The sequence below is a fragment of the Nonomuraea sp. NPDC001636 genome (assembly GCF_040298265.1).
In the GTDB taxonomy this organism is placed as follows: Bacteria; Actinomycetota; Actinomycetes; order Streptosporangiales; family Streptosporangiaceae; genus Nonomuraea.
Window position 1 is genome coordinate 1 of sequence record NZ_JBEOZT010000002.1, and the last position, 112,870, is coordinate 112,870.

The window sequence follows — 112,870 nt, forward strand, 5'->3', positions numbered from 1 at the left end:
CAGAGGAGTTCGAGGGTCTCTACTACGCTCAACACCACCCCAACGAACCCATCGCAATCAACCGCTGAGGTCTCCATCAAATTCGGGGCGATTCAGCCTATGTGGACGAAGCGACTTTGATCCCTGAGACGTTCTGGGACCAGCTCCTGGCCCGGTGCAGCGTGCCCGGCTCGATGATCTTCGCGACGACGAATCCGGACGCGCCCAACCATTGGCTCCGTCAGCGGTTCATCCTCCGGCAGGGCGAGCTCGACTTGAGGTTCTGGCACTTCGTCTTGGACGACAACCCGTCGCTGGACCCGGCGTACGTCAACAACCTCAAGAGCGAGTACAGCGGGCTTTGGTACCGCCGCTACATCCTCGGCGAATGGTGCATGGCCGAGGGCATGATCTTCGACTCCTTCGACCCCGACCGGCACGTCGTAGACCACCTGCCGCTGATGGAGCGATGGATCAGCGTGGGCGTGGACTACGGCACGGTCAACCCGTTCGCCGCGATCTTGGTCGGCGTCTCCACCCCTGACGCCGACCGGCAGCGCCGCGTCTACCTCGCAGGGGAGTGGCGCTACGACTCCCGCCAGGAACGCCGGCAGCTTACCGACGCGGAGTACAGCGCCAGGCTGGGCCGCTGGCTCGACACCTTCCCCGGCAGTTACGGGCCCGGCACGTCCGGCGTCGCACCGGAGTGGATCGTGGTGGACCCGTCCGCCGCGTCGTTCATCACGCAGCTGCACCGTGACGGGCTGCTGCCCACGATGGGCGACAACAGCGTCCTCGACGGCATCCGCACCGTCGCCAACCTGCTCGCCGCCGACCACCTCCGCATCCACCGGAGCTGCCAAGGCTGGCTGTCCGAGGTCGGTAGCTACTCGTGGGACGACAAAAAGGCCGCCATCGGCGACGACGTCCCGATCAAGCTGGACGACCACAGCATGGACGCCGCCCGCTACGGGCTGCACACCACGCAGGCCGCGTGGGCGCCGCTGCTGGAGCCCCTCCCCGCCTACTAGCCATCGGCCACCCGGCCCTCTCCTTCCGTTCCGGATCGCACGCCTTCCGCGAGAGGACAGGGCCGGGCCAAGATCACCTCGACGCAGGAGAGCACGTGACGGTCTACCGCAACAGCTTCGACGGCGGTGTCGCGGGACAGACCGTGACGGTCGCCAACTCCGGAGGAGTCAGCGGCGATCCGTTCTACTCCGCCGACCCCCTGGTGTACGCCAGTTCGCCAGCCCGCGGACTGCTCTCAGCATCGAGCTCGTTCCTGTACTACACGCTGAAGTGGTACTGCGCGTCGTCATTCTTCGGGCCCTGGCATCTGCGCTCCTACATCTACACGCTGACACTGCCGAATGTCGTTGCGCGTATCCAATCGATCGACAGCGGCTCACAGCTCAATCAGTACGTGGCCGTCCGCCCAGATGGCCGACTGGAGCTGTTCACTGCTGCCAGCTCCACGCCTACGTTCCAGTCGCTGGGCGTCACCACAGCCGTCATGGCCACTGGCAGGTGGGTCCGGATCGAGACAATGTGGGACCTCAACGGACCTGCAGAGACCAGGTTGTTCAACGACGCGGACGCCGCCACACCTACCGCCAGCGTCTCCGGCAACCTCAACGGCGTGTATGCGGCGTTCAGCACAGCGAACTTCGTGACCCCTGACGGATGGTGGATCGACGACGTCGCCGTGAGCGACCAGGGGTGGATCGGCTCCACCGTGCCGGCCTCGCAGGGCAGCCGCCTCGTACCCCCTCTCGCCAGCCAGCGGGCCAGCCGCTGGTAGCAGACCGAACTTTTTGTTCGTCCGCCCCGCACCTAGAGCTGGGGCGGGCCCGCTCCGCACGCCCTCTCGTGGCCTGCGTCGAGCACCAGGTGTGATCCCTGGCCCCCGTTGTTGAGGGGCAGCTGGCGGCCAGGGATCACACCCTGCACCTCACCTTTCGAGGGGAGGAGTGCGATGGCAGGAGCGAGCAACAGCTTCGATGGCGGTACTCCCGGCCAGGCCATCACTCCCGCGAACAGCGTGTCATCCGGCACAGCGTTCTTCACCGCAACCGCCATGACGTACAGCAACGCCCGAGTCCACCGTGGCAGCTTGTCAGGGCTGATCGCGGATGGCGCCACAGGCTACGTCGAGCACAGCTTGACCGGCAGCGGCAACCGCTGGGTGAGGGCCTATGTGTTCTGCCAGACGTACAACTACGACCTCGTCTCCCTGCAGATGGCCAACGGCGAGTACATCAGCGTCGGCTTCATCGAAGGCGCGGCCGTGCTCTACAAGGGCGCCCCGGGCACCGCGGACGCCTGGATGGACTACGTGACCTTCTCCCCGCCCGCAGGCTGGGTGCGGGTCGAACTGCAGGCCAGCCCCGCCGCCGTCAGTACCGCCCTTGCCCGGATCTACACCGAGCCAGAGTCGAGCACCCCCACCATCGAACTGTCCGGCCCCGTCCTCCGCACCGCCACTACCTGGATGGTTGCCCGGTACGGAGGCGAGAACGTCAGCGGTGCGCCCCGTTACACCGACTCTGTGGCCTGGTCCGACCAGGACTGGATCGGCCCGCTCCTCGACACGTCGGCGCCCCGGTCACTGATGCCCGTCACCGCCGTGCATCGCTCGGCCACCTGGTGATTCCTCATCCCGCACGACACCCCAACCAAGGAGGAGGGCCCCTGTGGCCGACTTCGAGTTCAACATCAGCAAGGGCAGGAGCGTCGAACTGTACAACCGGGTCAAGACCGGCGACCCGGCCACATCGGCGCTGATCATCGTCGCCCTGGCCGCGGCGAACGTGGAGAGCGACGCCATCCTGAAGGATAAGGACACGCTGGCCGACATCCTGTCCGGTCCGACCGACGAGGCCACGAACGCGGGCTACGCCAGGAAGGTTCTCGGCGCCGCTGACCTGAACGCGCTGGCCCCGAACGACGCTCTCGACCGGATGGACATCGACATCCCCGACCAGACCTGGCTGGCGGTGCAGGCCGCCGGGGGAGCGTGGGCGAAGGTCTTGGTCTGCTACCGGCCCGCCACCGCCGCACCCGACGGCCAGGTCATCCCCATGACGGCGCACGACTTCCCCCTCACCCCCGACGGCAGCAACATCGTCATGCAGATCGACCCGGCCGGCTTCTACGGGGCGGTGTAACCATGGCCAAAACGGGATACTCCGCCATCACCCCCGCCGCCGTCACGCTGGCCGCCGGGACCGCGCGCAGCGTGCTCGGCGTGCTCGCCCCCGCCTCGTTCGGTCTGGAGATCAAGAAGATCAGGATCGGCACGCTCGGCACTGCCTCAGGCGTACCAGGCGACATCGAGCTGTGCACGGCGACGTTCGCGACGAATCCGCCCGGCACCGCGGACTCGACAGCGGTCACGCCTCAGCAGCTCTACGGCCGCCCGATCACGCCGGGGTTCCTGGCGGCCTCTGCGTGGGCAGCGACCAAGGAACCGACCGTGCTCACGCCGGTCGACTACTGGCCGCTCACGCCCAATGGCGCGACGGTCCTGTATGACCTGCCGCTCGGGGACTCGCCGGACTGCGGGCCGAACACGGGGTTCGTGCTGCGCGCCAAGTTCGCCGCGGCAGTGTCGATCACCGCCTGCCTGTGGGTCGAACGGTGCTGAATGCCTTCAGTCCGTCCAGAGACCACGCAACTGACTGGTGCGGTCACATCGATCCCGAAGCCTTCCACGGCGGCACCGACTGATCTGCTGCTGGCGTTCGTGACCAACGAGAGTTCCACCTTCGGCGTCACCTTGACCGGCGGGACGCCGGAGTGGCAGCCCTTGGCATCGAAGTCCACCGTCAACGGGAGTGGCGAGAGCACGAAGGGCATCATCTCCTCCGGCATCTGGTGGAAGCCCGCAGGCGTCGGCGAGACCAGTTGGACTCTAGAGGCGCCGTCGCAGTACCTGGCCGTCGCCGTGATCGCCGTCACGGACGCACAGGTGGACGCGCCCCTGTTCACTGTGTCAGCTGATCAGACAGCCAGCACCGTGTTCACGACGGTCACCAGCCCGGCTGGGCCACCACCCGGCATCGGAGACCTGGAACTGCGGTGGGTGGCCGGTGATGACTACACCTCCACGTCGGAGCGCTCCTGGACTGCCCCGGGATCGACGACTGAGGTTTGCGACCTGACCGACCGATACGTCGCAGCGCAGTTGACCAGGCAGAGCCTGACGAGTGCGACCACGAGCGCGCGCAGCCACACGGTCGGGGCCGCCGGTCTCTTCGCCGCCCACGGCTTCACGCTGCGGATTCCGGCGCCGGGGTCCGGCCGCGTGGTCCCGATGTCTGCTGCTGTTCACCGAGCCGCGACCTGGTAGAGGAGGCGACGCCATGGCCAGGGCAGGCCGCGCCTACCCCAATCGCCCCGTACTCATCCGGTCGCCTGACCTGATCGCGGCCCGGGTTCAAACGCAAGGAGTGACGGCCACAGTCCTGGCCGCTCGCTCCCGGCTGGCTGGACAGGTTGCCGCATCTGGCACCGCCCGGCCTATGACCGCGTTCAAGCAGCGGGCCATCAGCCGGGCATCAGCGTCCGGCATGGCTACGGTGACGTTCCCGACCAGGACGCGAGTCGCTGGTCGCATCACCGGTGCCGGGACTGCCGCCGCCGTCATCCGCGTCAAGCGGAAGGCGACAAGCCGGGCAACGGCCAGCGGTGTTGTACGGACGATCAGCAGCGATCCACGAGCCAACCAGGTCGTCACCTCCGGCTCCGCACGCTCGATGAGCCTGGGCAAGGCGTTCATCGTCCCGCGCATGGCGGGCATCGGGCAGGCCCGGACGATCAACCGCGCCCAAGGCGGTCCACTGCACCGTGTCACCTCGGCGGGCATCGTGCTCTCGCTGCGCGGGTCGAAGACGTTCCGCATCGGCCGTGTCACCGGAGGCGGCATCCCGGGGCTGATGCAGCGACGCACCCCACCGTTGCGGGTCGGCTTGCCCACCCGGTCCTGGTCAGCCCGCTACGTCGGAAGGGGGAGCGGCGGAGTGGAACCCATGAGCAGCCTGTCACTGGAGTACCTGGAGTTCTTCGTCGAGAACGCATCCGGCAGCGAAGACGTCGAGGTCGCATTCACGACGCCAGGCCAGGAACCGACCGAAGGGCAGTGGCACCCGGCGTCCTGGGGAGCAGCCGGCCGGGCCGGAGCGCGAGCCCGGATCCGCGTCGGCCCCGGAGCCGTCGCCCTGGGGGACGGCACCTACCAGGGGTGGGTGCGCGTCACCACGCCCAGCGAGCGGCCGGTGCTGCCGTCCGGGCTCGTCCCCATCACCTGACGCATGACGATCGACGAGGCCATCGACCACGCCGCCCGCCTGCTGCTGAATGCCGAACTCGAGGACGAGCTGCCGCGCATGCAGCGCATGGAGGGCCTGGCCGACTCGTGGCTGACGCTCGCGCGGCTGCTGGCGGAGAAAGAGAGGGATTGACGTGCCGCTCCCCACCACTGATCAGGAGTGGCCGCCCCCGGTGATGAAACCGGAGATGCTCCTGTACGCCCAGCACGGCGCCTGGTACGCGGGCGATCCGGACCAGCTCGCGAAGGTGTACGGGGCTGGGGTGGTTCCCGGCATCGGCCTGGATCTGAAGGGCTGGGATCGGCCGCTCGTCCGGGGCGGCGGGTGGCTCAACAGGATCACCCGCATGTTCTGGGGAACGCCGGTTCCGGCGGGGCAGACCCGCTCCACGAAGATTCATGTGCCGATCGCGGCGGACATCGCGTCCACGTCTGCGGACCTGTTGTTCTCCGAGCCGCCATCGCTGCGCCTGTCCGGCACCCCGAGCCAGAAGCGGCTCGACAAGATCCTCGCCGACGGCGGCGTGATCCCGGTCCTGCTGGAGGGCGGCGAGCTTGCCGCCGCGCACGGCGGTGTCTTTCTGCGTGCGGGCTGGGACACCGAGCTGTCGGACATGCCGATCATCGACACCGTCCCCGCTGACGCGGCCGTGCCGGAGTTCTCCAAGGGCAGGCTGAAGGCCGTCACCTTCTGGCGGATCGTCCATGAGGACGAGCACGAGGTATGGCGGCACCTCGAACGGCACGAATTCGGGCGCGTCTTCCACGGGCTGTACCGGGGAGATGCCGATCGGCTCGGCATGCAGGTGCCGCTGCAGGACCTTCCGGAAACGGAGTCGTTCAGCGAACTGGTGGACGCCGAGGGCGGGTTCGACAGCCACTACCGCGGCCTGCTCGTGCACTACGTGCCCAACATGAGGCCGCACCGGACGCTCCGCGGCACGGCGCTCGGCCGCTCCGACTACGCCGGCGTCGAGATCCTGATGGACAGCTTGGATGAGACGTTCACGAGCTGGATGCGGGACCTGCGGCTCGGCAAGGGCCGCATCATCGTTCCCGAGGTCTACTTGCAAAACACCGGCCGGGGCAGGGGCGCGATGTTCGACCCCGACCGCGAGGTATACGCGCCGCTCGGGATGCTGCCCCCGCCCGGTGGCAGCGGCTCATCCATGATCACCGTCAGCCAGTTCGACATCCGCGTGGCCGAGCACCAGGCCACCGCCAAGAGCTTGCTTGCCCAAATCCTGAGGGGTGCGGGCTACAGCGTCCAGTCCTTCGGGGAGGCTGGGGAGGGCGCGGCTGCGACCGCGACCGAGATCCACTCCCGCGAGCGCAGGAGCTTCACCACCAGGCGCCGCAAGATCGGCTACTGGACACCGGCGTTGAGCTGGTTGTCGGAGTGCCTGCTCGCGATCGACAACGCGGTCTACGGCACCAAGGTTGTCGCGGAGCGGGCGCAGGTCGAATGGCCGGATGGTGTTACACCCGACCCGGAAGCGCTGTCACGCACGCTGGACATGCTCAACCGCGCCCAGTCCGCCAGCCTCGACACGCGGATCCGCATGCTGCACCCCGAATGGGAGGACACCCAGGTCAAGGCCGAGGTGGACCGCCTGCGCGACGAGCACGGCCTGAACGCCCCAGATCCTGCCGAGCTGCGCGAGATGATCCTGCCCGAGGCCGACGATTTATCGGCTAGCGAAACGGCAAGCTGATGGCCTCTCCTACGAGGGAGATCGCCACAGCGATCGAGCAGGCCCAGCGTGTCGCCGACATGTACGCCGACGCCGAACAGGTGCTTCTCCAGCGGATCGCGGCCCGAGTCGCCGACGGCGTCGACCAGGCCGACGAGGACCTGTACGCGTGGGAGGCCGCGCGGCTCGCCGAACTTGCCCAGCTCCGCAAGGAGGCTGAGCGGATCATCGGCCGGCTGCAGCGCGCCGCGAAGGCCGCCGCGCGCAAGTCGGTGCTCGGAGCGTGGGCGGCCGGGATGGACCAGGCCGTCATCAACGCCGTCCTCGGCGTGCATGACGCCAAGGTCCGCAAACGCCTGGAACAGGTCCTCCGGGACGCACGCCGGCTCGGCTCCGAGAAGCTGATCAACCCAGGGCAGGGCGTGGACGAGCTGGCCCGGCAGACCATCGAGAAGATCGCCGCCGTCGAGCTGGCCGCGCTGCGCGCGGTCGATGACATTTACCGGCAGGTCATCGCCGAGACCGCGGGCCGGGCGCTGACCGGCGCGCAGACCCGGCGCGAGGCGGCGCAGGAAGCGCTGGCCCGGCTCGCCGCCCGGGGGGTGACGGGGATCGGGCCGCCCGACACGATCCGCAGGTGGAACCTGGAGTCCTACGTCGAGATGGCGATGAGGACCGCGACCGCGCGCGCGGCCGTGGACGGCCACCTTGCGACTCTGCGGGACGCGGGCATCGACCTGGTGATCGTCTCGACCACGCCGTACTCGTGCTCCCGGTGTGACCCCTGGGAGGGCAAGGTGCTCTCCCAGCGCGGGGGGAGCGGGGACCGTGAAGAGGTCAACCTGCTCACCAACGAGCCGGTCACCGTCCGCGTGACCGCGACTGTTGAGCAGGCCCGTCTCGCGGGACTCCTGCATCCGGGATGCCGCCACTCTCTGTCGGCCTACCTGCCCGGCGTCACCCGGGCCGCGGCCAAACCCGCGACCAGCGGCAGTTACGACGACGCCCAGCAGGTCCGCCGCAGGATGCGGCAGGCCCGCGAATGGGAGCGCCGGGCCGCCGCAGCCCTCACCCCCGAGGTGAAGAAGAAAGCTCTCGCGACGGCCCGCGAGTACCGGGCCGACGCCCGTCGCATCTCCACCTCGAAGGGCCTGCCCCGGCCCCGCTGACCAGCACACTTCCGCATCCACGGCCCGCCAGGCGCGGGCCTTCGTCATGTCCGGCTCCAGGAGGGCCACACCGTGAAGCACCACACCCTGCCGACCGCGCCCGGCGCGCTACTCGGCTACCGAGCTGATGGCCGCCCGATCTTCCTGATCGCGGGCGGCTCCGAAGCAGCGCCCGAAGGCCAGCCCGCCGCACCCGCCCCCGCGGACGCGGACGGCGGCGCCGAGGTCACGGGCGCCCCCGTCGAGCCGGATCAGCCCACGGTCGCCGACCCGCGCAAGGTCGCCGACCTGCCCGCCTGGGCACAGAAGCTGATCAAGGACACCAGGGCCGAGGCCGCGGAGTTCCGCACCCAGCTCGCCGACCTGCGCAAGCAGAGCGAGACCAAGCCGGACGGCCCCACCGCCGAACAGCTCGTCGAGACCGCTCGCCAGGAGGTGGCCCAGCAGATCGCTAAAGCGCTCGGCCTCGCTCCGGAGGAGGAGAAGCCTCTCGACCCGGCCGAGGTCATCGAGCAGCTCACGGGCGAGAAGGCCGCGCTCACGCAGCAGAACAGCGACACCGCGAACCTGCTGCGCCGGACGCAGATTGAGCTCGCCGTCGTGCGCCAGTCCCTCAAGACCGGCGCCGACGCCGAAGCGCTTCTCGACAGCCGGTCGTTCCTGGCGAACGTCCGCGACCTCGACCCGAGTGACAAGGCGTTCGCCGAGACGGTCACCGCCACGATCCAGAAGGCGGTCGAGGAGAACCCGAAGTTCGCGGCGGCCCAGGCGGCGGCCCACACCAAGTCCGGAGGCGAGTTCGGCGGCGGGCCCGGCGGACGCACCGGCGAGGACCAGCTCACCGTGGACGACTTCCGCAAGCGCCGCAAGCGCGAGTCCACGCCCTGACGAGCGGCTCTGCCGCAGCGCTAGCTGATTCGCTAGCGCTTTTTCATTTGTAAGGAGACGGCCTTATGGCCAATGTATTCCTCACTCCGCAGGTCATCGCGCGTGCAGCGCTCGCGACGCTTTATGAAACCTGTGTCATGGCTCAACTGGTTCACCGGGACCTGGACGAGGATTTCGCCGGTAAGCAGGGCGACACCGTGAACGTCCGAAAGCCCGCGACGTTCGACGCCTACGAGTACGACCGTAGCGCCGGTATCCAGATCCAGAACGCCGTCGAGACCGACATTCCGGTGCGGCTGAACCATTTCGCGGACGTTTCCTTCGCTGTTACTGCTGAGGAAATGACGCTGCAAATTCAGGACTTCGCCACGCAGCTCCTGAACCCGGCGATGGAGGCGATTTCTCAGAAAATCGACCGCGACCTTCTCGCCCTCCGGGACGACATTTCCCAGGAAGTGGGGAACGGCGGCCTGCCGAACATTCACACGTGGGACACGCCCAAGGTGATGATCGACGCCGACCGTGTGCTCAACGAGCGCAACGTGTCCCCGTCTCAGCGGTCCGTGGTGATCGGCCCGCAGGTCAAGGCCCACTGGCTGTCCGACCCGCTGTTCCACCAGCTTGACGTGCGCGGCGACACCGACGGCCTTCGGGAAGCGTCGCTCGGCCGCCGAGTTTTCGGGTTCGACGCGTATTCGACCCAGAACATCAAGGTGCCGCCACAGACTTCGGGAAACAGCAAGAGCGAAGTCGGTGTGGCGTTCCACAGGACCGCGTTCTGCCTCGTCACCCGCCCCCTGATCCTGCCGCAAGGCGCCGCAAACGCGGTCGTCGCGAATTACAAGGGCTTTTCGCTCCGGGTGGTCATGGATTACGACATCGACCTTAAGCAGGACGTCATTTCCATCGACACCCTTTACGGCACCAAGACCCTGGACCCGAACCGCGCCGTTCTCGTCAAGGACGTGGACAACTAACGCCGAAAGCCGCTAGCGAAACAGCTAGCGGCCTTCTTCCTGAAGGAGAAGTTCCACGATGGCATACAAGCCGCGCCTCACCGAGAAGACGCTCACCCTGAAGGGGGCCGACATCGCGGCCGGCTCCTTCGTGCTGTGGCGGGCGTCCGTCCCGTGCAAGATCAAGGCCGTCCGTGCCTACCGCGTCGGCGGCACCGCCGCGGCGGTCAACGGCACCAGGACCACCATCAACCCGTCCAACGGCTCGCCGGTCACCACCAACCTGCTCACCGGCGACCTGTCGGTGAGCAGCGCGAGCACCTGGATGGCCGGTTCACTCGCGGGGCTGGCCAACCGGCGCTTCCTGGAGGGCGACACCCTGGCCGTCACCGTCGTGTCGGCCGGAGGCAGCCCGACCGACCTCATCATCCAGGTGGACATCGAGAAGGACGCCAACTTCTGATGCCAGGCCCCCGGACTCCCGTCGACCACATGGGCGCCCTGACGGCACGGGAGAACGTCAACGCGATGGGCGCACTGTCCAAGGTGGAGGACATCCACGCCGATGTCTCCTCCACCTACCAGTACAAGAACGTCAACACCGGCCAGGTCGTGCAGTACCCGCACCGGTCGGCGCGTCTGGACGCGCTGGAGGTGTGGATCCTCATCGGCGTGCCGGACGAGCCCGCCGCAGGCCCCGTGCAGGGGCAGGCCGGGCCGGGACTGGCCGACGTGGCCACCGCGATCACCCGGCCCGCTGAGCACGAGCCGAAGAAGGAATGGGTCGCGTACGCGATCCAGCGCGGCATGAAGCCCCGGGACGCGCAGGCCCTGTCCAAGCAGGCGCTGATCGAGGAGTTCGGCCAGGAGGGAGACATCGTCAATGGCGAGGACTGATCTCACCGTCACGGCCGTGCCGCGCGCCGGCCTGAACCTCGCATCGGCGCTGCCGAACAACGCGAACGTGGACGGCAACGCGTTCGCCTGGTCCGAGAAGCGCAGGCTGCGGTTCAAGAACACTGACGGCACGCCGAAGACGGTCACGATCGAGATCCCCGGCACCGTGGACGGCCAGGACATCACCGACCGGCCGTACACGATCCCCGCGACCACGGGCGACGTGCTCGTCCCGCCGCTCCCCGCCGTCTACCGGCGCAGCGACGGCAAGGTGTGGATCAACTACAGCGGCGTCACCGGCCTGACCGTCGCAGTCCTCGAAGAGCCGTAGGGGGTCACCGTGCTGGTGTACGCGACCGCCCAGGACTTCGCCGACTACACCAAGGCCCCGGCACCGGCAGACATCGACGGCGACCTGGAGCGCGCGTCGGAGCGGATCGACGAGCTGCTCCTGTGCGCCGTCTACCGCGTGGGCGGAGACGGCAGTCCGGCCGACGCGAAGGAGCGCAAGGCGATCACGCGGGCGACGTGCGCGCAGGCCGCGTGGTCGCGAGCGGTAGGCGATCCCTACGGGGTCGCCTCCGCGTTCGGGACGGTCAAGATCGGCAGCGTCCAGCTCGAACGCGTAGGCGGCGGCGCGACCAGCCCGCCGCGATACGCCCAGGACGCCGTGTCGATCTTGCGCACGGCAGGTCTGCTGCCGGGTTACGTCATCGACGGCCCCTACTGGTAGCCGAAGGGAGATGACCGTGGGGACCTCGTTGCCGCAATGGGTACTCCCGCACACCGCGACCATCGAACCGTTCCGCGGGAACGGCGCGTACGGGCCGGTCTACGAGCCGCCGATCGAGGACGAGCCATGCCTGATCGATGACGAGCGGCGCATGGTCCGCGACGACGAAGGGACCGAGGTCGTCAGCGACACCACGATCTTCTTCCTGCCGGGCACCAGGTGCCCGGCAGGCTCGCGGATCACGGCCAACGGCCGCCAGATGATCGCCATCACGTCCTTCAACCGGGACGGCGGCCGACTGCCCACCCCTGATCACGTGGAGGTGGTGTGCAAGTGAGGTCCGAGGAATGGCGGCCCGGCCACACCCCGGCCGAGATCAACGCCCGCTGGAAGGCGGGGGCCGTGCAGGGCCTGGAGCTGTCCTCCGAACACGTCTTGCAGGTGTCCCGGCAGCGGGTGCCGCTGGAGTTTGGCGACCTGGAGCGGTCAGGCGCCACCAGCGTGGACCGGTCGGAGCTGCGCGCGGCCGTCTCCTACGGGACGCCGTACGCGGTGTACCAGCACGAGACGCCGAACCTGAACCACCTGCCCGGCCGCGAGTGGAAGTACCTGGAGAACCCGGCCCGCGAGGAGGCCGAGGTCATCGAGCGGATCATCGCGGCGGCCATCGAACGGGCGCTGTCGTGACCGCGCCGCCGCCCGGCTTCTCCCGCAAGCTGCTGACCGGGCTCGCCGAGCTGCTCGCTGCCGGCGGGGTGGGGGACTGGGACCCAGACGGCGTCTACACGGCGGCGCAGACCGCGCTGACGATCGGCGGGCTCCCGCCGTCGCCGGACCCTGCAATCGCGCTGGCCATGTACGGGACCGGCACCAGCCTGGACGACCCGGTCAACCCGGACACGGTGGTGCAGGTGCAGGCCCGCATGCGCGGCGGCCCTGACCCGCGCATCGTCGATGACCTCGCGGACGGCGTCTACGACCAGGTGCACGGCCTGGCCAACGTCCGGCTCGTGACCGGGGTGTTCGTGCTGCTCGCGCAACGGCGCATCGTCGCTCCGCTCGGCCGGGACGATTCGGGCCGGTGGGAGCGGGCCGACTCCTATGAGCTGACGGTCCACTGGCCGACACGCCACCGCGACTGATCTTCATCCATAGCCGCTAGCCGATCCGCTGGCGGCCTTTTCGCATGCCTGAGGAGGCACCCATGGGATGGCGATCCCTGCTGGCCAAGGACTGGGTCGTGGAGGTCAACACCACGCCCGACGCTTCGGCGACCTGGACGAAGATCCGGGGCCTGACCTCGTTCGAGGAGGAAATCAAGACCAAGACCGAGGACGACTCGGATTTCGACGGCGACGGCTGGGCGTCGGAGGTGGCCACGCAGCGGGCGTGGACGCTGAAGTGCAAGGGCAACCGCAAGCGCGACGACAGCGCGCCCACGTTCGTGCCTGACCCTGGCCAGGAGTACGTGCGCCGCGCCGGCCGAGTCGTCGGTCTGGAGGCGTCGGTCGAAGTCCGCTGGTACCGGCGAGACGGAGCGCCCGACGCCTACACGGGCACGGCCACCGTGGACTACAAGGGCTCCGGCGGTAAGACCACCGATTTGGAGCCGTTCGAGATCGAGTTCGTGGGGCAGAGCGCTCCCGAAGAGATCACGAACCCGGCGGCGTGACCATGGCGCAGTTTCGCGATCTTGATGAGTTCTTCGACGACTCGCTGCCGCTCCCGATCGGCGGCAAGACCTACCGCGTCCCGCCCGCCGACGCCGAGACCGGCCTGTTCTGCCAGCGGCTCATGACCGCGGGCATCGCGGCCGCCAACGGCACGCAAGTGGACGCCGCCCAGCTCGACGACCAGGGCGAGACCGACCTGTACCGGCGTGTCCTCGGCACCGCCTACGACGAGATGATCGCCGACCGGGTGTCGTGGCCGCGCATCAAGCATGCCGGAATCACCGCGTTCCTGTGGATCGCCGGCGACACCGACACCGCGGCGAAGTACTGGGACGCCGGCCCGGAACCGGACGCCCCGGAGACGGGGGCGGCGACCTCGACCCCGTCACGGGGCTCTACGAGTGGTACGAGCCGGACCCGGCCCACCAAGGCGGCGGCCAAGCGGTCGGGTGGGAAGACCTCCTGAGCCGGTGGGCGCTGATCGAGTGCGATCTGCACTCCGCATACGGGATCGACCTGGAATCGTCCACGTCGCTGGAGGGCCGGTCCTGGCGGTGGCTGCGCACCCGGGTCCTCGGCCTGCTCGACGCCGATACGCGGATCGCCCGCGCCCTCACCCCTGACAAACAGTGACCAGGTGAGGAGGTTCGGCTGTGGGCCTGAACGTGGGCGAACTGTTCATCACCCTCGATCTGAGGGAGCGGGTGTCGAGCACGCTGTCATCGGCGGTCGCGAAGGCCCGCGCGGCGAGCCCGCTGTTCGGCGCGGTCATGGACGCCATGACGGCGGCCGGAGCGCGGATGGGCGAGGCGGTCGCGTCGGCCGCGCAGCAGGCCGGGCTCGCGCTCGCCGAGATGGTGCTCAACGCCGCGCTGTCCGGCACCCGGTTGGGCGAGGTCGTCTCCGGGATCCTCGGCAATCTGGGGGGCCTGTCGGGGGCGATCTCCAAGGTGTCCGCGGTGTCCGGGGTGTTCGGGCAGGCGATGGGCGTCATGGGCTTCACCGCGCGGCTGTTCGAGTCCGAGTCCAGCCGCAGCTTCCTGAAGGTCATCGGGACGCTCGCGCTGCTGGTGGCCGCCGTGATCATCGCCCGCAAGGTGATGGCGGGCGAGATGTCCGGGCTGCGCGCCGTCATGCTCGGCTTCTCTCCAGTCGCGCTAGCGTTCCAGCTAGCGTCCATGGCGATCGGAAAGGCCATGGACGCGGTGCGGCCGCGCGTGCAGGCCGCCGCTGCTGGGATCGCGGCCGGGGTGCGCGGCATGTGGGCGTCCGCGCAGGAGGCCCGCGACCGCATCTCCCAGGCGTACGACCGGATATCCGGCGCGGTGACGAACCTGCGCCGGGCGCACGCAGCGTGGACGATCATCTCCGGCCTCGTCCGGCTGTCGTCGCTGACCGTGCGCGGGGCGCTGGCCACGATGAGCACGGGCCTGCTCCAGTTCGGGACCGCGTCGCTGTCGGCCACGCCGATGATGCTCGGTCTGGCCAACAAGACCGGCCTCGCGCTGGTCGGGATGGGAGCGGCCGGAGTCGCTGCGGGCGGCGTCCTGGCGGGAGTGTTCGCCGGCATCACAGCTGGGATCGCGGTCATCGGCATCAAGGCCGCGATGGAGTCTGCGAAGGTCAAGGCCGCCTTCGCCGACATGAAGAAGTCGGTGCAGGCCGACCTGGCGCAGGCCGCCTCGGTCCTGCAAGGCCCGCTGACGCAGGCGGCCGGGTCGCTCAAGGCCATGTTCTCCACGCAGATCGCGCCCGCGCTCCAGCAGATGTTCCAGCAGATCGCGCCGCTGATCGGTCAGTTCACGGCCGGGCTGGGCCAATTCCTGGGCCCGATGCTGTCCGCCATCCAGGGCGTGGTCGCGGCGGTGACCCCGATGCTGTCGCAGGTTGCCGGATCGCTCGGCCAGTTCGGGAGCCAGCTCGCCGGCTTTCTGGCGCCGATCTCGGCCGCGCTGGGCCAGAACTCTGGCCTCCTGTCCACGCTGGTCACCGGGCTCGGGGGGCTGCTCCAGGCCGTGGCTCCGCTGCTGGCCGCACTGGTGTCGCTAGCGGGTTCGCTAGCGGGTCCGCTCATGTCTGGCCTCACGCTCATCGCGCAAACGCTGGCCGGACAACTCGGGCCGGTCCTGGTCCAGCTCGGGCCGTCGATCGGTGTCCTGGTGGCCAGCTTCGCGCAGCTCGCCGCTGCGCTGATCCCGCTGCTGCCGCCGGTCCTCCAGCTCGTGGCCGCGTTCGCCACATCGCTGGTTCCGGTGCTGGTGCAGGTTGGCCAGACCCTGGCCTCGGCGCTGGCTCCGATGCTGACGCAGCTCCGCCCGGTGATCGGCCAGATCGCGCAGGCGTTCGGGCAGCTCGTCATGGCCCTGCTGCCGGTCGTCCCGCCGATCGCTCAGCTCGCAACGCAGCTGATCACCGGCCTTGTCCCGGCTATCGCGCCGCTGATCCCGGTCGTCGGGCAGATCGCGGCCGCGCTGGGTGGTGTCCTGGTTCAGGCGATCACGATCCTGGTCGGCGCGATCTCGCCGCTGCTGCCGCCGATCTCGCAGATGGCTGTGCTGTTTGGGCAGACCATCCAGCAGGCCATCGTCGCCCTGTCGCCGATCTTCACGCAGCTCGCGCAGATCTTCGGCCAGCTCATCTCGGCCATCCTGCCGATCTTGCCGCCGATCATGCAGCTTGCCACGAGTCTGCTGCCGCCGTTGGTGCAGCTCATCACGGCACTGTCTCCGATCCTGCTCGGGCTGGCGGGGATCTTCACCAAGATCGTTTCGGCGGTGACGCCGTTCCTGCCGCCGTTGATCGAGCTCGGCACCTCGGTGCTGCCGCTGGTGATCAGCATCGTCACCGCCCTGGCCAAGGTGCTCACCGGGGATTTCCAGGGCGCTTGGGACACGATCAAGAACGGGGTCAAGGCATTCGGCGAGACCATCACCGGCGCCTTCAAAAAGCTGTGGGATCTCGGAAAGGACCTGGTCAACGGGATTAAAGAGGGATTCGTCAACGCCTGGAACTCCTTCACCTCCAGCGTCGGCAACCTCTTCTCCGGCTTCATCTCCTGGATCAAGAAGTTGCTGGGGATCGCGTCGCCGTCGAAGGTCATGATGGCGATCGGCTCCGACACCGCCAAGGGATGGCTGCTCGGCCTCCAAGGCGAGGAGTCCAAGATCAAAGACACGGCCGGCCGCATGGTCGACGCCGTGGTGAACGCCTTCAAGTCCGGCAAGATCACCTCCGGCGTCAAGGACCACCTCGTCGAGTCCATCCGCGCAGGGAACGGCGAACTGGCCAAACTCGCCAAGGAGCGCGAGACCATCGTCAAAGTCCTCGCCGACGCGATGGCCTACGCCAAGCAGATCGCCGACCAAGGCCGGCAGTTCGCGAGCCTGTCGAACATGGGGTTCTCAGACCAGAACCCCGTCAGCGCGCAGAAGATCCAGGAGGGGCTGACATCCCGGCTCGCGCAGGTCAAGACCTGGGCGAACACGATCAAGAAGCTCGCTAAGCGCGGCCTGTCGAAGGGCCTTCTGCAGCAGATCATCGAGGCCGGGCCCGACGCCGGAACCGAACTCGGGCAGGCGATCCTCCAGGCCGACTCGGCGACTTTCAAGAGCATCAACTCGACGTACGGGATGATCGAGAAGGCCGCCAAGCAGGCCGGACGTGCCGCCGCCGATGCGATGTTCGACGCCGGGAAGAACGCGGGCAAGGGCTTCTTGACCGGCATCGTCTCGCAGAAGAAGGCGATCGAGGCCGCGATGCGTGACATCGCGAACGCCCTCGTCGCGCAGATCAAGAAGTCGCTGAAGATGAAGTCGCCGAGCCAGGTCCTTGCCGACGTCGGCGTCAACACCGTGGCCGGGCTCGACCAGGGCATCGCCCAGGCCGCGCCGAAGGTGCTCGCGCGCGCAGCCGGAATCGCTGGACAGCTCACCAAGGCGTTCACCCCGCGCCCGGTGGCCACGCTCACCCCGGGGATGGTGCCGGGCAGCTACGGCGGCAACCACACCACCGTGCACGTGACGAACAACTACCCGGTGAGCGAGCCCACGTCGAAGACGGTCAACAAGGGCCTCCAGTACGCCGCGGTGCTCGGCCTGGCCTGACCGGTCCGCCCCAGATCGTCGCCATGTCTCCACCTCCCTTCCGGACCCCACAGGAGGTGGAGACATGGCGATCAACGTGGGCGAGCTGTTCGTCACGATCGACCTGCGCGACCAGTCGTTCGCCACCCGGCTACGACGCGCGGTCGGCGACGCCGAGCAGGCGTCGCGCCGGTTCCGGACCTCCGCCGCCGGGATCACCACGTCCGTGGCCCGGATGGGCGTCGAGGTCGTCGCCGCGGCGGCCCGCATGGCGATCCTGTCCGCCGCCGCCAGCGCGGTCACCAACAGCGTGATCTCGCTCGGAGCGGCGCTCGCTCCCGCGGTCGGACTGGTCGCGGCGCTTCCGGGAGCGGCAGCGCTCGGCGCGGCCGGGCTCCTCACCCTGACCGTGGCCTTGTCCGGGGTGGGCGACGCCTTCGAGGCCGCTCTGGGAGCGGACCAGAAGAAGTTCGAGGAGGCCATCTCCGGCCTGTCCCCGGCCGCGCAGGCAGCGGCCCGAGAGCTGCGAGAACTGCGGCCCGTCCTGCTCGCGGTACGGACCTTCGTCCAAGACGCGCTGTTCGCGCCGCTGGCAGGCCAGCTCACAGCGCTGGCGGACGTCCTTGTCGGGCCGCTCGCGATCGGCATGTCCTCGGTCGCCAGCGCCATCGCCGGCGTCGTGGTGCGGGTGGCCGAGTTCGCCCGGTCTGGTGTCGCGGTGTCCGCGATCGGCGCGGTGTTCGCTTCCCTGCGGCGCGCGGTCGATGAGCTGGCCGTCGCGATCGACCCGGTGCTGACTGGGCTGGTCCGCATCACGCAGGTCGGCGCGCAGTTCGCCGCCGGACTCGCGCCCGAGCTGGCGCTGCTGGCGGCCCGGTTCGGGACCTTCCTGTCGCAGGCGGCCGACTCCGGCCGGGCCCTGGCCTGGATGGAGGGCGCCGTCCAAGTCCTGCGCCAGCTCGGCGGGATCGCGTCCGACGTGTGGGACATCGTGTCCGGCGTCTTCGCGGCCATGCGGGCGACCGGGAGCGACGCGCTCGGCGTCCTCGGTACCGTCCTGGACCGGATCGCGGTATGGGTCAACTCGCTGGCCGGACAGCAGACCCTGACGGCGATCTTCGTCGCGCTCGGACAGATGGGGTCGGCGCTCGCGCCCGCACTCGTCGCGGTCGCCGAAGGAGTCGGCCTGCTCGCGCCGCTCGTGGCCGCGCTCGCTGTGCAGATCGGGCCCATCCTGACCGCCGCGATTCAGGCAGTCGTCCCCGCGCTGGCCGCGCTGTTCCCCGGGGTTTCGGCGATCTTCGCCGCGCTCGGGCAGGCGGTCCAGGCCGTCGCGCCCGCTCTGGTACCGCTCGCCACGGCGTTCTCGTCGATCATGGTCGCGGTCGCTCCGCTGCTCCCGGTGGTCGGCCAGCTTGCCGCGCTCGTCGCCCAGGTCCTCGCGGCCGCCGTGCAGGCGAGCCTCCCGTCGCTGAACCTGCTGGTCGCTGCGTTCGCGCTCGCGGCCCGGGAACTGGCTCCGATGCTGCCGCTCCTGGGTGCGCTAGCGGTTGTGCTAGCAGCCAGCGTGATCCCCGCGGTGGCTCCGCTGCTGCCGCAGCTCGCGGCGCTGACCGCGCAGCTCGTGACCGGGCTGGCGCCGATCCTGGGCCCAGTGATCGCGTTGCTCGCCCAGGTAGGCGGGCAGCTCGGCCAGGTCCTCCTGCAGGCGCTGGTACAGGTGACGCCCGCGGTGATCACGCTGGTCGGCGCCGTCGCAGAGCTGCTGCCGGTGATCCTGCCGCTGCTGCCGCCGCTGCTGCAGCTCGTCACGACGCTGCTGCCGCCGCTGATCACGCTGGTGCAGTCCGCGGCGGCGCTGCTTCGCGGCGACCTGGTGGGCGCGATCGCCACGGCCAGCCGCGCGATCTTGGAGTTCCTGGTCGTGATCGACAGCCTGGGCTGGCAGCTCCTGCAAGGGCTGTGGAACGGCATCCAGTCGGCGGCCGGGTGGTTCCGGGACGTGATCTGGGGATTCTTCCGGAACATCCTGCCGGACTGGGTGCGGCAGGCGATGGGCATCAACTCGCCCTCCACGCTGTTCGCGGAGATCGGCCACTTCACGATGCTCGGCATGGCGCAGGGCATGCAGAACTCGGCTCGTACGGTGCTGGCCACCGCGTCGCGGATCGCCGGTGACCTGGAGCGGTCGTTCCGGCCGGAGCTGAGCGTGGACATCGGCTCGACCGGGCGGGCCGTGACCGGGACGCACGACCGGCCGGGCGGTCCGGTGAACATCCAGGTGACAGCGATCAACCCCGTTGCCGAGCCGACCAGCGAGACCGTCAACCGGGGCCTTGCCTACGCGGGAATGTTGGGGGTGCTGTAGATGCCGATGTACCACCTCGACGGAGTACCGCTCGATCATCCGGCCGGGTGCTGGCGGGCCAAGGTCGGCACGAAACGCCGCCCGCTTCCCGGCGCGAGGTCGGTCAGCGTGAAGGTGCCAGGGGTGGCCGGCGAGCTGCCGGTGTACGGGCTGGACTTGGAGACCACGACGCTGCCGCTCGTGCTCGGCGTGACCGGCCGCACCCCGGCCGGGGCCGATGGCGGGTTCGAGCAGCTAGAGCACAATCTTGAAGCGGTCTCGGCCATGCTGGGGGTGCGGCACCGGCTGATGCAGCTCACCTACACGGCGGGCAGCATCGTGCGCGTCGCGGGCATCACCGTGGAAGCGGTGTCCGAGCCGGAGATCAACACCTCAGCGGCCCGGGCCCGGCTCACCGCCGTCTGCAAGATCCCAGGCGTGTACTGGCGTGACCCGGCCGAAGTCACCTGGGCCGGGGCGGCGAACGCTGCCAGCCAGCTGGTGACCCCGCTCGCGGGCAGCACTGGCCCGATCGTGGACGCGGTCCTGCGCGTCACCGGTCCGGCCGTCAACCCGTCGATGACCGACGTCGCGAGCGGCGGCACAGTGGGCCGTTCCTCCGGCCTGCTGGCCGGGCAGCGGCTGCTCATCGACTGCGGGCAGATGCGGGCCCGGCTCGTCACCACCGATACCTGGGATTTCACGTCCGGGACGGACGTGACCGGCAGCATCATCGCCACGGGGCCGGGGAGCGCGTTCGGCTGGTTGCACCTGACGCCCGCGATCGCCGTGGGTGACCCGCACTCCCGCGCGGTTCTCGTGACTGCGACCGCCACGTCCACCACATCGGCATCCGGGCTTGAGATCCGGGCCCGTCGTTCGTTCCTGTGAGGAGATCCATGCACGACACCGCTATCGCCGCCGTCCCCTCTCTGTCCGGCCCGCCCGAGCCGCATTACCACCTGGAGAGTGCGTTCTCCCGGTGGGGGTTCGCGCAGACGGTGCCCACCTGGCTGGCCAAGGACCGCCTGATCAGCCCTCCCGGTGACACGCCGGGTTTGTACGTGGTCATGATGTACGTGCCTGCTGGCCAGACGATCGAGACCGTTTGGACCGCTTTCCGCAACACCCAGACCACGACCGGCACCTGGCGTGCCGCCATCTACGAATCGGGTCACGGCCAGCCGGCCGTTCCGGTGGCCGGTACGGCGGCGACGGCTGCGGGTGTCGGGGTCGGGTGGGCCGCATCGCCACTGTACGAGGTGGTCCCCGCCGCTTCGGAGGGACGATGGGTGCACGTCGTGCTGTCCTTGGGGCTCATGGAGAACGGCGGCGTGGCGGCGTACAAGCCTGAATCGGCTGTTGCCCCGTTCATCGCAGACGCCTGCTGGATCAGCATGCAGCACGACGAGCCGCCCGCGGTGCTGGAACTCGGCCAGTGGCAGCCATTCGGGATGACCCCGCTGATCGCGCTGCGCTGAGTGCCCGTTTCTCAGGTTGGTGAGGCCTGACTAGGGCAGTGACAGCGTGTGAGATTTGCTGAGTGGGTCGGCGAACCGAGGTCCGTGTGTGTGAGGGCTGTGGAGCCGGGCTGGAGGTGACAGCACGGTCGTCACGGCGTTTCTGCTCGTCGGCGTGCCGGTCGCAGAGTTGGGGGCCCGTCGGCGGCGCACAGTCCTCCCGGCGGATCTTCTGACTCACAGATGGGCCGCTGCCGGGTATATCTCAATGTTCTCGGGCAGCGTCGGTGTCTGCCATGCCTCCCATTGAAGTGGTGCCCAGTCATGGGCAAAGGGGCCCAGCCGATCCTCGATCAAGCCGATGACCTCTGAGCGCGCTTCGGTCACATGGCGGTGAGTGTCATCGCTGATCAGCCCGAGCCGTCTGCCCTGCTGATATTCGTCCTCATCCTTCCACCGGTACTGCGATAGATCAGGATCGGCGACGAGGTCTAGCAGGAGATCGAAGGTGTCGATGCCCATCAGGGTGCGCCGTTTCGGCAGGTCGAAGTCGACATACCAAGCGAGAGGGTTTTGATCGGTGTCGAAGTACTGGCGCACCGTGAAGTAGGAGTGAATGCCGTACCAACTGCGAACGGTGGTGCCCTGCCAAGCCCACCACCCCAGATTCCACTCACCGGATGCGAGCTCGCGGATCGTGCGCTCCCGCAAGCTGCCGCCGTTGACGAAGGAGTTGATCCACGTGGTCGAGACCAGGCCCCGAAGCCCCGGCCATCCCGCTACGACCAGAAACTCCTCCGTGTCGTGAAGAACTCGATAGGGGGCTGCCGACCAGACCTTCTCGTTCCACACATGCCGACGCACAGCCGTCGCTCCGGCGTCAAAGCGCCTATATTCGTTCAGCAACATGCACTCGATCTTGCCTGACGGCCACCAGATCCGTCGATCTCGGGCTCGTGCCAGCTCTGTTCGCTGAAGCCCTGAGACCCATCTGGTTTAGACACAGGCACTGATACAGCCGTAGAACGGGCGGAGGGCCGCAGCGTCCCCGAGTACGCTGCGGCCCTTCCTGCTGGGATGCCGGTCAGGCCGACTGGGCCGCCTGGTGAGGCAGCCGCTCGATGTCGTACTCTCCCTGCTTGACGAGGGCGACGAACTCGGTCCAGTCCGGGGCCGCAAGGGTGACCGGGGCGTCCTTGCCGTGGACGTGCCAGATGCTCACCACGCCTGCGTCGTCGGTCCTCATCCGCACGGCACCCTCGGTCGGCTGCTCGCCTTCCTGGAGGGCGAGCAGAAACGCGCCCCACTCGTCGAGTGTCGCGATCACCGTGGGCCCGTCATCGAGGCTCGGGTCGGAGAACTCGATGTGGTCGTTGACCCGCTCTGCCAGGGGTGTGCGTCGCTGTGACATGCTGACTCTCTTTCTCTGAGATGGTTGGTTCCTTGCTGCCCGCACGCATCGCCACGCTCGTGCTGATGTGGCGGAGCGTGTTGGGGTGGTCCGTGAGTGGCCAGGATCAGGAGGCGGCTTTCTCTTGTCCTGGCCACTCCCTCCGCAGCGGTGGGGTGCAGAGGAGGGAGCCCGCCGCCGCGAATCGGCGGGCCTATCCGGCATCGGGTTGCGGAAGGGATGCCGGACGTCGGTGAGCTACGGCTGAGGCATGATGCTCATCAGCGTCGCCAGCTCCAGCAGGGCGACGATCACGACCTCGTCGGGGCTCTGCGGGCGGCGGAGCGCGATAACTCCCTCCGCCCCCTGAATGGGCAGGTATTCGAGGCCGTTCTCCTCGCCGGGTCTGATCGGCGCGAACAGCACCGGGTCGACGGCCGCTCTGGCGTTGTCCAGGTAGCCCCAGTGGCGGAAGGCTCTGCTGCTGTTCATGCGATCTCTCCTGACTGCGGCCTGATGTTGTGCGTCGCCAGCAGGGCGGTGACGTGGTTTGCGTCTTGTGGCGACATCACGCCGCGTCCGAGGCGGAACAGTTCGCTCTGGTGGGCGGCCCACGGCCTCCAGAGGACGAGCAGAGAGGGGACGTCGCGCGCGCCGAGCGCGCCGAGCACCTGGGGGACGGGTATGCCCTGCAGGAGGAGGCGGCTGGCGCTGGCCATCTGGCTGTCGTAGGCCGTGTAGGTGATGGCCGACATCCACGCGAGCTCGGCGAGCCGGCCGTTGGCGTCTCGTGCGGCCAGGCGGGACAGCACGAGCTTGCGCCAGGACTGGACCTGAGCGTTGAGGGTGTACTGCAGGGCTTGGCCCCTGGTGGTGGGGAGAAGCTGGTCCATGTCATTCCCCCAGCCTGGGCAGCGGCGGGCGGGCCGTCGGCTGGCGGGTGGGCGTCCGTTGGGCGCGGACGATGGTCCGGGTGCGGAGGTACTGCACCGCCACTTCACGGGGATCGACGCCAGCAATGCGCAGGTCTGCTTGGAGGGAGGCGCCGGGCAGCTCGCCGAACGCGGCGAGCATGGCTCCGAGTGCCTTCCCCTGGTCGCCCGTCACACCTGAGATTTCGCGATCGGCATCGCTGCGGACACGCCAGGCATAGACCGTGGTGAATGGCTCTTTTGCGGACAGCATGAGGTGTGCTCCGGGGGAGGATGGTGCGTTTTCGCACAGGGTCCGCCTATCTCAAGAGGCGATTCGGTTGCGCGATTACTAGCGTGGCCGCCACAGGAAGCCAGGCCCGCCGCGCTGTCGCAGATGGCGGTCGATGCTGGTGATCGAGGCCGGGCGCGGCGACCGAGCCCATGGCTGCGTCTGCTCAGCATGCGTGCTGAGCAGACGCAGCCCGTAGAGACGAAGCGTCATTCCGCCGCGGCTGCCGCGTTCTCCCGTGCAGCCCGCTGGAAGCCGTAGGCGAGGTAGCGCTCCCAATGACTGCCGGCGCTCTTGTCCGGAGAGATCCGGTCCAGGGTGACCATGCCCGCCAGGATGGCGGCGCACAACTCGTCCTGCACCTCGGCCAGGGTGGCGGTCTGCGGGCCGTCCGTGCCCCAGCCGCGCCAGCGCCTGTACAGCTCGGCCGCTTCGTTCGCCTCCTCCGACACCTTGGTCACGAGGAGGAGTTCCTTTGCGGGGTCAGGAGCGTGGCTGCGCCGCTCGTCACGCTCACGCAGGGCGCGGATCTGGGTCCACATCGTCTCCATGTTCATGGGCAACCTCCAGGGGGGGGTCTGGCTGGTCGGGTAGGGCGGGTGCTGAGCTGGGCGGCCGAGCTGCCATACCTGCCATCCGGCGAGGATCCACGGGCCTGCGTCGACCGCGTTGCGGACGTCCACAAGCACCCGGCGACGCACGACTGCGGCGGCCTCGTCGGGCAGGTCGGGGTCGTGGGTGAACTGTGGCCATTCGGTGCCGATCACCACCAGGTCAGCCCCCTGCAGGGCGTCGGCGACGGTGTCGGCGTAGGTGAATTCGGGGTGGTAGATGCGGGCGGCGTCGAGGGCTTCGGGGTCGTAGATGGCCGGGGTCGCGCCGCGTTCGACCAGCCGCCTGGCGAGCCGGAGCGCGGGCGAGTCGCGCACGTCGGATGTGCCGGCCTTGAAGGAGGCGCCCAAGAAGGCGATCCTGCTCCCGTCGAGCGGGCCGCCATTGGCCTTCTCCACCAGTTCGGCCGCAGCGCGGCCCCGGCCTTCGTTGACGTGCTCGACGGCGGTCAGGAGCCCGTACGCGTCGTGCGCGCCGAGCTCGCCGACGCGATGGGTGAACGCGCGCACGTCCTTGGGCAGGCAGCCGCCGCCGTACCCGATGCCGGGTCGCATACCGCCGTGCCCGATCCGCTTGTCGATACCGATGCCGTACGCGACCGTGTTGACGTCTGCTCCGGTGATCTCGCACACCTCGGCCATGGCGTTGATGAAGGAGATCTTGGTGGACAGGAACGCGTTGGCGGCGCTCTTGAGCACCTCGGCCGTGGCCGGATCGGTGACGATCAGCTCGGCGACGCCGCTGGCCAGGATGGGCGCGTACACCTCCTCGATCGCCGCGCGGGCCTCCAGGCTGGACAGGCCGGCCACGATCCGGTCGGGGCGCAGCGTGTCCTCTACGGCGTGTCCCTCGCGCAGGAATTCCGGGTTCCACACCAGGTCGACGCGGGCGGCCGGTGCGAATTCGTCGATGATGTGCTGGAGCTGGGCAGCCGTGCCGACCGTCACCGTGCTCTTACCGACGATCGTGGCAGGCCGGGGAGGCAGCAGCGGCAGCAGGGCCTCGATGGCGCCGATCACCTGGCTGGTGTCGTAGCCGTCCCCGTCCGGCCGTAGCGGGGTTCCGACAGCGATGAAGTGCAGGTCAGCGAAGTCGGCGGCCTCGCCCAGGTCGGTGGTGAAGCGGAGCTGGCCCGTGGCGGTGTGGGCTGCGAGCAGTTCGGCGAACCCGGCCTCGTAGAAGGGGGCGACGCCGGCCCCCAGCGACTTGCACTTCTCGGGGTCGAGTTCGACGCCGATCACCTCGTGGCCGAGTTCGGCCATCGCGGCGGCATGAGGGGCGCCGAGGTGGCCGCAGCCGATCACGGATACGCGCATCATGATCCATTCGTCGGATTTGTCCTGTTGGGGCGCACGGTCGGTGCGCCCCAGCAAGCTATCCCGAGCGAAGGCCGCGGAAGCGGACCTTCAGGAAGTCGGGCTGATCTTGAGGTTGAGCAGCTCGCACAGCTGCGGCAGGGCGGTGAGGGCCGCCTGGCGGACGATGATGTCGCCCTCGCGCGCGCCCTCGATCGGGTACTCCTTGAAGGAGCCGTTCTCCATGAGCCCTTCCGGGTCCACGTAGAAGATCTTCATGCCCTTCGCGCGGGCGCGGGCCTGGACCGCGCGCCGGTCGGCGTGCAGTCCGACCACGAGCAGTGCCTTGGCCTGGTCCAGGAGCGGCACGGGCGGGATCTTCTGGTCGTAGCGGCGCACGAACACCTCGGGCAGCCCGGCCCGCGCCGACAGAGTGTCGAAGTTGTGGGTGATGACCGGGCCGACCAGGTGACCGGCGTCGCGCAGCGCCCTCAGGGCCTGGTGGGCGGCGGTGGGCTGGGCCAGGAAGCACGCCTTGAACATGCGGACCAGGTCGGCGGCCTTGCCCGTGGCGTCGAGCAGCATCTCCTGCACGAGGGTGTCGGCCTCGGGGCTCATGGTGAAGGCGTGCGACTGGGTGAGGGTGTTGTCCTTGCGGGCGGTCACCCGGTACACCTCGTGCAGGTAGTGCAGCGGCGGGATACCCGCCTCGATGCTGCTCCCGCAGCCCACCTCTACCTGGAAGGGCAGGTAGTCCAGCAGCCCGGTCAGGTCGGGCGCGATGGCAGGGTTGCCGCGCTGCTCCTTGACGCGCATGCCGCCCGCGAGCACGTCCCAGGGCAGGTTGCGGACGGCGCGAGCCACCTCGTACCCGTCGGAGACGAAGGTGACGTCCACCGAGCGGAAGCCGTGGGGAGTCTCGCGTCCGGCGCGCTCGTCCTGAGGGTGCTCGTCGTAGTCGGTCAGGGTGACGCGGAGGTCGCCCTTGCTCCAGCCGTCCGGCTTTTCCCTCCAGCCGCCGGCCCGCAGCCACGAGTCGAGGTTCTTGCGGTAGACGTCGATCTCGGCCTTGGGGGCGGTGAAGGAGTGGAACAGGTACAGGTCCGTGAGCACGAGGCGCGGGATCGGGAAGGTGTAGTCCAGGTCGTACTTGTACCGGTAGTGGACGACGCGGCGGCGGCCGTCGCTGTCGGGGTCCCAGCCGGACAGTTCGGCGTTGGCGGGGTCCTGGGTCCGCCGCCAGATGCCTTCTTCGATCGACCGGGCCCGCTCGTGGCGGTCGCCGGCGAAGTGGGCTTCCCAGATCGCCACCTGCTCCGGGGTGAGCTGTTCGATGACGGAGTAGGGCAGAAACACGACGATCACCTTCCTATCGGGAGTGGGGAGAGGGGAACGGCAGCCCCTTCAGCAGGTCGGCGGTGAAGCCGCCGCGCAGGGCTGTCAGGCATTCGTTGATGCGCCACAGCTCGTGATCGACCGCCAGGTCCTTCGCCTCCTCGGCGGTGACCCAGCGGGCCTCGGTGTAGCCGCTGTTGTCCACCACGCTGATCTCCGCGCGGGTGGGGAGGGGCACGTGGTAGACGAAGTTGAGGCCCTCGGTGCAGTGGCCGGGCATGGGCGGGGAGTAGTCCACGGCGATCAGCGCCTGAGGGGTGAGGCGCAGCCCGAGCTTCTCGGCCAGAAGCCGGCTCATGGCCCTGCGCGGGTGTTCGTTGGGGGCGGCGGACCCTCCGGGCAGCCCCCAGCGGGACACCTCTGTCCAGTACGAGCGGCTGATGATGACGTACTGGCCGTCGTGCTCCAGCAGCGCCAGCGCGGCGGTGCGCCGTGGCGGCGGATTCTGGAAGTAGTCGGCGTCTGCCATGTCCCTGTCTCCCTCCCGTAAGGTCCAGGCACTGACTGTCCGCCGTGATGCGAAGGTGCCGCCAGTGGCAATTGACGCCCCTCACAGGGGCACTTACGGTCCAGGAAGAGGGCGCGGTCAGCCCTTGCCGGACGAGCTTGGCGGCGGGAGGGTGACACAGAAGCTGTCGTCCGTGCTCGCAAGGAGATCTTGTTGAGACCTCACGAAACGCACCCAGGCGAGATCCGCGCCCGCGCGGCTGTCGATTTCGGTGACAAGGTGCCTGCGCAGGTCTACAACGACATCGCCCAGGAGATTCACCTCTGCTGCGGCCACAGCCAGCTGAAGAGCCACCGCCTTGCGCGCGGGTGGAGTCCCCAAGATGCCGTTGATCGGCTGATCGAGGTGGCCGCATCGGAGGGGCTACCCGCACGTGGGGTGGAGGTTCGGGCTCTGCGGCGATGGGAGAGCGGTGGCCATGCCGATGCCGACTATCAGGACCGGCTTGCCCGGCTGTACGAGACCGGCCCGGTCCAGCTCGGGTTTGCCACCGACTACACGCCACCTTCAGGGGGTGATCGTACGAACCGACGTGACGCTCTGCGCGGTGCTGCGCGGTTGGGCGCTGCAGCGCTGATCGCTCCGGGACTGCTGGCCACCGCTGAACAGGAGGCGCGGGAGCTGACCCGTCGCAGCGAGGAGACCGACCTCGGGCCGAGCAGCCTCGCACATCTGCAACGTGTCATCACCGACTACGGCCTTCACTACGCCCGTTACAGTGCCGACGAGCTGTGGGAAGCCGCTCTCGGGGATCGCCGTCATGTCTCCACGCTGCTCCAGCACCGGACGACGCTGCGGCAGCGGCGCGAGCTGTACGTCGCCGCGGCCTGGCTGTCACTGGTGCTGGCGTGGGCGGCGGGCGATCGCGGCCAGGTGCGGGCATCGCTAGCGTTTGCCGCAGATGCTCGTCACCACGCGGACGAGGCTGATCATCCGGAGGCGGTCGCGTGGGCGTGGGATGTCGAGGCGACGACGTGGCTGTACAACGACCAGCCGGACGAGGCACTCCGTGCCGCGCAGCATGGCGTCGCGGTGGCGCCGGCCGGGACTGCGGCGCAGACGCGCTTGACGGGGCAGGTAGCGCGGGTGCACGCCCGCCTGGGGCACGTGGGTCCGGCGTCGGAGATGTTGACGGTGCTGCGTGGCCATGCGGAGCGGCACGCGGCGCATGCGACGGGTCTGTTCAGTGCCGATGCGGCGCGAGTGTGGTCGGTGGCCGCGACGTCCTGCCTCTGGTTGGGGGATGCTGGGCAGGCTCGCGACTTCGCGTTGCAGGCGATGGACGTGTACGAGCAGGATCCGAGCATGTCGCCGACCAGGAGGGCGATCACCGCGCTCGACCTCGGGACCGCGTCTGCTCAGCTCGGTGATCCTGAGCAGGCGGTGATTCACGGCTTGGACGCGCTCGCGACGCCGCGTCACGCTGCGGCGATAGTGACGCGCTGTTTCAGTCTCCACTCGATGCTTGAGCGCAACTTTCCCGGTGCCGCGGTAGTGGGGCGATTTCGGCAGAGCGTGGCGGAGCTGTCCGGAGGGTGAGCGTCTACCGCAGGACTTGCTCGTCCACGAGCCTGATCGTTAGAGGTTCGTAAAGCTCAGTCCACGCGGCGGATCGCCGGTCGCCGGGCCGGGGCACAGCCGGGGATACTCGTGCCGACGTGACGAGCAGACCTCGGGGGAACGCCGGTGCACCATGACGGGCCGTTCGATGACCTCGGCCAACTCCACGCCTGGCTGCGCTCCTCCAGCACGCAAGAGTTGGCCGGCATCCTCGACGAGGCCGACGACGCGCATCGACGTATGCACGCCCATCCGCCCCGCCTCGGCCAAGCGCCTTCTCCGGTCGTTGCTGGCGCGACAGAGGTGACGTTGCTCGGGGCGCTCGGGCACCGTTACGGCATGCTCGCGGGGGGCGCCGGTGGCGTGCTGATCAGGACAGGCAAATCGTGCGTGATCGTGGATCCGGGGCCTGCCGCGCTCGGCCTGCTGCTCCAGCTCGCCCGGCAGGGCCGGTTCGACTTCGCCGACGTGGATGCGTTGCTGGTCTCCCACTTTCACCCCGACCACTACACCGACGTCATCCCCTGTCTGGAAGGCGCGATGAGCGCCCGACAGCGGCCAGGCCGCGTGCTCCTGGCCGCGAACTCGACGGTGATCCAGCGGTTCGCCGCGTTCACGCCCTTCCACATGCGCCGCGTCGACACCTGCACGTTCACCCACCTCGCTGGCCAGGCGGAAGGCGAGCAGGCGGTGAAACTCGCCGACCTCGTCGTCCATGCGACCCCGGCGGTCCACCACGAGCACGGCGATGAAACCCGCACCGCGATCGGGTTCGCTCTCGATACCCCGGGCGGCGGCGTCTGGTACACCGGGGATACTGGCCTGTTCGACGGGCTGCTCGACGCCGTGGTGGCGCTGCTGCCGCAGACGGCTCTGGTGATCGCCCACGCCAGTGGCACTGGCCGCCACGCCGTTCCGGAACGGGCCGCGGCCTGCGACTGGCACCTCCACACGGATGCCGTCCCCGCCATCGCCGCCGTGCTGCGCCCAGCGTGCGTGGTTGTTCAGCACTACGACGCCGCGTACGCCTCAGCGCGTTACCGCATCGCTCAAGCGGAGTGGCTGCAACGGCAGCTTCATGCCCACGGTCACGAGACCACGGTCGTGGGCGGCCGGAACGGCCTGCAACTGACGTTCGACCGGCGCCGTCTTCTGCGCAGCGAGATCGTCCTCGACAACTCGTGTTCCGGCCCATCCTGATCGGATACGCGGGCTGAGCGTGGCCGTGGGACTTCCTGACCGGGGGAGGAGCGCGATCATGCTGGAGCTGCGGTTAGTCGTTCATGCTCCCAATGGGGCCCGTCTGGGGGTGCTCCCGCATCCGGTGGGGATGGAAGTCGCGTGCCCGCTGAACGACGTGCCCGCGCTCATGCTGTCCACCAGCGCACATGCGGTCAACGCGGAGCTACTGAACGGGCCGGTCGAGGTCGCGGCCGAGTGGAGCATAGACGGGCAGACGTGGACAGAGGATCCGGACTGCCGGTTCCTGCGGATCAAACGCCGTGGTGACAACACCGATCGGGCCGGGATGGGGCGGTTCGAGCTGCCTGGCTACGCCTGGATGCTGCGCAAGCTGGTGCTGTTCCCCGGCTCAGCTCCTCTGGTCGACGGGAAGCGCGGTTTCCTGAGTTCGACGCCAGGCGCGATCTTGGCCACGTTCCTGCAGGAGGGGCAGGCGCGCGGCGCGGTGCCGGGCGTCTCCTGGGACTTCACGCCGACGCACGACAGCGCGGGCCAACCGTGGGCGAAGGTGTTGACCATCTACTACCAGCCGGGGATCGATGCGCTGACGACCCTGATCAACCTGGCCGAGCAGGGCACGCTCGACTTCCGGATGAACGGGCGCACGTTGCAGGCGTACAACGCCGACACCGTGCTGGGGCGGGACCTGGCCAGCGGTGCTGCGCCGGTTGACCTGCGGTTCGGGCGTGACATCGTGGCCGCTCCCGACATCGGCACCTACGAGGACGCGGCCACGTCGGCGCTCGTGATTGGCGATGACGGGTTCCGCATGTCGTTCACGAACGGGGCCGCCGCCGCTCCGTGGGGCCGGTGGGAGGCGGCGATCGGCCAGGGCGGCGTGTCCGATCCGGGGACGGCGTTCCTCCTGGCCGAGGCGCTGCTGCTGCGGGTTGGGCACGAGCGCGTCCAGCGGACGCGGCAGATCACCCCGCACACCGCGCGCTGGCTGCCGTGGCGGGACTACCGTCCCGGGGACCGCATTCTCGCGCCGGGCGAGGGCGGGGCGATGGAGTCGCTGCGCGTCAGGCAGATGACGATCACCCGCGATCAGATGGGCGTGCTCGGCGGAAACCTGGTGCTCAACGATCGCCTGCTGGAGAGGGACTTGCGGTTGGCCCGCCGCACGGCCGGCATCGTCGGCGGCTCGACGGCCGAGGGCGGGTCGGGTGCGCGTCCGGCGCCGGAGTCGCCGACGCCGCGCACACCTGCGGCTCCGGCCGGGCTGATTGTCGATCCGCTCGCGTACATCGACGAGCACGGCCTGCCCAGAGGGCAGGTGACCGCCACGTGGGGCGCGGTCACCCAGGACGTGAACGCCGTGGCGCTGACCGTGGGCGGCTACGAGCTGTTCATGCGAATCAACGAGGTCGGAGCGCCCTGGTATCTGGTGGCCGCGACGGAGGCCGCCGACACCAACGCGACGTTCTCGCCGTTGGTGGTCGGGCAGCAGTACCAGTTCAAGGTCCGCGCGGTGAACCTGGGCAAGAAGGGCCCCTTCTCCAGCTCGGTGGTGGTGACGATCCCGGACGACACGACCGCGCCGCCCGTGCCGACCGCTCCCACGCTCGCGTCCCGGCTCGGCGTCGTGCACGTTGCATGGGACGGGCTCGGCGTCGGGGCGGCCCCGATGCCCGCCGACTTCCACCGGGTGCTCGTGTGGATGCAGGACCCGCTGGCCCCCGGCTGGGAGGAGATCGGGTACATGGACGCGGCCGGGTCGCTGATCGTGCCCGGCCTGCCGTACGGGCTCGACAGGGAGTTCTCCTTCACCGCGATCGACCGCTCCGGCAACACCTCGGCGCGCTCGGCCACCGCGACGATCGCCGCGGTGCAGCTCGTCCAGGGCGACGCCGCGAACGACTCGATCACCACCGGCGCGATCCTGGCCAACGCGATCACCGCGGCGAAGATCGCCGCCGGTCAGATCCTCGCTGAGCACATCGCGGCCGGGGCGATCACGGCCGCGAAGCTGGAGGCTGTGCTCGCGCTGGCCTCCCGGATCGTCGCCGGGGATCCGGGAGGGGCGCGCGTCGAGCTCAACAGCTCGGGCCTGGAGGCTTACAACGCCTCCAGCGTGCAGACGGTGTTCATCTCCTCCGCGTCCGGCGCGGTCAGCATCGTGGGCCAGCTCGCGACCGGCGTGACCGGCCGCCGCATCATCATCAACCCGGCCGGTGCGGCCGACCCCGAGATCCGCTACTACCCGGGCAGCGGAACGAACTACGCCCGCACGTATGCCGACAGCGACGGCGCGATCATCCACGTGTCCGGCCTGTCGCCCGACACCACCCGCCGTTCCTACGTCATCCAGCGCGGCGACGAGTGGCGCATGCACATGGTGCAGGCCAGTGACGGGCTCGCCGGGGGCGGCTACATGTTCGCGCAGCCGACGCAACTCGAGGTCGGCCACAACGACATCCAAGGCCGCCTGAACCGGTTTCTGTTTTCTCGGGGTGGTACGTCCACGACGGGCTACACCACGTTCCGGGGCACGTGGTCGTTCGAGACGGGCGCCGGGATGCTCATGTTCGCGCGGTCGCTGCCGGAGTCGGGCGGGGCAGCGGCGACGTACTTCGTCGGGTTCGCCGTCACGCTGGCGTCGACGCCGCGGCTCGTGTTCTCGGCCGACAATCCGGTCCCGGACCGGTTGTCATTTCACATGCGTAACCCGGGGACGGGCGGGTTCACGCTGCGGTCGAGCGAATCGAGCCTGGGCAGCCCGCCCACGTTCACGGTGGCCCTGCATGTGTGGGCCTGGAGACAGCACGGGGTGACGTGATGGTGCAGCGGTGGCGGATCTCGGATGTGGTCGAGGGGCCGGAGAGCTGGCTCATCTTCTACGAGCCGCTGGACGACGGCGGCGAGGCGTTCGCCGCGTCGTGGCCGAAGGAGGCATTCGAGATCCGGATGGCCGAGCACGGACTGCAGACGGTGGACGAGGCGATCGAGGTGCTGCTGTACACGCCGCTGCTGCACGCGATGCACGCCGACGGCCAGAAGGACGCTCTTCCTGTGCTGGAGGGCGATGCGACCTCCGCGCGGGCGCGTGTGCTCGGCCAGGTTGCCGCCTGTAAGGAGCGCTTTGGCGAGGTGACCGTATCGAGGTCAGCGGTCCGGCGTGGTCAGGCCGATCCGTTGCAGGTGCTGCGCGACGGCGTCCGGACCGATCCGGTACGGATCGCGGCCATGAGGTTGGACATCGACAGGTACTTGCTCGCGTCTGAGCGGGCAGACAAGGAGTAGAAGATCATGTGTTCGATCACCGTGAACTGCTCATGCACGCAGGAGCCGCAGGAGCCGCCGCCCGCGGGCACGCCGGTGATGGTGCCTCCTCCTCCGGGGGCCCCGCTTGGCTGGGACGGCTGGATGTCGTCTGCTCACCCTGACGCATGCACGAGTTCCGTCCAGCCTCCGGCCGAGGTCAGCGCGGTGTACATGGCGCGGCTGGTGCAGCCTGCCGGCCTGTCGATCAATGGTGTGTGGGTGACGACGTGCGCGCCGGCGTCCGGCCTCGTCAGTGGTGAGTCGAGAGTCGCCGTCTACGCGGAGGAGCTGGGCACCATGTCGGTGTACTCGTCGGTGCCGCGCACGGACGCGTTCTCGGAGCAAGGCAATCGCCGCTGGCGGCTGGAGTCCGAGCCGGGGGTGCCGAATCTCGTGCCCGCTCCGGCGACGGATCGGTTCGTGTGGGTGGCGGTCCTCGTCGCCGCGTACACGACGCCGCCGAAGCTGCTGTCCACGAGGCCGGTTGAGCTGCCGGGCCTGCCGGGCGGTGACCTGTTCCTCAAGAACTCGCTGTTCGGTATGCGCAGCCGGGTAGGGCAGCGAGCGACGTTGCCCCCCGTTGAACTGGTGTCCAGTGCGACTGGGTACGGCGACCTGACGGATCGCGTGATCATGGTCATCGCCGACGACTGGAACTAAGGCACGAGTCCAGCTGAAGGCGGACCTACGCGGACGAACGCCGTAGCCGTCGCCTCAGGCGGCGAAGCCAGCCCTCATTCTGCTGGTGCAGGTCGTCGATGAGGCCGTCCACCGTGCCCCCGCGCACGTCGTGGAGGCCGAGTAGCCGGAGCTGTACTTCATCCATCGCCGCGTCCACTGGCAGTCCGACGCTGGCTAGGTAAGCGGCGTCGTCCGGGAAGCCGTGGTAGCGCGCGAGGTCGCTGATCTCAATCGGGCGTGCCGTTATCGCGCCTGACGGCAGGTATCCAGCCGTGATCTTGGGCTGCTCGTCTTCCACCCATCCATGACACCACAAGGGGGTGAGTGGTGCAGGTCATCATTCCTGGCGAGCCGGTGCGGTTCGGATTGGGTCTGGTCGGCTACCAGCCGAACGGGCAGCATCTCGACTGAGAGGCCGGGGCCCCGCTCAACGACGCGCCACCGCTGCGGCTGACCTACTCCGGGCACGTGGCCGGCGCGTTGTGGCTGGCGTTGCTGTGTGAGGTGGCGGTGGAGTGGTCGGCGGGCTGGTCCCAGCCAGAGCACCACATCAGTCACCGACGTTGTCTGGCATGCAGGGCAAGGCTGAAGGCCAGCACGGCGCCCGCGCCGAATGCCATGAGTGCCTGTCTTTGAGCCGAAGGCGTCTTGGGATACACCAGGGGGCGCGCCTTGGACCGGTTCGCCTTCGCGAGCTCCTCGTCCATGATTTTGCAGAATTTACGGCTGCGCGGGGCAACTCTGTAGCTGTCCCGGGAGGTTTCCCAGTGTTTTCTGCCTACCTCTCCATCGAAATAATTCTTTGCATGATGGCGTAGCTCGGCATCTTCCATAAGCCCGAGGTCGTGCATCGAGCGCCAGTGGTTGGTCCAGGCATTGGCCAGGATCAGCATCTGGATTGACGCATCATCCTTGGGGCTCCGCCACAGGCCATCAGTTACTTGCACGAGAGCTGGTTTCTCCAAGCCCGTGCGGATGAGCTCGAACTGCACCAGCCTCCAGTTTTGGTCGGTCATGACGCGAACGCTCCGGGCTTGCAGGAGGGCAGAGTACGCAATTCCGGCCAGAGATAGGGCGGCGAGGAGCGTAGCGACTGGGCCGTAAGCCTGCCCAATTTCGCTTAGCAGGGTCCACTCCGCCGGAGGCATCACGGAAGAGAGGGTTCTCAGTGCGATCGGAGAGAGAATCAGCATCGCCGCAATCACAGAAAATGCAACAATCGCCGCAAGGATCGTCATTATTCGCTTGGTCCGGCTTCTCATCTGACCTCCCGGCAATGATGGGCGGCGAATGCGGCGATTGCCTTTGCCCCGTATGTAGAAACGTCCACGCTCGATGAGGTCTTGTCAATACAGATGAGTGAGATGGGAGGCTGGCATGCAAATCATCACCTCAGGCGAGCCAATGCGATTCGGGTTACGTTTGGTCGCCTACCAGCCGAACGGGCCACGACTCGGGGTGCTCGGGAAGCATCTCGGGGTCGAGATGGGCATGCCGCTCAACGACACGCCGAGTCTGAAGGTGACGTACTCCGGGCATGCGGCCGGTTCGCAGTGGCTCGCTTCGCCGTGTGAGGTGGCGGTGGAGTGGTCGGCGGGCGGGGCGTGGACGGAGCCGGCGAACGCCAGGTTCCTTCGGATCAAACGGTCCGGGGACGGCGCGGATCAGGCGCTCAGCCGCTCCTACGACATGCCGGGCTACTCGTGGATGCTACGCAAGCTGACCTTGTACCCGGCGATCGGGATGATCGACGGGAAGAGGCAGTTCCCGGCCACGAGCGTCGGCGACATCCTCTCGCAGATGATCGACGAGGCTCAGGGACGCGGCACGCTTCCCGGCCTGTCCTACGACTTCGACGCCGCCCAGGACTCCAATGGTCAGGAGTGGGCGGCCACGCTGACGCTCGGCCTCGACCCGGGCACGGACCTGCTGGCCGTGTTGATCAACCTCAGCGAGCAGGGCGTCTGTGACTGGCAGATGCAAGGCCGCACGTTGCAGGTGTTCAACCCCGACACCGTGCTCGGCCGCCAGCTCGGCTCCGGGCCCGCGCCGGTCGAGCTGCGCCTCGGGCGGGACATCGACCAAGCCCCCGACGATGCCACGTTCGAGGACGCGGCGTCGGCGATCCTCATCACCGGCGAGGACGGCCTGTCGGTCGAGGTGACCAATCCCGGTGCTGCCGCCCCGTGGGGGCGGTGGGAGGCGGTCCAGTCGCAGGGCGGGGTGAAGGACGAGGGCACCGCACGTCTGCTCGCGCAGTACGCCCTCGACCGGGCGTCGGGGGAGCGGGTACAGCTCACCCGGCAGATCACGCCGTACGCGGCCCGATTCCTGCCGCTACGCGACTACCGACCAGGTGACACGATTCGTGCCCCAGGCGACCAAGCGGTCATGCAGGCGCTGCGCATCCGGCAGATCACCCTGTCGGTAGACGGCGACGGGCTGATCAGCGGGAACCTCGTGCTCAACGATCGGTTCTTGGAGAGGGACATCCGCCTCGCGCGGCGCGCGAACGGCATCCTGTCCGGCGGGGTGTCGGAGGGCGGGAACGGCGGCGAGCCGGCGCCGGAGAGCAAGGACCGCGTCCCGGCCGCCCCGACCGGCCTGGTGGTGAATCCGCAGGCATACCTCGACGCGGAGGGCTACGCGCACGGGCTGATCACGGTGTCGTGGCTGCCCGTCTCGACGGACGTGAACGGCGTCTCGCTGGCCGTAGACGGGTACGAGCTGATAGGGCAGACCCCGCCGGGGACCGGCGCAGAACGAGTGCTCGGCCACACCGACGGCACCTCGATCTCCTACAGCCCGCTGACCCCGAAGAGCCAGTGGCGCTTCGGGGTGCGCGCCACCAACCAGGGCGTCAAGGGGCAGCTCGCCACCTCGGCGGTCATCACCATTCCGGACGACGAGACGCCGCCGCCGATCCCGTCGACGCCGGTCGTGGACTCCCGGCTGGGAATCGTCCGGGTCACGTGGGACGGGTTGACCAGCTCGGGGACGGGCATGCCCGCCGACTTCCACCGCGTCCTGGTCATGATGCGTGACCCGCTCGACCCGGATGATGAGGGCCAGGCGGTGGAGTGGCTGGAGCGGGCGGGGACCGCGGTCGTGCCCGGCCTCCCCTACAACGCCGACAGGGAGTTCTGGCTCGTCGCGCTCGACCGGTCTGGCAACGTGTCGGGAGAGTCGGCGAGGGCGGTCGCGTCCACGCACCCGCTGGTGGACACCGACCTGATTGGCGAGGTGATCGACGGTGCCGAGCACATCATCTCGGGGTCGATCCCGGCCGACGCGAAGATCGTCGCCGGATCGATCACGGGCGGGCTGATTCAGGCGCTGGCGATCCAGGCCGGGCATATCCAGGCCAACGCTGTGACGGCCGACAAGATCGTGGCTGGGGCGATCCAGACGGGGCACCTGGCCGCCGCGGCTATCACGGCTGACAAGCTGGCGGCAGGGTCTGTCACCGCCAGCACGATCGCCGCCGACGCGATCACCGGCAAGACGATCACCGGGTCTGTCATGCGAAGCTCGGCCACCGGCCGGCGCTTCGTGCTCGACTCCAGCACGTTGGACCTGCGCTTCTACCCGGCGAGCAACAACAACTACACCAGGATCTACGCTGAGGATGGCTGGTACCCCGGCGAGACAACGACGTTCATCACCAGCGGCACCAACAGCGGCGGCACCGCGCGGGCCGAGTTGCAGGTGGCCGCGGGGCTGGTGCGGCTCGGCATCAGGGACGCCTCGTTCTCCAACCGCCAGGGCGGCGGCCTGGACGTGGCCGAGGGCTACGCGATGTTCGGGTACTCCACCGGCAGCTCGTCGTTCGACACGTTCATCTACCTCAACAGCACGGGCCGGTTCTACATCAGGGGCCGGGTGTGGGATGCCAACGAGACGTCCCCCTACGATGCGTTCGCCGCCGGGTCCGTCTCGGTCGGCGGGGCTGCATCGCCGAACTGGGCCATCTACCGTTACGGGCCGCCCAGCTCGCCGACCTCGATGGCCACCAACATGGGGCCGGTCGTCGCGTTGCGGGATGGCGGCTCGGGCGGGCCGTCCGCGTTCACCAACAACTACGTGCCGAAGGCGTGGGCGCTCACGGCGTCCGACACCAGTGGTTTCCAGGTGAACCTCGCGAACAGCACGTCGTTCGCCTTCTACTTCTGGGCCCACCGGCATTGATCACGACATCAACGGGAGAAGGGACCGGCATGCCGCAGGTCATACAGGTGTGGGACGCCGAGCTCGGCTACTCGCGTGCCGCGATCGAATCACGCAAGGAGGGCGGCCCGGTCGAGATCGACCCCGGCGCGCCCGGCGCGGAGCCGATGTGGGGGATCTGGATGACGAACGACGCCGGCGGCGTCGGCGTGATGGTGATGCCGCACGCGCTGTTCGAGTGGCGGGCGGCCGCCTACGGCATCGACCCGGAGGACATGGCGACGTTGCTGGACGTCGCGCTGCATGAGATGGGCATCCCGTACCCGGACGACCCTCCGAGCCTGTCGGATGAGGCGCATGCCGCGATCTTGGACGCCACCCGTGATCTGCCGACCTGCTGGACGCCGGGCGTATCCGACGCTGACCGGCTGGCCGCGCACCTGGAGCGGATCCGGCTGGTCAAGCAGCACCGCTTCACCATGCAGGCAGCTCCGCTGCACGATCGGCAGGGCGCGCTGACGTACGTGGGCGCCGCCCGTGCGGCCTCGGCCGACCCGCTGGACCCGATCACGAGCCAGGCCCGGATCGACCCGATCAGGGTGGAGGCCAAGCGCATGGCGATCGAATGGGGCCGGGAGTCGTCGGTGCGGACGGTTCCGCCGAGCTTCGCGTTGAAGCCGCCGCTGACGTTCCTCAGCGCCGCCGAGACCGGGGGCAGCGCGTGAGCGAGGATTCGCCTAACTTGGCGCTGGCCTTGGCGGAGCTGCGCGGCGCGGTCGAGCTGGGGTTCGAGCGGACGAACGGGTCCACCGCTTTAATCCTGCAGCGCCTGGATCAGGTGGACGACCGGCATGCCGAGCTGGTCAAGCGCGTCGAGCAGAACCAGGCCGCCGCTGAGCTCCGGCATGTCGCGATGGAGGCCCGGCTCGACGCGCTGGAGCGGGAGGCCGTGACGCGCGGCCAGCTCGCGGAGCGGACCCGGCAGATCATCGCGGTCGTCACCATCGTGGTCGCCGTGGCGGGCACGGTGATCGCGCTCATCCAGCTCACCCGAGGCTGACCCGCGGCCTTGACTTCCCCTCCCATCGGCACGGTCTTCCCGTGCCAGGACGGCGTGCTGCTCGTGCCCGCCGTCCTCCCGATCCATGTCCCCGCCGCCGCGCTCGGCCTCACCGTGGCCGAGTGGCTCAACCTCCAGCCCTCAGAGAAGAGGTGACCCCGTGAAGAAGATTTCGCGTGCCTCCTGGAACGCGATCGCACCGTCCGGCCCCTACAGCCGCATCAGCTCGCCGCGCGGCGTGAAGATCCACTACACCGGCGGTCCAGTCCCGGCCGACATCGCCGGGCCGACCAAGCACCGGCTGTGCGTACAGCACGTCCACCAGATCCAGCAGATGCACATGTCCGGCGGCCGAGGCGAGACGTACATCGACATCGGCTACAACCTGATCTGCTGCCCACACGGCTATACGTTCATCGGCCGGGGTGTGCACCACCTGCCGGCCGCGAACGGGCCCGGCCTCAACTCCGGCCACTACGCGGTGCTCGGCCTGGTCGGCAGCACCGGGTTCACGAAGCCGAACAACGCCCTGCTGCACGCTCTGCGGGATGCGATTGAGTACCTGCGCGAGGAGGGCGGCGCGGGGAACGAGATCAAGGGCCACCGCGACGGCTACTCCACCTCTTGCCCCGGCGACGAGCTGTACGCGTGGGTGAAGCGGGGCGCCCCACGGCCGGATGAGCCGCTGGAGAAGCCCATCAAGATCACGTACGAGGACGGCATCCCGCTCTGGCCCGGCCGCGTGATCCGGCTGGCCGACCCGTACATGCAGGGCAACGACGTCAAGACCTGGCAGTACAAGCTCCGCAAGCGGGGCTGGACCATCGACGTGGACGGCATCTACGGCCCCAAGTCGAAGGCGGTGTGCGTCAGCTACCAGGACAAGGCCGGCGCGAAGCCGACCGGCGTCATCGATGAGGAGACCTGGGATCTGACCTGGTCGTGGAAGCCGCCGGCAGTGTGAGCGGTGTTCTGGAGCTCATCCCGTTGAGCCTCGGACTGGCGTGTGCACGTCAGGCTGCAGAGGCTGATGACCCAGATGTTGGATGCATCGAGGTCCGGGCGCGAACCTGGTTCGAGGCGGCCTCGACAAAGGCCAGGAGCGCGAGCTGTGAACGCTCTGCCTGCTGATCTCTCGCGGCTTCATCCACGGCATGGTGAATGGCAGTGGTGGCCTCCAACGCCTCCGAGGCCAGCCGATTGAGCTCAGCGTCGGGGTTGAGCAGTCGGAGCCTGAACAGTGCCGCCTTGGCGTTCGTGCGCTCGTTGAGTGATTCGGTCCGAGCGTTGATATATGGCGCCCCGCTCGGGTCTTCGCGCTTGCGATACCAGCGAGCGTTCTGGCTGGATCGGTACGAGGTGATGGCGCCGGCGAACGCACTGTAGGCGGCAAGCTGCTCCTGCCAGAGCCGCTCATCGCGGGCTTCCAACCGTGCCTGCCTTGCCGCGCGTCCCTGGAATAGATAGGTGGCGGCAGCGCCGAGCAGCGTTCCGGCGATGGCGATGAGGCTCGTGATCGCAGTCTGCACTCCGTCAGTTGAGCATGCTCTGCGTGATCCTGGGAGGTGCTTTCTGGGTGGCCTCTCAGATCGTCGATCGAATCGAATCCTCCCGGCTGCGTCCTTGCACGCGACACCAGAGGCCCAGCTGAACGAAGCACATTGATCTCGCTTGGCCTGCCCATCCGGGTGGGCCGTTCGCATGTCTAACCCCCTTGGAGGAACCCATGCATGGAGAATCCATCAGCTACGGCAAGCCGGTCGAGCGGAAGGTCACCGCCGCCACGGCCGGCTCCTATCTCGGCCTCCTGGCGGTCCTGACCGTCCTGCAGACCGTCAACGCCGATCTCGACCTCATCGCCTGGCTGCCTGACTGGCTGGAGTCGCTCGCGATTCCGCTGCTGCCGGGTCTGATCACGTACGTGTCTGGTTACACAACCAAGCACACTCCGAGGCCCGACCTGCCGCCGGATCAGCGATAGGTACGCGAAAAGCGCCCGTCACCCTTGAGGGTGGCGGGCGCCTTTTCCGCGTTCGCGTTGTGCCTACTGGCGTGGGATGGCGACATCGGTCAAATGCTCACTCAACAGTGGTGTTGCGGCCTCGCTTGCGGGGCTTCACGCTCACACCCCAGCGGCTCCTGAGCCATTCGGTTCCCGCATAGAAGGCCACGACGGCAGGAATGGTGAAAAAGGCCGAGCCCCAGCCCTGCTGGAGGAATACGTTGACGATGGCGAAGGCCATCAGCGGGCCAAGTAACCCCCATGTCCGCCAATCCGAGGCGAGGATCCAGCACGCCGCCCGCCGTAAGCCCGAGAATGGTGGATCGAGGGGGAATTGGAGCACAGTACGTAGCTGCACAATATGGCGCATCTGGCAGGCCATGTACAAGAGACGCCGAGTCAGTGGGACTCTAGCTTCCGCCATCGCGAGAAGCTCCGACTGAAATTCCTCGAAAAAACGCCCTCGATGTTCATGAGGCAGAAGGCAGGTTGCCTGAACTAGGAGGCGCCATGCAACCCTTTCCGCAGCGACTTGGCTACCTTCGTGGGCATAGAGCTGCGCAGGCAGCCAAGGTTTCCGTGCTCTGCCACGTAGATAGACGAACACCTCCCTTGCCGCGACCTGTAGAGGCCGCAAGAGTAAATCTAGATTGGGCGGGAATATCATCCTTTGATCAGCTTCGCTCCACGCTTGATCGCGAATCGAATCGATGGCGTTTGCAATCCACTCGAGGCGCGGAAGGATTCGATTGTGATCAACATGCAGCGAGTGCACGCAGGGGCATATTTGATACCCACCCCAAGGGAAACCGTGACGCATCGAAGCGTTACGAGAGAAGGCATCGTCATTAGACGGATTAAGAGTGTGTGGCAGGTCTTCCTCGCTGCGCTCCTGCGCGCAACTTAGGGCTATGTCGCAGTGCAGCCAACCTTGCCCCTCCTTGAGAGCGTGTTCGGCTGCCTGATCGAGGAATGCAACTATGTTCTGAGCGAGCTCTAAGGGGCAGAGGATCTTTTGCCACCGTTTCGTATAAGACACTTCCTGCTTCACGGATTTTCACCCGCCAGTCTTGGCGCTCGCCTTGACAGTTTATCTCGCTTTGCCTGTGCCTCACTGAGTGCGCTTCGAGCGTAAATCGCCCCTTGTGTGGTAAGTCGATAGTAGCGCCGACGAGGCCGACCGACTTCGTGTGGATCTGCTGCCTCAAAGCGGGACTCCACCCATGCAAGGCCCTCAAACCGAGCAAGAATCGGGTGGATGGTGCCAGGCGCCAGGCCAGCGGCGTGGCAGATCTCCAGCCCGTACATCTCGCGCATGGGGTCTTCGAGGAGGGTGCGGAGGACGAGTTGGGTGGGGATGGTCATGCGGGGCTGCTTACCCATGCTCGAACTCTAACTAGGGGCTAGTTAGAGTTCCACCCGGTTAAGGAAATCTGTGCTGTTGCCGTCGCGACCGGAGCAGCCCGTCCTCCTCTCGCGGGGCGGCGGGCTGCTCCGGTGTACGAATCAGGACGCTTGAGGCAGTGGGGCATTCGGGCAGCTCTGAGCGACTTCGGCGAGCTTGGCCTTCTCGACGTCGTCCACGCTGAGCTGCCAATGGCGCTTAACTGCCACCCATTCGGTGATGTACCGGCAGCGGACCTGCTCGATGGGCATCCATGCCGCCGGGTCCTTGTCTGCCTTTTGCCTGTTGCTCCGCGCCGTGACGGCGACCAGATGCTCCGGCCGCTCCAAGTAGTTGGCGTACTCTTCGCGTCGCTGAGCGTCCCATGTCGAGGCGCCGGAGTCCCAGGCTTCCGCCAGGGGCACGAGATGGTCGACGTCTAGTTTGCCCGCTTCTGTCACTATTTGATCGTCATAGTACGAATACCACACACCCCCTGTCAGCGTGCAGCTCGTACCGACCGTAGGTGGGTCGATGGCCTCGGAGATGAGGACCTCATATCGCGCCGAGCATCCGTTTGCGTCGGCGTCGACCCAGTGCTTGAAGCTGGTCCGCTTGTAGCCTTCCCGAGATTCTGCGGCGACCGTCAGGTCGTTGACGGCAGTTCGGAGCAAGGGTGGGGGTGCGGCGTGGTGGATGCGGTGTGTGTCTGCATTGGCAAGTCCGGGTGTGGTGAGCAGGCCGGCCAGGATGGCGATGGCAAGTACGGGGCGCCGCAAGGGAAGAGACATGATCCTCCAGCTACTCTCCGAGATTGCATGAATACGAAGAGTAGTAATTGCTGCTTGGGTGCAGCCACTGCCGCCGCAGTTACAGCCTCGTGCCGCCCAGTGAAGACACAGCAGCGCCCCGCCACCAAGGGTGGCGGGGCGCTGCTGTCTGTTCACGTCACGTCTTCGTGGTGCCACCCCCGTTCTCGTCGGAAGTGGCAGCAGATGGGCCTGCTGGCCGTGGGGGCGGAAGGGCAATGCTCTCGTCCGCCTGCGTCGTCGTTTTGCTCCACCGGACGCGAAGACCACGTGGACTGACCGTCGCCTCGAACTCGTTGATGTCGGGTGCCTTCAGTGCGCGATTACTCATCGAACGCACTCCGAGGAGGATGGCTCCGACTACGAGCGCCAAGGCCACGATTCCCCAGGGACCAGCCGTCTGGAGCGTGTTCCAGAGGCTGGTCATCCTTGGTCTACGCGGCGAACTGGATGGCGATCTGGTTGGACGTCATCCTGTTCTCCCTTCTCACGATTGCGAATATGGGATGCCGTGCATCCCATATGAGATGGTTAACTGCCGATCGCGCCATCCTCGGCACAGCCCGTCCGGCATCGCAGCCCGAAGGTTCCCAAAGACCTCCGGGCTCCCAGCGGAACATGCTTGGTGGATCAAGCAAGGCCAAAACCGCTAGGCACGCTCACTACGGCGAGCATGGCACGCGACCATTCTGCCTTCGGCGGTCATTCGTTCGCCCGAAGAATCGGGACATTAGAGGTGCCTACTGCGGGGATCAAAGGTTAGGGCCGGCCTCGTCCGGCAGGGGCCCGAAGTGTTCTTCGACGGCGGCGTCATGATGGCAGGTGAGGAGCCAGATGCGGGCTTCGGGGGGATCCACGAACTCATAGGCATCCGCTTCTCCCTCCCATTGGGACCAGCGGTGGAGCACCCATCTGTTCTCCGGCGTGCGGTAGAGGGTCTGGTGTTGGGCTGGGTCGGCGGTGAGCACACTGACGCAGTCAAGGCCAACGAGGCGGGTGGCTTCATCGAAGCGATCTGCTAGGTCGGGATCGAACCAGCCGTTCAGAACCCAGTCGTCACCCTGAAGGCGGAAGATGTTGGTGCGCACCACAGCCCCACTTTAGCGCTTTAGCGTGAAGGTCGTCATCGCGGAGAGCACATAATCAGTCACAGACAGTTAAAGTGCAAGGCTTGTGTCGGATAAAACTTCACCGTAACGTCGCCGATAAGCATCGGCATGCCATGTTTTATCCCTTTTGATCTGCGCGACACTGCACCGTGAATCTGCCACGCTATGCACGTGCTCCTGAGCTACGTGGACGAGAGCTACTCGTCGGACCGCTACTACATGGCGGCCCTCCTGGTCCCCGAGGGCCAGGCCATCCCCCTGAGCCACGCCCTGGACGAGGTCGTTTCCAGTGCAAGGGACTCATACGGGCGCATCAAAGAAGATGCCGAGCTGCACGGCACGGACCTGCTTCACGGCAAGAAGGACTGGGAACCCTTGCACGGGATGGTTCGGGCGCGGATCGGTGTCTATAACGACGCTTTCAAGGCGATTGCCGAGCATGACGTCGCCATCATCCTTCGCGGACTGGATTGCAACCGGCATCGCGCCCGGTATGTCGACCCATGGCCACCGCATCAAGTGGTGCTGTCTCGCCTGCTTGAGCGCATTCACGATCACGCCCGAGAGCGTGAGGAGTACGCGCTGATCATCGCTGACGAGTGCGGTCAGCAAGGCGAGTACCGCAAGGACCTGAAGGAGTACCAGACCAACGGCACGGGCGGGTGGCGCGATCGGAAGCTGGAGTGCATCGTGGACACGCTGCACTTCGCGCCCTCCCACGCCAGCCGACTCATTCAGGCGGCTGACCTGATCGCGTTTCTGCACCATCGAATCCACAGCGGCGCCGACAAGGATGAGCGGGCCAGGAGGGCCAACGAGAACCTGTGGGAGCGCATCAGAAAGCGGGTCGTGCACGAGCTTTACGCGTGACCTGAAAAGCACGAAGGCCCCGCGCGCTGGCGGGGCCTAAGGCAAGGTCGGAGTTGCCTCCTGCCTCCCAACCTAGCTTGCGCTGGCTGGCCGGGCTAGGGCTTGACCGGGTTTTTATCCGCTCTCTTGGAAGGGCCAGCCGGCCGAGTGCCGGGCTTCGGGGACCGGGATCAGCTTGAAGGCTGCGTCGGACAGGCGGCCGAAGGTGTGCCGGGTGCTGATGCCGGACGGAGTGTGGCCGTGCTTGTGGCCCGCGAGGTTCCACGTGTAGACCGGCACCCGGGTCGGAATCTGCTCGGTCGGGTCGCTGCCGTAGAAGCCGCTGCTGGTCTGCTCATCGGTGATGACGATCACTCGGTCATGGGCGTCGAAGGTCGAGCGGAAGTGCCGCCGGACGGCGTGGGCCGTGTTGGTCACTCCGGAGGGGAGACCTTGCAGAGTGCCGCCCACTTTCGCTCAGCCTCGTGCAGCCTCGCCAGCGATTTTTCGCTCGCGTACTGCCTCTCGACCTGCATTTTGTTGGGGTCATCGGCGGCTACTAGCGCGGCCGCCCAGTCCTGGTGGGCGTATACCGACTCGCGCAAGGTCCCACGGAGCTTTGGCTCATCGGTTGCCTCCGCAGCCTCGAGCAACCTATCGGCATATTTCAGGGCATTCCCAGGCCATTCCTTTGCGTCGAAGGTGCGCGGCTGGCCATTGCGAGCAGCGACTGCCAGGGCGCAAGCTTTGGACCGTGCAGAGTCCTTGTTGTTCAACAGGTCATCGAAGCTCTTGATGCCGAAGAACGCCAAGATGGTGATCACGGACACCGCGATCGCCAGGCCCGCAGCGAATTTCGGCTTATCAGAACCGTCGCTCACCTCTGTGCCTCCGCCACCCGTAAGCGTTGCTGCCCCGAGTATAGGATTAACGTGGTGGCTGGCGGAGCTTCTGTCTGGATCTGGCCTAGCCATGCAAACCGACAAGCTCGCCCGCTCTAAGAGCTCATTGTGGCCGCAGAAGTGCTGCTGATGGTTGCCTGGTGCGAGTACGCCTCGCAAGCGCCCAGTGTCCACAGGCAAGGCGGGATTTGTCGTCGGATTGAGGCCGGCCGTCGTGGCGTCAGGGGGGCATCTCGCGCCGCCTGACGTCTCAGCGCGGAGGTGCTTGATCTTCAGACGCCCGACGCCTGGACCGCCTTCCGGGGTAGGGGCAGTTGCTGGAACCGACTCGACGTAACGCGTCTCGCTCACGTCTCGACGGCGCGGTCGGCCTGCGGAAGATCGCAGACAAGGATGGTGACGACCCCCGGAATGCTGCCCCTACCCCGGGCCCGGGGGCCGTTCCTCGCTCCCGAAACAGAGCAACCACAGGACCAGCCTGCACAACGGCGGCGGCCAGCGGCGATCTCCATCATTGCATGTTTCGAGGGTTTCTCGTTCGCCGAAGCGCTTCAGCGAACTCGCCGAAACCGTCAGGCGGCTCAGCGGCATCCACCAGCTGTAGCGCAAGCCTCTGATACACCGCAGGCAGCTTCTCTAGGTCGGCAGGGTTGCATCGAAGCATCCGGTCAAGGTCCTGTGACTGCAGCGCATCGGCCAACTCACGGACGGACCCGCTGAGCAAGAACTGTGAGCCACGGGCGATACGGAGGCGCTCGTGATACTTGCTCTTTGGTTTGCGAACGCCCTTGAGTGACGAACCGATGACCCAGGCGGGGCCACCCATGAGACCGACTGCGAAGCGAACGCTGCGGACGAAACGAGTGATCGGCAGCCCTTCGGACTCGCGGCTAATGTGGGCTAACTCAGGCAGCCACTCGCCTTCCAAGATTTCTTGGCGGCATTCGGGGGCGAGGCCGTTCGCTGCTCTGTGGAGGAGCCAAGTAGGGACTCGCTCTAAACGAGTCTGGGCCTCCGTCTTGATCAAGTCCGTGCACGTGGTAGCGATGACCGTGATGAAGATGCCGACAAGCGCGACAACTGCTCCGAGGACGTAGAGAAAGGCGGTGAGTAGAACCTCGTGGTAGATCATGCTAGGCCGCCTTGAGGCCATAGCCGCCCGAGCGTGGGAGGGCGGTAGGCTTCGCTGAGCTCAGCCAAGTTGGTGGCCGCCAGACTCATGCCGTCAGGAGTGAGGCGGTAGGTCCGGCGCCGAGGTCGACCCGCAGTCGCGGGATCGATGTCCTCCTGTTCGCTCATGATCCAGCCAGCGCGTTCCAGGCGCGCCATGATCGGATATGTGGTGCCACTGGGCTGCTTGGTGCGCTGCATTAACTCGAAGCCGTAGCGGGGCTGTTCAGGGTCTTCTAGGAAGACTTTGAGGACGGCCGCCACGGTGGGCGTGATCTTGATGTCGCATTCCATGTTTTCGACTCTACATAGGGTCTCTGCAGCGGGCGCAGGTTCCTCGGAATGACTGCCTAGGCTGCAACGAGCGGTGGAACGCGTTGAGGCTCTTCTCATGTTCCCGCCGATGCCCGCCACGACGGCTAAGGAGATCTCTCCAGGACCTCCGCCGTGGTCGGCCCTACGTTCGCCAAGTTGACTGTGGCGAGTGGGGCGAGCCTAGGGCGACCAGGCCCACCGCCGCCGCATCAGCCAGGACCACCGTCAAGATGACGGCCGTGTTGATGGGCAGCAACCGCGCCGGGTGCCTATTTCGCTGCTCCCGTCGTTCGACGAAATGGTGGGCGGCGTCGCTGATCGCGGCGGTGCTCATGTCGTGGGTTGCATGCTCAGGGTGATCGCGCTGCTGTGCACGTCCGTCGTGTTGCTTGTGCGGGCTTGTGTGCGTCGCAGACGTGTGCAAGAGGGCGAGGTGGGCCCGCGGGCCGGTGACGCACTCACAGTCCACTGTGGACGATTGTGTGGGCTGTGTGAGTTGCGGGTGGTATGTGTCGTTTTGGAGCGCTAGTGTGCGTCGTTGACGGACCGTCCGGCCCGTCGAATGCTCGGGTGCTGTCGGGGGGCGTGTTGGTGCGCGAGGTCGCGAGAAGTACGCGATACCTCCGCGCGCCGAAGAGGCCCGCCCCGGCCCGTTGCCGTCCTCATGCCTGGCCGCCCGCCCGGCGGGGGGAGTCTGCCCGGAAATGAGAAAAGCCGCGCAGCGCGCGGCCTTCCCGAGGTCGAGACCCGCGACCAGATCGCTCAGCTCCAGGCGGTCAACCTCATCGAGCTGAGCAGCCGAGTCGCCGTTCCGGCCTCCACAACATCACATCGCGTCTGACGGTGCTCTCACGCAGCGGCCCGAGCCGTTGCGGGGGCCTTTCGCGCGCCAAAACCGTGACGCTTGGAGCCGACCATAGCACGCCGCCAAGCGGCTATCTCGGCATGCCCGGAAACCGAATCCGCGGTGTGCGAGACAGTCGCGCCCTCACCACCCCCCGCTGCTGCGACTGGCGGGGGAGTGGCCCCCCTGGTCCCAGACGGGCACATCGTCGCGCCCGCCCACCCCCTCTGGCATGACGCGGCCCACTACCTGGTCCAGGCGGCGAACCGACGCGCTGACTGGACACGCAACGCTCTGCGGTTCGCCTGGCAGGTCATGCGCCGTTCCACGTGGGCGATGCTGACCGCGCCGAAGAAGGGCGCCACCTGGCAGCACCTGGCCGCCGAGCTCGGCCTGTCGCAGCGGACCGTCGCCAAGCTGTACGCGTGGTTCATCGACGCCGGCCTGCTGGCCCGCGCCGTACCCGGCACGACCGCCCGCTACCGCAAGGGCACCCGATGCGGGTTGGACGACGACGGGCGCGGCCGCGAAGCCGCGCAGTACCTGCTCATCATCCCGGTGGCGATTCTGGAGGCCGAGGACGGCGACGATCTGGCATCAGCGACAGTGGCCCCGGCCGGAGAGGATGAGGTGCCCTGGCCGTGCCAGACAGTTCTGACCCGTTCGCACCCGGACCTCCAGCCCGACATTCCCGCAGCTCAACCCCCTGTGGAAAGATCGTTCACCCCCCAACCCCCACTCACTCCTGTAGGTGATGACTCTCCCCACCACGCGCGCGAGGCGCGACCGGCCACCCGCACGACACCGGCCGGTGGGTGGCGGGCGACCGTCACGCCGGTCACCAAGAGGGACCGACTCGCCGCGTGCGAGCGGCTGCGGGCGGAGCTGCCCCCGCTCCGGAAGCTGTCAGCGCGACATCTCCGCTCGCTGCTGCGGATCGCATTCGACCTCGGCGCGACCGTAAGCGACATCCGGCACGCGCTCGACCATCGACCAGACGGCAGCCCGTGGATCCACACTCGCACGGCACGCTGGCCGCCCGGCTGGATCCGGCACCGCCTGTCCGCATGGATCGCCCCCAGCGGACAGCTTGTCATCCTCTGGCCGATGCAGCAGCGTGCCGCCGAGCACGCTGCGCTGCTGGCCGAGCAGCGCGCCCGACGCCAGGCACGCGTGCAGGCGAACCAGACCCAGGCGAGTGCCCCATGAGCTACACCGAGAGTTGGTCGCGCCGACCAGCATGCGGCGTACTCCGACGTCGGAGTACGCGCGGATCAGCGAACGTCCGCCTTGAAATGGGTGCGGTTCACCGCCTTGCTTGTGGCCTGCTTTCCCAGCACCTTCGCCCAATCCACCGTAGGCGGGGCGGAGAACAAGCGTTCCGCAAGATCCGCGATTGCTTGCGCCACACGAGGGTCTCCGCATTCGACCTCCTCCCGCATGTCATGGGGGAGAGGATCGACATAACGGAAGATAATGACCTTGCTATCCTTTGCGGTCACGAAAGCAGGCAAGTTATCCTCGGTGGCCCCATTGAGGGTGATAAGGGCATGCTGGACTAGGTTGGGCCCGAACTTCAGGGCGCGCCTAATTCGGCGATGCCGTCGCCCGCCAGGAACTCCGTACGCAACCCACATGCGAGGGACAACGAACAGCAGGATGCTGAGGGCATCAAGCAGCTTCACGAGCTTGCCAGGAACCTCCGGCAGAGCTGCCAGCCACTCCTGCCGTCGTTCTTCTCGCTCAACCGGATGCACGATGGAGCGAGCACTCAGCCCGATGACCTTGCGGGCCAGCCATGGCGCAACCTCTCCGAACTCGTTTACCAACAGCGGCGCCAGGATGACCATCAGGATCCATGACAATGCGTCTCTCATCGCAGCCCCCTCACCCTGTGCATCTCAAGCCGAGGCAGGAGTCGGCGGCGTGGAGTAACGGGATGAGCCGCGAGGACCTCCTCCGCCCACATGCGGCCCTGCGGCGTCAGTTCGTAGAACCTTCGAGGTGGGCGACCTTCAACAGGATTTCGGCCTTCCCAACTGCTTGTGGCATGACCCGCCTCTTGAAGACGGTTTAGGACGTTGTAGGCACTACCGGCCGCCAGCTCGGCATGTCTTGCGACGTCGAAGCCGTGCATGCCATGACCTGCCTCCGCCAGTACCCGTAGCACGGCAAGCGTGGGTTTGGTGATCCTTTGGATGCTCTTCATGCCCTTATCTTGAATATGACATGTAGACGCGTCAAGAGGCGCCTTGGAGAGTGGCTTCGAACTCCGCCAACCGACGACGTAGTCGAACGCCGACGCCTACGCTGGCGGCCCCGAGTTGCGCTGGGCGCGGTGCACCCTGCGGGATGGCTACCCTCGCGGCGACTCCACCGCAGACAGACGGTAGTTCGTTCCCTGCTTGCCGACCATCACCTCACGGATCACGGCCTTCTCCTCAACCAAGCTCGCCAACGCCTTCGTGAACAGCGCCCTGGAAGACGGCTGCACCAGCGCGACGTCTTCAAGCAGACGCCCGTAACTGCGGCCCGCTGGCAATTTCGCTAGCGACTGCAGAATGGCATTCCTGACCGCTTCCATGCGGTGCCTGCCGGGCAGTTCACGCGTGACAGCTTCCCCTCCCGCCCACCGTGGCACCACAACGACCCGAGCCGGCGCGAGACGCTCACGCCAGATCTCGACCCGCTCGACCACCTCCATGAGGAGCCGTCGGCGATCCTCGACCGGAAGGGTGGGCCACTCGTGTACGAGCCCTTCGATGACGGGCACGGCGTCGCTGGCGGACTGCCGGGCTTCCTCCGGTTCGCCCTCGCTTTCGAGGAGCTCCTCAAGCCGCTGCATGACCGTGTCGCGCTCGTCATGAAGCCGATCCCGGGCGGGGACGTAGTCCTTCTCCAGAATGATGCCCCGAGACACCAGGTCGGTCTGGCGAGCCAGATCAGCGTCCAGGCGAGCAAGCTCGCGCTCCAACCGGACCTGCTCCGGCTCCTCGACCAGGCGGGGGGCGGACGGTGCGCAGGCGGCTGCTGCCTCGATCTCCTGTGCCATCTCCTGCAGCACCTCCAGTACGGCCCGCTGTACCAGGGGTCGTTGGACGAACACGCTGGTGCACGCGACCCCGGTGGTCTTGGCGCCCTGGCGCTGCCTCGCGCCGCACAGGAAGCCCAGCAGATCTCCCCGTGTGGTCATGTGCATGCCGCCGCCGCAGTGGCCGCAGTCGATGAAGCCGGAGAACTCGTGCAGGGGCTGGCGGGCCTTACGCGGCTGCGCCTTCATCTCCTGGCGCGCCTCGCTGTACGCCTGCCAGGTCTCCGCACTGATCACCGGTTCGTGCGCGCCCGGGAACAGCACCCTGCGCCGACAAGCAGAGGGCTTCCTGCAGCGGCACTCCGGATCGTGCACGCTGATGAGACCCGCACCGAAGCCACGGTCGAGCATCCATCCGAACTCGCTCTCACCCCACTCCGAGCCGCCGGGGGTCCGGATGCCCTGCCGGTTGAGCCTCACCGCCCCCTTGTAGAAGCTGCGCTCCTTCAGCCACCACGCGTACCCGTCGGCGAGAACACCCGCCAGCCCAGTGGCCACATCGGGCTCGTACCGCTCCGGCCCGTCGGCAGGGTTGAGAAGGGTCCGGTCATGAAACAGCGGATGCGGCTGGCGGCCCCGGCGCACGTATCCGAAGTACTGCCCGCCGAGTGGAGGCAGGCCGCGCTTGAGCCGGTTCTGGAACGCCTCACCCCACCGAGCTCCCACAAGGTCGGAGTAGTAGGCGGCGAACTCGAAGTGAATGCCGCGTGCCAGCCGCCCGGACGGCGTCCGGGCGTCGACCTCCTCGGTGGCCGACAGCAGCTCGCCGCCAGCTCGCTCGATGCGGCCCAGGTGGATGGGGTTGCCTTCGCGGTCGCGGCCGAAGCGAGAGAACTCCCAGACGATGATCGCGTGTGCCTGTCCTCGCTCGATCGCCTCGACGGCGATCGTGATGTCCCGGTTGAAGTTCCGGCCGGAGACGTCGAGCTCGACGATCCATCCACCGCGCGGCCATTCGCCATCGGGGATGTAGTAGCCCTTGCGCGCGGCACATGCGCGGATGGCGTCCTTCTGGATCTCGGGCGAGATCTTCTCGCCGAGCATCAAGCTGACGCGGACGTAGCCGATGGCCGGGAGGAGCTTATGGCTCTTGACCAGGGCGGAGGTGCCTAACGACAGCATGGTTCACTCGTTTCATGATCGCGAGTGATGCGCTCAAGCACCGCATCCAGGGACACACCGAGCGAACCGTTGGCGTCAGGCTTCACGCAAACCCCTCTATTGCCTGTTTTGAAGGCAAGGGTAGAGCAGCAGACAGACAAGGACGGGGGAACCGCGCGCACCCCGGCAGCTCGCCGATCAGCCCCTGTGGCGGGGCGAAGCCGACCGCAGCATCCAGGTGTGCCGATGGCGTCAAGGTCGGCTCGGCCAGTACGGGACGGCGGCACGTTCGAAGGGGGATCGGTGCGGTGACCCGCGCTGCCACTACGCCACCTGGGGGTCCGCTGCAAATGCGGTCGAGAAAAACGCGAATGCCGTGCCCCGGAGGTTTCAGGGCACGGCAAGCGGCGTCAGCGGAGCAGACCCGGCCGACTCAGGCGGGCGGCGTGATGTTGACGAAGGGGCTGCAGTTGGCAGGCCAAGGCCGCGTCCCCGTGGTGCCCGGAGGCGGGAAGACGGTACACGTGCTCTGCGCTATGTGGGAATGTGCGTTGAGCACGGTGACATGCACGGTCGTGCCCTCGTCGGGCGCAGCCAGAGTGATGTCGACCAGGCGGCCGAAGTTCCTGGGGAGCCGCGAGGACAGGTCGTGCCATCGTGGCGTCGTCCTCGGATCCCTGATCAGTACCTTGTCCTCCCGGATGACCCCGACGAACTTGGTCGGCGGCCGCTCCTCGTTCTCGGGGTCCCCTTGGAAGGCCGAGTCGATCGCGACAGCATTGTCGTCGTCCATCCCGCCGGGGAAGGAGCGATTGTCTGCGTTCACGACCTTGGCATCCGCGAGGCCGTGCACGCCGGCAGAGGCCGGCGCCGGAACGGAAAGAGCCGTGAGTGCGCTGGTTGCCGTAGCGGCTAGAGCAAACGCCAGCGTGCGTGTGATGCCGAGTGGGTGCGAAGCGCGCCCGCTCTGGTGTTGAGCCACGTGTTTCCCCTGTAGATGCCAGATTCGAACGAACGGGGGCCAATAGCTGCCCCTAAATGGTTGCGAATTTGAGGTACCCCTCTCGATGAAGCGATAAAGCACACGAGTTTTCCACGGAAGGCAAGGAGTATCGAAAGACAAATAAAAAAGCAGTCGTTTCAGATATTTAGCAGCAAACAGGGCGAGTGCACCCGCGCCCGGCACAAACCGGCCACACAGGGGGTCCAGCAGGTCACCGCCACCTGCTCGGCACGCCTGATTCGCCCCGGGCGGCCCCATCCACTACACCGACGGTCCGGTCCCGGCCGACACGTCAGCCCGTCCGCCACCGAACCGGCCACCGCAGCACCGGGACAACCCGCCTACTCCCGAAAAGACGGGGGAGAGGGGACCACACCGCCACCCCCGTCAGCACCCAACCCACCCACCACCCCTTACAGTGTCACCGGTGAAGATCCGCGAAGGCCGCCCCGGCGACGACGCCGTCCTCCTGGCCATGTTCGACAGCGCCGTGCAATGGCTCGTCAGCCAGAACCGCACCGGCCAATGGGGCACCCGCCCCTTCACCGGCGACCCCCGCCGCACCCAGCAAGCCGCCGACTGGCTCGCCGGCGGCGGCATGCGCATCGCCGAGATCGACGACCAACCAGCCGGCTGCATCGTCGTCGGCGACGCCATGCCCTACGTCACCCCCGCCACCGAACCCGAGCTCTACGTCCAGGTCCTCGTCATCGACCAACGCCACGCCGGACGATCCGTCGGACGACACCTCCTGCAATGGGCCCTGCAAGAAGCCCGCGACCGCGGCCTCGGACTCGTCCGCGTCGACTGCTACGCCGGCGACGACGAACGCCTCGTCTCCTACTACGAAAGCTGCGGATTCACCCGCGACCAGCCCTTCACCGTAGGGGAGTGGCCCGGCATGATCCTCCACCAACGCCCCTGACCCCACCCCCCGGGGATCACACCAGCGACAGCTGAGCCGCCGACGGCCCCCGCCCCACCGGCTCCGGCGCACCGCACCGCATCCCATACACCCGGCACAACTGCGCAATCTGCCCCGTGATGCGCTGCTCATAGCCGGGGGAGGGGAACCCCGCCCGATCGTAGAGCTCCTCATAGCGCTCCACCAGGTGCGGATGCGCCCCAGCCAACCACCGCATGTACCACTGCCGCGTCCCCGGCGGCAACCGCAACACCACCGGCTCCACCGCCACCGCCCCCGCACCCGCGATCCGCCGCACCGTCGCCGTCAACTGATCAGCCGCATCACTCAGCAACGGCAACACCGGAGCCATCAGCACCCGGCACTCCACCCCGGCCTCCACCAGCGCCGACACCAACTCCAACCGCGCCTGCGCCCCCACCGCCCCCGGCTCCACCGCACGCCTGATCCGCTCGTCCACGAACGCGATCGACACCGCCACCCGCGCACCCGCCCGCGCCAGCACCTCCGCATCCCGCAACACCAGCGCACTACGCGTATACACCGTGAACGGCACCCCCGCCGCCCCCAGCGCCGCCACCACCCCCGGCATCAACCGATACGTCTCCTCAGCAGGCTGATAACCATCGCCCGCCACCCCCACCGCCAGCGGCTCGCCCTCCCACCGCCCCAACTCCGACCGCAACCGCTCCACCACATTCGGCCGCACCACGATCCGCGCATCGAAATCAGCCCCCGCATCCAACCCCAGCTTGCGATGACCCGCCCGCGCCCCACACCCCAGACACGCATGCGCACAACCCCGATAAGGCGAAACCGCCCACCGCTCGACGATGCCCGCACTCCCCGGCACCCGCTCGATCACCGTACGGGCCTGCGTCTCATAAAAACCGTCACGCACCACCGCGCGCCGCTCGATCAGCGGCCGCTCATCGACCGCCTCGACAAGCGCCAGCGCATCCCAACCCACCCAACCAGTGGAACACGCATTCGACTACCTTTTCAAGCGGAACCCGCAACACCCCCACCCCACCCACACCCCGAAGGAACCCCCATGGCCTGGATCCTGCTCGCCCTCGCCATCGCCTCCGAAGTCCTCGCCACCACCGCACTCAAACTCAGCAACGGCCTCACCCACATCGGCTGGACCATCGCCGTCGCCACCGGCTACATCACCTCCTTCGTCCTGCTCGCCCGCGCCCTCAAACTCCAACTCGACATGGGCACCGCCTACGCCATCTGGTCCGGCGCCGGCACCGCCGCCATCGCCCTCATCGGCGCCACCCTCATGGGCGAAACCCTCAACCTCCTCAAGATCAGCGGCATCCTCCTCATCATCGGCGGCGTCATCGTCCTCAACCTCGCCGGCAGCCACTGAACCCGCTTCCTGAAAAACTCGGCATGCGCCACGAAGCCACCCTCGCCGACAATGAGATCGTCAAAGGCGAACGGACCAGCGAAACCATCCACGCCATGCTCCAAACCGAATGGACCCCGATGACCCTCGTCCACCACCTCGCCCTGCAAACCGACTGGGAACACGCCCAGCAAGCAGGGGAGTACCGCATCTCCACCCTCGGCCACACCCTCGACGACATCGGCTTCATCCACCTCAGCCACGACCACACCCAACTGCGCACCGTCCACGACACCTACTACACCGCCGTCACCCAACCCCTCCTCGTCCTCGACATCGACCCCACCGGCCTCGACATCCGCACCGAGAACGGCTACCCCCACCTCTACGGCCCCCTGCCCGTCACCGCCGTCACCGCCACCCACCCCTACGCCCCCTGACCACCCGTCCACCCCATCGCCCGCAACAACCGCAACACATGCGGCGGCGTCCCCACCAACTGCGTACGCCCCGCCCGGCACGACACCACCAGCAACCGCGCCCCCTCCACCCCCAGGAAATCCAGCCCGCTCACATCCACCACCAGCGACTCGTCGATCCGCCGCGCCCGGCCCAACGTCTCGGCCAGCGCCACCTGGTTCGTCGCGTCCACCTCGCCCACCAGCCGGATGATCGACGGACCCGGCATCGGGCAGCACGTGATGCGCAACTGGTGATCGACATAGAGCAGATGGGGGAGGGACGCACGCCCGAGGGGGTCCGGGGTATTCACGACAAAGCCGCCATTCCCGGGCTCTCACACGCCCGGTATCGGAAGAGGGGAGTGGACCGTGGACCGCGCGGCCGGTGACGCACACGGGGACCGCCGACCCCCCTGGACCAAAGCGGCCTCGCCGAGGCCGGAGGGGTTTCACGCCCCCTATTCACACACCCGCACCCCGACAGCATAGAGCAGCTGTCCGACCGCCGTGCGTAATCACCGGGATCTCCAGGGCCCCCCGACCAGCCCTTTTGCGGACGAATTACCCAAACCACACAGAATCCACGTTCTGTACGGTATGAGCAGTTTGTCCGGCTAGAGGCGGTTCACGAAGCGGGAGGCGGCACGCTGGCTCATGCCGGTCTCGCCGCGTACCAGGAAGACGGCTTCCTGGATCTGGCCGAGCGCCTTCAGCTCCCGAGCCTGGTCCACCAGGTCGACGCTGGGGTTGGGGCGGTTCCGGGGGCTTTTGGTGAACCGGACGGCCAGAATGATCAGCCAGATGAAGGCGGCGACGATGACGGCCGTGAGTGCGACGAGGCCGGCCGTCGAGGCGGCCAGAGCCGGCGGGGCGGCGAGGAGCTGGCTGGACGTCAGGCTGGGCATGGTGGAAATCTGCCCGGCGGGTGACTGTTCATGCGGGGTGTTTTTGCTGTGTCGTGGCGTTGGCTGGTTGCTCGATAATGAACATTATGTCAAGTAGACCTGATCGAGGGCCTCCTCCGCGCTCCCGATCGCGGACGGTGTGGCGTCGCGGTGATGCCCCGCGTTCGACGGCTGCGTGGACGAGCCCGGGACGGGATCGCTGCCGTGCTCTCCGCAAGCGGTTCGCACGTACGGGGTGGATGGGCAACCCACGTGCACGGTTCGGCCTCCCCTTTCCGGGTGGGGCCGATGGGCGGTTGCGTCGGCGGCGCTACCTTTCGGTGGTCATCCCATTGGTTCGTGGTGCTACTCCCCCGTGTGGCGTGGTGGGGGCGGTGATCGTCTAGCCTGTCGTGCGGTGTTGTCGTCGTCTGGGGTGTGGTGGTCGAGATGAGCACGGTGTGGTTGTTCACGGGCGACAGCGTGACTCAGGGGGCGTTGCACACGTTCGGGTGGCGTGACTATACGCAGTTGTTCGCCGAGCGGGTGCGGTTCGAGCTGAACCGGCCGTCCGATGTGGTGATCAACACCGGGGTGAGCGGTCAGAAGGTCTCTCAGCTCGATGTGGAGAACGCGGTGTTGCGTCATCGGCCTGATGTGGTGGTGCTGATGTTCGGGCTCAACGACTGTGCGGCCGGGCCGGCGGGGCTTGCGGCTTTTGCCCGTGACTACGCGGCGGTGGTTTCCCGGGTGCGGGAGGCGGGTGCGAGGGTGGTGCTTCAGACGCCCAATCGGGCGCCGGTGTCCGGCTGGGCCGATCTGCCGGCTTATGCCGAGGTGGTGCGCTCGCTGGAGGCGGATGTGCTGGTGGATCACCATGCGGCTTGGGATGGTGGCGAGCATTGGATGGGGTCCGGGTGTCATCCCAATGAGTACGGGCATCGGGCGTTGGCGAGGAATTTGCTGCGGGCGCTCGGTCTGTGGGAGCCGGTGGGGGTGAGTGGGTCTTTGTTCATCCCGTGAGGGGCGCTGAGGTGGTGCGCCCGGTGTGAGGCGGCGGTTGGACGCTTCTCAGGACGGGATGGGCGGGCATTCGAGGACCTCGATCGAGTTGCCGGGCATCAGGGCGATATGAGGGTGGTCGCTGAAGAGGCGTGCCGCGTCTTCGTGTGTGTCGGCCTGCACGATGGCGTATCCGGTTTTGGCGTCGGTGAAGTCTTCGATGCCTTGGGTCGTCACCAGTTTCTTGCGGAAGAGTGGCGCTCCGGGGTCGATCAGGGCGTGTTCGTTCTTCTGGGCCCATGCCGCCCATGCGTGCATGAACTCGTTCTGCTGCTGTTCGGTGAGCTGGGTCTTGTCGGTGTTGTCGGCGGCGCCGTTGAGGACGGCGAGGAACTTGGCCATGGGCGGAGGGTAGCCCACGGACATGGGGACAGGCGCTGGGTGCGCGGTGGTTCGTGGTTGATGAGCCAGGGCTGGGGTTGGGGCCGGCTCGTCATCGGTGGCTCTGTGTGGCGGGCGGGGGTTGGGTGGGGGTTGCTTGTGGGGTTGGTGGGAAGTTTTTTCGGGGGTTTTCGCCTTCATTGTGATCTTGGCGGGCGAATTGCGAACAGGTGTGTGATCTGGGGTTTTGTGGGGTGGTGAGGTGGTGTGGCGGGGCTCCCCCGGGCACTGACGGGGGTTTTGACGGCGTGTTGATTCACTGTCTTTGTCATGTTCGGGGGTTTTAGGGTAGAGCTCCTGCTATTCGCTCAGCGAGAGGAGCAGCACGTGGGGAACCAGTCGGTTTTATGTCCGGTGTGTCAGGGGGTTCTGCCTGCTTCGGACAGGGAGGCGTACACCCCGCTGCGGGGGCGGTTGATCCTGACGAACGGGTATTGCGGGGGTGGGCACGCCGAGCGGCGGGCCGAGGTGGCGGAGGTTGAGGAGACGCGGCAGGTGGCGCGTCCGTTGCCGGTGCCGGGTGTGGTGGCGCCGGTGCCGTTGGGGCGGCGCTGATTTCTCTGCTTATCGGTGGCCTGGGGTGGTGTGCCAGTAGTCGCGGGTCTGTATGGCCAGGCCGTCGGGGTTGAAGCGGGCGAAGACGCAGCCCGCGAGGGTGATGGGGTGGCCGTTGTCGAGGGCGTGGACCCGGTATTCGATGGCGGCCTGGTCGCCGTCGACGATGGGGGTGGTGAAGGTGACGTGGGGGTCGCTTTCGCCGGTGAAGGATTGCCGGATGTAGTCGGCGATGGCGTCTTTTCCGTGGTGGGGTGGGCGGAAGGGCATGCTGGTGTGGGTGGCGTCGTCGCTGTAGAGGGCGATGATGGCGGTGGTGTCGTGGTGGGTCCAGCCGTGTTGCCAGGTGTCGGCGAAGTGCTGGGCGGCGGCGCGGGTGTCCATGTGATCCATTGTGGGGTGGGTTGTCCCTTGCGATGGGTTTCGGGTGGGGTTGCTGGTCGGGGTTGAGGTGTCTCCCCCGCCAGGTTTTTTCGGGCATATCAGGGCAATTTGGCTGCTCAGCCCGGCTGTCTGTGGTGATTTGTCAGCATCGGTGGAAGATTCGTGTCAACATCTAGAGATGCCTGGGCCCTATGGGACTGCCGTTGATGCCGGTACTGGTGGTGTTCGTCCGCTCGCGATCGGTTGACGCCTCTCCCCTGCCCGCCGCCCCTGACGTCTCGGTGAAGGAAGTTCCGCGTTGCGCATCCTGCTCCTGTGTTCCTCGTTCAACGGCCTGACCCAGCGTGCCTGGCTGGAGCTGCGGCGGGCCGGCCATGATGTGAGCGTCGAGCTGGCGATCTCCGAGCGGGCCATGGTGGAGGCGGCCGAGCTGGTCAAGCCGGACCTGGTCATCTGCCCGTTCCTGAAGGAGCGGGTGCCGGAGGCGTTGTGGCGCGGGCACCGTACGGTGATCATCCATCCGGGGCCGCCCGGGGATCGGGGTCCGTCCTCGCTGGACTGGGCGATCGCCGAAGGCGAGCGCGAGTGGGGGGTGACGGCGCTGCAGGCGGTGGAGGAGATGGACGCCGGCCCCATCTGGGGGTGGCGGACGTTCCCGATGCCGTCGGAGCCGCCGCGCAAGTCGGCGCTGTACAACGGGCCGGTGGCCGACGCGGCGGTGGAGCTGGTGGCCGAGGTCGCGGGCAAGGCGGCCGATCCGTTGTTCGCGCCGGTGCCGCTGGACTACCGCTCCCCCGAGGTGACGGGACGGCTGCGGCGGCCGATGCGGCACGCCGACCGGGAGTTCTCCTGGGAGCAGCCGGCCGAGGAGATCGTGCGCCTGGTGCGGGCGGCCGACGGGGCGCCGGGCGGCCGGGCCCGGTTGTGCGAGTTGCCGGTGCGGGTGTTCGACGTGCACCGGGGGCCTGATCTGGCCGGCGCGCCGGGGGCGGTGGCGGCCCGGCGTGAGGGTGCGGTGCTGGTGCACACCGGTCAGGGGACGGTGTGGGTGGGCCACCTGCGCCTGGAGGCGGGCCCGGAGACGCAGGCGGGCTCTCAGGTGAGCGGGGTGAAGCTGCCGGCGACGATGGTGCTGGGTGAGCGGCTGGCGGGCGTGGGTGAGCGGGCCGGCTACAGCGAGATCACCTACGAGCGCGGCGAGGAGGTCGGGGTGGTGAGCTTCGACTTCTACAACGGCGCGATGTCCACCGACCAGTGCCGGCGGCTGGCGGCGGCGTTGCGGTACGCGGCGGCGCAGGACACGCGGGTGCTGGTGGTGCGGGGTGGCGAGGTGTTCTCCAACGGCATCCACCTGAACGTGATCGAGGCGGCGCGTCATCCGGAGCTGGAGGCGTGGATGAACATCAACGCGATCAACGCGGTGTGCCGGGAGATCGTGGCGTGCACGTCGCAGCTGGTGGTGACGTCGATCGCGGGGAACGCGGGGGCGGGCGGGGTGATGATGGGGCTGGGCGCCGACCGGGTGATCGTGCGGGAGCCGGTGGTGCTCAATCCGCATTACCGGACGATGGGGTTGTTCGGCAGTGAGTTCTGGACGTACGTGCTGCCGCGGCGGGTGGGGGCGCAGGCGGCGGCGGAGCTGACCGGGCGGGCGTTGCCGGTGGGGGCCGCCGAGGCGGTGGAGCTGGGGCTGGCCGATCGGGTGGCGGGCGGGTCGCGGCAGGAGTTCGAGCGGCGGGTGGTGGACTTCGCGCACCGGCTGGCCCAGGACCCCTCCTATGAGGCGTTGCTGGCGGCGCGGCGGCAGGCGCGTGAGGCCGACGAGCGGCGCAAGCCGCTGGACGCCTACCGGGCCGAGGAGCTGGCGGAGATGAGCCGGGACATGTTCGACGACCGCAACGGGTTCCGACAGGCGCGCCGGGCGTTCGTGGGCAAGGCGCGGGCGCAGGCCACTCCCCCGCATCTGGCGGGTCATCGGGAGCTGTCCGGCGCGTCGGGGCCCGCGGTCCCGGCGGCATCTCATATGTGAGATATGGTCGTGTGTTGTGGCAGATGATTACCTTGTGCGGATCGGCCGGCTCATCCGGGATGCGCGTCAGCATCGCGGTTGGACGCAGCTTCAGCTGGCCGATGCGCTGGCGACGAGTCAGAGCGCGGTCAACCGGATCGAGCGCGGCAACCAGAACATCAGTCTTGAGATGATCGCCCGGATCGGGGAGGCGCTCGACAGCGAGATCGTGTCCCTGGGGTATGCCGGTCCGATGCATCTGCGGGTGGTGGGCGGGCGCCGGCTGTCGGGCAGCATCGACGTCAAGACGTCCAAGAACGCCTGTGTGGCGTTGTTGTGCGCGTCGCTGCTGAACAACGGCCGCACGATCTTGCGCAAGGTGGCGCGGATCGAGGAGGTCTACCGGATCCTGGAGGTGCTGGCCTCGATCGGGGTGCGGGCGCGGTGGATCAACGAGGGCAGCGACCTGGAGATCGTGCCGCCGGCCCGGCTGGAGCTGGAGGCGATGGACACCGAGGCGGCCCGCCGTACCCGTAGCGTGATCATGTTCCTGGGGCCGTTGATGCACCGTACGGGGGAATTCCAGATCCCGTACGCGGGCGGCTGCGACCTGGGCACGCGTACCGTCCAGCCGCACATGTCGGCGCTGAAGCACTTCGGGCTGGACATCACCGCGACGGGCGGTTTCTACCACGCCAAGGTGGACGGCGGCGCCGCCCCGGCGCGGCCGATCGTGCTGACCGAGCGCGGCGACACCGTGACGGAGAACGCGCTGCTGGCCGCGGCCCGGCATCCGGGGGTGACGGTGATCCGCAACGCCTCCTCCAACTACATGGTGCAGGACCTGTGCTTCTTCCTGGAGCAGCTGGGCGTGCGCGTGGAGGGCATCGGCACCACGACGCTGACGGTGCACGGGCTGGCCTCCATCGAACGCGACGTCGACTACTCCCCCTCCGAGGACCCGGTCGAGGCGATGAGCCTGCTGGCGGCCGCGGTGGTGACCAGTTCGGAGCTGACGATCTGCCGGGTGCCGGTGGAGTTCCTGGAGATCGAGCTGGCGGTTCTGGAGGAGATGGGGCTCGACTGCGACCGCACGGGCGAGTACTGGGCGGCCAACGGGCGTACCCGGCTGGTGGACCTGACGGTGCGGCCCTCCAAGCTGGTCTCCCCCATCGACAAGATCCACCCGATGCCGTTCCCGGGGCTGAACATCGACAACGTGCCGTTCTTCGCCGCGATCGCGGCCGCGGCGCAGGGCTCGACGCTGATCCACGACTGGGTCTACGACAACCGGGCGATCTACCTGACCGAGCTGACCCGGCTGGGCGCCTCGGTCAAGCTGCTGGACCCGCACCGGGTGCTGGTGGAGGGGCCCACGCGGTGGCGCAGCGCCGAGATGATGTGCCCGCCGGCGCTGCGCCCGGCGGTGGTGGTGCTGCTGGCCATGATGGCCGCCGAGGGCACGTCGGTGCTGCGCAACGTGTACGTGATCAACCGCGGCTACGAGGACCTGGCCGAGCGGCTGAACGCGCTGGGCGCGCGCATCGAGACCTTCCGCGACATCTGATTTTCGTCGGTGGCGGCCGCTACCGTCTCCTCTGCAAGCTGCATACCTGCGCGCGGCGTCGTCCGCGGGCGGATGCGTTCGGTGCGTCGCCGAGATGTGAGGAGGGGAGCCGGTGCGGCCCGCGGAGCTCGACAGGTTGACGGTGGGACAGGCGGCTGACCGCTACGTGGAGCTGGTGGTGGCCAAGACGTCGACGGGCGCGCTGTCCCCGGCCACGGCCGAGGTCTACGCGCGTGACGTGGCCACGCTGGTGGCGCTGGCCGGCGCCGACGTGGTGCTCGACGACCTGACCGGCGAGGACGTCGATGCGATCTTGCTGGCGTTCGCGCGCAAGCCGGACGCGCGGCAGGCGGGCGGGTCGGGGCCGGGGCAGTCGCCGTCCTCGCAGGCCCGGTTCCGGCGGTCGATCTCGGCGTTGTTCAAGCACGCGACGCTGGCCGGGTGGGTGCAGATCAACCCGATGACGGCGGCTACGGTGACGGCCAAGCAGCGGGGCGGGCTGCGTCCGGAGCGGCGGGCGCTGACGCGGGAGCAGGCCAAGGGGCTGATCGGCGCGGCGCGGCAGTTGCGGGAGGCACCCGAGCAGGAGGGCAAGCGCCGCGACCAGCGCATGCAGTTGCGTGACGCGGTGATCGTGCTGCTGCTGTCGACGGTGGGGCCGCGGGTGTCGGAGCTGGTGCGCGCCAACGTGGAGGACTTCTACACCAACGACGGGGTGCGCTACTGGCGGATCTTCGGCAAGGGCGGCCGTACGCGTGACGTGCCGCTGCCCGATGACGTGGCCGAGGTGTTGCAGGCCTACCTGGCGCGGGGGCGTGGCCAGGTGGCCGGCGCCGACGACGGCAAGGCGCTGCTGCTGTCGTGGCGGGGGCGGCGGCTGGCGCGGGGCGACGTGCAGGCGGTGATCGACCGGGTGCAGCGGCACGTCGATCCCGATCAGCGGCGTTCGGTGACGCCGCACGGGTTGCGGCACACCACGGCCACGCATCTGCTGGCCGACGCGGTCGACATGGACGCGGTGCGGCGGGTGCTGGGGCACAGCGACCTGTCGACGCTGGGGCGTTACCGTGACGAGCTGCCCGGGGAGCTGGAGGTGGCGATGCGGTCGCATCCGCTGTTGCGTGACAAGCCGGCGCGGTAGGGCCTCGGCGCGGGGGCGATCGGGGTCGTGATGGCGGCCATCGGGGTCGTGATTGGCCGGGGGCGGTCGTTGGCTGGTTAGCTCGGCCGCGTGAACGGACAGATCGCCACCGGATGGGTGGACATCGCGGGCATGGCGGCCTACACGGCCCTGCCCGTGGGGGTGCGGCGGCCGGTGGGCGTGCTGGTCGCCGGTGAGATCTTCGGGGTGAGCGGGTACGCGCGGCGGATGGCTGACCGGCTGGCGGGGTTGGGGCATGCGGCCGTCGTGCCGGACTTCAACCACCGGCACGAGCTGCGGCCCTCCCCTGCGCCTTCAGCGGCTCCTACGGCGGCTCCGGCGGCGGTGGGCCCGGCAGGCCCGTCAACAGGGACATCGGCAGGTTCCTCGGCGGGTCCGTCAGCGGGTCCGTCAGTGTCCTCCCCCGCGGGCTCTTCGGCGGGGCTGGTGCGGGAGGGGGTCGAAGCGGGGGGCGGGGTGCCGCTGGCCGGGGATCCGGTGACGGGTGGCCCGCTGGGGCGGGTGGTGGAGTTGCCGGTCGATGCGGCCGGGCGGGAACGGGGGCTGGAGCTGGCCTGGCTGCTGCGCCGGGAGCAGGTGCTGGATGACGCGCGTGCCGCGTCGGAGCATCTGCGGCGCGTGGGCGCCCGGCCCGCGGCGGCGGTCGGGTTCAGCCTGGGCGGGCACGTGGTGTGCTCGGTGGCCGGTGAGCTGGGGCTGTCTGCGGCGGTGGCGCTCTACCCGGGCTGGCTGACGGGCACCGAGCTGCCGCTGAGCCGGCCGGAGCCGACGCTGGAGCGGGCCGCGCGGGCGCCGGGACGGCTGGTGGTGCTGCTCGGCGCCGACGACCCGATCATCGACGGCGCCCAGCAGCGGGCGATCGCCGAGCGGCTGGAGACGGTGGTGTATCCGGGGGCGAGCCACGGGTTCGCCGCCGACGAGCGGGACACCTTCCACCCGGCCTCGGCTCAGGACGCCTGGCGGCGCATCGAGGACGTGCTGGACGAGGTACGCCGCTCCCGTACGGAATGACCTCGGCCCGGACGGGCCGGTTCGGGTCAGGTGCGGGCGGGGGTGGTGCGGACGGCCAGGCGGTCGAGGGAGATGCCCAGGACGTCGGCCAGTGAGGCGATGGTGAAGAACGCCGGCGTGGCGATGCGCCCCGTCTCGATCTTGCGGAGGGTCTCGGCGGACATGCCGGCCGCGGCGGCGACCTCGACGATGCTGCGCTCGCCTCGGGCCTGGCGCAGCATGTGGCCGAGCTGCTCGCCGCGCAGCCGCTCCTCGGGGGTCAGCGGGGATCGCACCATGCCGCCCACCCTACACCCGCGGGATACTTATACCGGTATTGTTATCGCCCCCAGGGGACCTCTGATCCGGTCTTCGTGGTCAGGGGATGCGGGACACCTCGGGGAAGCGGCTGTCGGGCTCCTGGAACAGGCGGGTGGGCCTGCCCAGCAGGTGCAGGTCGAAGAACGCCCCGACGTAGGCGCGCTGGGCCGCCACCGACCGTTGCGGATCGATCGTGCCGACGAAGTCGGCGACCGGCACCCCGCCCTGCTTCCCGTCCTTCCCGTCCCCCGCCTTGGGCAGCGCCGCGGCGATCTGCGGCAGCAGCGCCTGCAGGTCGGTGAACGAGCCGTGCGCGGCGCCCTTGAACCGCAGCTCCCGCTTCCACCCGGTCGAGGCCCGCCAGAACGACTTCCAGCTCGGCTCGCTGTCTCGTGTGTGCGTCTGGGCCGCCAGCTGCAGGAACGGCCTGGCCACGCCGGTGGCGGCGACCGGGCCGACGTAGCCGCCGTCGAGGTTGACCCCGGCGTCCACCCGCGGGTCGTCGTGGACGAGCTGGGCCGCCACCGACCCGCCCAGGGACTGCCCCAGCGCCCCCACCCGCGTCAGGTCGGGCGCCCCGCGCAACCCGGCGGGCATGTCGTCGCCGCCGATGGCACGTCCCTGCCCCAGGGCCGTGACCTGGTCCAGCACGAACCGCATGTCGGCCAGCCGCGCCCGCGCGTGCCGCTCCAGCAGCGCCGCGATGACGCGCGGGGTGAGCTTGGCCGGCAGCGGCAGCGCGCGCACGACCCGCCCGCCGGGGAATTCCACCTGGTCGGCCTCGTAGGTGTGGTCCACGGTGACGACGAGGTAGCCGCGCGAGGCCAGGTCCTGCACGAGCGTGGTGCCCAGCGTGCGCGGGCCGCCGTCCCCGGAGCCGAACAGCACGACGGGCAGCCGGCCCGCGCCGCGCTCGACCGGCGCGCCGGAACGGGCGGCGGTGCGGGTGGCGGCCCAGTCGACGGCGCCCTTGGCGATGCCCATGGGCGGCGCGGAGCGGCGGTCCCAGTCGGCGGCGGCCAGGGGCGCCATGTGGGGGGCGAGCGGCTGCGTGCCTGCCTTGGCCGGGTACCACAGGCTGACCATCAGCTCGCGATACGGCTTCGACCGCACCAGGGGGTCGCGGCGGGAGCGGTCGACCAGGCGCAGGGCGACGGTTCCCACCGGGTGGGGGCCGCCGGGCGCGGGCAGGGCGACCGTGACCGCCTGCTGTGCCTGCTGTGCCTGTTGCGCGTGCAGGGGGGCGGTGACGGGCGTGAGGGTTAGGGCGGCGACGGCCAGAGGGGCCGCGTACGTCTTCACGGGCATGCCGGTGTTCTCCTCGAACGGGACGGAAGGCGGGGGGTGTGGTCCGAGGCTGGCAGGCGGGCTCGTGGGCGGGCCAGCGGCCACGGGCTGACCTGCGGGTACGACTTTCGGATGAGGCGCTCCGATGTTCCTCCTTGCGGAGGATGGGGGGCGCCGGGGCGCGGCCTTTAGGGTGGGCGCATGACTCCGGCCGCCCGCCCGACCGCGCCGCCCCGCTCGACGATCGGCTCGACGGTCCGCCCATCGGTCCCGTCGGTGATGGGCTCGGTGACGGGTTCGTCGGTCCGCCCGGTGAGCGGCTCGGTGAGCGGCTCGGTGATCCGTGCGGCGATCCGTGCGGTGATCGGCTCGGTGCCGCCTGTGGCCGCCGACGCGTTGCTGGCTGCTGTGATCTTCGTGGTCACGCTGGGGCCGGGGAGGGTGGTCGAGGGCGGCCCTGCGGTGCTGGCCCTGCAGGTGGCTCTGGTGGCGCCGCTGGTGTGGCGGCGGCGCGCCCCGCTGCTGGTGCTGTGCGTGATCGGCGGCGCGGCCGCCCTGCAGTGGGCCATGGGGGTGCAGCTGCCGGCTGATGCGGCGCTGCTGGTCGCGCTCTACACGGTGGCGGCCCGCCGCTCGTGGCGGGCGACGCTGGTCGCCGCGTTCGTGCTGGAGGCCGGGGTGGTGGCGGCCGCGGCGCGGTGGGCGCCGCCGGGCCGGATGCCGTTGACGGTGGCGGCGCTGAGCGCGATGTCGGCCGCCGCCCTGGCCGCAGGGCTGTGGACGCGGGCCCGGCGGGCCTACGTCGCCTCCCTGGAACGCGACCGCGACCAGCGGGCACGTCTGGCGGTCGCCGAGGAGCGCGCCCGGATGACGCGCGACATGCACGACATCGTCACCCACAACCTGTCGGTCATGGTGGCGCTGGCCGACAGTGCCGCCTACGTCCACGACCGCGCGCCCGGTCAGGCCGTGGCCGCGATGGCGCAGATCGCCGACACCGGCCGCCAGGCGCTGCGCGACATGCGCCGCTCCCTCAACACCGACCAGGACGCTGACCGGGCCGCTGACCGGGCCGCTGACGGAAGCGTCGGTCAGGGCGTCGGCCAGGGGCAGGAGCGCGGTATCGCGCCGCTGCACCCGGCGCCCGGCATCGCCGATCTCGGCCCGCTGGCCGAGCGGATGCGCGCCGCCGGCCTGCCGACCCGGCTGCGGGTCGAGGGCGACCCCGCCGACGTCCCGGCCGCCGCGCAGCTCACCCTCTACCGGCTGGCCCAGGAGGCGCTGACGAACACGTTGCGGCACGCGCCCGGCGCCCGCGCGCACGTCCAGGTGCGCCTGACCCGCCGGCGGGCCGACATCGAGATCACCGACGACGGCGGCCGCCCGGCGCCCCTGCGGCCCGCCGGGCGGGGGCTGGCCGGGATGCGTGAACGTGTCGCCGCCTTCGACGGCACCCTGCACGCCGGTCCGGCCCCCGGTGGCGGCTGGCGGGTCGCGGCCGCCCTCGACCTGACCGGCCCCCACGCGAGCAGCCCCGACACGAGCGACCCAAACGCGACCGGCCCAGACGCGAGCAACCCAAACGCGAGCGGCCCGGATGCGTCATGACCATCCGGCTGCTGATCGCCGACGACGAGGCGCTGCTGCGGATGGCCTTTCGCATGGTGCTGGACGCCGAACCCGACCTGTATGTCGCCGGCGAGGCCGCCGACGGCGAACAGGCCGCCCTGCAGGCCCGCCGGCTGCGTCCCGACGTCGTGCTCATGGACGTGCGCATGCCCGGTCTGGACGGCATCGAGGCGACCCGCCGGATCGTCCGGGACTGTCCCGCCTCGAAGGTGCTCATCCTGACCACCTTCGACCTCGACGAGTACGCCTTCGCCGGGCTCAAGGCGGGCGCCGCCGGGTTCCTGCCCAAGAACACCCCGCCCGCCGACCTGCTCAGCGCGATCCGCAACGTCGCCGCGGGCGAGGCCGTCCTGTCGCCGCGTGTCACCCGCCGCCTGCTGGACAGGTTCGCCCCCCAGCTCACCCCCGGCCCCCGGGAACAGGACCGGCTGCTGGGCCTGCTGACCGCCCGCGAGCATGACGTGCTCGTCCAGGTGGCGCGCGGCCTGTCCAACGCGGAGGTCGCCGCCGCGCTGCATCTGGCGGAGGCGACCGTCAAGACGCATCTGAGCCGGGTGCTGCTCAAGCTCGGGCTGCGTCACCGCGCCCAGGTCGTGGTGTTCGCCTACGAGAGCGGCCTGATCCGTCCCTCCTCGTGACCTTTCTCCGCCCGGTGGACCAGTGCGGCGATCCGGGCGGACACCTGCTGCCACACCCCCGGCGGGAATCCGTGTCCCATCCCTTCGACCAGCAGGAATTCCGCGCCGGGGATCGCCTGCGCCGTGGCGCGTCCGCCGGCGGGGTCGGCGGCGGTGTCGGCCGTGCCGTGGATCACCAGTGCCGGCACCGCCAGCCGGGACAGTCCTTCCCGCCGGTCGCCGGACCCGATCACCGAGGCCGCCTGCCGCAGCATGCCGGCCAGCGACCAGCCGCGGTCCCAGGCCCGCTCGGCCCTGGCCCGTACCGCCTCCAGGTCGGCGGTCAGCCCGCCGGCGCTCGCGCCGGACACCATGCGCGCCACGTACAGCTCGCGGGTGGTCGGCGGCGACCCCGGCAGGCCGCGCGCGGCGCCGGGGCGCTGCGGCGGGGGTGTCATCCGGTCGCCGTGCGTGGACATGATCGAGGTGAGCGACCTGACCCGCGCGGGGTGGGCGACGGCGACGGCTTGGGCGATCATGCCGCCCAGCGACGCCCCCACCAGGTGGACGCTGTCCAGGCCCAGGACGTCAAGCAGGCCGACGGTGTCGGCGACCAGGTCGGCCAGCGTGTAGGCCAGCGAGGAGAGGTCTCCGGCCAGCGCCGCGGCGAAGTCCGGCTCGCCGGCGCCGTCGAAGTGGGTGGAGCGCCCGCAGTCACGGCCGTCGAACCGGATCAGCTGCAGGCCGTGCCCGGCCAGTTCGGCGCACAACCCGTCGGGCCAGTTGATCAGCTGCCCGCCCGCTCCCATGATCAGCAGCACGGGTGGCGCGGCCGGGTCGCCCAGCCGCTCGTACACGATGTCCAGCCCGGCCGGCCCGACCCCGGACGCCGTCTGCTCGGCCACTTGCGCCCCTTCCCGGAACTGTCGGCGCCCGTCGCTACCGTGACCTCATGCAGGACCTCATGCGGGACCGCATGGACGACAGCGACGACAGCGTGGATGACAGCATCGTTATCACCGGCGCGCGCGTGAACAACCTCAAGAACCTGTCGCTGCGCATCCCCAAGAACCGGCTCGTCGTCTTCACCGGCGTGTCCGGCTCCGGCAAGTCGTCGGTCGTCTTCGACACCGTCGCCGTCGAGTCCCAGCGCCAGCTCAACGAAACCTACTCCTGGTTCGTCCGCAACCGGCTCCCCAAACACGAGAAACCCGAAGCCGAGGCCATCGACAACCTCGGCGCGGCCATCGTCGTCGACCAGAAGCCGGTCGGCGGCAGCTCGCGTTCCACCGTCGGCACCATGACCGACATCCTGCCGATCCTGCGTGTGCTGTTCTCCCGCTACGGCACGCCCAGCGCCGGCTACTCCTACGCCTACTCCTTCAACGACCCCCACGGCATGTGTCCCGGCTGCGACGGCCTCGGCCGGGCCGTCCGCCTCGACCTCGACGCGCTGCTCGACCCCGGCCGGTCCCTCGACGACGGCGCCATCCGCTTCCCGCTGTTCGGGGTCGGCACCTGGCAGTGGCAGATCTACGCCCGTTCCGGCACCTTCGACCCCGCCAAACCCCTGGCCGACTACACGGAGGAGGAGCGCCACCTGCTGCTGCACGGCGGCGGCTTCACCGTCGAGGTCCGCGGCAAGAGCGGCACGCTCAACAAGGTCGACTTCGAAGGCGTCGCCGACCGTTTCACCCGCCTGTACCTCAAGCGCGACCTGTCGGGCCTGAGTGACAAGACGCGCGAGGCGGTCCTGGCCTTCGTGACCGAGGGCACCTGCCCCCAGTGCCGGGGCGCGCGGCTCAACCAGGCGGCCCTGGCCACCAGGATCGGCCCCCACACGATCGCCGACCACGCCGCCATGGAGATCACCGACCTCATCGGCGTCCTGGCCGGGCTCGGCAACCCCGTTGCCGACACCGCGGCCGCCGCGCTGCGCCGCATCGACCAGATGGGCCTGGGCTACCTCACCCTCGACCGCGAGACCACCACCCTGTCCGGGGGCGAGAGCCAGCGGCTGAAGACCGTCCGCCACCTGGGTTCCAGTCTCACCGGCATGACCTACGTCTTCGACGAGCCGAGCGCGGGCCTCCATCCCGCCGACGTCGGCCGGCTCAACACGCTGCTGCTGGCCCTGCGCGACAAGGGCAACACCGTCCTGGTGGTCGAGCACGACCCCGACGTCATCGCCGTCGCCGACCACGTCATCGACCTGGGGCCGGGAGCCGGTCTGCACGGCGGCACCGTCGTCTACCAGGGCACTGTCGAGGGGCTGGCCCGCTCCGGCACCCTGACCGGCCGCCACCTGCGCGCCCGCACCCCGCTCAAGTCCGCCGTGCGCCGCCCGACCGGGCACCTGACCATCACCGACGCCGCCCGCCACAACCTCGACCACCTCACCCTCGACGTGCCGACCGGGGTGCTGACGTGCGTCACCGGCGTGGCCGGGTCCGGCAAGTCGACGCTCATCGGCGAGGTGTTCACCGCCCAGCACCCCGGCGCCGTCGTCGTCGACCAAGGGGCCGTCAACGTGTCGGCGCGCTCCAGCCCGGCCTCCTTCATCGGTGTCCTGGAGCCCGTCCGCCGCCTGTTCGCCCGTGCCACCGGCACCCAGCCGGGCCTGTTCAGCTACAACTCCACCGGCGCCTGCCCCGCCTGCGAGGGCCGCGGCGTCATCCACACCGACCTGGCGTTCATGGACCCGGTCACCGCCGTGTGCGAGATGTGCGGCGGCAGCCGCTACAACCCCGAGGCCCTGCGGCACCGGCTGCGCGGCCACACCATCGTCGACGTCCTGGCCCTGACCGCCGAGCAGGCCGCCGCGTTCTTCACCGAACCGGCCATCCGCGACCGGGTCACCACCCTGGTCGACGTCGGCCTGGGCTATCTCACCCTCGGCCAGCCCACCTCCACGCTGTCGGGCGGCGAACGCCAGCGCATGAAGCTGGCCGGCGAGCTCACCAAGACCGGCGCCGTCCACGTCCTGGACGAGCCCACCACCGGCCTGCACCTGTCCGACGTCGACACCCTCATCGACCTGCTCGACCGCATCGTCGACGCCGGCAACACGGTCATCGTGGTCGAACACCACATGGAGATGGTCAAGCGGGCCGACTGGGTCATCGATCTGGGGCCGGGCGGCGGCAGACACGGCGGCCGCCTGATGTTCCAGGGCACCCCCGCCGGCCTGCTGACCGCTTCGGGGTCCCGTACCGCCGAGCATCTGGCCGCCGCGCTCGCCTGACCGGCCGCGGGAAGGGCTCGGGCTGATCGTGCCGGGGGCGGCACGATCAGCCCGAGGTGGGGACCGGGGTCGGCGCGGGGTCAGCCCTGGGGCTCCTCGGCCGGGCAGCCGATGCCCTTGGCGGGTACGGACGCCGAGATCAGGTAGCGGTCCATGGCTGCCGTGGTGCACGTGGTCATGCCGTAGACGCCGTGGCCCCAGCCGTCGTAGGTGAGCAGGGTGGCCTTGGGGCCCAGCTGGCGGGCCACGTTGGCCGACCACGCGTACGGCGTGTCGGGGTCGTGCCTGGAGGTGGCCACCAGCAGCGGCGTGCTGCCCTTGTACCGCAGCGGGTGCTGGGGGTTGTTGACCGGATGGCCCTGGCAGATCGGCATGTCGCCCATCGGCATCGGGTTGTAGCGCATGTCGGGGGCCACCGCGTTGGCGGCGCGCATCACCTCGGCGTACTCGGCGTAGCCCCGCAGCGACAGGTTCCAGTCCTGGCACAGGATCGCGGTGGGCAGTTCGGCGTAGGCGCCGTTCACCGGCCAGTTGCCGGGAGGGCCGGGCATGTCGTCGGGCACCGGGCCGCCCGCCAGCGCGAGCAGCACCTTGGCCTCCAGCCGCCAGGCGGGCGCCTCGTTGAGCACCACGCCCAGCCACTGCAGGTTGTGCGCGCTCACCGGGCGGCCGTCGCCCGGCCACAACAGCTGGCCGCGGCCCGCCTTGGCCAGCAGCCCCTTCCACAACGCCCGGATGTCGCGGCCGCGCAGGACGCAGTCGCTGTCGCGCTCGCACCAGGCGATGAACTCCTCGAAGCTGTCCTGGACGGTGGCCGCCTCGCTCACCTGGAACGCCTTGACGTCCAGGCTGTGGTCCATGTTGCTGTCCAGCACCATGGCGCGGATCCGGCCAGGGAACAGCTCGGCGTACATCTGCTGGGCCAGCGTGCCGTAGGAGACGCCGTAGGAGGTCAGCTTGTCCTCGCCCAGCGCGGCGCGGATGGCGTCCATGTCGCGGGCCACGTTCACCGAGTCGAGGTGGTCGTACAGGGGGCCGGTGAGCTTGCGGCAGTCGGCGCGCAGCCTGTTGTCGAAGGCGACCCATGTCAGGTAGTCGGCCTGACTGGTCATGACCGGGTAGGGCATCTGGTTGTACACCGAGGCCGAGCAGGTCACCGAGCGGCTGCGGGCGACGCCGCGGGGGTCGTAGCCGACGATGTCGAAGCGCCGCTGGATGTCCTGGCTGAAGCCGGAGGGGCGCAGGATGTCGTTCACGCCGGAGTTGCCGGGCCCGCCGGGGTTGGTCAGCAGGGAGCCGATCCGCGCCGACGGGGCGGTGGCCTTGCGGCGGGCCAGGGCCAGGGCGACGGTCGGCCCGTCGGGTTCGGACCAGTCGACGGGCACGGCCAGCGTGCCGCACTCGACGGTGGGTTCTTCCTCGCACGGCCCCCAGGTGATGCCGCGCTTGCCGACGGCATCCGTGACGTCCTGCCGGGTCACCGCCGCGCCGGCCGTCCCCGCCATGGGGACGGTCAACAGCGTCGCCGTCGCTATGAGGGCGGTGGCGAGCAGGGATGTTCTTCTCAGCACATTGCTCCTGTCGTCGATCGGCACGTCGATCGGCGGGCGGGCTGCTCGCGCGGCGCGTGATCGGGCCCCCTGGCCTGGCCGCGGAGCATCCTTTGTCCTGCCTCAGCGGCCTGTTGCGGGGCCGTTGCCGTGCCTCTCCTTGATCACGACTCGGAAATCTAACAGGCGAAGGCCGCGTCGGTGGACATTACGCCAGAATTTGGACACATAGGGTCTTCCGGGCGGGACCGGTTCGGCTTCATGGCGCGACGGTGCGGCCCCGCCCTCCGGCTCGTGACCGTGCGCCACCTCGGGCGCCACCTCGGGCGCTTCCCCGGGCACGTGGTGACGGGTCCGCCAGGCAGGGCCCGCCGAACCCGTCACCACGTGCCCGGGTCAGGCGCCGGTGATCGCCTTGTCCGAGCGCAGGGTCTCGGTCCGGGTCTGCAGGAACGTGCGCAGGGTCTTCGCCTCCGCCTCGACCTTGGCGGTGTCGGCGCCGTCGTTCAGCTTGTAGGCGGCGACGAGGTCGTCGAGCAGGCCGGAGGCGGCGCCGCTGCCCAGCAGCTTGGTGTACAGGGCGCGGTACTGCTCCTCGTACATCTTCTTGAAGGCGGCGTTCTTGAGGAACTTCTCCTTCAGGGGGTGGCTCATGCGCATCATGCCGCCGCCGGGCGGGGTGAGGCCCTGAGGCGGCTGGCCCTGTGTCTGGCCCTGTGTCTGGCTCTGCTGCTGGTTGGGCTGGGGACGTCCAGGGCCGAAGCCGCCCATCCCGATCGTGTCGTTCACGCCGCTCTTGGCGTCGCCGTTGAAGGCGAGGTTGAGGTCCCAGGTGATGACCTTGAACTTCCTGGCGCCCGAGTCGTACCACAGGTAGTAGTTCTTGCCGGGGCCGGCCATGTCGTCGAAGTTGACCATGATGTGCTGCAGGGCCAGGTAGCGGGCGAACGAGGTCACGTCCAGGCGATCGGCCAGGCCCTCGGCGAACTCGGCGTCGGAGGCTCCCTCCGTCCACCTGACCAGGTCGATGACCGGCTGCAGGTCCTTGCCGCCGACCTTGTTGACCTGCTTGAAGTCGCCGGTGTACTCGGTCTGGTCCTCACCCTTGTAGGTGAAGGAGCCGGTGGCCAGCGACTTGTACAGCACGCCGTCGCCCAGGTCCGCCGCGTAGCCCTCGTCCAGGTACTCCACCACCAGGCGCGGGGTGGACGCGCGGCCGTTGACGGTGAAGGAGCTGTAGGCCGAGCGCTGGGTCGGCTCGCCGGAGGCGCCGACCAGCGCGATGCCGAGCGCCTCGTTCAGCATCGTCGTCGAGCCCGTCGCGGCCGGCCGTACGGCGACCTGGGTGCGCCCCTGGTAGCGGCGGCCTTCCACGAACTCGTCGAAGCTGATCAGCCAGGGCAGGTTCTCCGGCTCCTCGGCCTTCAGGGAGGCGCCGAACATGCCGCCTCCGGGCGGCCCGCCCTGGCCCTGCGGTTGCCCGTTCTGGGGCTGCCCGTTGCCAGGTGGCTGGAAGCCTTCAGGAGGTTGGAAGCCCTCGGGCGGTTGGAAGCCGTCGGGCATCCCTTCCGGCCGCCGGCCGCCGCCGGGCACGGCCCGCCGCCTGGACTGCCCCTTCCAGGTCAGTTGCCCCAGCGTGGAGTTGCCCTTGAGGCGGACGCCGACGCTCGGCACGCGGGTGCCGTCGATGGTGAGGTCGGCTTCGACGTACTTCTTCTCGCCGTCCTTGAAGTACTCGCTCAGCATGTCCTCGTACGCCTCGTCGGTGAAGGTGACCTTCACTTCGTGCGCGGTTGAGGCGTCGAACAGGTCCTTGGTGCCGGTCAGGTTCGTCGTGACGGCCCTGGCCTCGGCGGCCTGGGCGGTGGTGACGTACGGGCGGATCGTGCCGCTGCCGAAGACGCCCCAGCAGACGGCCAGGAACGCCGCGCACAGCGCGACCAGCTTCCAGTTCTGCCGGAGTCTGACGGGGACGCGGTGCTTGAGCTGCTTGGTCTGTGCCATGTGCCGGGCCTACAGGTCGGTCTGGTCGTACCCGGTCAGGACGGTGACCGACTGGCCGTGGTTGCGCTCGCGCAGGGCGCTGATCAGATCGCCCGGCTCACTGCCCTTCTTGATCTTGACGGTGTACATGAGCTCGGTGAGCGCCCCCGCCCTGATCGACTCCATGCTGACCAGCTCGAACTCGTCGGTGTGCCGGACGAGCACGTCCTGGATCGAGGCGGTGAAGTCCTCGTCCGAGGGGACCTGGACCTTGACGACCTGGCGCCGCACGTTGAGCTGGAACCAGTTGAACCGGTGCATGACCATGACGATCAGGCAGATGGCGACGGCGGCGACGATGCCCAGCAGGTAGAAGCGGGTGCCGACGGCCATGCCGACCCCCATCACCAGGAAGATGAATCCGACGTCGCGGGTCTCCTTGATGGCGTTGCGGAACCGCACCACCGACAGGGCGCCGACCAGGGCGAACGCGCGGGCGATGTTCGAGCCGACGACCAGCATGATCAGTGAGATCAGCATGCCCAGGACGACCAGCGTCTGGACGTAGGACTGGCTGTAGGAGACGTTGCGGTGCGTGGCCCGGTACACCCAGCCGATCATGGCGCTGAGCACGAACGACAGAGCCATCGCGATGGCGATGTCGGCCACGCTGAACGTGCCGGACAGGTCCTGGAAGGAGAAGTCCATGGGGGTCATGCCTCCGAGAGAGCGGTCGAGGGGATGAGGTCGTGGTCGGGAACGTGGAAGATCGAGCGCGGCGCCAGCCCGTGGGCCTCGACGCTCTGGCAGTACTTGGAGACCCGCACCACCTGCAGGTTCCGCTTGGCGGTCAGGTCGGTCAGCCAGTACGGCACGCGCTCGTTGGCCTTGACCTCCACGATCGTCTTGCCGGCCGGGACGATGAGCCGGTTCTCGGCGTCGGCGCCGAGGTGGAAGTCCCGGTCACGGCCGCGGATGCGCTGGTCGAACGTCACCCGCAGGCCCACGTCGGCGTCGCGGCCGAGGTAGGCGTGCCGCTGGTAGCCGGTCATGGCGACGGGCCGCAGGTCCAGGCGGAGCACCAGGTCGAGCACCTCTTCCAGGAAGGCCCGCTGGGACGGGTCGTGCTCGACCATCTGCCGTCCGTCGCACAGGCGCAGCGCGTCGGCGTACGGGAGGGACACCCGCCGCTTCTGGGTGACCCGGTTGACCCGCTGCTTGATCTCCACGAACACCGGCGTGGAGCCGTCCACGGAGAAGCGGTCGCCGTAGTGGCGCACCCGCAGCTTCCTGCGGAACTTCAGACCTTCGATCTTCTCCCAGTAAAAACGCAACTGCCGGGTGTCGTAGTAGACGCTCCAGACGCCGTAGCCCGCCTCGCCGCTGTGCCGGTCGCGATCGAGCCGCTGCTCGATCTCCTCCCGCAGCGAGACCGCCTCCGAGGCGTCCACGAGGTACTTGATCTCGTAGCGGTTGAAGGCGTGCAGCTTGCCGGGGGCCCGCAGCCGGTGGCCCTGGTCACCGTCCGCCTCGGACGACGGCTGATCAACGCTCTCAGCTGCGGATATGGCTGGTTTGCGGAACCTTTTCAGCAATGTCCCTCCTTTCGTCAGCACACATCTGACAGCACGAAGCTGGGAACAATGTGTGAACCGCGTCTGACGAGAAGGTGAACCGCCGGCGGGCTCAGTCGTCCCGGTGCTGATCAAGGGGCAGCAGCACGCGGAAGGTGGTGCCGCGGCCCGGGACGCTGGTCACCTCGATCCGGCCGTCGTGCGCCTGCACGAGCGCCGCGGCGATGGCCAGGCCCAGCCCCGTCCCGCCGCTGTCACGGGAGCGGCCGGGGTCGGCCCGGTAGAAACGGTCGAACACGTGCGGCAGATGGCCGGGCTCGATGCCCTGCCCTTCGTCGCGCACCTCGACCAGCGCGGCCCTGACGTGCGCAGCGGGCCCGCTACCGGCGTGCACCACCCCGGCAGCGGGAACCCCGGCCACGGCGCGCGGAGCGACCTCGACCCGGATCTCCGCCTCCGGAGCCGTGTGCCGCATGGCGTTGCCCACCAGGTTGGCGATGACCTGGTGCAGGCGGTGCTCGTCGCCGAGCACGAACACCGGCTCGGCGGAGACGACCAGCCGGATCGGCCGCTCGCGGTCGCGGGCCTGGGCGGCGTGGACGACGTCCCCGGCCAGCACGTGCAGATCCACGACGGCGGGCGCCAGAGCGGGCTCCTGATCCAGCCGGGCCAGCAGCAGCATGTCCTCCACCAGGACGCCCATACGTTCGGCCTCGGCCTCGATCCTGCGCAGCAACCGCTCGGCCACCGCGTCCCGGGGACCTTGGCCATGATGGTAGAGCTCGGCGAAGCCCCGGATGGAGGTGAGCGGGGTGCGCAGCTCGTGGGAGGCGTCGGCCACGAAATGCCGCAGCCGCTGCTCCGACTGCTGACGGGCGCGCAGAGCAGTGGACAGCCGTTCCAGCATCGTGTTGAGCGTCTGGCCCAGCCGCCCGATCTCGGTGCGCGGGTCGGTGTCGGCCACCCTCCGGTCGAGGTCGCCGGCCGAGATCGCCCGCGCCGTGCGTTCGACGCGGGTCAGCGGACGCAGGCCCAGCCGCACCACCGCCCAGGCCACGGCACCCAGCAGCACGAGCACCAGCGTCCCCGCGGCAGCCTCGATGACCAGCAACTGCCGCACCGTGGCGCGGTTGGCCTCCAGCGACATCGACAGGGCGACGCGCTCACCGTTCGGCAGCTCCCTGAGCAGCACGCGCCAGTCCTGGCGCCCGCTGCGGTCCTGCACGGTGAACGGCCGGGACGGCACGGACACCACCGCCTCGGCCGGGACCTGCGGGCCGCCCGTCGCGTCCGCGGGAACCAACCGGGCCAACCGCCCGGCACGGTCGTAGACGGCGATCCGGAACTGGGTCGGCAACTGCACGCTCCCGGGCGGCGGCGCAGGCCCGATCGGCGGCCGGCGGGCGGAGGTGGTCGCGGCGAACTCGGCGAGCTGCGCGTCCACACGCGACAGCAACGACCGCTCCAGCATCACGGTGCCGGCGACCGCGAAGACGGCCAGCCCCGCCGCCGCCAGGCCGAGCAGCGCCACCAGCAGCCGCAGCCGCAGCGGCCACGGACGGCGGGCCACCCTCACGACCCGCTCTGCAGCCGGTAACCCACCCCGCGCAGGGTATGGATCAACGGCGGCCCGCCGGCGTCGATCTTCCGCCGCAGATAGCTGATGTAGGACTCGACGATCCTGCTCTCGCCGTCGAAGTCGAAGTCCCACACGCGCTCGAGGATCTGCGCCTTGCTGACCACCCGCCCCGCATTGATCATCAGATACCTGAGCAGGCTGAACTCGGTCGGCGACAGATGGATCGGCCGCCCGGCCCGGCGCACGGAATGAGCCTGCTCGTCCAGCTCCAGATCCGCATACCGCAGGACGCCGTCGTCGACCTGCTCCTCCGGCGGGCGCGCCCGGCGCAGGATCGCCCGCAACCGCAGCACGACCTCCTCCAGGCTGAAAGGCTTGGTCACGTAGTCGTCGCCGCCGGCGGTCAGCCCCGCGATCCGGTCGGGCACCGCGTCCCTGGCGGTCAGGAAGAGCACCAAAGGGCTGTCACCGGCCTGGCGAAGCCTGCGCGCGACCGCGAACCCGTCCAGGCCGGGCATCATCACGTCCAGCACGATGATGTCCGGCCGCTCCCGGGCCACCTCCTCCAGCGCCCGGCGGCCGTCGGGAGCCGTCCGCACGGCGAAACCGTTCAGCTCCAAGGCCTCCGACAGCAGCTCGCGGATGTTCGGCTCGTCGTCGACCACCAGCACTTTCGCGGCGGGTTGTTCGTTCACCACATCGTTCTACCGGCACAGGGTGAGAAAAACGTGTGAGCTTCCTCCGCGGCGCCGCAAATCCCGTCGGGTCAGCAGCTCAGATCACGCGCGGGCAGGCGGCCCGTGACCAGGAAGTCGGTGACGGCACCGTCACCGCAGGCGTTGCCGTTGGCCAGATACACCCCGTGACCACTGGAGTCCACGGAGACCATCCGGGCCCGCTGCCCGAGCGCCGCACGCATCTTCAACGCCCCGCTGTAGGGCGTGGCCGGATCCCGCAGATTCTGGATCAACAGCACGTTGGCCGGACCGCGCGAACCGATCCGCGTGGCCGGCTCGGCAGGACGGAACGGCCAGTACGCGCACGGCCCGAGATTCACCGGCATGCCCGCCGTCAACGGGTAGGCGGCCCGGCTGCGCCGCACCTGCTGCTCGTGCCGGGCGATCGAGCCCGGCCACACCACGTCGTTGCACATCGTGGCGCCGGCGTGCGCGGCGGTGTTCTGCAGAGCGGCCTGCGGCGGCTGGTTCGGCGCGGGCAGCTCGGCGCCGCTCAGCGCGGCCTGCAACAGCCCGGCCAGCATCGGGTAATTGGCCGGCGAGTACAGCGCGTTGAGCAGGGTCTCCCGCAGCAGGTTGCCGGTCAGCCGCTGCTCCGGCTCGGCCCCCGGCCAGGCCAGCGGCTGCCGGTCCAGCTGGGCGGCCAGCTCCAGGAACGTCCGGCGCACCGCGGCCACGTCGCCGCCCAGGCCGTACTCGCCGTCGCGCGCCGCCGCCCACGCGCCGAAGTCGGGGAAGGCGTCCTGCACACCGACGGCGTAGTTGGCCAGCCACTGGCGCGCCACCTTGTGCGGATCGGGGTCGTCGTTGCTGTCGAGGATCACCCGATCGGTGGTGCCGGGGAACATCGTGGCGTGCACCGCGCCCGCGTAGGTGCCGTACGAGACGCCCCAGTAGGAGATCTTGTCCTCGCCGAGCGCCACCCGGATCCGGTCGATGTCCCTGGCGTGGTTGCGGGTGCTGATGTGCCGGATCAGCGGCCCGCCGTTGCGGGCGCACGCCTCGGCGATCCGGCGCGACCACGCCGCGTTCCCGGCGATCCCGCCGTCGGCGTCGGGGTAGGGCTTCATACGCGTCAGCGACAGGTCGGCGGGCGCGAGCCCGCAGGAGACCGGCGAGCTCCTGCCCACGCCACGCGGGTCGAACCCGACGATGTCGAAGCGGTCGAGCACGTCCTTCGGCAGCTTCTTCACCAGGGTGCTGGGCCGGTTCAGCCCCGGGCTGCCGGGACCGCCGGGGATGATCAGCAACACGCCGCGGCGCACGTCGGGACGAGCCGTCCTGATCCTCGACACCGCCAGCGTGACCGACGGGCCGCCGGGGGCGGAGTAGTCCATCGGCACCTCGATCGTCGTGCACTCCTGGCGGGGATCGACGCCCTCGCCGGGCCGGCAGGCGCTCCACGGGGTGACGGCGGCGTGCGCCGGAGCCGCGAGGAGTGTGGCCGTCAGGGCGGACGCGGACAACAGGGCAAGGGATTTCATCAGGGGCCTTTCGGTTCCGGTGGGGACGTCCACGACTCTGCCGGGTCGTCGATCGTCGAACCAGAGACCTCGTCACCGGCCGCCCGTGACCTCCTCACGAAACCGACAAACCACCCAAACTCCTCCACCCAGACCAGATCGTCAGCCAGAACCTCACCCGGCCACGCCCCTCACGACACCCCGTCCACCACCGGAACCAGCACATCCGTCACCAACTCCCCAGGAGGCGTACACCCCGGATCCGACACATACACCTCCCGCACCGCACCCCTCACCACCAGACGCCGCTCAGCACACCACGCCAGAACAGCATGAACCGTCAACGCGATCTGGTCATAAGCCCCCACATGAGTCGCCCGCGCGAACACCCCACCCGGCAACACCCCCACCTCCACCCCCTCACCGACGAACCCCTCCACCCCACCGTCCAGCAACAACGCCACCCGGACGTCCACCACCTCACCCACATCAACCGGAAACAACCCCACCAACCGCACCGGCCCGAACCCCTCCGGCAACCCCGCCACCAACCGCGCCACCGCCGCAGACGTAGCCCGCCCCACATCCTCCAACCCCGCCGCCCGCTCACCCACGAACGCCGCCCGCCCCCCGCCCTCCCGCACCAGAACCACCTCAGCCGCCGGCAACCCCACCGCCAGCACCCGCTCCAACGACGCCAACGTCCGCCGCCGCCGCGCCAACTCCACCTCCAACGACACCCGAACCGACTCCAAAGCCCCCACCTCCCCCGACAACACCCGCGCCACCACCGCCAATGGCACATCCAACGACCGCAACAACCCGATCGACAACGCCTCCCGCGCCTGACCAGCCCGGTAATACCGGTAACCCGTCACCTCATCCACATACGCCGGACGCAACACCCCCAACTCGTCGTAATGCCGCAACTGCTTCACACTCAACCGACCAAGCCGCGCAAACTGCCCAATCGGCAGCAACTCCTCATCCACCACCACACCCACCCTCACGTAACGTCAGACCCATGACCCTGTCCATCGGCCAAGTCGCCAAACTGGCCGGCATCACCGTACGAACCCTCCACCACTACGACGACATCGCCCTCCTCACCCCCAGCCAACGCACCACCGCCGGCTACCGCCGCTACACCGACGAAGACCTCCTCCGCCTCCAGCAAATCCTCCTCTACCGCGAACTCGGCTTCCCCCTCGAACAGATCACCGACATCCTCGACCACCCCCACACCGACCACCTCACCCACCTCCACCGCCAACACCAACTCCTCACCCGCAAAGCCCAACGCCTCCACCAGCTCATCACCAACGTCGAACGCGCCATCCACGCCCACACCCACCACATTCCCCTCACCCCCGAAGAACGCCTCGACGTCTTCGGCGACTTCACCCCCGAAAACCACCAAGCCGAAGTCCAACGCCGCTGGGGCCACACCGACGCCCACGCCGAAAGCCGACGCCGCACCGCCGCCCACACCAGGACCGACTGGCTCCAGCTCACCGCCGAGGCCACCGCCGTCGACGACGACATGCGCGCCGCCCGCACCCGCGGGCTCGCCCCCGACCACCCCCAAGTCATGGACATCGCAGAACGCCACCGCGCCCACATCACCCGCTGGTTCTACGACTGCACGCCCGAACTCCACCGCGGCCTCGGCGACCTGTACGCCGGCGACCCCCGCTTCACCGCCGTCTACGACGACCGCGCCCCCGGCCTGGCCGCGTACTACCGCCAGGCCATCCACGCCAACGCCCGCCGCCTCTGACCTGGTTGCGGGGTTTTCGGTTGGAAAAACTGGATCTTGTCCAGACCCAGCACCTTTACAATGTAGATTTCTAAGCCGGTAGGTCCAGCGCGGCAGCCGTCAGCGCGCGCGCCCGGCGGGGCGAGGTCAACAGCTCCACCGTGTCCGACAACTGGTCCACGCACCCCGCCACCGGCAGCCCCCTGACCACCGGATCCGTCACCGACGCCATCAGCGACCGCGCGAACCGCTCCCCGCCGATCACCCGGAACGGCCGGTCGTGGAACCCCCGCACCCCCTCCTCCAGCCGTTCGGTCAGCGCCATGCGGTTCTGCAGCGCCGCCAGCCGTCCGTACGCCGCCGTCAGGCCCTCCTCCCGCTCGCGCCACGACCGCGCCGCCATCGCCGCCCCCAGCGCCTCACCCAGCTCGGCCGAGCCCGGCAGCCGGGTCAGCGCGCTGCCCAGCCATTTGGCGTACGGCGGGTAGCGGCGCCGCAGCAGCAACGCCAGCCGCATCACCTCCCGCGCCAGCCGCGCCCCCACCACGGCCGACCCCAGCTCGTCCCCCACCTCCGCGCACCGACCCGGGAACGGCTCCTCCTGGCCGATGCGCTGCCATTGGCAGGCCAGCACGTACCGCCACACGTCCTGCGGATACCAGCGCAACGCCTGCCGGGCCGCCTCCAGCCCCACGCCCGGCAACCCGTCGCAGAAGACCTCACCGCCCGTCACCTCGGCCAGCGTCTGCCACGGCACGGACAACCAGTCCAGCAGGGACACCCCCGCACGCGGATCGAACCCGAGCCGCCCGGCCAGCCACTCCCCCAGCTCGGCGACCACGACCCCCGGCTGCCGCACCCCGTGGTACTCGAACACGGTGTCAAAACCCCCGAACCGGTCGGGCAGGCCCGCCGTCACCCGCTCCCGTACCGGCTCCACCTGACCGGCGGGCACGAACAGCAGGACCCGGGGCCCCCAGTCGTGGTCGGCCGAGCGGGCCGTGTCGAAGGCGAGCACCTCAGACCCCGGGCCGATCAGCGCGGCGCTGTGCCGCACCCCCGCAAGCAGCGGCGCGACGACTTCGCCGTAGAAGGCACGAGAAAGCTCAATACCAGGCACAAAGTTGGACATCACGCCGTCAACTCTGCACGAGCACCGCCGGAACCTCACCCGGTTTTCCCAGCGCCGATGACAGCGTGGTGACCGACCGGACACGCCAGGGGGAGGGACCCGTTGAGCAAGGTCGTCGCCGACATCTCCGTATCGCTGGACGGCTACGTCACGGGCCCCGACCCCGGCCTCGAACACGGCCTGGGCACCGGCGGCGAACTGCTGCACGCCTGGGCCCGCCAGCCCACCGACGTCGACGCGCGCGTCCTGGGCGGCGCCGTCCGCGCCACCGGCGCGGTCATCATGGGACGGCGCACCTTCGACGTGGTCGACGGCCCCTACGGGTGGGGCGACCCGCTCGGCTACGGTTCGGCCCGCGAGCAGGCCCAGGCGCCGCCCGTGTTCGTCGTCACGCACGCCCCGCCCTCAGCGGTACGGCGGCCCGAACTGTTCACCTTCGTCACCGACGGCCCGGCCGCGGCCGTCGAGCACGCCCGCACCGTGGCCGGGGACGGCGACATCGTCATCATGGGCGGCGCCGACCTGATCGGCCAGGCCACCGACGAAGGGCTGCTCGACGAGCTGCGCCTGCACCTGGTGCCGCTGCTGCTCGGCGCGGGCACCCGCCTGTTCGCGCAGGTGCGCCCCCGCCAGTGGGAGCCGGTCGAGACGCACTTCTCCCCCCTGGCCACCCACCTGACCTACCGCGCCATCACCTGACCCACCGCCTTCGAGCGGGGGGTTCAGCCGGCGACGTGGCAGGCCAGCACCAGGCGCCGGCGGTAGCCGATGCGCTCGTACACCTTGATCGCCGCGGTGTTGACGTCGTCCACCATCAGCGCCGCGCGGCCGTGCGTGGCCACGAGCTGGGACGACATCCAGCCGCACACCCGCTCGGCCAGCCCCCGCCCGCGGAAGCGGGCGGCCGTGGCGACCCCGGCCAGCAAGCCCACCGACGGCGCCGACCACGCGTCGGCCGCCACCGCCGCCAGCTCGCGACCCATCCGCACCCCCGCCCAGCGGCGCACCCCGGCCGCGCCCGGCACCGCGTACGACGAGGGCGCGTCCCCGGCCAGCAGCGCCATGATCTCCTGCTCGGCGTCGCCGTCCAGCCAGCTGACCACCGGCGGCGGGCCGGCGTCCAGGGGGGCGGCGTCCAGGGGTGGCGCCCCGGCCTGGCCGTTCCGAGCGCGGGGCGGCCCTTGCAGGCTCATCCAGGAGAACGCGCCGCTCTCCCGCACGCCCTCCAGCCTCGCCGCCACCCGCCGCATCAGCTCCCGCTCGCCCAGCGGCCGGTAGGTGGGCCCGAGTTCGGCCAGCGCGTGCCGGACCAGCTCGGCCGCGTCGTCCGGGTCGCCCCACACCGCCAGCCGGTCGTGCCGGGCGATGCCCGGCGCGGCGGCCACCACCGCCTCCCGTAACGCCCAGGCGCGGGCCTGGCCGCGCAGGTCCTGGGCCGTCCACACGACCAGGTCGTCGTCGCCGCACGCGGCGCGCACCGCGCCCGGGTCGCCGAGCCGGTGGATCACAAGATCTCGCCCGGCCGGTAGGCGGCGGCCTGCGGGTGCTCGGCCACGACCTGTCCCACCTGCCGCACCACCTCGGCCACCTGCGCGGCGGCCGCGCCGGTGAAGGAGACCCGGTCGGCCAGCAGCGCCTCCAGCTCGGCGCGGTCCAGCGGGAAACGCTCGTCGCCGCCCAGCAGGTCCAGCAGCTCGTTGGACGCGCCCCGCGACCGCATCGCCAGCGCCGCCGCCACCGCGTGCTCCTTGATCAGCTCGTGGGCCTGCTCGCGGCCCATGCCGGCGCGCACGGCGGCCATCAGCATCTTCGTCGTGCCCAGGAACGGCAGGTAGCGGCCCAGCTCGGCCGAGATCACCGCCGGGAACGCGCCGAACTCCGCCAGCACCGTCAGCATGGTCTCCACCAGCCCGTCGAAGGCGAAGAACGCGTCCGGCAGCGCCACCCGGCGCACCACCGAGCAGGACACGTCGCCCTCGTTCCACTGGTCGCCGGCCAGCTCGCCCACCATCGAGGCGTAGCCGCGCAGCACCACGGTCAGGCCGTTGACGCGTTCGCAGGAGCGGGTGTTCATCTTGTGCGGCATCGCCGAGGAGCCGACCTGCCCCTCCTTGAACCCCTCGGTGACCAGCTCGTGCCCGGCCATCAGCCGGATCGTCTTGGCCAGCGAGGACGGCGCGGCCGCCAGCTGCACCAGCGCCGAGACCACCTCGAAGTCCAGGGACCGCGGGTAGACCTGCCCGACGCTGGTCAGCCGCCGGGAGAACCCCAGGTGGGCGGTGACCTTCTCCTCCAGCTCGGCCAGCCTGTCCTGCCGGCCGCCCAGCAGGTCGAGCATGTCCTGGGAGGTGCCGACCGGGCCCTTGACGCCGCGCAGCGGGTAACGGCCGATCAGCTCCTCCAGCCGGTGGTAGCCGGCCAGCAGCTCGTCGGCGGCCGAGGCGAACCGCTTGCCCAGCGTCGTAGCCTGCGCCGCCACGTTGTGCGAACGCCCGGCCATGACGGTGGCGGTGTGCTCCTCGGCCAGGGAGGCCAGGCGCGCCAGCAGCGCCACGACGCGGTCGCGCACCAGCAGCAGGCTGTCGCGGATCTGCAGCTGCTCGACGTTCTCCGTCAGGTCGCGCGAGGTCATGCCCTTGTGCACCTGCTCGTGCCCGGCCAGCGCGTTGAACTCCTCGATGCGCGCCTTGACGTCGTGGCGGGTGACGCGCTCGCGCGCCGCGATCGAGTCCAAATCGACCTGCTCGACCACCTTCTCGTAGTCGGCGACCGCGCCCTCGGGCACCGCCACCCCGAGCTCGGCCTGCGCCCGCAGCACCGCCAGCCACAACCGCCGCTCAGCGATGATCTTGTACTCGGGAGACCACAGGCGGGCCAGCCCGGGTGAGGCGTAGCGGGCGGCCAGGACGTTCGGGATGCGCGGCTTGGAAGTCACGTTGGACAAGTCTATTCACACCCCGTCACCCCCACCGCATCCAGCCCGCACCCCCTTCTCCGCGGCCACGTCCGCCCCCACGGACGGGCGCTGACCAGCGCCGTCACGCGCCCGGCCGGACGCGGGCCATGTTTCCGTCCGCCCTGGCCGGTAAGTACAGGAAGTCGCGAGCACCCGACCAGAAAGGCAAGAACATGAGCACCGACGACAAGATCCGCAACAAGGCCCAGGAGCTCAAGGGACGCGCCAAGGAGAACATCGGCGACGCCACCGACAACGAGAGCCTCCAGGCCGAAGGCCGCGCCGACCAGACCGAAGGCGGCCTGAAGCAGGCGGGCGAGAAGGTCAAGGACGCCGGCAAGAAGGTCAAGGACGCCTTCAAGAAGTGACCGCCGCGGCCTTGGGGGGCGGCGCGGCGGGTCGTACCGACCTCGCACCGCACCGCCTCCCCCGCTACCCGGTCACCGGCCCCCGCTACCGGGCCGGCCGGACCGTCGCCGGAAGCGCGGGCCCTGCGCCGGCTAGCTGTTGCACTCCCGGGACAGGACCTTGCCGGTCTTGGCGTCCGTGCAGGTCTTGCACGTACGGTCCGGGCTCCCCGTGATCGGCTCCTTGGTGGTCTTGCACTCGCGCTCCGTCGACTGCCCGGGCTGCGTGGACTTCTGCTCGCAGTACTGCTTCTTGTACCCGCCGCCCTTCATGTCGCGGCAGTAGTAGCACCGCTTGTTGCCTTCCTCCAGGTACTTGCACTTGGGCGCGCCACTGGCGGCGCCTCCCGCGGCACAGTCGGCGAGCGCGGCCGACGTGGCGGGCGTGGCGGTGGTGGCGTGGACTTTCTCCCCCAGTGCCTGCGAGGCCATCGAAGGGGCGAGGGCGGCAGCGACAAGGGCGCTCACAGCGCACGCTTCCTTGAACACGTTTCCTCCCACAAGACATCTTCCTCTGGCCCCTCCATCGTGACCCGCCATTACCGGCAACCGTCAAGACACCTCTCGGGAATTTATTTTCCGGCCCCGAACGCATATCCGCCCCCGACACGCTCACCGACATTTCCATTGCACCGCCGTACCCGCCGGCGAAGGCATTGTTTACTTCGTGCCGCCCCTTTTTCGTCTTCGTTGCCCGCACGGACGGCCGCATTGGGCCACCTAAGGCTGACCGGAGCGTGCGCTGAGGCCGGCGGTGTGGCAGGGGCGGCACGGCGGTTCACGCTCGCCCCCGCAGCGCACCGCCCGCCGACGCCTACGGGATTGGCGACGCCGCCGTCAAGGCGTCTGCTGCACGATGGAAAGTGCGCTCCCTGGGCAGGCCCCCACCTGCGGGCCCGTCTCGTTGGTACGCATGAACTCGCCACGCCGGCTGACGACCGGGAGAGGGGCCGATAGATGCGCAACGACGTTTTGTGCGCGCATTTGTGTATGCTCTAGGCCGCTGAACATGACGCGAGCAGTGAGGCTTTTCATCCCCTGGCGGCAGGGCGCTGGTCACAGCCTGATCGCGAGCTTGTCGATCGCCTGACGACGTAAGAAACCCCTGGTAGATGGATTGATCACCACAACCAGATCCGTCACAACCAGGGGCCTCGGATGCTGTTTTATCGTGCCGCCGTCGATTTGTCGCGTTCAACGCTGAACTACGTCGCCGGAGTGATCCGCCGGCATCGTAAGGCGATCAAGTCGGCCTGGCGGCTGCTCAACCCGGGACAGCAGGCCCTGCTGGTGCTGGTTCACCTGCGCGAGGGGGAGACGTTCACCGAGCTGGGGGCCGGGTTCGGTGTCTCCACCGCGACCGCCTGGCGGTATGTGGAGGAGACCGTGATGCTGCTGTCGGCGCGTTCGCCCAAGATCGGGCAGGCGCTGCGCAAGGCCCGCCGCGATGGGGTGCACTACCTGGTGCTGGACGGCACGCTGATCCGCACCGACCGGGTCGCCGCCGACCGCCCGTACTTCTCCGGCAAGCACCGCGTGCACGGGATGAACATCCAGGTGATCGCCGCACCGGACGGGGCGATCCTGTGGACCTCAGGGGCACTGCCGGGCAAGGCGCACGATCTCAGCGCTGCCCGGATCTGGGGCATCCTGAGGGAACTGGAACGGGCCGGGATCGTTGTCTTGGCGGACAAGGGCTACCAGGGTGCCGGTGGTCCGGTCATCACGCCCTACAAGGGCAGAGATAAGCCCGCCTCTCAGAAGCGTGCCAACCGATCACACGCCCGCCTTCGCGGTCCAGGCGAACGCGCCAACGCCCAGCTCAAGACCGGGCGCATCCTGCGGAAGCTCCGCTGCTGCCCACTCAAAGCCGGGCACCTCTGCAAGGCCATCGCTCTTCTGCAGAACTACGAAGTCGCCCGAGGATGAAAAGAGGTCAGTGAGCCGCAACGCACATCCCCTGCCGAGCCATGCATGAGGTCGGTTCGACCATATGGCGTCTGATTCCTGCCCGCCTCAAGGCCGTGACTTCCCGTTCCTGGCACGGCTGCGACCTCGACTTCACTGAGGTCCGACGCTGCTGGGTCTGCCTGATAGGTTCGCGCCGGCTGCGTGGAGGGATCGATGTCCGTGATGCCGACATGTTGATCATTGTCTACGTGCATCGACATTGACGATTCGGACCCAGGCGATCAGTGGGCTATGCAACATCCTTTTTTGGTTCTTGCCCGATGCCACGTCAATGTAGCCGTATACGAGTCCCTGGCTCGCCCTCTGCCGGAGATCGTCGAGGCCAAGTCCGACGCGGCGCAGCAGCGGGTCGGCGTCCTGATCGAGCCTGGACACCCAATATCGGAACTCCTCCAGCTGATTACCTTCAAGGTCACCGGGCTGCCCCATGAGTCTCCTGATCTCGGGGCTCCAATCCCATCCGACCGGGCTTGCCTTCCGCCGAAGAAGACCGTCCCCTTCCGGCTCTGCCTCGAAAGGGCTGAAGAACACCACGTCTGCCGCATTCAGCTTGCCGTCGAAAGTGTTGTCTTTTACGAAGTCTGCATATCTGTTCCAGGGGATACCCCTCTTGAAACCCACCACCATGTCATATTTAGGTGCAGGCTGCGCTTCGAGTATCGCCAGGACGGTCTTCGTAGACGTCTCTCGGAAAGTTGCTGGATTCGAGATGATGCTTGACAGATACGTCTCTTCAAGACGAGGAGAAACAATCGAACCGTCCAGCCTGAGCTCGAATTCGGCAGTGTCGTACAACCATGACTTGCGCGCGTCATAGCCGAGCGGCTGCAGGCGGAAGCGAACCTTTCTCACCTTGTCCAGCACCCCCACGCTCGCACGACAGGATGTCATCGAATAATCTCCCGACTCGCGAACATGATAGGCAGGATTGGTCACCTTCGCCGCCCCGTCCAGAGTGAACTTGGTCTGATCGAAGCTGCCATCGCACCCCCAGGGCCCAGGCCAGAGGCCCCAGACAAGCCCCGAGAATGCCGCGCATATCATGGCTGCAAAGACAGCTGTCCGTCGATTTGCGCGTGTGGCCATCCGCCGGTCACACCTCTCTCAAGATACGTATCCTGGATGCTGACGAATGGCCATCCAAGCTTCGAGTCGAAGCCCGGATGGCCATTCGATCAAGCTCGTGTTGCTAGAGCTTCTGGTTTGGGAAGTGCTTTCGCCTGGTGGAGGTGACGCTGCATTCCATCAGCCTCGACCACTCCGTGGTGTTACCGAGGAGATCCGTGTCGATCTCACGGTTCACGAGCCAATAGAGATCATGGGTCCATGGCTGGTAGTGATAGTTCGCTCTGTCCTTCTTCCCTCTGCCAGCCTTTACTGTCCAGGTGAAGTTGACCGTCACCACGTTGGTGAGCTGCTGTTCGTACTGATTGATCGTACAGGTGCTCAGCGCGCCTTCTTTGCACTTCGACCGTATCGGCGGTATGGCGGAAACGTAGGTTCGCTTTTCGCTGAGGTCGATCATGTCGTCAGCGACATCCGTCCCTACGCAGTCGTCTTCTTTTGCATGCTGAACCTCCAGGCTGATCCCTCCTGTCACGCTCGGCTTGCCGTCGAAGCCGCCACTGATGTCCAGGCTGGGGGACCAAGAGGTGCTGTCATGAACGAAACACGCGTGGCTCTTCATGAAGACCTTCGTGTTCGGCGAGTTCTCTGACGGCTTGGCGGCATCCTTGCTCCAGCCGGTGAGGACTTTGCCGAAGGCCGAAGCCGGGCCATATTTCTTGCTTTTCGAGGTGAAGGTGAGCGATGTTACGACATCATCGAGCCGCCATATTTCATCCTCATCGTAGATGTCCGTTTCCTGGCTGCGATCCCACTGGGCCCGCACCGTGTTGTCCCAGTACCAGCCCTTCGCGCCCAGAGGTTCATGGATCTTACAGGTCATGCGAGTAAAGTCTTTGACGCGATATTCTTCTGGTTTATCCCCTCGAACTCCTCCGGGGACTTGGATGCCGCACGAGGAGGCGTAACCCGCATCGTCGCTTTCCCCGCAATGAGGGGTGGCCGCCGCGCGATTGGTCGCACTGCCCTCGATCGTGTTGCCGCAGCTGCCGGCGTCGTCGAAGTCGCTGCCGTCCTGGTTGGCATCGTCGGGGAGCGCGACATCGATGATGCCGCCCTCGCACCCGAAGACGAAGATACTGATGGTCGCTTGGCTCGGTTCGACCTGCCCGGCGCCGGCCTTCGTGGCAGCCGAAGGCGACGGAGAGGCCGTCTCCTTCCAGGAACGCTTGATGGAGGCCGTCACCTGCACGGTGCCATCCGGCATGGCCTGGGGAACGACGTTGAACACCTCGACCACCGAATCCGACCTTGTGATCCCACCCTTGTCGAGCTGCTCCTTCTCTGCCACCAGCACCGGGTTGAGCAAAGACAGCTTGGCTGTCATGGGATGACTCGCCACGACTCCGGGCGCCTCGAAGACCGTGGCCGCCTGCCCCTCCAGCACGGCGTCCTGCGCCTTGAAGTAGTCACTGATGCTCTGCTTGTAGGCAGCAACTGACGAGGCGGCTGAGTCGTCGATTGCCGCCTGCCCGGTTGCGGCCGGCCGGTCCAGGCATCGATCGTTCCCGCCACCACCGGGCGCGGGAGGGGGCGGTACCGGCTTCGGAGTGACGGTGACTGCTTCCCATGCACCCACGCCGTACTTCGTCCTTGCGCGTACCCGAACGGTGTAGGCGGTGCCGTTGACCAGCTGCCCGACCGCTATCGACGGCTGATCGGTTTCCCAGCTGCTCACCACCTGTCCGGCACCATCGACGACCTCCACGTCGTAGCCGTCCAGCAGCACCAGACCGCCGGTGTCTTCCGGCAGGCCCCAGCTGGCGACCAAGCCCTTGTCGCCGGCGGATGCGTTGAGGTTCAGGACCTTCGACGGCGGACCGGGCAAGATGTAGGTCAGTGCGAGGCTGAGCTGCTCAGCAGCGCTCGGGCCCCCCAGAGTGACCGGCTGCTCGTGCTCTGTGGTCACCAGGTACCACATCGCCGTACTGTCTTTCAGATCGACCTGGCCGACAGACAACGGCAGATCGTTGACATCGGCCGCATCCACATCAGCGGCCAGATCCGAACCTTTGCTGTCCTGCGTCACGCTGTTGTTCAAGCCGGAGACTTTCAGAACCACGCCGTCTGGGCATGCAGCTCCGCCACACAAGGCACTTCCGGGTTTGAAGATGGCCTCGATGAAGCTGGCTCCGTCGGGCACCTCATCCAGCCGCACGCCGATGACTGAGGCGACCTTGTCCTGGGCGACACCTCCTACCTGGAGGGCATCTGAGTCGACCAGCGGACACGACGAGCCGGCGCAGGCGGTCGGGTCGGTCTTGGCGGTCTTGATGACGAAGTTGTCCTTGCCCAGGGTCAGGTGCCGGACGTCCTCCACCGGCGGCGGCGGGGGCGTGCCCGGGGTGGTGAAGGAGACCGGGGCGGTCTTGGGGGTGCAGACCTCTTCGAGCATCGGGGTGGTCGGCGTCGTCGGGGTGGTCGGTGTGGTCGTCGGGGTGGGGGTGGGCGACGGGGTCGGGGTCGCGCCGACCGGGGCCTGCATGTCCGCCTGGATCTCGGCGGCGGTCTGCGCGCGGCTGTAGATGCGCAGTTCGTCGATCACGCCGCCGAAGTACTCGCCCCAGTTGGTGTTGGCGCCGATCTGCAGGGCGCCGCCGGAGTCCTCCAGAGCGCCGACGGCCTTCTGCGCGACCTGTTGCCCGTTGACGTACAGGCGGGCGGTGGTGCCGTCGTGGGTGACCGCCAGGTGGGACCAGGTGCCGGTGGGGAGCGCCGCCGTGCCGTCGACCTGCTGGTGGACGCCGCCGGAGCGCAGCCAGCTGCTGGGGGCCGTGCCGTTGGAGGCGTACAGGCCGTAGCCGACGCCGGCCGTGTAGTCCTTGAAGGCGACACTGCGCCAACCGCTCACGCTGGTGGGGTTGACCCATGCGGACATGGTCATGCCCCGCGGCAGCACCAGGCCGGCGTTGTGCGGGACGGAGACCTTGCTGGACGTGCCGTTGAAGGACAGCGCCTTGCCGTACTTGCCGGTGGTCCAGGTCGTGTTCTGGGCGGATCCGGTGTTGTTCTTGCCGGAGACGTCGCCGACGCTCGTGCCGGCGCCCTCGTTCATGCCGTAGGCCGCCACGAGCCCCTGGGGAAGCGGCGTGGGGGTCGGCGTCGGTGTGGGCGTGGGGGCCGGCGTGTTGCCCGGCGTCGTGGTGCCGCCCTGGCCGACGGCGCAGGCCACCATCTGCCACTTGTAGGTGGTGCCGGGCTGGACCGTGTTGGCCGGGATCTGGAAGGAGGCGCGTTCGCCGCCATTGACGTTCCGGGTCCCGAGCGGAGCCGACCCGACCGGGGTTCCGGCGTTGTCGTACAGGTAGTACTTGGCGGTCACCGGCCCGCCGGAGGGGCGGTTGACCATGCCGGACAGGATCGGCTGGACCGGGTCGGCCATGCCGGTCTCGGTGTCGGTGGGCAGCGTCGCCGCGTCGGAGGTGATGCGGTAGGCCGGGCTCTCGTTGCAGGACGGCGGCGTCACCCCGGTCCGGCACGCCTTGACCACGAACTTGAAGCTGGCCGGATTGTCCAGCGAGAAGATCCTCTCCGGCGTCTGACCGGCCGGCACGCCGTTGTTCGTCGTCGTTCCCGGAGCGGTGACCATCGTGCGCAGGTCGGCCGGCGACAGGACCCGCTGGTAGGCGTGAACGTCGTCGATCGCGCCGGTGAAGGGCGTGTGACTGCCGGCGATCTGCCCCTTGCCGAACTGGAAGGCGCCGCGGGCGTTCCAGTTCGCGGTGTGATCGCGCTCGTCGGCCAGCTCGCCGTCGACGAACAGCCGGATCTTGTGAGCCGTCTGGTCGTACTGGACGGCCACATGGCTCCATCGGCCGACCCGGGCGATGTTCTTGGAGACCGCCCACTGTTCGTAGATCCGGTCAGGGATGTCCTGGGTGACCATGGTGAGCACCCACCGCTGATCCACCTCGGGCACCGTGGAGCGGGCGTAGGCCAGGGTGAAGGCGGGCTGGTTGACGCCCTGCTGGGAGAAGACCACCTGGTCGTCGGCGCTGTCCTCCAGCCTGACCCAGGCCGTCACCGTGTAGCTCTGGTCGGTGTTGAGCACCGGCCCGGCGGTGGAGCCGGTTCCGCCGGACAGCTTGAGAGCCTGGCCGACCTGCCCCGGGACGCGGCTGTAGGCGCCGGTCAGGGGGGCGTTCAGGTTGTGGCCGGAGGCGTCGGCCGCGCCGGCTCCGGACGTCTCGTCCAGCTTCCAGTAGCCCGCCTCGCCGGTGGGGAGCTGGGCGGGCGGCGGCGCCATGGTGGAGTCGTTGACGCTGACGGTGTAGTCGAGCGGGGTGGCCTCGGGCACGCTGGACTTGTAGGTGACCTTGACCGCCGTGGAGCGGGCGATGGCGTCATTGCCGCTCAACGAGTCGATGGATTCGGCGGCCACAGTCGGGATCTCCGGCGGCAGCACCCAATCCACGCTCAGCTTGGGCACGTTCTGGCCATGCGCCTGGGTCCAGAAGTCGAACTCCTCGCTGACGTTGGAGGGGGGCGTGGTCTCGGTGCCCAGTTGCAGCATCAGCCCGTGGTTGGGGGTGCCGCCGGCCCATGCCTGGGCCATCGCGGTCAGGTCCCAGCTCCACACCGCGCCGGCGGCCTGCGGCTGGATGCAGGGATTGATCGAGGCGCGACCGTCGGGAGTGGTGGCGGGCTGCCTGCTCCAGAACGTGTCGTCGGCCACCCAGGCTTCGGTGATCCGGTGCGCGAAGATCGACTGGTAGTCGACCAGGCAGGAGGCGGCGTTTGTGATCAAGGTCAGCTGCATGGTGGCCTTGAGCACGTTCCGGTTGGCGATCGACGTGGTGTCGAAGGCCATCAGCGCCCGCAGCGTCTCCGGCCTGTCGGCGCAGGTCTGGTTGGGCCACGTCCCGGTGCAGTACCGGTAGTTCTGGCGGCCGACCCTGCCCGGGGCGATCTGCGAGTTCGGGGACATGATCCCCACCTCCTGGGTGACGCCCAGAGTGGTGGTGGGATCAACGGTCACCGGGTACCGGGTGGCCGGGTCGGCCAGCCACGCCGCGTCCGGCTTCAGCACCAGGACGGTCCGGCCATCCTTGGTCTCCACGCTCGTCTTGACCCTGGCCTCGCGGCCGGGCCGGTGGTCGGCGGGGTCGGCTGCGGCGGCGTCCCACATGCGCGGCGCGGGCGCCGACAGCGCCGTCTTGCCCTTGCCGTCCTTCAGCGCGAGCCCGCCGACCTTGGTCAGGGAGAGCGTCAAGCCGTCGGCTTGTACGGGGAGCCGGAACTCCACCGGTTTCACAGGCCGCTCGCGCAGGACGACGTCGTGCTGGAAGCCGGTGGGCAGCGCCGTGGCGACGAGGTCGGCGCCGGGCCCCGCAGCGTCGACGTACCGGGCGACGTTGCCGGTGATCTCCGGGCGCGGCAGCGGCGCACCCCAGGCCAGGGCGACACGCCGCTTCTCGTCACGTGTCAGCGAGACGAAGGGGCCATCGCCCCCCAGCGAGAAGCTCACATCGGCCTTGGCCAGCTTCGGCGCTGTCGGCGCAGGTCTGGTTGGGCCACGTCCCGGTGCAGTACCGGTAGTTCTGGCGGCCGACCCTGCCCGGGGAGATCTGCGAGTTCGGGGACATGATCCCCACCTCCTGGGTGACGCCCAGAGTGGTGGTTGGATCAACGGTCACCGGGTACCGGGTGGCCGGGTCGGCCAGCCAAGCCGGGTCCGGCTTCAGCACCAGGACGGTCCGGCCGTCCTTGGTCTCCACGCTCGTCTTGATCCTGGCCTCGCGGCCGGGCCGGTGGTCGGCGGGGTCGGCTGCGGCGGCGTCCCACATGCGCGGCGCGGGCGCCGACAGCGCCGTCTTGCCCTTGCCGTCCTTCAGCGCGAGCCCGCCGACCTTGGTCAGGGAGAGCGTCAAGCCGTCGGCTTGTACGGGGAGCCGGAACTCCACCGGTTTCACAGGCCGCTCGCGCAGGACGACGTCGTGCTGGAAGCCGGTGGGCAGCGCCGTGGCGACGAGGTCGGCGCCGGGCCCCGCAGCGTCGACGTACCGGGCGACGTTGCCGGTGATCTCCGGGCGCGGCAGCGGCGCACCCCAGGCCAGGGCGACACGCCGCTTCTCGTCACGTGTCAGCGAGACGAAGGGGCCATCGCCCCCCAGCGAGAAGCTCACATCGGCCTTGGCCAGCTTCGGCTTCAGAACGCCGTCCCGCTCCACCAGGCTGGTGTCGATCCGGCCCCAGCTGCCGTCGGCCTGCTTGAGCTGCACCGGCCCGCCGTAGGTCTGGGTGGTCAGGTGGGCGTCGGGGAAGGCCCACACGCGGGCGGCCTCGGTGAAGGCCGCCTCCACCGGCACCGGCTGCCCGGACTTGCGCGCCTGATCCACGGCCGCACGCAGCGGCGCGTCCGGGTCCTCCGGCTTGGGGAAGGTCGTCATCGACGCAGGAGCGGGGGTCGCGGCCGGAGCCGGTTCGGGATCGGCCGACGCCACCGTGGCGCCGGCCACCAGCAGCGACGCCGCCACCGCGAGCGTCGCGGCGACGGCGAGGCGCCGGGGCGGCTTCCCACTCACCATTGCCACGCTGACTAACTTGTTCACTAACACTCACAATCTGTGACGAGTTGGATTAGCAAACAAGGTTTACCTGCGGTCAAGATCGCCAGGCAACAAGAGCCGGGATCACAATAAGATAAACATAAAATCTGTAACGGCCGCCTTCTCCGACGCGATATACCTGGCCAAATTACTGGTAATTCTCATTCTCACAACACGCGGAGTGGCAGGGCGATCACGCCGGCAAACCGGCCCGCCAAGGCACACTGTGGTGCCCGCGTCCCCCATAACCACCACAGCCCAGCCCGCTGTGGACCAAATGAACACGTTGCCGCCCGCGGACCACCGAAATTACATATGAAGCACCTGGCCCCGCGCCAGAAACACCGAATTCCCGCAACGAAAGGAACGGCGCATGCCCCCTGCCGACGGAACACACCGCGACCGCCGCAATCCCCTCCGCCGGGCGGCAGCAATGCTCAGCGCGCTCCTGATGAGCGCCTCCCTCGTGGCCGGCGCCACGACCCCCGCGCACGCCGCCGGCGGCTGCGCCGACAGGTCGCAGAACGGCTGGACCATCCGGCTCTGCGCCAGCAAGAACGGGCTCGACCTGATCTCCGACATGTACGTCATCGCCAAGGGACAGACCGGCAACGGCTGCAGAGGCGAAGGCCACGCCACCTCATCCGGCCAGCCGATGGGATACCTCGACCTCACCGGCTGCGCCAACATCGCCGTCAACCACCGCTACGTCATCGGCTCGCAATGGGCGGTCGGCGGCGCGCAGGTCACCACCCGCGCGGTCATCTTCGAGAGCCTCGCCCCCTTCCGCACACTGTTCGACCAGAGCGCCTCCTTCAACGACGTGTGAGGCGCCCGCCCCGGTGAGGCACCCCGAACGGCCGGATGCCCGGCGCGAGGTGAGAAACCTCGCGCCGGGCATCCATGACCCCGCCCGGCCCCGGCGCCGCATGAGGTCGGCGCCGGGGTGCTCCGCTCACGACGTCGGCGTGAGCACCTTGGCCTCGTGCTTGGGCGCGGACGGCTTGCGCCCCATCCGCTCCTTGGCCCGCTCCACCACCGTGTACAACGTCGGGACCAGCACCAGCGTCAGCAGCGTCGAGGACACCAGGCCGCCGATCACCACGATCGCCAGCGGCTGCGAGATGAACCCGCCCGACCCGGTCACCCCCAGCGCCATCGGCGTCAGCGCGCAGATCGTGGCCACCGCCGTCATCAGGATCGGCCGCAACCTGCGCCGGCCGCCCTCGATCACCGCCTCCACCACGCCCAGCCCCTGATCCCGGTACTGGTTGATCAGGTCGATCAGCACGATCGCGTTCGTCACCACGATGCCGATCAGCATCAGCATGCCGATCAGCGCCGGCACGCCCATCGCCGTGTCGGTCGCCACCAGCAGACCCACCGCGCCGGTCGCCGCGAACGGGATCGACACCAGCAGGATCAGCGGCTGGACGAAGCTCCGGAACGTCGCCACCATGATCATGAACACGATCGCGATCGCCGCCAGCATCGCCATGCCCAGGTCGGAGAACGCGTCCGCCTGCTCGGCCGAGGCGCCGCCGATCTCGTACCGGGCGCCGGCGCCCAGCGCCACCGACTTCATCTTCGTCGTCAGCTCCTGCGTGACCGTGCCCAGGTCCGACGCCTCCACCTTGCCCGACACCGTCGCGGAACGCTCACCGTCGATCCTGGTCACCTGCGTCGGACCGGCCACCTGCTCCACCTTGGCCACCGACGACAACTTCACCAGCCCCGCCGCCGTCGGCAGCTTCAGGTCCTCGATCGCCTTGACGTCCTCGGGCGCATCGCCCCCGCGCAACACCAGGTCACTGCTGCGGCCGTCCAGGGTGATCTGGCCCAGCGGCGCGCCGCGGAACGCCTGCGCCACCGCCTGGCCGACCTGCCCCTCCGACAGCCCCTTGGCCGCCGCCTTCTCCCGGTCCACCGCGACCTCGATGCGCGGCGCGCTGGCCTCCAGGTTCGACGACAGGTCACGCAGACCCTTCACCTGGCCCATCGCACCCTTGACCGCCTCGGTCGCCGTGCGCAGCGACTCGGCGTCGGGCGCCTGCACGATCACACTCACCGTGTCGGAGGAGAACCCGCCCCCGCCGGCGCCGCCGACCGTCACCTCACCGACCCCGGACAGGCCCGTGATCTTCTCGCGGAGCTGCTGCTCCACCGTCGCCGGCTCGGCGCCGTCCTTGACCGTCACCGAGAACGACGCCCGGTCCGCGCCACCGCCCACGCCGCCCTGCATGGCGTTGCCGCCACCCACGTTGACCTGGTACGTCTCCACCCCGGCCAGCCCCGACAGCACGCCCTCGACCTTCTTGGCGGCCTGGTCCGTGGTGGCCAGATCGGTGCCGACCGGCATCTTCTGCGTCAGCGAGATCGTGTTCTGCCCGGAGGAGTCCAGGAAGTTCGTCCGCAGACCGCCCGCCAGGCCCATCGTCCCGACGAACACCGCCACCCCGATGAGCACCGTCACCAGCTTGAACCGCGTGGCGAACCGCAGCACCGGCAGGTACGCCCGCTGCAACGGACTGCGCAGCTCCTTGGCCTCGGCCTCCTCACGCTGGGCCCGCGCCTGCTCCGGCGACAACGACGGCGCCTTGAGGAACCAGTACGCCAGCACCGGCACCACCGTCAGCGACACCACCAGCGAGGCCAGCAACGCCACCGCCACCGTCACCGCGAACGGCCGGAACAACTCACCGACCATGCCGCCCACGATCGCGATCGGCGCGAACACCGCCACCGTCGTCAGCGTCGAGGCCGTCACCGCCCCCGACACCTCCCGCACCGCGGTCAGGATCGCCTGTAGCTTGGCCTCGCCGTAACCCAGATGGCGCTTGACGTTCTCCAGCACCACGATCGAGTCGTCGACCACCCGGCCCACCGCGATCGTCAGCGCGCCCAGCGTCAGCATGTTGAGCGAGTAGTCACCCGCCCACAGCGCCAGCAGCGCGATCACCACCGACAGCGGGATCGACACCGCCGTCACCAGCGTCGAACGCACCGACAGCAGGAACACCAGGATGACCAGCACCGCGAACGCCAGCCCCAGCAGGCCCTCGGTGGTCAGGTTCTCGATCGACTCCTCCACGTACGGCGCCTGGTCGAACACCACCGACACCTGCGTGTCGGAGGAGTCGCCCAGCGACCGCGTCAGCTCCGGCAGCTTCTCGCGGATCTCGTGGGAGATCGTCACCGCGTTGCCGTCGGGCGTCATCGTCACCGACACGCCGAGGCTCGTCTTGCCGTCGGTACGGGTGATCGTCGAGGCGTCGGCCAGGCCGCGCTTGATCTCGGCCACGTCACCGAGCTTGACCGGCTTGAGCGGCTTGGGCCGCGCCACCTGCTGCGGCAGCGCCGCCCGGCCCGTCTGGGCCGGCTGCCCGGCCTGCGGACGGCCCTGCGCCTGCCCCGGAGTCTGGGCCGGCGTCTGGGCCGGAGTCTGGGCCTGCTGCTGAGCGGGCTGCGCGGGGGTCAGGTACAGGTTCTTCAGCTTCTCCAGCGAGTCGACCCGCGACCCCACCTGCACGGTCAGCGACCTGCCGTCGGAGGTCAGCGACCCGGCCGGGATCGGCGTGCCGTTCGCCTTGAGCACCTCGGGGATCTGCGCCGCCGACACCCCGGCCAGCGCCATCTTCTTGACGTCCGGCTCGATCGTGACGACCTCGTCACGGGTGCCGGTGACCGCCGCCTCGCGCACGCCCTCCACGCTCTGCAACTCCGGCACCATGATCCGGCGCAGCTTGTCGGCCATCGCCCGCTCGTCGCCGCCGTCGCCCACCGCCAGCACCAGCACCGGGATGTCGTCGGTGTTGCCCGCCACCACCTGCGGATCGACGCCCTGCGGGAGCGTGATCCTGGCGACGGCCTGCTGCATCTTGTTCAGCGAGGCCTCGATGTCGGTGCCGTACTCGAAGGCCACCTGGATCTGGGCCATGCCCTCCTTCGACGTGGAGGTCATCTGCTCCATGCCGGGGATCCCCTGGAAGGAGTCCTCGATCGGCTTCGTCACCTGGTCTTCGACGATCTCCGGCGAGGCGCCCGGGAAGGGCGCGATGACGAACGCGCCCGGGAACGCCAACGACGGCAGGAGCTGCTGCTTCAACTGCGGAATCGTGAACGCGCCGAACGCGGTGATCACGACCGCCACCAAGATCACAAGACTGCGGTTGACCAGACTCAACCGGGCAAAAGCGGTCATAGGCTCCCCTCCAAAGTTCGCCCCAGACTAACACTTTGCCTTATACGAATATTTAGCCTGATCCAGCTTTCCTGATAACCTTCTCAGGAAGCGAGAGGTGAGCGTGAGCGACGACCGCGAAGACCTGATCCGCAGGATCACCGAGACACAGCGCGACCTGGGAAGACTGTTCACCCGGCAACAGTCCCCCCTGTTCAGCTCCAACCTCACCATCCGGCAGCTCCGCGTCGTCATGCAGCTGTCGACGCACGGCTCGGCCTCGGGCCAGGACCTCGCCCACACCCTCGGCGTCAGCCTCGCCACCGTCACCGGCATCGTCGACCGCCTGGTCGCCCAGGGCCTGGTCAGCCGGCACGAAGACCCCAACGACCGCCGGGTGCGCCGGGTCGAGCTCACCCCCGCCGGCGCCACCCTGATCGCCGAGATCAACGACGCGGGCCTCAGACACTACAAGCGCATCATGTCCCACCTCGACACCGAGACCCTGCGCGCCCTCGACCACGCCACCCGCCGCATCCGCGAAGTCGCGGACAAGCTCTACAACGAATGACCCGCCGGGGGCGCTCCCGATCGTGGCGGCTTTTTCGGTGAATTACGGGTGAACGTCACCGGCCCAGCGGCTTTACACTGTAGATTTCAAGCGGGACAACATCGACGGCAGCTCGCCCTCGTGGGCCACCGTCAGCCGCCGCGTCGCCCGCGTCACCGCCACGTACAGGTCGTGGCCGCCCATCGGCGACTGCTCCAGGATCCCCGCCGGGTCGACCACCACCACCCCGTCGAACTCCAGGCCCTTGGCCTGCGTCACCGTCAGCACCACCACCGGGGCGTCCAGGTCCGCCGACCCCGGGAACAGGGCCGCCACCCGCGCGTGCAGCCCGTCGGGCGTGATGACCCCCAACCGGCCGCCCTCACCCCGCGCGGCCAGCTCGGCCTGCTCCGCCGCCACCAGCGCCGGCAGCTCGGCCACCGCCGCCCGCACCGCGCGCGGCTCGTCGCCGCCGTCCCGCACCGACTCCGGCGGCTCCTGCCCCGGCGCCACCGCCGCCAGCACGTCGGCCGCCACCCGCATGATCTCCACCGGCGTGCGGTAGTTGACCAGCAGCCGCTCCTCCCGCCAGCGCCCCTCCAGGTACGGGTCGAGCACCTGCGCCCACGAGCGCGCCCCCGCCGCCGACCCCGTCTGTGCCAGGTCGCCCACCACGGTCAGCGACCGCGCCGGGACCCGCCGCACCACCGTCCGCCAGGCCATCGGCGACAACTCCTGGGCCTCGTCCACGATCACGTGCCCGTACGCCCACGTGCGGTCGGCCGCCGCCCGCTCGGCCGTCGTCAGCCCCGCGCCGTCGTCGGCCTGCCGCTCGGCCAGCACGTCGGCCCGGTCGAAGACGCCCTCCTCCAGCAGGCCGGTGGTCTCCAGCACCTCGCGGGCGTACAGCTCCTGCTCGGCCCACTCCTCCCCCGCGCGCCGCGCCGCCACCCGCTCGGCCGAGTCGTCGTGGCCCAGCAGCTCGGCCGCCTCGTCCAGCAACGGCACGTCGCCGACCGTCCACGGCGACTCCCGGGGCCGCACCAGCGGCGTCCAGTCCAGGCCCGGCGGGCACACCGACCACAACGTGTCCGGCGCGGACAGCAGATCGGCGACCAGCTCCTGCGGCGTCAGCTCCGGCCACAGCTCGGCCACCGCGCGCCGCACCGGCTCCTCCCCCCACAGCCGCTCGGCCGCCAGCGCGATGTCCGTCTCGTCCAGGTCGCCTTCCAGGTCCAGCGGCTCGGCCAGCTCCGGGTCGTCTACCGCCAGCTCCTCCAGGTGCAGCGACTCCTCCAGCGCCCGCGCCTCCGCCCTGGCCAGCTCCTTCAGCAGCTCGGTGACGTACAGCTTGCGGGCCATGTTGTGCGGCAGGCGCACCGCCCGCGCCCGCTCGCGCAGCCGGACGCACACCGCGTGCGGCACGCGCAGCCGCAGCCCGTCGAGCTCCACCTCCAGATCCCCCACGGGCACCCGCTGCCGGTCGGCCACCGCCGCGGCCACCACCTCGGCCATCCGCAGATCGCCCTTGACCACCGCGGCCGCCGGCGGATCGGCCGCCACCGCCCGCACCCCCGGGAACAGCTCACCCACCGTGGCCATCACCACCTGCGTCTCCCCCAACGCCGGCAGCACCTGCCCGATGTAGCGCAGGAACATCGGGTTGGGCCCCACCACCAGCACCCCGCGCCGCTCCAGCGTGTCGCGGTGGGTGTAGAGCAGGTAGGCGGCCCGGTGCAGCGCCGCGACGGTCTTGCCGGTGCCCGGCCCGCCCTGCACCACCAGCGCCCCCTGCAGGCCCGCCCTGATCACCCGGTCCTGCTCGATCTGGATCGTGGCCACCACGTCGCCCATCCGGCCGGTACGGCCGCGCCGCAGCGCCGCCAGCAGCGCCGCCTCGCCCACCAGGGTGCGCCGGTCGCCGTCGGACATGCCGTCCAGGTCGAACACCTCGTCGTCGATGCCGACCACCGTGCGGTCCTTCAGATGCAGGTGACGGCGCCGCACCAGGCCGCCCGGGTCGGTGGCGGTGGCCACGTAGAACGGGCGCGCCGCCGGGGCCCGCCAGTCGATCAGCACCGACTCGTGGTCCTCGTCGCGCAGCCCGATCCGGCCGACGTACGTGCTGACGCCGCCGGTGTCGTCGATCCGGCCGAAGCACAGGCCGCGCTCGACCGCGTTGAGCTGGGCCAGCCGCCGCGCCTGCTCCGAGGCCGTCACCTCGCGTTCGAGCCGCGCCTGCCGGGTGCCCAGCGCGCCGCCGCCGGCGTACACCTGGCGCAGCGTCGCCTGCGCCCGCTCCCTGGCCGCGTCGAGCCTGGCGTACAGCCACTGGACCGTACGCTGCTCGCTGTCAAGGGCTTCCGCGAGACCATCTTGACGATTAGCCATTCCCTGCTATACTCCTTTACGGGAGCTCTGTGGAGCCGCTTCTCGTATTGTCGAGCTCACGAGCCTAGCCCTCCTTCGCCGTTCCGGCAACCGACGCCGCCCGTCCGCCTTCCTGCGGCTGGTGCTACCTTGAGCGGTCGTGTCGGACTATCTACGCGACCTGTTCTCCCTGCACGGCCGCCGCGCGCTCGTCACCGGCGGCAGCTCCGGCATCGGCCTGGCCATGGCCGAGGCGATCGGCCGGGCCGGAGCCGAGGTCGTCCTCGCCGCCCGCAGGCCCGCCGAGCTCGACCGGGCCGCCGAGCGGCTGCGTGCCCACGGCGTCACCGCCTCCGCCGTCAGCGCCGACCTGCACGACCGGGACGACCTGGCCCGCCTGTGCGCCGCCGCCGGAGAGATCGACATCCTGGTCAACGCCGCCGGCAACAACATCCGCAAGCCCATGGCCGAGCTCACCCCCGGCGACTACGAGCAGACCATCGCCGTCCACCTGACCGCCCCCTACCTGCTCGGCCAGCACTTCGGCCCCCGCATGGCGGCCCGCGGGCGGGGCCGCATCATCAACGTCGGCTCCCAGCAGTCCATCAGCGCCTTCGGCAACAGCGGCGTGTACGGCGCGGCCAAGGCCGCCGTCGCCGGTCTCACCCGCTCGCAGGCCGAGGCGTGGTCGGCCCAGGGCGTCTGCGTCAACACGATCATCCCCGGATTCGTGCTCACCCCGCTCACCGAGCCCGCCCAGGCCGTCCCCGGCCGCGTCGAGGAGCTGGCCGCCCGGCACATGACCGGCCGCAACGGCGTGCCCGGCGACTTCGCGGGCGCGGCGGTGTTCCTGGCGGGGGACGCCTCGGCGTTCGTCACCGGCCAGCTGCTCTTCGTCGACGGCGGCTTCTCCGTGCACTGACGGCGGCGGTCGAGCCGGCCCAGCGCCTTTACGTTGTAGATCAGGAGCGGCGGCGGGCGCGGTAGGCGCTGGCCTTGGCGCGGTTCTGGCACGACAGGCCGCAGAACCGGCGCGAGGCGTTGCGGGTGGCGTCGAAGAAGACCAGCTCGCACGCCGCCGCCTCGCACGTGCGCAGCCGCACCCCCTGGCCCACGCCGATCACCATGGCCAGCGCGGTGGCCGTGTCGGCCGCCCACGCGTCCACCAGACCGGCGGCGGGCCGGTGGAAGGCCAGGACCGGCGGGTCGCCGTGCAGGTTGGGCACGGCGCCGTGCCGCAGCAGGGCGCGATTGAGCGCGGCCGGCGCGGCGGGGCTCGCGGTGAAGGCGGGCCGCAGCTCGCCGGCCACCCCGGCCAGCCGGTCGGCGTCGGAGCCGGTCAGCGCCCTGCTGGGCGTCCATCCGTGCTGGACGAAGGCGGCGTCGAGGGCGGCGCGCCGGTCGGCCGGCGGCCCGGCGGGACGGCCGCGCATCTGGGTGACGGCCAGTTCGTTGACCAGCAGCACGGCCAGATCCACCCATCTACCGACATAACTGTCTATCTGGGACTGGCCGGTGATGCGCCACACGTCTGTCGTCACCGGCGAAGCTTACCTAGACAGTGAGGCCGGCGAGGGTCACGCGAAGCCGGGGGCGGGCTGCCACAGGCTGATCTCGGTGCCCTGGTCGTCGGTGCAGGAGCAGCTGCGGCCGGACTTGCTCTCGTACACCTCGCCCGTCGTGCCGCCAAGCTCGCGCACCCGCTCGACGGCGGCGTCGATGTCCTCGACCTGGTAGTAGAGGTTGGGCTGCGCGGACGGGCCGGCGGCGCGCAGGCCCATCGGAACGTCGGCGTTGGTGACGTGCAGGTAGCGCTCGTGCTCGCGCCTGAACTCCCAGCCGAACAGCGGCCCGTAGAAGGCCACCGCCCGCTCCAGGTCCTCGACCGACAGGGTGTAGTAACCCAGCTGGACACTCATGTACGTCTCCCCGCAATGATTGACGCTATCGTTAAGCATCAACACCATAACGGAAGCAGGCAAAGATTAACAACGACGTTAACGATCTGGACGCCACGCTGGCCGCGCTCGCCGACCCCACCCGGCGCAAGGTGATCGACCTGCTGCGCGAGGGTCCGCGCCCGGCCGGCGAGCTGGCCCAGGCGGTGCGGATGAGCGCCCCCGCGCTCAGCAGGCACCTGCGCGTGTTGCGGGCCGGCGGCCTGGTGCGCGCGGAGGCGGGCGGCGACGACGCCCGGCTGCGGCTCTACACCCTGCGCCAGGAGCCGTTCACGGCGCTGCAGGCGTGGCTGGACCAGGTGCAGGCGTTCTGGGCCGAGCAGCTCGGCTCGTTCAAGGACCACGTGGAGCGCGGGCGGTGAGCGCGGTGCGGGCGGCGGTCGTCGTGCCGGTCGATCCGGCGACCGCGTTCCGGATGTTCACCGACGAGATCGACCAGTGGTACGTGCGCGGCCGCCACAGCTGGGTCGACCCCGCCCGCGCGGTGGCCATCCGCTTCCAGGACGGCTACCTGCGCGAGCTGTGGGACGACGGCGGCCACGCCGACATGGGCCGGATCGTGCGCTGGGAGCCGCCCCGCCGCCTGGTCTGGGCCGACCTGCTCAACCCGGGCGGCCGGATGGAGATCGAGGTGGCCTTCACCGCGGTCGAGGACGGCACGCAGGTGCTGCTCGAACACCGCGGCCTGGACACCCTGCCCCCGGACGTGGCCGGGCGCATCCGCCGCGGCTACTCCTGGAACCTCGTGCTGGGCTGGTTCGCCGCCCGATGGACCCGGGCGTGATACGCAGGCGTGATCAGCGGCGGCCGTACTTCTTGTGCACGGCCTGCTTGCTGACGCCGATCGCGTCGGCGATCTGCGCCCAGGGCAGGCCCGCCACCCTGGCCCGGCGCACCTGGACGGCCTCCAGGCGCTCGATCTCGCGCCGCAGCGCGGTGGTGGCGTGCAGGGCCAGCAGCGGATCGTCGTCCTGCGCCTGCCTCATCAGGGACGCCAGGTCGTTGGTCATGCCCTAACGGTAGTCCACGATCTCCCGCCGCTCAGCGGGTCATCGCGCGTCCAGGACCAGGCGGACGCCGAGGCCGATGAGCACGACGCCGGAGATCTGTTCCAGGCGGCGCCGGACGGCCGGGCGGCCGAGGAAGTCCTTGGCCCTGGCGACCGTCCAGATGAGCAGGCCGTACCAGACGGTGTCCACCAGCACCCAGACGACGGCGAGGGTCGCCAGCGTCAGCGGCACGTTCTGCCCGGCCGGCACGAACGGCGGCAGGAACGACATCGCGAACACCGCGGCCTTGGGATTGGCCAGGCAGGTGCCGAGCCCCGACAGGTAGGACCCACGCAGCCCGGCCACCGCCTCGACCTCCACCGGCGGGGTGCCCCTGCGCGCGTTCCACAGCGCCTGCGCGCCCATCACCACCAGCACGACCGCGCCCGTGACGCGCATGACGTCGTAGGCGACCTGCGAGGCCATCAGCAGCGCCGACAGCCCGAACGCGGCGGCCAGCCCCCACAGCAGGATGCCGGTCTCGTTGCCCAGCGCGGCCGCCAGGCCGGAGCCGCGGGAGCGAAGCGTCTGACGCAGGATGACGGCGGTGCTCACGCCGGGGGCCATGGCCACCAGGAAGCATGCGCCAACGAAAGCCAGAAGGTACATGGAGGGCATGCTGACAGAGACGGCCGCCCGTTTCCCACCATTTATCCGCTAGAGGTACAGCTTGCCGAGCCCGGCCACCGCCTCGGCCATCAGCGCCCGCAGCTCGGCCGGCTCCAGCACCTCGACGTCGGCGCCCATGCGCAGCAGCAGCCAGCGCGCGTGGGTGAGCGACTCGACCGGCACGGTGAGCGTCCGCCAGCCCTCGGGGTCGGGCTCGCCCGCCGCGGCCAGCGCCGCGGCGACCACGTCGGACCCCATCGTGTACGCCAGCAGGTCCTCCCGGCCGGGCGCCAGCCTGACGACGGCCTCGGCGGTGTACATGCGCTCGCGGAACTCCTTGGCGTACGCCCGCCAGAACGCCGTCAGCTCGAACCCCTCCAGCCTGCGGAACCGGCCGGGCAGCTGCTCGACGGTGAGGATGCGCGAGACCCGGTAGGTGCGCGGCGAGCCCTCGGGCGGGGCGGCGACCAGGTACCAGGAGCCGCCCTTGAGCACCAGCCCGTACGGGTGGATCACCCGGTCGACCTCCCGCTGCCCCCACCGGCGGTAGGTCATGTGCAGCGGCCGCTGCTCCCACACCGCCTCGGCCACGTCGCTCAGGTGCGGCACGTCGTCGGCCGAGCGGTACCAGCCGGGCACGTCCAGCAGGAAACGCTCGCGCATGCGCGAGGCGTGCGAGCGCGGCTCGGGCGGCAGCGCGGCCAGCAGCTTCAGCTCCGCGGTCGCCGCGACGTCGGCCAGCCCCAGCTCGGCGGCCGGTCCCGGGAGCCCGGCCAGGAACAGCGAGGACGCCTCTTCGGCCGTCAGCCCGGTCAGGCGGGTGCGGTAGCCGTCCAGGAGCTGGTAGCCGCCCGCCGGTCCGCGGTCGGCGTATACCGGGACGCCGGCCGCCGACAGGGCCTCGACGTCGCGGTAGACCGTGCGGATCGACACCTCCAGCTCGGCGGCCAGCTCGGGCGCGGTCATGCGGCCACGCGTCTGCAGCAACAGGAGGAGGGAGAGCAGGCGGCTGGCACGCATATCCGACATTGTATTGCGCACATTTTCGGTGTTTATATGAACAGATGGAACGTTTGACCGCCATCATGAACGCCCTGCGCACCCAGGACAGCGTCTCGGTGACCGAGCTCGCCGAGCGGCACGGCGTGTCGGAGATGACGATCCGGCGCGACCTGGACGAGCTGGCCCAGCAGGGCGTGGTCCGCCGGGTCAGGGGCGGCGCGCTGTCCCTGCTGCTGCGCGGCGAGGAGCCGCCGTTCGGGGTGCGCGAGCGGGAGGCGGTGGAGGCCAAGCGGCGCATCGGCGTCCAGGTCGCGGCGCTGATCGCCGACGGGGAGGCGGTCGTCCTGGACAGCGGCACCACCGTGCTGGAGGTGGCCCGCGCCCTGGCCGGGCGGCGGCTGACCGTGCTGCCGCTGGCGTTGCAGGCCGTCTCGCTGCTGGCCGCCGCGCCGCGGGTGCGCCTGGTGCTGCCCGGCGGCGAGGTCCGCAAGGGCGAGCTGAACCTCACCGGCCCGCTCGCCGAGAGCTCGATCGCGGCGCTGCGCTTCGACACCGCGGTGATCGGTTGCTGCGGCCTGTCGGCCGAGCACGGCCTGACCGCGCACGACCTGCCCGAGGTCGCGGTCAAACGGGCGGCCATCGCCGCCGCCCGGCGGGTGATCGTGGCCTGCGACTCGGGCAAGTTCTCCCGTACGGCCTTCGGCGCGGTCTGCCCGATCTCCCGCCTGGACGTCGTGGTGACCGACGACGGCGTGCCGCCCGAGCAGCGTGACGCGCTCGTCGCGGCCGGGGTGGACGTCAAGGAGGCCGGGTGAGACGCGAGCGGACGGCCGTCCACCTGCTGTTCTTCCTGGCCGGCCTGGCCATCGGCACCTGGACGGCCCGCATCCCCGCCGTCAAGGAGGCCCTCGGGCTCGACGCCGGACGGCTCAGCCTGGCGCTGCTGGCCATCGCCGCGGGCGCCGTCGCGGGCATGACGACCGTCGGCCGCCTGGTGGACCGGTACGGCAGCAGCCGCGTCATGATCCCGGCGGCCCTGCTGCAGGGCGTGGTGCTGGTGCCGCCCGCCTTCGCCCCGAACCTGGGCGCGCTGGCCGCCGCGCTGCTGGTCTTCGGGATCGTCCACGGCGTCCTGGACGTGTCCATGAACGCCAACGCCGTCGAGGTGGAACGCGCCTGCGGGCGGCCGGTGATGTCGTCCTTCCACGCCGTCTACAGCATCGGCGGGTTCGCCGGGGCCACCACGGGCGGGCTGTTCGCGCAGGCCGGGCTGCCGCCGTCGGTGACGTTCGGGTGCGTGGGGGTGGTGATCGCCGTGCTGGCGGTGTGGGCCGGGCGGTGGGCGCGGCGCTCGACGCCCGCTCCCCTGCCGGCCGGCGGCTCGGGGTCCGGACGGCCCAAGGGCATCCTGTTCCTCGGCGTGCTGGCCTTCTGCTGCCTGGTGGGCGAGGGCGCGGCGGCCGACTGGAGCTCGGTCTACCTGCGCGAGAACCTGGCCTCATCGGCGGGGTTCGCCGCCGCCGGGTACGCCGCGTTCTCGATCGCGATGACCGCGGGACGGCTGGCGGGCGACCGGCTGGCCGCCCGGTTCGGGCCGGTGGCGCTGGTGCGGTGCTGCGGGCTGCTGGCGGCGGCGGGGCTCGGGCTGGCGCTGCTGGGCGGGGGGCCGGTGGCCGGGGTGGTGGGGTTCGGCTGCTTCGGGGCGGGGTTGTCGTGCATCGTGCCGCAGGTGTTCTCGGCCGCTGGGCATCGCGATCCGGCCTTCGCCGGGCGGGCGCTGGCGCGGGTGGCGTCCGTGGGGTACCTGGGGTTCCTGTCGGGGCCGGTGATCATCGGAGCGGTGGCCCAGCTGGCCGGGTTGCCGCGGGCGCTGGCCGTACCGGCGCTGATGGCGGCCTTCGTCGCCCTGGCGGCCCCCGCGCTGCGGTCCTAGGCGTCCGATCGCGGGCGGCGGCGTGCCAGGGATCAGCCGAACTGCTGCCAGCCGAGCCTGATCACCATCGCCACCACCACGCACAACAGCACGACCCGGACGAACGCCGTGCCGCGCCTGATCGCCATCCTGGCGCCGAGCTGCGCGCCGGCCACGTTGCACAGCGCCATGCCGAGCCCGAGCGCCCACTGCACGTGGCCCTGCAGCCCGAACACCGCCAGCGCCCCGAGGTTGGTGCCCACGTTGATGATCTTCGCCGAGGCGGAGGCGCCGACGAAGTCCAGGCCGAGGATGGTGGTGAAGGCGATGATGAGGAACGTGCCGGTGCCCGGCCCCATGATGCCGTCGTAGAAGGCGATGCCCACGCCCGCCGCGGCCACCGCCGCCACCACCCGGCCGCGGGTCCGCAGGTGCGGCTGCGGCAGGGCGCCCATCGAAGGGCGCAACGTGACGAACGCCGCCACGCCGAGCAGCACCACCATCACGACCGGGCGCAGCACGTCGGCCGAGATCGCCGCCGCCGCCCACGCGCCCAGCCCGGCGCTCACCACGGCCAGCGCCGCACCCGGTAACGCCACCTGACGGTCGATCTTGGTGGAGCGGGCGTACGCCACGGCGGCCGAGGCCGTGCCGAACACCGAGGAGAACTTGTTGGTCGCCATGGCCTGGACGGGCGGCATGCCGGTCATCAGCAGCGCCGGCAGCTGCACCAGCCCGCCGCCGCCCACGACCGCGTCGACCCATCCGGCGCCTGCCGCGGCCGCCAGCAACACCACAACCTGCTCCAGCGGCACGCCGCTCCCCCCCACTCCCCCAGGAACCGCCCAGAAGACTACAGCCCCCCTCCAATCACCCACCGCAGGCCACCCCCATCCCCCGGCCCCTCAGCCCGCCCCCTCGCGTGCTCCGGTGCTGCGCTCAGGCGGCGAGGAGGGAGGCCATGGCGGAGAACCGGAACCGGCGCGACCAGCTGCGCGACGCCGCGATCGAGGTGCCGGCCCAGGAAGGCGGCAGGGGCCTGACCCCCGGGCGATCGACCGCGCGGCCGGCCTGCCGGAAGGCACGGCCAAGAACTACTTCGCCACCCGCGACGCCCTCCTGCGGGCCGCCGCCGAACGTTGCGTCGAGCGCCAACGGGCCGACCTCCGAGCGGCTCCGGCCGAGGAGATCCAGGGGCGCGACGGGCTGGCCGCGTTCCTGCGCGCCCACGAGGCGGCCGGCCTGCCGGCGACCCGGCGTACCGCCGCGACGGCCACGATGTGCCGCAACACGGCCCTGACCTACCTGCTCACCCAACCGGCCGACTACGGCCTCGACGACCTCGACGCCTTCCTGCGCGACCTCCTGCACACCGTCTACCCGCCGCGCGGGTGACCGGCGGGCGCCGTCCCGGCCGGGTAGGCGAGACTGGACCGGTGACGATCGAGAACGGACC

At 69.2% G+C, this 112,870-nt stretch carries 116 protein-coding genes (1 of these 116 cut by a window edge); 62 read left to right on the plus strand and 54 right to left on the minus strand.

Translation table 11 applies throughout. The annotated features are described in order from the left end of the window. Positions 1 to 80 precede the first annotated feature (80 nt). The 25 genes from ABT158_RS03665 (at position 81) to ABT158_RS03785 (ending at position 21,231) form a co-directional block, all read left to right on the plus strand. Positions 81 to 1,010: a PBSX family phage terminase large subunit gene (locus ABT158_RS03665; RefSeq protein WP_352351772.1), complete on the plus strand. Its 930-nt coding sequence runs from the start codon at positions 81 to 83 to the stop codon at positions 1,008 to 1,010. A 95-nt stretch (positions 1,011 to 1,105) separates the two neighbouring features. Next, positions 1,106 to 1,783, plus strand: coding sequence for a hypothetical protein (locus tag ABT158_RS03670; protein ID WP_352350507.1), 678 nt, complete (start codon positions 1,106 to 1,108; stop codon positions 1,781 to 1,783). A gap of 174 nt (positions 1,784 to 1,957) precedes the next feature. Continuing rightward, on the plus strand, positions 1,958 to 2,632 hold the full coding sequence (locus ABT158_RS03675; protein WP_352350509.1) for a hypothetical protein: 675 nt from the start codon (positions 1,958 to 1,960) through the stop codon (positions 2,630 to 2,632). 43 nt (positions 2,633 to 2,675) lie between these two features. After that, positions 2,676 to 3,149 (plus strand): hypothetical protein, encoded by a 474-nt coding sequence (locus tag ABT158_RS03680; protein ID WP_352350511.1) that lies wholly within the window; start codon positions 2,676 to 2,678, stop codon positions 3,147 to 3,149. 2 nt (positions 3,150 to 3,151) lie between these two features. After that, positions 3,152 to 3,628 carry a hypothetical protein gene (locus tag ABT158_RS03685; RefSeq protein WP_352350513.1) on the plus strand — a complete coding sequence of 159 codons (477 nt, stop codon included), beginning with the start codon at positions 3,152 to 3,154 and terminating at the stop codon, positions 3,626 to 3,628. Continuing rightward, entirely contained in the window at positions 3,629 to 4,333 is a 705-nt protein-coding gene (locus ABT158_RS03690) for a hypothetical protein (RefSeq protein WP_352350515.1), read from the plus strand. A 172-nt stretch (positions 4,334 to 4,505) separates the two neighbouring features. Then, positions 4,506 to 5,291 (plus strand): hypothetical protein, encoded by a 786-nt coding sequence (locus ABT158_RS03695; protein ID WP_352350517.1) that lies wholly within the window; start codon positions 4,506 to 4,508, stop codon positions 5,289 to 5,291. A 3-nt stretch (positions 5,292 to 5,294) separates the two neighbouring features. Next, positions 5,295 to 5,444, plus strand: coding sequence for a hypothetical protein (locus ABT158_RS03700; RefSeq protein ID WP_352350519.1), 150 nt, complete (start codon positions 5,295 to 5,297; stop codon positions 5,442 to 5,444). A gap of 1 nt (position 5,445) precedes the next feature. Beyond that, complete coding sequence (locus ABT158_RS03705; RefSeq protein WP_352350521.1) at positions 5,446 to 7,026, plus strand: phage portal protein; 1,581 nt, start codon at positions 5,446 to 5,448, stop codon at positions 7,024 to 7,026. Beyond that, positions 7,026 to 8,174: a phage minor capsid protein gene (locus ABT158_RS03710; protein ID WP_352350523.1), complete on the plus strand. Its 1,149-nt coding sequence runs from the start codon at positions 7,026 to 7,028 to the stop codon at positions 8,172 to 8,174. The genes ABT158_RS03705 and ABT158_RS03710 overlap by 1 nt, the downstream gene beginning before the upstream one ends. Positions 8,175 to 8,246: 72 nt before the next feature. Continuing rightward, on the plus strand, positions 8,247 to 9,062 hold the full coding sequence (locus tag ABT158_RS03715; RefSeq protein ID WP_352350525.1) for a hypothetical protein: 816 nt from the start codon (positions 8,247 to 8,249) through the stop codon (positions 9,060 to 9,062). A 65-nt stretch (positions 9,063 to 9,127) separates the two neighbouring features. Then, positions 9,128 to 10,039, plus strand: coding sequence for a major capsid protein (locus ABT158_RS03720; protein ID WP_352350527.1), 912 nt, complete (start codon positions 9,128 to 9,130; stop codon positions 10,037 to 10,039). A gap of 58 nt (positions 10,040 to 10,097) precedes the next feature. Beyond that, positions 10,098 to 10,481 carry a hypothetical protein gene (locus ABT158_RS03725; protein WP_352350529.1) on the plus strand — a complete coding sequence of 128 codons (384 nt, stop codon included), beginning with the start codon at positions 10,098 to 10,100 and terminating at the stop codon, positions 10,479 to 10,481. Between the two features lie 29 nt (positions 10,482 to 10,510). Beyond that, positions 10,511 to 10,915 carry a hypothetical protein gene (locus ABT158_RS03730; protein WP_352350531.1) on the plus strand — a complete coding sequence of 135 codons (405 nt, stop codon included), beginning with the start codon at positions 10,511 to 10,513 and terminating at the stop codon, positions 10,913 to 10,915. Further along, complete coding sequence (locus tag ABT158_RS03735) at positions 10,902 to 11,246, plus strand: hypothetical protein (RefSeq protein ID WP_352350533.1); 345 nt, start codon at positions 10,902 to 10,904, stop codon at positions 11,244 to 11,246. Before ABT158_RS03730 ends, ABT158_RS03735 begins: the two co-directional genes overlap by 14 nt. 9 nt (positions 11,247 to 11,255) lie before the next feature. Beyond that, positions 11,256 to 11,648 (plus strand): hypothetical protein, encoded by a 393-nt coding sequence (locus ABT158_RS03740; RefSeq protein ID WP_352350535.1) that lies wholly within the window; start codon positions 11,256 to 11,258, stop codon positions 11,646 to 11,648. Between the two features lie 16 nt (positions 11,649 to 11,664). Next, positions 11,665 to 11,985 (plus strand): hypothetical protein, encoded by a 321-nt coding sequence (locus ABT158_RS03745; protein ID WP_352350537.1) that lies wholly within the window; start codon positions 11,665 to 11,667, stop codon positions 11,983 to 11,985. Beyond that, on the plus strand, positions 11,982 to 12,335 hold the full coding sequence (locus tag ABT158_RS03750) for a hypothetical protein (RefSeq protein ID WP_352350539.1): 354 nt from the start codon (positions 11,982 to 11,984) through the stop codon (positions 12,333 to 12,335). The genes ABT158_RS03745 and ABT158_RS03750 overlap by 4 nt, the downstream gene beginning before the upstream one ends. Next, positions 12,332 to 12,790 carry a minor capsid protein gene (locus ABT158_RS03755; RefSeq protein ID WP_352350541.1) on the plus strand — a complete coding sequence of 153 codons (459 nt, stop codon included), beginning with the start codon at positions 12,332 to 12,334 and terminating at the stop codon, positions 12,788 to 12,790. The genes ABT158_RS03750 and ABT158_RS03755 overlap by 4 nt, the downstream gene beginning before the upstream one ends. A gap of 62 nt (positions 12,791 to 12,852) precedes the next feature. Next, positions 12,853 to 13,320, plus strand: a complete 468-nt coding sequence (locus ABT158_RS03760; RefSeq protein ID WP_352350543.1) for a phage tail tube protein — start codon at positions 12,853 to 12,855, stop codon at positions 13,318 to 13,320. A gap of 2 nt (positions 13,321 to 13,322) precedes the next feature. After that, the gene (locus tag ABT158_RS03765; protein ID WP_352350545.1) at positions 13,323 to 13,787 is read left to right on the plus strand and encodes a DUF7426 family protein; all 465 of its coding nucleotides are present in this window, start codon (positions 13,323 to 13,325) and stop codon (positions 13,785 to 13,787) included. 187 nt (positions 13,788 to 13,974) lie between these two features. Continuing rightward, positions 13,975 to 17,424: a phage tail protein gene (locus ABT158_RS03770; RefSeq protein WP_352350547.1), complete on the plus strand. Its 3,450-nt coding sequence runs from the start codon at positions 13,975 to 13,977 to the stop codon at positions 17,422 to 17,424. Between the two features lie 64 nt (positions 17,425 to 17,488). Continuing rightward, on the plus strand, positions 17,489 to 19,771 hold the full coding sequence (locus ABT158_RS03775; protein ID WP_352350549.1) for a phage tail family protein: 2,283 nt from the start codon (positions 17,489 to 17,491) through the stop codon (positions 19,769 to 19,771). A gap of 123 nt (positions 19,772 to 19,894) precedes the next feature. Next, positions 19,895 to 20,641 (plus strand): hypothetical protein, encoded by a 747-nt coding sequence (locus tag ABT158_RS03780; RefSeq protein ID WP_352350551.1) that lies wholly within the window; start codon positions 19,895 to 19,897, stop codon positions 20,639 to 20,641. A gap of 8 nt (positions 20,642 to 20,649) precedes the next feature. Further along, a complete protein-coding gene (locus tag ABT158_RS03785) occupies positions 20,650 to 21,231 on the plus strand; it encodes a hypothetical protein (protein WP_352350553.1) in 582 nt (193 codons plus the stop codon). A 216-nt stretch (positions 21,232 to 21,447) separates the two neighbouring features. Here ABT158_RS03785 and ABT158_RS03790 read toward each other — a convergent pair whose 3' ends face one another. The 8 genes from ABT158_RS03790 to ABT158_RS03825 all read right to left on the minus strand — a co-directional run bounded on the left by ABT158_RS03790 (position 21,448) and on the right by ABT158_RS03825 (position 27,574). After that, a complete protein-coding gene (locus tag ABT158_RS03790) occupies positions 21,448 to 22,119 on the minus strand; it encodes a ribonuclease FAU-1 family protein (protein ID WP_352350555.1) in 672 nt (223 codons plus the stop codon). 175 nt (positions 22,120 to 22,294) lie between these two features. Beyond that, a complete protein-coding gene (locus ABT158_RS03795) occupies positions 22,295 to 22,621 on the minus strand; it encodes a hypothetical protein (RefSeq protein WP_352350557.1) in 327 nt (108 codons plus the stop codon). A gap of 237 nt (positions 22,622 to 22,858) precedes the next feature. Then, complete coding sequence (locus ABT158_RS03800) at positions 22,859 to 23,092, minus strand: hypothetical protein (protein WP_352350559.1); 234 nt, start codon at positions 23,090 to 23,092, stop codon at positions 22,859 to 22,861. Further along, positions 23,089 to 23,493: a hypothetical protein gene (locus ABT158_RS03805; RefSeq protein WP_352350561.1), complete on the minus strand. Its 405-nt coding sequence runs from the start codon at positions 23,491 to 23,493 to the stop codon at positions 23,089 to 23,091. The genes ABT158_RS03800 and ABT158_RS03805 overlap by 4 nt, the downstream gene beginning before the upstream one ends. Before the next feature lies 1 nt (position 23,494). Next, positions 23,495 to 23,785, minus strand: coding sequence for a hypothetical protein (locus ABT158_RS03810; RefSeq protein WP_352350563.1), 291 nt, complete (start codon positions 23,783 to 23,785; stop codon positions 23,495 to 23,497). A 227-nt stretch (positions 23,786 to 24,012) separates the two neighbouring features. Continuing rightward, positions 24,013 to 25,734: a UDP-glucose dehydrogenase family protein gene (locus ABT158_RS03815; RefSeq protein WP_352350565.1), complete on the minus strand. Its 1,722-nt coding sequence runs from the start codon at positions 25,732 to 25,734 to the stop codon at positions 24,013 to 24,015. A gap of 87 nt (positions 25,735 to 25,821) precedes the next feature. After that, entirely contained in the window at positions 25,822 to 27,066 is a 1,245-nt protein-coding gene (locus ABT158_RS03820; RefSeq protein WP_352350567.1) for an SIR2 family protein, read from the minus strand. Between the two features lie 13 nt (positions 27,067 to 27,079). Continuing rightward, positions 27,080 to 27,574, minus strand: a complete 495-nt coding sequence (locus ABT158_RS03825) for an NUDIX domain-containing protein (protein ID WP_352350569.1) — start codon at positions 27,572 to 27,574, stop codon at positions 27,080 to 27,082. 192 nt (positions 27,575 to 27,766) lie between these two features. On the opposite strand from ABT158_RS03825, the gene ABT158_RS03830 reads away from it, so the two are divergent. The 5 genes from ABT158_RS03830 (at position 27,767) to ABT158_RS03850 (ending at position 34,339) form a co-directional block, all read left to right on the plus strand. Then, positions 27,767 to 29,152 (plus strand): NsdA family TPR-like regulatory protein, encoded by a 1,386-nt coding sequence (locus tag ABT158_RS03830; protein WP_352350570.1) that lies wholly within the window; start codon positions 27,767 to 27,769, stop codon positions 29,150 to 29,152. 147 nt (positions 29,153 to 29,299) lie between these two features. Further along, positions 29,300 to 30,373 (plus strand): MBL fold metallo-hydrolase, encoded by a 1,074-nt coding sequence (locus ABT158_RS03835; RefSeq protein ID WP_352350571.1) that lies wholly within the window; start codon positions 29,300 to 29,302, stop codon positions 30,371 to 30,373. A 130-nt stretch (positions 30,374 to 30,503) separates the two neighbouring features. Beyond that, on the plus strand, positions 30,504 to 33,194 hold the full coding sequence (locus ABT158_RS03840) for a hypothetical protein (RefSeq protein ID WP_352350573.1): 2,691 nt from the start codon (positions 30,504 to 30,506) through the stop codon (positions 33,192 to 33,194). Then, positions 33,194 to 33,658 (plus strand): hypothetical protein, encoded by a 465-nt coding sequence (locus ABT158_RS03845; protein ID WP_352350575.1) that lies wholly within the window; start codon positions 33,194 to 33,196, stop codon positions 33,656 to 33,658. Before ABT158_RS03840 ends, ABT158_RS03845 begins: the two co-directional genes overlap by 1 nt. Before the next feature lie 6 nt (positions 33,659 to 33,664). Then, complete coding sequence (locus ABT158_RS03850; RefSeq protein WP_352350577.1) at positions 33,665 to 34,339, plus strand: hypothetical protein; 675 nt, start codon at positions 33,665 to 33,667, stop codon at positions 34,337 to 34,339. A gap of 25 nt (positions 34,340 to 34,364) precedes the next feature. Here the strand turns inward: ABT158_RS03850 and ABT158_RS03855 are convergent, their stop codons facing one another. After that, positions 34,365 to 34,658 (minus strand): hypothetical protein, encoded by a 294-nt coding sequence (locus ABT158_RS03855; RefSeq protein WP_352350579.1) that lies wholly within the window; start codon positions 34,656 to 34,658, stop codon positions 34,365 to 34,367. 256 nt (positions 34,659 to 34,914) lie between these two features. Beyond that, positions 34,915 to 35,598, minus strand: coding sequence for a DUF6082 family protein (locus tag ABT158_RS03860; protein WP_352350581.1), 684 nt, complete (start codon positions 35,596 to 35,598; stop codon positions 34,915 to 34,917). Positions 35,599 to 35,764: 166 nt separating this feature from the next. Here ABT158_RS03860 and ABT158_RS03865 point away from each other — a divergent pair, with 166 nt between their 5' ends. Genes ABT158_RS03865 through ABT158_RS03885 form a run of 5 tightly spaced genes read left to right on the plus strand, consistent with a single transcriptional unit; the run spans position 35,765 to position 40,551 of the window. Further along, positions 35,765 to 38,548, plus strand: coding sequence for a hypothetical protein (locus ABT158_RS03865; RefSeq protein ID WP_352350583.1), 2,784 nt, complete (start codon positions 35,765 to 35,767; stop codon positions 38,546 to 38,548). Between the two features lie 29 nt (positions 38,549 to 38,577). Further along, entirely contained in the window at positions 38,578 to 39,252 is a 675-nt protein-coding gene (locus tag ABT158_RS03870; RefSeq protein WP_352350585.1) for a hypothetical protein, read from the plus strand. A gap of 17 nt (positions 39,253 to 39,269) precedes the next feature. Continuing rightward, entirely contained in the window at positions 39,270 to 39,587 is a 318-nt protein-coding gene (locus ABT158_RS03875) for a hypothetical protein (protein WP_352350587.1), read from the plus strand. 9 nt (positions 39,588 to 39,596) lie between these two features. Next, positions 39,597 to 39,743, plus strand: a complete 147-nt coding sequence (locus tag ABT158_RS03880; RefSeq protein WP_352350589.1) for a hypothetical protein — start codon at positions 39,597 to 39,599, stop codon at positions 39,741 to 39,743. A 4-nt stretch (positions 39,744 to 39,747) separates the two neighbouring features. Further along, positions 39,748 to 40,551 carry a peptidoglycan recognition protein family protein gene (locus ABT158_RS03885; protein ID WP_352350591.1) on the plus strand — a complete coding sequence of 268 codons (804 nt, stop codon included), beginning with the start codon at positions 39,748 to 39,750 and terminating at the stop codon, positions 40,549 to 40,551. 49 nt (positions 40,552 to 40,600) lie between these two features. Here ABT158_RS03885 and kilB read toward each other — a convergent pair whose 3' ends face one another. Further along, positions 40,601 to 41,116, minus strand: a complete 516-nt coding sequence (kilB, locus tag ABT158_RS03890; RefSeq protein WP_352350593.1) for a plasmid transfer protein KilB — start codon at positions 41,114 to 41,116, stop codon at positions 40,601 to 40,603. 197 nt (positions 41,117 to 41,313) lie between these two features. Here kilB and ABT158_RS03895 point away from each other — a divergent pair, with 197 nt between their 5' ends. Continuing rightward, positions 41,314 to 41,568 carry a hypothetical protein gene (locus ABT158_RS03895; protein WP_352350595.1) on the plus strand — a complete coding sequence of 85 codons (255 nt, stop codon included), beginning with the start codon at positions 41,314 to 41,316 and terminating at the stop codon, positions 41,566 to 41,568. A gap of 97 nt (positions 41,569 to 41,665) precedes the next feature. Here ABT158_RS03895 and ABT158_RS03900 read toward each other — a convergent pair whose 3' ends face one another. The 4 genes from ABT158_RS03900 to ABT158_RS03915 all read right to left on the minus strand — a co-directional run bounded on the left by ABT158_RS03900 (position 41,666) and on the right by ABT158_RS03915 (position 44,873). Next, positions 41,666 to 42,640 (minus strand): hypothetical protein, encoded by a 975-nt coding sequence (locus ABT158_RS03900; RefSeq protein ID WP_352350597.1) that lies wholly within the window; start codon positions 42,638 to 42,640, stop codon positions 41,666 to 41,668. Then, on the minus strand, positions 42,637 to 42,972 hold the full coding sequence (locus ABT158_RS03905; RefSeq protein ID WP_352350598.1) for a PadR family transcriptional regulator: 336 nt from the start codon (positions 42,970 to 42,972) through the stop codon (positions 42,637 to 42,639). The genes ABT158_RS03900 and ABT158_RS03905 overlap by 4 nt, the downstream gene beginning before the upstream one ends. A 123-nt stretch (positions 42,973 to 43,095) precedes the next feature. Next, entirely contained in the window at positions 43,096 to 43,764 is a 669-nt protein-coding gene (locus tag ABT158_RS03910; RefSeq protein WP_352350600.1) for an HNH endonuclease family protein, read from the minus strand. A 770-nt stretch (positions 43,765 to 44,534) separates the two neighbouring features. Continuing rightward, positions 44,535 to 44,873, minus strand: coding sequence for a hypothetical protein (locus ABT158_RS03915; protein ID WP_352350602.1), 339 nt, complete (start codon positions 44,871 to 44,873; stop codon positions 44,535 to 44,537). 189 nt (positions 44,874 to 45,062) lie between these two features. On the opposite strand from ABT158_RS03915, the gene ABT158_RS03920 reads away from it, so the two are divergent. Next, a complete protein-coding gene (locus tag ABT158_RS03920) occupies positions 45,063 to 45,761 on the plus strand; it encodes a DUF3800 domain-containing protein (protein WP_352350604.1) in 699 nt (232 codons plus the stop codon). A 114-nt stretch (positions 45,762 to 45,875) separates the two neighbouring features. Here the strand turns inward: ABT158_RS03920 and ABT158_RS03925 are convergent, their stop codons facing one another. The 4 genes from ABT158_RS03925 to ABT158_RS03940 all read right to left on the minus strand — a co-directional run bounded on the left by ABT158_RS03925 (position 45,876) and on the right by ABT158_RS03940 (position 48,106). Then, positions 45,876 to 46,178 (minus strand): hypothetical protein, encoded by a 303-nt coding sequence (locus ABT158_RS03925; RefSeq protein ID WP_352350606.1) that lies wholly within the window; start codon positions 46,176 to 46,178, stop codon positions 45,876 to 45,878. Continuing rightward, positions 46,175 to 46,621 carry a hypothetical protein gene (locus tag ABT158_RS03930; protein ID WP_352350608.1) on the minus strand — a complete coding sequence of 149 codons (447 nt, stop codon included), beginning with the start codon at positions 46,619 to 46,621 and terminating at the stop codon, positions 46,175 to 46,177. Before ABT158_RS03930 ends, ABT158_RS03925 begins: the two co-directional genes overlap by 4 nt. Before the next feature lie 532 nt (positions 46,622 to 47,153). Next, positions 47,154 to 47,774 carry a hypothetical protein gene (locus tag ABT158_RS03935; protein ID WP_352350610.1) on the minus strand — a complete coding sequence of 207 codons (621 nt, stop codon included), beginning with the start codon at positions 47,772 to 47,774 and terminating at the stop codon, positions 47,154 to 47,156. Then, entirely contained in the window at positions 47,771 to 48,106 is a 336-nt protein-coding gene (locus ABT158_RS03940) for a PadR family transcriptional regulator (RefSeq protein ID WP_352350612.1), read from the minus strand. Before ABT158_RS03940 ends, ABT158_RS03935 begins: the two co-directional genes overlap by 4 nt. Before the next feature lie 1,180 nt (positions 48,107 to 49,286). Here ABT158_RS03940 and ABT158_RS03945 point away from each other — a divergent pair. Then, the gene (locus tag ABT158_RS03945) at positions 49,287 to 50,180 is read left to right on the plus strand and encodes a hypothetical protein (RefSeq protein ID WP_352350614.1); all 894 of its coding nucleotides are present in this window, start codon (positions 49,287 to 49,289) and stop codon (positions 50,178 to 50,180) included. Between the two features lie 65 nt (positions 50,181 to 50,245). On the opposite strand, the gene ABT158_RS03950 is transcribed toward ABT158_RS03945, so the two are convergent. The 4 genes from ABT158_RS03950 to ABT158_RS03965 all read right to left on the minus strand — a co-directional run bounded on the left by ABT158_RS03950 (position 50,246) and on the right by ABT158_RS03965 (position 54,145). After that, a complete protein-coding gene (locus ABT158_RS03950) occupies positions 50,246 to 50,848 on the minus strand; it encodes a hypothetical protein (protein WP_352350616.1) in 603 nt (200 codons plus the stop codon). Continuing rightward, entirely contained in the window at positions 50,845 to 51,180 is a 336-nt protein-coding gene (locus tag ABT158_RS03955; protein WP_352350618.1) for a PadR family transcriptional regulator, read from the minus strand. Before ABT158_RS03955 ends, ABT158_RS03950 begins: the two co-directional genes overlap by 4 nt. Before the next feature lie 147 nt (positions 51,181 to 51,327). Continuing rightward, complete coding sequence (locus tag ABT158_RS03960; protein WP_352350620.1) at positions 51,328 to 53,184, minus strand: recombinase family protein; 1,857 nt, start codon at positions 53,182 to 53,184, stop codon at positions 51,328 to 51,330. 412 nt (positions 53,185 to 53,596) lie between these two features. Further along, positions 53,597 to 54,145 carry a hypothetical protein gene (locus ABT158_RS03965; RefSeq protein ID WP_352350622.1) on the minus strand — a complete coding sequence of 183 codons (549 nt, stop codon included), beginning with the start codon at positions 54,143 to 54,145 and terminating at the stop codon, positions 53,597 to 53,599. 448 nt (positions 54,146 to 54,593) lie between these two features. Between ABT158_RS03965 and ABT158_RS03970 the strand changes: the two genes are divergently transcribed. Beyond that, positions 54,594 to 55,091 carry a GNAT family N-acetyltransferase gene (locus tag ABT158_RS03970; RefSeq protein WP_352350624.1) on the plus strand — a complete coding sequence of 166 codons (498 nt, stop codon included), beginning with the start codon at positions 54,594 to 54,596 and terminating at the stop codon, positions 55,089 to 55,091. 16 nt (positions 55,092 to 55,107) lie between these two features. Here ABT158_RS03970 and ABT158_RS03975 read toward each other — a convergent pair whose 3' ends face one another. Continuing rightward, the gene (locus ABT158_RS03975; protein ID WP_352350626.1) at positions 55,108 to 56,061 is read right to left on the minus strand and encodes a radical SAM protein; all 954 of its coding nucleotides are present in this window, start codon (positions 56,059 to 56,061) and stop codon (positions 55,108 to 55,110) included. 84 nt (positions 56,062 to 56,145) lie between these two features. Here ABT158_RS03975 and ABT158_RS03980 point away from each other — a divergent pair, with 84 nt between their 5' ends. Beyond that, entirely contained in the window at positions 56,146 to 56,469 is a 324-nt protein-coding gene (locus ABT158_RS03980; RefSeq protein ID WP_352350628.1) for a DMT family transporter, read from the plus strand. Positions 56,470 to 56,564: 95 nt separating this feature from the next. After that, the gene (locus ABT158_RS03985; RefSeq protein WP_352350630.1) at positions 56,565 to 56,888 is read left to right on the plus strand and encodes a DUF952 domain-containing protein; all 324 of its coding nucleotides are present in this window, start codon (positions 56,565 to 56,567) and stop codon (positions 56,886 to 56,888) included. Here ABT158_RS03985 and ABT158_RS03990 read toward each other — a convergent pair. Both ABT158_RS03990 and ABT158_RS03995 read right to left on the minus strand, forming a co-directional pair. After that, positions 56,876 to 57,220 carry an STAS domain-containing protein gene (locus ABT158_RS03990; RefSeq protein ID WP_352350632.1) on the minus strand — a complete coding sequence of 115 codons (345 nt, stop codon included), beginning with the start codon at positions 57,218 to 57,220 and terminating at the stop codon, positions 56,876 to 56,878. The two genes, ABT158_RS03985 and ABT158_RS03990, sit on opposite strands and share 13 nt — an antisense overlap. Before the next feature lie 303 nt (positions 57,221 to 57,523). Beyond that, positions 57,524 to 57,814, minus strand: a complete 291-nt coding sequence (locus ABT158_RS03995) for a hypothetical protein (RefSeq protein ID WP_352350634.1) — start codon at positions 57,812 to 57,814, stop codon at positions 57,524 to 57,526. 417 nt (positions 57,815 to 58,231) lie between these two features. Between ABT158_RS03995 and ABT158_RS04000 the strand changes: the two genes are divergently transcribed. Beyond that, positions 58,232 to 58,816, plus strand: a complete 585-nt coding sequence (locus tag ABT158_RS04000) for an SGNH/GDSL hydrolase family protein (RefSeq protein WP_352350636.1) — start codon at positions 58,232 to 58,234, stop codon at positions 58,814 to 58,816. Positions 58,817 to 58,864: 48 nt separating this feature from the next. Here the strand turns inward: ABT158_RS04000 and ABT158_RS04005 are convergent, their stop codons facing one another. Both ABT158_RS04005 and ABT158_RS04010 read right to left on the minus strand, forming a co-directional pair. After that, positions 58,865 to 59,197: a hypothetical protein gene (locus tag ABT158_RS04005; RefSeq protein WP_352350638.1), complete on the minus strand. Its 333-nt coding sequence runs from the start codon at positions 59,195 to 59,197 to the stop codon at positions 58,865 to 58,867. A gap of 603 nt (positions 59,198 to 59,800) precedes the next feature. Next, positions 59,801 to 60,175 (minus strand): nuclear transport factor 2 family protein, encoded by a 375-nt coding sequence (locus tag ABT158_RS04010; RefSeq protein ID WP_352350640.1) that lies wholly within the window; start codon positions 60,173 to 60,175, stop codon positions 59,801 to 59,803. Positions 60,176 to 60,473: 298 nt separating this feature from the next. Here ABT158_RS04010 and ABT158_RS04015 point away from each other — a divergent pair, with 298 nt between their 5' ends. From ABT158_RS04015 to ABT158_RS04030, 4 genes are all read left to right on the plus strand, one after another. Beyond that, positions 60,474 to 62,204: an enoyl-CoA hydratase-related protein gene (locus ABT158_RS04015; protein WP_352350642.1), complete on the plus strand. Its 1,731-nt coding sequence runs from the start codon at positions 60,474 to 60,476 to the stop codon at positions 62,202 to 62,204. A gap of 16 nt (positions 62,205 to 62,220) precedes the next feature. Beyond that, positions 62,221 to 63,750, plus strand: a complete 1,530-nt coding sequence (locus ABT158_RS04020) for a helix-turn-helix domain-containing protein (protein WP_352326032.1) — start codon at positions 62,221 to 62,223, stop codon at positions 63,748 to 63,750. 112 nt (positions 63,751 to 63,862) lie between these two features. Continuing rightward, positions 63,863 to 64,891: a tyrosine-type recombinase/integrase gene (locus tag ABT158_RS04025; RefSeq protein ID WP_352350644.1), complete on the plus strand. Its 1,029-nt coding sequence runs from the start codon at positions 63,863 to 63,865 to the stop codon at positions 64,889 to 64,891. Positions 64,892 to 64,981: 90 nt separating this feature from the next. After that, positions 64,982 to 65,923, plus strand: coding sequence for a dienelactone hydrolase family protein (locus tag ABT158_RS04030; protein WP_352350646.1), 942 nt, complete (start codon positions 64,982 to 64,984; stop codon positions 65,921 to 65,923). A gap of 26 nt (positions 65,924 to 65,949) precedes the next feature. Here ABT158_RS04030 and ABT158_RS04035 read toward each other — a convergent pair whose 3' ends face one another. After that, the gene (locus ABT158_RS04035; RefSeq protein WP_352350648.1) at positions 65,950 to 66,201 is read right to left on the minus strand and encodes a helix-turn-helix domain-containing protein; all 252 of its coding nucleotides are present in this window, start codon (positions 66,199 to 66,201) and stop codon (positions 65,950 to 65,952) included. A 79-nt stretch (positions 66,202 to 66,280) separates the two neighbouring features. After that, positions 66,281 to 67,531 carry an alpha/beta hydrolase family protein gene (locus ABT158_RS04040; RefSeq protein WP_352350650.1) on the minus strand — a complete coding sequence of 417 codons (1,251 nt, stop codon included), beginning with the start codon at positions 67,529 to 67,531 and terminating at the stop codon, positions 66,281 to 66,283. A 180-nt stretch (positions 67,532 to 67,711) separates the two neighbouring features. Here ABT158_RS04040 and ABT158_RS04045 point away from each other — a divergent pair, with 180 nt between their 5' ends. Further along, a complete protein-coding gene (locus ABT158_RS04045; RefSeq protein WP_352350652.1) occupies positions 67,712 to 69,118 on the plus strand; it encodes a sensor histidine kinase in 1,407 nt (468 codons plus the stop codon). Then, entirely contained in the window at positions 69,115 to 69,777 is a 663-nt protein-coding gene (locus tag ABT158_RS04050; RefSeq protein WP_352350654.1) for a response regulator, read from the plus strand. The genes ABT158_RS04045 and ABT158_RS04050 overlap by 4 nt, the downstream gene beginning before the upstream one ends. On the opposite strand, the gene ABT158_RS04055 is transcribed toward ABT158_RS04050, so the two are convergent. After that, positions 69,744 to 70,661 carry an alpha/beta fold hydrolase gene (locus ABT158_RS04055; protein WP_352350656.1) on the minus strand — a complete coding sequence of 306 codons (918 nt, stop codon included), beginning with the start codon at positions 70,659 to 70,661 and terminating at the stop codon, positions 69,744 to 69,746. The genes ABT158_RS04050 and ABT158_RS04055 overlap by 34 nt on opposite strands. Before the next feature lie 47 nt (positions 70,662 to 70,708). Here ABT158_RS04055 and ABT158_RS04060 point away from each other — a divergent pair, with 47 nt between their 5' ends. After that, complete coding sequence (locus ABT158_RS04060) at positions 70,709 to 73,000, plus strand: ATP-binding cassette domain-containing protein (RefSeq protein WP_352350658.1); 2,292 nt, start codon at positions 70,709 to 70,711, stop codon at positions 72,998 to 73,000. A gap of 80 nt (positions 73,001 to 73,080) precedes the next feature. On the opposite strand, the gene ABT158_RS04065 is transcribed toward ABT158_RS04060, so the two are convergent. From ABT158_RS04065 to ABT158_RS04100, 8 genes are all read right to left on the minus strand, one after another. After that, positions 73,081 to 74,571: an alpha/beta fold hydrolase gene (locus tag ABT158_RS04065; protein WP_352350660.1), complete on the minus strand. Its 1,491-nt coding sequence runs from the start codon at positions 74,569 to 74,571 to the stop codon at positions 73,081 to 73,083. A 375-nt stretch (positions 74,572 to 74,946) separates the two neighbouring features. After that, a complete protein-coding gene (locus tag ABT158_RS04070; RefSeq protein WP_352350662.1) occupies positions 74,947 to 76,554 on the minus strand; it encodes a CotH kinase family protein in 1,608 nt (535 codons plus the stop codon). A gap of 9 nt (positions 76,555 to 76,563) precedes the next feature. Then, a complete protein-coding gene (locus ABT158_RS04075) occupies positions 76,564 to 77,250 on the minus strand; it encodes a DUF4956 domain-containing protein (protein ID WP_352350664.1) in 687 nt (228 codons plus the stop codon). Beyond that, positions 77,247 to 78,128, minus strand: a complete 882-nt coding sequence (locus ABT158_RS04080; RefSeq protein WP_352350666.1) for a polyphosphate polymerase domain-containing protein — start codon at positions 78,126 to 78,128, stop codon at positions 77,247 to 77,249. Before ABT158_RS04080 ends, ABT158_RS04075 begins: the two co-directional genes overlap by 4 nt. A 91-nt stretch (positions 78,129 to 78,219) precedes the next feature. Then, positions 78,220 to 79,683 carry a sensor histidine kinase gene (locus ABT158_RS04085; protein ID WP_352350668.1) on the minus strand — a complete coding sequence of 488 codons (1,464 nt, stop codon included), beginning with the start codon at positions 79,681 to 79,683 and terminating at the stop codon, positions 78,220 to 78,222. Next, positions 79,680 to 80,381, minus strand: a complete 702-nt coding sequence (locus tag ABT158_RS04090) for a response regulator transcription factor (protein WP_352350670.1) — start codon at positions 80,379 to 80,381, stop codon at positions 79,680 to 79,682. The genes ABT158_RS04085 and ABT158_RS04090 overlap by 4 nt, the downstream gene beginning before the upstream one ends. Positions 80,382 to 80,452: 71 nt before the next feature. Beyond that, positions 80,453 to 81,907 carry an alpha/beta hydrolase gene (locus ABT158_RS04095; protein ID WP_352350672.1) on the minus strand — a complete coding sequence of 485 codons (1,455 nt, stop codon included), beginning with the start codon at positions 81,905 to 81,907 and terminating at the stop codon, positions 80,453 to 80,455. A 170-nt stretch (positions 81,908 to 82,077) separates the two neighbouring features. Next, entirely contained in the window at positions 82,078 to 82,881 is an 804-nt protein-coding gene (locus tag ABT158_RS04100; RefSeq protein WP_352350674.1) for a MerR family transcriptional regulator, read from the minus strand. 29 nt (positions 82,882 to 82,910) lie between these two features. Here ABT158_RS04100 and ABT158_RS04105 point away from each other — a divergent pair, with 29 nt between their 5' ends. Beyond that, positions 82,911 to 83,666 (plus strand): MerR family transcriptional regulator, encoded by a 756-nt coding sequence (locus ABT158_RS04105; RefSeq protein ID WP_352350676.1) that lies wholly within the window; start codon positions 82,911 to 82,913, stop codon positions 83,664 to 83,666. A gap of 70 nt (positions 83,667 to 83,736) precedes the next feature. Here the strand turns inward: ABT158_RS04105 and ABT158_RS04110 are convergent, their stop codons facing one another. Beyond that, complete coding sequence (locus ABT158_RS04110) at positions 83,737 to 84,777, minus strand: DUF4037 domain-containing protein (protein WP_352350678.1); 1,041 nt, start codon at positions 84,775 to 84,777, stop codon at positions 83,737 to 83,739. Positions 84,778 to 84,879: 102 nt separating this feature from the next. Between ABT158_RS04110 and ABT158_RS04115 the strand changes: the two genes are divergently transcribed. Next, positions 84,880 to 85,476, plus strand: coding sequence for a dihydrofolate reductase family protein (locus ABT158_RS04115; RefSeq protein WP_352350680.1), 597 nt, complete (start codon positions 84,880 to 84,882; stop codon positions 85,474 to 85,476). A 23-nt stretch (positions 85,477 to 85,499) separates the two neighbouring features. Here ABT158_RS04115 and ABT158_RS04120 read toward each other — a convergent pair whose 3' ends face one another. Continuing rightward, positions 85,500 to 86,285 carry a GNAT family N-acetyltransferase gene (locus ABT158_RS04120; protein WP_352350681.1) on the minus strand — a complete coding sequence of 262 codons (786 nt, stop codon included), beginning with the start codon at positions 86,283 to 86,285 and terminating at the stop codon, positions 85,500 to 85,502. Next, the gene (purB, locus tag ABT158_RS04125; protein ID WP_352350683.1) at positions 86,282 to 87,712 is read right to left on the minus strand and encodes an adenylosuccinate lyase; all 1,431 of its coding nucleotides are present in this window, start codon (positions 87,710 to 87,712) and stop codon (positions 86,282 to 86,284) included. Before purB ends, ABT158_RS04120 begins: the two co-directional genes overlap by 4 nt. 194 nt (positions 87,713 to 87,906) lie before the next feature. Here purB and ABT158_RS04130 point away from each other — a divergent pair, with 194 nt between their 5' ends. After that, positions 87,907 to 88,101 (plus strand): CsbD family protein, encoded by a 195-nt coding sequence (locus ABT158_RS04130; protein ID WP_352350685.1) that lies wholly within the window; start codon positions 87,907 to 87,909, stop codon positions 88,099 to 88,101. A 132-nt stretch (positions 88,102 to 88,233) separates the two neighbouring features. Here ABT158_RS04130 and ABT158_RS04135 read toward each other — a convergent pair whose 3' ends face one another. Beyond that, positions 88,234 to 88,608 (minus strand): hypothetical protein, encoded by a 375-nt coding sequence (locus ABT158_RS04135; protein ID WP_352350687.1) that lies wholly within the window; start codon positions 88,606 to 88,608, stop codon positions 88,234 to 88,236. A gap of 690 nt (positions 88,609 to 89,298) precedes the next feature. Here ABT158_RS04135 and ABT158_RS04140 point away from each other — a divergent pair. Next, positions 89,299 to 90,069 carry a transposase family protein gene (locus ABT158_RS04140; protein WP_352350689.1) on the plus strand — a complete coding sequence of 257 codons (771 nt, stop codon included), beginning with the start codon at positions 89,299 to 89,301 and terminating at the stop codon, positions 90,067 to 90,069. A 219-nt stretch (positions 90,070 to 90,288) separates the two neighbouring features. Here ABT158_RS04140 and ABT158_RS04145 read toward each other — a convergent pair whose 3' ends face one another. From ABT158_RS04145 to ABT158_RS04155, 3 genes are all read right to left on the minus strand, one after another. Beyond that, a complete protein-coding gene (locus tag ABT158_RS04145) occupies positions 90,289 to 90,981 on the minus strand; it encodes a hypothetical protein (RefSeq protein ID WP_352350691.1) in 693 nt (230 codons plus the stop codon). 319 nt (positions 90,982 to 91,300) lie between these two features. After that, entirely contained in the window at positions 91,301 to 96,703 is a 5,403-nt protein-coding gene (locus tag ABT158_RS04150) for a LamG-like jellyroll fold domain-containing protein (protein WP_352350693.1), read from the minus strand. After that, complete coding sequence (locus tag ABT158_RS04155) at positions 96,654 to 97,769, minus strand: hypothetical protein (RefSeq protein ID WP_352350695.1); 1,116 nt, start codon at positions 97,767 to 97,769, stop codon at positions 96,654 to 96,656. The genes ABT158_RS04150 and ABT158_RS04155 overlap by 50 nt, the downstream gene beginning before the upstream one ends. A 466-nt stretch (positions 97,770 to 98,235) precedes the next feature. On the opposite strand from ABT158_RS04155, the gene ABT158_RS04160 reads away from it, so the two are divergent. Next, positions 98,236 to 98,613 (plus strand): hypothetical protein, encoded by a 378-nt coding sequence (locus tag ABT158_RS04160; protein WP_352350697.1) that lies wholly within the window; start codon positions 98,236 to 98,238, stop codon positions 98,611 to 98,613. Positions 98,614 to 98,739: 126 nt separating this feature from the next. Here ABT158_RS04160 and ABT158_RS04165 read toward each other — a convergent pair whose 3' ends face one another. Next, complete coding sequence (locus ABT158_RS04165) at positions 98,740 to 101,985, minus strand: efflux RND transporter permease subunit (RefSeq protein WP_352350699.1); 3,246 nt, start codon at positions 101,983 to 101,985, stop codon at positions 98,740 to 98,742. 103 nt (positions 101,986 to 102,088) lie between these two features. Here ABT158_RS04165 and ABT158_RS04170 point away from each other — a divergent pair, with 103 nt between their 5' ends. Further along, positions 102,089 to 102,535, plus strand: coding sequence for a MarR family winged helix-turn-helix transcriptional regulator (locus ABT158_RS04170; protein WP_352350701.1), 447 nt, complete (start codon positions 102,089 to 102,091; stop codon positions 102,533 to 102,535). A 72-nt stretch (positions 102,536 to 102,607) separates the two neighbouring features. Here the strand turns inward: ABT158_RS04170 and ABT158_RS04175 are convergent, their stop codons facing one another. Next, positions 102,608 to 104,905, minus strand: a complete 2,298-nt coding sequence (locus tag ABT158_RS04175; RefSeq protein ID WP_352350703.1) for a HelD family protein — start codon at positions 104,903 to 104,905, stop codon at positions 102,608 to 102,610. Between the two features lie 139 nt (positions 104,906 to 105,044). On the opposite strand from ABT158_RS04175, the gene ABT158_RS04180 reads away from it, so the two are divergent. Beyond that, entirely contained in the window at positions 105,045 to 105,806 is a 762-nt protein-coding gene (locus tag ABT158_RS04180; protein ID WP_352350705.1) for an SDR family NAD(P)-dependent oxidoreductase, read from the plus strand. Between the two features lie 40 nt (positions 105,807 to 105,846). Here ABT158_RS04180 and ABT158_RS04185 read toward each other — a convergent pair whose 3' ends face one another. Beyond that, entirely contained in the window at positions 105,847 to 106,425 is a 579-nt protein-coding gene (locus ABT158_RS04185) for a CGNR zinc finger domain-containing protein (RefSeq protein ID WP_352350707.1), read from the minus strand. 36 nt (positions 106,426 to 106,461) lie between these two features. Continuing rightward, positions 106,462 to 106,803, minus strand: a complete 342-nt coding sequence (locus ABT158_RS04190) for a VOC family protein (RefSeq protein WP_352350709.1) — start codon at positions 106,801 to 106,803, stop codon at positions 106,462 to 106,464. Between the two features lie 98 nt (positions 106,804 to 106,901). On the opposite strand from ABT158_RS04190, the gene ABT158_RS04195 reads away from it, so the two are divergent. Both ABT158_RS04195 and ABT158_RS04200 read left to right on the plus strand, forming a co-directional pair. After that, positions 106,902 to 107,204, plus strand: coding sequence for an ArsR/SmtB family transcription factor (locus ABT158_RS04195; protein WP_352351774.1), 303 nt, complete (start codon positions 106,902 to 106,904; stop codon positions 107,202 to 107,204). Next, on the plus strand, positions 107,201 to 107,626 hold the full coding sequence (locus ABT158_RS04200; protein WP_352350711.1) for an SRPBCC domain-containing protein: 426 nt from the start codon (positions 107,201 to 107,203) through the stop codon (positions 107,624 to 107,626). Before ABT158_RS04195 ends, ABT158_RS04200 begins: the two co-directional genes overlap by 4 nt. Positions 107,627 to 107,639: 13 nt before the next feature. Here the strand turns inward: ABT158_RS04200 and ABT158_RS04205 are convergent, their stop codons facing one another. From ABT158_RS04205 to ABT158_RS04215, 3 genes are read right to left on the minus strand one after another with little or no spacing between them, the layout of a single operon-like run. Next, complete coding sequence (locus ABT158_RS04205; RefSeq protein ID WP_352328267.1) at positions 107,640 to 107,852, minus strand: hypothetical protein; 213 nt, start codon at positions 107,850 to 107,852, stop codon at positions 107,640 to 107,642. A gap of 39 nt (positions 107,853 to 107,891) precedes the next feature. After that, complete coding sequence (locus ABT158_RS04210) at positions 107,892 to 108,500, minus strand: LysE family translocator (protein WP_352350713.1); 609 nt, start codon at positions 108,498 to 108,500, stop codon at positions 107,892 to 107,894. A 48-nt stretch (positions 108,501 to 108,548) separates the two neighbouring features. Continuing rightward, entirely contained in the window at positions 108,549 to 109,520 is a 972-nt protein-coding gene (locus tag ABT158_RS04215) for a helix-turn-helix transcriptional regulator (protein ID WP_352350715.1), read from the minus strand. A gap of 44 nt (positions 109,521 to 109,564) precedes the next feature. On the opposite strand from ABT158_RS04215, the gene ABT158_RS04220 reads away from it, so the two are divergent. Both ABT158_RS04220 and ABT158_RS04225 read left to right on the plus strand, forming a co-directional pair. Next, positions 109,565 to 110,317, plus strand: coding sequence for a DeoR/GlpR family DNA-binding transcription regulator (locus ABT158_RS04220; protein WP_352350717.1), 753 nt, complete (start codon positions 109,565 to 109,567; stop codon positions 110,315 to 110,317). Then, on the plus strand, positions 110,314 to 111,435 hold the full coding sequence (locus ABT158_RS04225) for an MFS transporter (RefSeq protein WP_352350719.1): 1,122 nt from the start codon (positions 110,314 to 110,316) through the stop codon (positions 111,433 to 111,435). The genes ABT158_RS04220 and ABT158_RS04225 overlap by 4 nt, the downstream gene beginning before the upstream one ends. A gap of 32 nt (positions 111,436 to 111,467) precedes the next feature. Here ABT158_RS04225 and ABT158_RS04230 read toward each other — a convergent pair whose 3' ends face one another. Beyond that, positions 111,468 to 112,229 carry a TSUP family transporter gene (locus ABT158_RS04230; RefSeq protein WP_352350721.1) on the minus strand — a complete coding sequence of 254 codons (762 nt, stop codon included), beginning with the start codon at positions 112,227 to 112,229 and terminating at the stop codon, positions 111,468 to 111,470. A gap of 115 nt (positions 112,230 to 112,344) precedes the next feature. Between ABT158_RS04230 and ABT158_RS04235 the strand changes: the two genes are divergently transcribed. Both ABT158_RS04235 and ABT158_RS04240 read left to right on the plus strand, forming a co-directional pair. After that, entirely contained in the window at positions 112,345 to 112,809 is a 465-nt protein-coding gene (locus ABT158_RS04235; protein WP_352350723.1) for a TetR/AcrR family transcriptional regulator, read from the plus strand. A gap of 41 nt (positions 112,810 to 112,850) precedes the next feature. Continuing rightward, positions 112,851 to 112,870, plus strand: the 5' portion of a protein-coding gene (locus ABT158_RS04240) for a MarR family winged helix-turn-helix transcriptional regulator (RefSeq protein ID WP_352350725.1). The gene runs 409 nt beyond the window's last position; the window shows 20 of its 429 coding nt (coding positions 1-20); its start codon is at positions 112,851 to 112,853; its stop codon lies beyond the right edge, outside the window.

Bases quoted from the DNA above. Each gene is read 5' to 3' on its own strand.
- ABT158_RS03675 (WP_352350509.1), top strand. From the start codon at position 1,958: ATGGCAGGAGCGAGCAACAGCTTCGATGGCGGTACTCCCGGCCAGGCC.
- ABT158_RS03685 (WP_352350513.1), top strand. From the start codon at position 3,152: ATGGCCAAAACGGGATACTCCGCCATCACCCCCGCCGCCGTCACGCTG.
- ABT158_RS03690 (WP_352350515.1), top strand. From the start codon at position 3,629: ATGCCTTCAGTCCGTCCAGAGACCACGCAACTGACTGGTGCGGTCACA.
- ABT158_RS03695 (WP_352350517.1), top strand. From the start codon at position 4,506: ATGACCGCGTTCAAGCAGCGGGCCATCAGCCGGGCATCAGCGTCCGGC.
- ABT158_RS03700 (WP_352350519.1), top strand. From the start codon at position 5,295: ATGACGATCGACGAGGCCATCGACCACGCCGCCCGCCTGCTGCTGAAT.
- ABT158_RS03710 (WP_352350523.1), top strand. From the start codon at position 7,026: ATGGCCTCTCCTACGAGGGAGATCGCCACAGCGATCGAGCAGGCCCAG.
- ABT158_RS03720 (WP_352350527.1), top strand. From the start codon at position 9,128: ATGGCCAATGTATTCCTCACTCCGCAGGTCATCGCGCGTGCAGCGCTC.
- ABT158_RS03725 (WP_352350529.1), top strand. From the start codon at position 10,098: ATGGCATACAAGCCGCGCCTCACCGAGAAGACGCTCACCCTGAAGGGG.
- ABT158_RS03730 (WP_352350531.1), top strand. From the start codon at position 10,511: ATGGGCGCCCTGACGGCACGGGAGAACGTCAACGCGATGGGCGCACTG.
- ABT158_RS03735 (WP_352350533.1), top strand. From the start codon at position 10,902: ATGGCGAGGACTGATCTCACCGTCACGGCCGTGCCGCGCGCCGGCCTG.
- ABT158_RS03760 (WP_352350543.1), top strand. From the start codon at position 12,853: ATGGGATGGCGATCCCTGCTGGCCAAGGACTGGGTCGTGGAGGTCAAC.
- ABT158_RS03765 (WP_352350545.1), top strand. From the start codon at position 13,323: ATGGCGCAGTTTCGCGATCTTGATGAGTTCTTCGACGACTCGCTGCCG.
- ABT158_RS03775 (WP_352350549.1), top strand. From the start codon at position 17,489: ATGGCGATCAACGTGGGCGAGCTGTTCGTCACGATCGACCTGCGCGAC.
- ABT158_RS03785 (WP_352350553.1), top strand. From the start codon at position 20,650: ATGCACGACACCGCTATCGCCGCCGTCCCCTCTCTGTCCGGCCCGCCC.
- ABT158_RS03790 (WP_352350555.1), bottom strand. From the start codon at position 22,119: ATGTTGCTGAACGAATATAGGCGCTTTGACGCCGGAGCGACGGCTGTG.
- ABT158_RS03795 (WP_352350557.1), bottom strand. From the start codon at position 22,621: ATGTCACAGCGACGCACACCCCTGGCAGAGCGGGTCAACGACCACATC.
- ABT158_RS03800 (WP_352350559.1), bottom strand. From the start codon at position 23,092: ATGAACAGCAGCAGAGCCTTCCGCCACTGGGGCTACCTGGACAACGCC.
- ABT158_RS03805 (WP_352350561.1), bottom strand. From the start codon at position 23,493: ATGGACCAGCTTCTCCCCACCACCAGGGGCCAAGCCCTGCAGTACACC.
- ABT158_RS03810 (WP_352350563.1), bottom strand. From the start codon at position 23,785: ATGCTGTCCGCAAAAGAGCCATTCACCACGGTCTATGCCTGGCGTGTC.
- ABT158_RS03815 (WP_352350565.1), bottom strand. From the start codon at position 25,734: ATGATGCGCGTATCCGTGATCGGCTGCGGCCACCTCGGCGCCCCTCAT.
- ABT158_RS03825 (WP_352350569.1), bottom strand. From the start codon at position 27,574: ATGGCAGACGCCGACTACTTCCAGAATCCGCCGCCACGGCGCACCGCC.
- ABT158_RS03840 (WP_352350573.1), top strand. From the start codon at position 30,504: ATGGAAGTCGCGTGCCCGCTGAACGACGTGCCCGCGCTCATGCTGTCC.
- ABT158_RS03845 (WP_352350575.1), top strand. From the start codon at position 33,194: ATGGTGCAGCGGTGGCGGATCTCGGATGTGGTCGAGGGGCCGGAGAGC.
- ABT158_RS03850 (WP_352350577.1), top strand. From the start codon at position 33,665: ATGTGTTCGATCACCGTGAACTGCTCATGCACGCAGGAGCCGCAGGAG.
- ABT158_RS03860 (WP_352350581.1), bottom strand. From the start codon at position 35,598: ATGACGATCCTTGCGGCGATTGTTGCATTTTCTGTGATTGCGGCGATG.
- ABT158_RS03865 (WP_352350583.1), top strand. From the start codon at position 35,765: ATGCGATTCGGGTTACGTTTGGTCGCCTACCAGCCGAACGGGCCACGA.
- ABT158_RS03870 (WP_352350585.1), top strand. From the start codon at position 38,578: ATGCCGCAGGTCATACAGGTGTGGGACGCCGAGCTCGGCTACTCGCGT.
- ABT158_RS03895 (WP_352350595.1), top strand. From the start codon at position 41,314: ATGCATGGAGAATCCATCAGCTACGGCAAGCCGGTCGAGCGGAAGGTC.
- ABT158_RS03905 (WP_352350598.1), bottom strand. From the start codon at position 42,972: ATGGGTAAGCAGCCCCGCATGACCATCCCCACCCAACTCGTCCTCCGC.
- ABT158_RS03910 (WP_352350600.1), bottom strand. From the start codon at position 43,764: ATGTCTCTTCCCTTGCGGCGCCCCGTACTTGCCATCGCCATCCTGGCC.
- ABT158_RS03935 (WP_352350610.1), bottom strand. From the start codon at position 47,774: ATGATCTACCACGAGGTTCTACTCACCGCCTTTCTCTACGTCCTCGGA.
- ABT158_RS03940 (WP_352350612.1), bottom strand. From the start codon at position 48,106: ATGGAATGCGACATCAAGATCACGCCCACCGTGGCGGCCGTCCTCAAA.
- ABT158_RS03945 (WP_352350614.1), top strand. From the start codon at position 49,287: ATGCGCCGTTCCACGTGGGCGATGCTGACCGCGCCGAAGAAGGGCGCC.
- ABT158_RS03950 (WP_352350616.1), bottom strand. From the start codon at position 50,848: ATGAGAGACGCATTGTCATGGATCCTGATGGTCATCCTGGCGCCGCTG.
- ABT158_RS03955 (WP_352350618.1), bottom strand. From the start codon at position 51,180: ATGAAGAGCATCCAAAGGATCACCAAACCCACGCTTGCCGTGCTACGG.
- ABT158_RS03960 (WP_352350620.1), bottom strand. From the start codon at position 53,184: ATGCTGTCGTTAGGCACCTCCGCCCTGGTCAAGAGCCATAAGCTCCTC.
- ABT158_RS03980 (WP_352350628.1), top strand. From the start codon at position 56,146: ATGGCCTGGATCCTGCTCGCCCTCGCCATCGCCTCCGAAGTCCTCGCC.
- ABT158_RS03985 (WP_352350630.1), top strand. From the start codon at position 56,565: ATGCTCCAAACCGAATGGACCCCGATGACCCTCGTCCACCACCTCGCC.
- ABT158_RS03995 (WP_352350634.1), bottom strand. From the start codon at position 57,814: ATGCCCAGCCTGACGTCCAGCCAGCTCCTCGCCGCCCCGCCGGCTCTG.
- ABT158_RS04005 (WP_352350638.1), bottom strand. From the start codon at position 59,197: ATGGCCAAGTTCCTCGCCGTCCTCAACGGCGCCGCCGACAACACCGAC.
- ABT158_RS04010 (WP_352350640.1), bottom strand. From the start codon at position 60,175: ATGGACACCCGCGCCGCCGCCCAGCACTTCGCCGACACCTGGCAACAC.
- ABT158_RS04035 (WP_352350648.1), bottom strand. From the start codon at position 66,201: ATGGTGCGATCCCCGCTGACCCCCGAGGAGCGGCTGCGCGGCGAGCAG.
- ABT158_RS04040 (WP_352350650.1), bottom strand. From the start codon at position 67,531: ATGCCCGTGAAGACGTACGCGGCCCCTCTGGCCGTCGCCGCCCTAACC.
- ABT158_RS04045 (WP_352350652.1), top strand. From the start codon at position 67,712: ATGACTCCGGCCGCCCGCCCGACCGCGCCGCCCCGCTCGACGATCGGC.
- ABT158_RS04050 (WP_352350654.1), top strand. From the start codon at position 69,115: ATGACCATCCGGCTGCTGATCGCCGACGACGAGGCGCTGCTGCGGATG.
- ABT158_RS04060 (WP_352350658.1), top strand. From the start codon at position 70,709: ATGCAGGACCTCATGCGGGACCGCATGGACGACAGCGACGACAGCGTG.
- ABT158_RS04070 (WP_352350662.1), bottom strand. From the start codon at position 76,554: ATGGCACAGACCAAGCAGCTCAAGCACCGCGTCCCCGTCAGACTCCGG.
- ABT158_RS04075 (WP_352350664.1), bottom strand. From the start codon at position 77,250: ATGACCCCCATGGACTTCTCCTTCCAGGACCTGTCCGGCACGTTCAGC.
- ABT158_RS04095 (WP_352350672.1), bottom strand. From the start codon at position 81,907: ATGAAATCCCTTGCCCTGTTGTCCGCGTCCGCCCTGACGGCCACACTC.
- ABT158_RS04105 (WP_352350676.1), top strand. From the start codon at position 82,911: ATGACCCTGTCCATCGGCCAAGTCGCCAAACTGGCCGGCATCACCGTA.
- ABT158_RS04110 (WP_352350678.1), bottom strand. From the start codon at position 84,777: ATGTCCAACTTTGTGCCTGGTATTGAGCTTTCTCGTGCCTTCTACGGC.
- ABT158_RS04130 (WP_352350685.1), top strand. From the start codon at position 87,907: ATGAGCACCGACGACAAGATCCGCAACAAGGCCCAGGAGCTCAAGGGA.
- ABT158_RS04140 (WP_352350689.1), top strand. From the start codon at position 89,299: ATGCTGTTTTATCGTGCCGCCGTCGATTTGTCGCGTTCAACGCTGAAC.
- ABT158_RS04160 (WP_352350697.1), top strand. From the start codon at position 98,236: ATGAGCGCCTCCCTCGTGGCCGGCGCCACGACCCCCGCGCACGCCGCC.
- ABT158_RS04165 (WP_352350699.1), bottom strand. From the start codon at position 101,985: ATGACCGCTTTTGCCCGGTTGAGTCTGGTCAACCGCAGTCTTGTGATC.
- ABT158_RS04175 (WP_352350703.1), bottom strand. From the start codon at position 104,905: ATGGCTAATCGTCAAGATGGTCTCGCGGAAGCCCTTGACAGCGAGCAG.
- ABT158_RS04190 (WP_352350709.1), bottom strand. From the start codon at position 106,803: ATGAGTGTCCAGCTGGGTTACTACACCCTGTCGGTCGAGGACCTGGAG.
- ABT158_RS04205 (WP_352328267.1), bottom strand. From the start codon at position 107,852: ATGACCAACGACCTGGCGTCCCTGATGAGGCAGGCGCAGGACGACGAT.
- ABT158_RS04210 (WP_352350713.1), bottom strand. From the start codon at position 108,500: ATGTACCTTCTGGCTTTCGTTGGCGCATGCTTCCTGGTGGCCATGGCC.
- ABT158_RS04215 (WP_352350715.1), bottom strand. From the start codon at position 109,520: ATGCGTGCCAGCCGCCTGCTCTCCCTCCTCCTGTTGCTGCAGACGCGT.
- ABT158_RS04220 (WP_352350717.1), top strand. From the start codon at position 109,565: ATGGAACGTTTGACCGCCATCATGAACGCCCTGCGCACCCAGGACAGC.